We start from the raw sequence: 115,343 nt of genomic DNA, 5'->3' as shown, positions 1-115,343 counted from the left end.
CATTCAAAATCTATGCCAGTATGAGTTCTTCCCGTTGTTCGCAGTCCATAGCCTTTCTTTCTGCCATGGTGTCGTGTTTCTTCATGCGTCTGGAACTGTCGAGATCTTTATTGTAAAATCCGCCGCGGTTTTCATCTTGCCGCGAGGACTGACAAATAATAAGATGCGCCACATTAACCATATTGCGCAGTTCACACAATTCCGGGTTAAGTCGCGATTCCCTGTAGAGGGTTTCCACCTCCCGGTAAATGGTTTGCAAATTTTTTGACGCCAGGGCCAATCGCTTATGACTTCTCACGATCCCGACGTAATCTCGCATTAAAGCCTGCAGTCTTTTTACATTGTGTTTTACTACGATATTTTCACTGTTTATCACGGTGCCCTCATCATTCCACTCAGGGATGCTTCGGGGAACCTCCGACAGGGACTGATAGCGTTGCCAGGCAAAAATACGATGGGCATAGACCAAGGCCTCCAGGAGGGAATTCGAGGCCAGCCTGTTCGCGCCGTGTAATCCTGTTCGGGAGCATTCGCCACAGGCGTAAAGGTTGTGTATGGAGGTGCGGCCGTGCTGGTCTACATCAATTCCACCACAGAGGTAATGCGATGCCGGTACTACCGGGATCCAGTCGGTTTGAGGATCTATGCGATGCTCCAGGCATTTTTGTTTGATGTTTGGGAAGTGAGCTTCGAATTCGGCAGCATTGAGGTGGGTGCAATCCAGGTAAACACACTCTTCGCCGGAGCGTTTTAACTCCCGGTCTATGCCCCGTGCTACGATATCTCTGGAAGCCAGTTCACCACGTTCGTCATACCTGAGCATAAAACGTTCACCATGCTTATTACGCAGGAATGCTCCGAAGCCGCGAACAGCTTCTGAGATCAGGAACGATTGCTTCTCGGCACCATCCAGCAGAGCGGTAGGGTGAAATTGCATGAATTCCATATCGGCTATACGTGCTTTGGCGCGATAGGCCATGGCTACCCCGTCGCCGGTGGCGATAGCGGGATTGGTGGTATGTCCGTATACCTGTCCGACCCCTCCTGTAGCCAGTAGGGTGGTGGATGCTTCAAAGACTTTGATCTCTCCGGTAACCTGGTCCATGACATAGGCCCCGTAACAACCGATCTCATTGGGAAGGTCATTTTCAAAATGGTGTTCGGTGATGAGATCTATGGCAAAATGGTGATCGAAGAGGGTGATATTAGGTAACTGATCGATGCGTCTGAGCAGGGCCATTTCGATCTCATGGCCCGTGATATCCTTATGATGTACAATGCGGTATTCGGTATGTCCGCCTTCACGTCCCAGGTTCAGACTTCCCCCATCGTCAATATCAAATTGTGCTCCCCAGTTCATAAGTTCGTGCAGCCTGTCGGGCCCTTCGTTCACCACCATGGCTACCACCATGGGGTCGCAATGACCATCGCCGGCCCTTAAGGTATCTGCAATATGCTTGTTAAACGAATCTTTTTCGCGATCCCAAACCACGGCCACTCCGCCCTGGGCGTATTTGGTGTTCGATTCGGCCTCATTGGCCTTGGTAACAATGCTGATATGACGGTCGGGCAGGGCTTCGGCCATTTTTACCGCATAGGTAAGACCTGCAATTCCCGAACCTATTACCAGATGGTCTGTTCTCAATTTCATGATCAGGAAAGTGCCAGCATACGCTCTATAGGGCGTAAGGCTTTTTTACGTAGGTTTTCTTCAACTTCTATTTCAGGGGTCTCTTCCAGCATACAGCGGTAGAGTTTTTCGAGGGTATTTACCTTCATATAGGCGCACTCGCTGCAGGCACAGGTATTATTTTCTAATGCCGGCATGGGGATGAGGTCGGTACCCGGTACTTCTTTTCGCATCTGGTGCAGGATACCCGCTTCGGTACCAACGATGTATTGTTTTTCCGGTTGCTGCTTTACGTGGTTGATCATGCCTGCGGTAGACCCGATATACGATGCGGTCTTTAATATATGCGTCTCCGATTCGGGATGTGCTATGATCTCTGCTTTCGGATATTCCATGTGGAGAGAGGTGAGCTTATCCATGCTAAAGGCCTCGTGCACTACACAGCTTCCGTCCCACAGGAGCATGTCTCTTCCTGTTTGTTGCATGATGTATTTCCCCAGGTTGCGGTCGGGAGCGAAGATGATCGGAATATCTTCAGGAATGGAGTTCACGATATCCAGGGCGTTCGAAGAGGTACATACCAGGTCGCTCATGGCCTTGATGGCAGCAGAGCAATTGATGTAGGTCACTACAATATGTTCGGGATGATCGTTGACAAAGGGTTCAAAGGCTTCCGGCGGACAGCTATCGGCAAGAGAACAACCTGCATCGAGGTCGGGAAGTACGACCTTTTTATCGGGATTGAGGATCTTGGCGGTCTCAGCCATAAAATGTACCCCTGCAAAAACGATCATATCGGCCTCTGTTTCTGCCGCTTTTTGCGATAATCCAAGGCTGTCGCCCACATAATCGGCTACATCCTGGATCTCAGGGCGCTGATAATAATGGGCCAGGATCACGGCATTCTTCTCTTTCTTTAACCGGGCTATTTCTTTACGGTAATCCATTTGGTATGGGTCTGTGTTTTAGATAGGTATGTGCTTTTATTTTCCGATCTCCATGCAGAGGAGATGAGCTGCAAATTAGGTATCTCTTTGGAGATTAACTGTGACATTTGTCACTCTGAATCAAAAGATGCGTACCTCAAAGCAGGTTCTGTTTGTGTATTCCTTTTTGAGCGGTTATTTTAGCGGAAATATTCATACAACCACGAGCCCATGACCTTTGCCATTATTAAAGAAAGAAAGAATCCGCCCGATCGCAGGGTAGTTTTATCTCCGGAAGCCTGTAAAGCTATTATCGAACGCTTTCCGCAGGCCAAACTGCTCGCAGAGCCTTCTGATATCCGGGTGTTCCCGGATGCGAAATATGCTGAAGCGGGAGTGGAGGTGACCGGTGATCTTTCTGCTGCCGATGTATTACTGGGGGTGAAGGAGGTGCCTGTTGATGCGCTTATTCCGAATAAGAAATACTTTTTCTTTTCGCATACGATCAAAAAGCAACCGTACAATCGCGACCTTTTAAGGGCGATCCTGGAAAAGAACATCGAGCTCTATGACCACGAGGTGATCACCAATGAGAAAGGGCAGCGCCTGGTGGCGTTTGGCCGCTATGCCGGCCTGGTTGGTGCATACAACGGGATTCGCACCTACGGACTCAAACACGGACTTTTTGAAATGCCTAAGGCAGAGACGCTGCCTGACCTGAAGGCCATGAAGGCTACCCTTAAGACCTTTGAGCTGCCACCGATCAAGATCGTGCTCACCGGAACCGGAAGGGTAGGAAGTGGTGCCCGGGAGATCCTGGAGGCCATGGATATTCAAAAAGTTGCTGTTGAAGATTACCTGTCTAAAGATTTTGATGTTCCTGTGTTCTGTCAGCTGGATTCTCTAGATTACAACCGGCATAAAAAAGGAGAGGAGCATTCCATTCATAATTTTTATTTCCACCCGGAAGAATACGAATCCAGTTTTATGCGTTTTGCAGCGGTCTCTGATATGTTCGTAGCAGGACATTTCTACGGTCAGGGATCACCCTATCTCTTTACCCGTGAAGATGCAAAGTCACCTGAGTTTAAGATCAGTGTAGTAGCCGATATCTCCTGTGATATCGATGGCCCTGTAGCCTCTACGATCAGGCCTTCGACCATTGAAGACCCAATCTATGGGTACCATGCTGCCACCGAATCGGAAGTGGATTTTATGAAACCGGAAGCCATAGCGGTCATGGCGGTTGATAATTTACCATGTGAGTTGCCTGCCGATGCCAGTGAAGGCTTCGGAACGAGTTTTATCGAACACGTGATCCCGGCATTCTTTGACGGTGACGCCGATGGGATCCTGCTGCGCGCCCGTATGACACAAGACGGCAAGCTTACCGATCGATACAGTTATCTTCAGGATTATGTAGACGGCACCGATCAGGCATAGTGCTCCAGGAGTTCCCGGAGGTAATCGGGTATCTGGGTTAATGTCCCTTCGTCTTTAAGTACCTGGAGGTCTTTAAGGACCGTTTCTTTCATGCCATGTTGTTCTGCATTTTTGAGTGGAAGTATTTGTTTGTACAGATCCTTTGCACGAGTTTCATCGCCGGACAATAAGCAGTAATGCGCCAGATTGCAACGGCTTTCAGGAGAGCAATCACAGGGAAGGGCTTTCATTTCCTTCAACAATCGCAATGCTTCAGACATATTGCCGGTACGCATATAATACCATGCTTGTTCGCTGAGTGCATCCCCGTAGTTTTCCATCCCACGGTAATGCCCCGGGAATTTCCGTACGTGTTCGCCAAGGAGGGTAACGATATGTTCCTGAAAAGGGATCTTTTCCTGAGGTACGATCGTTGACGTTACTTCTTCCTTCCATTTCATGATCTCACCGGAGATCTTCAGGAAGTGAAGCCCCGAAAGGTCCTGGTCGTTAAAGCGCTCGGAGTAATAGCGGTGATCGTTCAGGATGTTCTGAACGGCCGGCAGGTGTTCCGGTAAATTAACGGCTTTGACCTTGACCATCTTCAGCAAGGCGAGTGCTTTCTCCTTAATTTCTGTATTCAGCGAATTTTCCCATTGCACGTAATACAGTTCTACCAGGTTCATCAGGCTGGAACAAAGGTCGGCATTGAAGGCCACCGGTTCTTTTGTGGCCAGGTCCTGGCGTATCACGATCGCCCGGCGAAGGTAGCCTTCTGCAGCTTCCAGGTCATCCTCCATAAGCATGACCCCCAGATTGTGCAGGGCAGTAGCCAGGTAGTGACTGTAGCGATGAGGTTCTTCTTCACTGAGATGCTCATAGGCCCTGATCGCTTTTTCGGCATAGGCTATTGCCTGTTCCTTTTTGTTATTGGTAGCGTAAAGGTTGCTAAGGTTCGTCAGTGATGATCCGATCCATGGCAGATAACCCGAAGAGCTGCTTTCCAGTTGCTCGTAGTGTTCCAGGGTTTTAGTGAAGTATTCTTCGGCCTTGAAAAAGGATTCCAGATCCCGGTAGGTTACTCCTAAATTGTTCAATAGGCTGCCTATGATCATTCCCGTGTCCTGATTGCCTTCTGCATGTATCTTACTGTACAGCTCCAGGGCTTTGAGAAAATGTTTTTTGGCATCGAACAGCTGGAGTTTGTCACTAAAGAGATGTCCCAGTTGCTCATGTGCCCGGGCATGGGCCTCATACACCGCTTCTGTTTTAGTACGGTCAAAGTACAAGGCTGTCTCTTTAAGGTATTTCTTGATGTAGTATTTGTCGTTGATCTGCGTATAAAGTTCACTTAGCCTGTAGTTCACCATAGCGATCTTCAGCATATTTTCTGCTTCCTGTTCACGGTAGTATTGGTTGGCTTTCTTCAAAGCAACAATGGCTTCTTCCGGTTCGCGGTCGGCCATCAACAATCCCAGGTTGTTATACAGGGCTGCAAGGTGATCGGTATTTCGATCGACCTTTTCTTCTTCCAGCGTGATCATATTTCCTATCAGTTCCCTTGCAGCCTCGCGGTCGCCTGATCTGCGGTAAAGATCGGCGAGGAGGTACTTGAGGGCAAAGGCTTCAGAAGGGTCTTTGGTAACCTCCAGGGCCTTTTGTGCCCGGGCGATGCGTTCGGTATTTGAGGTATCCATAGTATTGTTGTTTTAATAACCGCTTTGGGCGGCATTTACTTTGCATTGATCGGTATAGCTAAGCCTGCTTATTTCATCACAGGGAAAGGTCTCACTGCGGAAAGTGGGCTTCTGCATGTCGATAAGACTGAACCCTTCAGCCTCCAGATCGCTTACCAGGGCGTGTAGCGCCTGATCTACGGCTGCATTATCGGGAGCCCAGATGTATTCACCAAAGAAGATCTTACCTATAGCCACCCCAAAGAGTCCGCCGATGAGCGTTACGCCTTCGCGAATCTCATATCCGCGAAGCATTCCTTTTTCATGGAGTTCACTGAAAATGCGGAACATACGCTCGGGCAACCATCGGGGATTCATTTCTTCCTGCTCATTGAATACCGATTGCAGGTGGCGGAGCAGGGCTTCGATCGCTTCTGTTCTTTGAACACTTCTCCCGGTGGTATCTGTTACTTCAGGTGGAGGCAGGCGCGCCGGTAGTTCCAGCACCAGTCTCGGATCGGGCGACCACCATTTAACATGTTTCATGGGGTGGTGCCAGTAATAGAGTGCGCTATTGTAGGCCCTGATCAGGTTGTCTGCGGTCATATCACCTCCCACGGCAACGAGGCCGTCGATATCGGCAAAATGAGCAGGAGGAAATGCTGCAGGTCCTTTTTTTATTTCAAAATGCGGCACGGCTATGTCTGATTTTTCGGGGTTTCCAGTTCGTCCAGTTCTCCCAGTTGTTTAAGGATATCAAAGGTCTTTTTGGCTTCTTCTTCATCGACCACACTAATGGCCGCTCCCACGTGCACCATGACGTAATCATTGAGTTGAGCCTCAGGGACCAGGGTAAGACTTACTTTTTTTACCACCCCGTCAAACGATACCTTCCCGGTGCGAAAAGTGTCGTCGAGCACGTCATCGATGGCAATGAGCTTGCCTGGAATAGATAAACACATTACGGTTGTGGTTCAAGGGTTGCTTTCATTTTGTGTTCCAGCCAGGTGTACCAGGCATCCATACCTTCTCCGGTCGTTGCCGATACCTCTACAAACTTCAGGTTAGGGTTAACCTTGAGGGCATTCTCCTTTAGGGCTTCCAGGTCGAAGTTGAGGTAGGGAAGAAGGTCCATCTTATTGATGATGCAGAGCTGGGAACTCAGGAACATATCGGGATACTTGGTGGGTTTGTCTTCCCCTTCGGTGGTGGATATGATCACTACCCTGTCGGTTTCTCCCAGGTTGAACATGGCCGGACATACGAGGTTCCCCACGTTCTCAATAAAGAGTACGCTGTTTGATGTCGGATTTAGTTTTTTAACGGCATCGTAGATCATGTCGCTCTCCAGGTGGCATCCTTTCCCGGTATTGATCTGTACAACGGGTACCTCCTGTGCTGCGATGCGGTTGGCATCGTTAAGTGATTGCTGGTCGCCTTCGATCACACAAAAGGTGATGTTGTTCTTTTTATCGGCCAGGGTGCGCTCTAACAGGGAGGTCTTTCCCGAACCGGGAGAGCTAACCAGGTTGAGGGCAAGAATGTTCTTTCCTTCGAAATAGCCTTTGTTTCTGGCGGCCATCAATTCATTGTGTTGCAATACATCCTGTTCTACGGCGATCACCTTTTTCTTATGGTCGTCTATTGGATCATGGTCATGATGATGGTGGTCATGATCATGGGAGTGACCGTGGTGATGATGTCCGTGGTCGTGATCATGGTGATGATGGTGGTGGTCATGGTCATGATGATGGTGGTCATGGTCATGATGATGGTGATCGTGGTGATGATGACCGTTTTGATGATCTTTGTCTACCAGGAGGATGTTGTTAGTTCCATCGCCTCCGCATCCACAAGTTCCGCACATAATTTTTTCTTTTTTTGGTTATTCCACTTCCAGTGCCTGTACCCGCAACTCTTTTCCCTCTACGATCCCTTTCAGGTAGCTTTTACAGGAAGGGCAGGGTTCATAGACCTGGTTAATGGTGAATTCATTATCGCATTCCAGGCATTTGGCTTTGCCGTTCACCCGCTGAATGTGGCGTTCGGCATGCTCCAGTACGGTATCTTTTACTGCCATTGGCCATACAAAATCGAGGGCTTCGAACTCGATCCCGGCCAATTCGCCGATCTCCAGTTCGATACGCGTGATCCTTGAGGCTTTGGCCTTATCAAGTTCATTTTTGGCGATCCTGACGATGCCCATGGCTACCGATAGTTCATGCATAAAATGCAGTTTTTGGTCAAATAAGTTCAATAATAATAAGATATCCGACCCTTTAAGATGATAATAATCAGTTTTTTAACTGAAAAATTGTAATAGTTTTAAACGACTTTACCAAAAACCATCCGAATAAAAGTGAAAACTTATGGCAACCAGGAATGACAAAAGGGAGACGTATTACGAAAGTATAATCAAGCAGGGGTACAGCCGTCGCGACTTCATGAAGTTCGCAACCTATATCGCAGCCTATATGGGGGTAGAAACTTCCATGATCGGGCAGGTGGTTAAATCTCTGGAGACCACTTACAGGGTGCCTGTGATCTGGGAGCATTTCCAGGAGTGTACCTGTTGTAGTGAATCATTTATCCGTTCAGACCACCCTATCGTGGCCGATATCATTTTGGATAAGATCTCACTGGATTACACCCTGACCTTAATGGCCGCCTCGGGTCACCAAGCCGAGAAGGCCAAGCACGATACCATGGAGAAATACAAGGGTGAATACATTCTTTGTGTCGAGGGTTCTGTGCCTCTGGGTGCCGATGGTAATTACTGTTGTATCGCAGGGCGTTCTGCTAAAGACATCCTGGTAGAGGCTGCAGCGGGAGCCAAGGCGATCATTGCCTGGGGAAGCTGTGCCACCAACGGATGCGTTCAGGCTGCCTATCCGAATCCGACGGAAGCCACACCTATTCATAAGATCATCAAGGACAAACCCATTATCAGGGTACCCGGTTGTCCCCCCATAGGCGAGGTCATGGCCGGGATCATTATTCATATGGTCACCTTCGGTAAACTGCCGGAACTCGATCGTATGGGAAGGCCTAAAGCCTTTTACGCCAAACGGGTACACGACTCCTGTTACCGCAGGCCCTACTACGATGCCGGATTGTTCGTAGAGTCCTTCGACGATGAGAATGCCAAAAAAGGGTACTGCCTGTATAAGGTAGGTTGTCGCGGACCGATGACCTATAATTCCTGTGGGACCATTCGCTGGAATAATGGGGTGAGTTTCCCGATCCAGTCCGGTCACGGATGTATAGGATGTAGTGAAGAGAACTTCTGGGATAACGGACCGTTCTATGAGCGTTTGACCAGTCTTCACGGATTCGGGATCGAAAGTTCTGCAGATACCATTGGTAAGGTAGCTGCAGGAGCCCTTGCAGGGGGTATTGCTGCCCATGCTATCGCAGCAAATGTCTCCAAGCGTAAAGAGTTACGCCTGAGAACCAAAGGCGGTAAAGAGAATGAGAAAAAATTAGACCTCTAATAAATAAATCGTTATGGCTAACAGAATAGTAGTTGATCCTGTAACCCGGATAGAGGGGCACCTTCGCATAGAAGTGGAGGTCAAGGATGGCGTGATCACAGACGCCTTCAGTTCCAGTCCGATGGTAAGGGGACTCGAGAATATTGTAAAAGGAAGAGACCCCAGAGATGTCTGGGCGTTCGTGCAACGGGCATGCGGGGTTTGTACCACCATACACGCTCTGGCTTCGGTACGTTCGGTAGAAGATGCCCTGGGCATTGCCGTTCCGCCAAATGCCGAAATGGTGCGTAATATTATGGAAGGCGCCCTGTACATGCACGATCATACCGTGCATTTTTATCACTTACACGCCCTGGATTGGGTAGATGTGGTCAATGCGATCAAGGCCGATCCTGCCAAAACCTCAGAACTCGCACAAAGCATATCTCCCTGGCCAAAAAGTTCGGTCGGATATTTTACCGATGTCAAGAAAAAGATCACCAGGTTCGTGGAAAGCGGACAGTTGGGGATCTTTGCCAACGGGTATTGGGGGCACCCTCAGATGAAGTTGCCTGCTGAAGTGAACCTCATGGCGGTGGCCCACTATCTGGAAGCCCTCGAATGGCAGAAGGAGATCGTAAAAGTACACACCATCTTTGGAGGTAAGAATCCACACCCCAACTACCTGGTAGGTGGTATGGCCTGTGCCATCAATACGGAAGATCCCGGCGGACTCAATGCCGAGCGACTGGCTTATGTCGGCAAACTACTGGAAGAAGGGAAACAGTTCATTGAACAGGTATACATCCCCGACCTGCTGGCTATTGCCTCTTTCTATAAGGATTGGGGGAAAGTAGGTAAGGGTAGCTTCGGAAACTATATGTCGTACGGAGACTTCCCGACCAATGGCTATAACGATCCTGCCGGATTTAAATTTCCCGATGGTGCCATACTGAATTTCGACCTTTCGAAGGTGCATGAGGTTGACCGACGCAATAACGATATCGAAGAGTTCGTAAATAACTCCTGGTATGAATCATATGCCGAAGGGGCCAATTCGGGAAAACACCCCTGGGAAGGAGAGACCAATATCAAATATACCGGTCCGCAACCCCCATACGACCAGCTCAATGTGAACGAGCCGTACAGCTTTATTAAAACGCCACGCTGGAAAGGTCACCCTATGGAAGTAGGGCCATTATCCCGTATGCTGGTGGGTTATGCCCGAGGCAATAAAGAGATACAGGAAATTGTGAATGCGAGTCTGGCCAAACTGGATGTTCCTGTTGAAGCACTTTTCTCTACACTTGGGCGTACTGCCGCCCGTGGTATAGAGACCCAATTGGTAGCCAACTGGACCATGGAGTTCTACGATACGCTTATAAACAATATCAAGAATGGCGATACCCGAATGGCCGATTCGAATATGCGGGAACCGGAACGATGGCCGGCAGAGACCAAAGGGGTAGGGCACTGTGAAGCACCCCGGGGGGCACTTGCACATTGGATCCGGATCAAAGATCAAAAAACCGAGAACTACCAATTGGTGGTGCCTTCCACCTGGAATGCTTCGCCAAGAGATCCTAAAGGACAGCGGTCGGCTTATGAATCTACACTTATTGGGACTCCGGTTGCCGATCCGGAATTGCCATTGGAGATCATCAGGACCATTCACTCCTTTGACCCTTGTATAGCCTGTGCGGTGCATTTATACGATGAACACGGCAAACACATCTCTCAGGTTTCTAATGTTTCCGGATGTGATATATAAATCAGCATTATGATAACTAAGAATTTTAAAAGAGTATACGTTTGGGAGCTTCCGGTGCGGATCTTTCACTGGGTGAATGTGTTGTGTATCATTGTTCTGGGGGCCACCGGATTTATCATAGCCGATCCGCCTGCGATCATGTCGGGGGCCGAAGCCAGTGAATCCTACTGGTTTGGTACCGTACGCTATATCCACTTCGGGACCGCCTATGTATTCTTCTTTAATATGCTCATGCGAATCTATTGGTCGTTCGTAGGGAACCGCTTTGCAAGCTGGAGGCAATTGTTTCCTTTTACCCGTAAAGCCCTGGAGAATGCGGTTCACGTGACCAAGGTCGATGTGCTCTTGCAGAATGAAAAGAAATTTGACCTGACCAATGTTTCGGTAGGTCATAATAGTGTGGCTGCCTTTTCTTACCTGGTGCTGTTTTTCCTGGCCCTGGTACAGGTGTTTACCGGTTTCGGACTCTATGCCGATAATGCCGGTTGGTGGTTGCCAAAACTCTTTGGATGGGTGCCCCAGTTTCTCGGGGGTGATTTTATTACCCGAACTATTCACCATATCGTAACCTGGCTGTTCATATTCTTTACCCTGGTGCATGTGTACCTGGTATTTTATCATGACTGGCTGGAAGGTAGAGGTGAGGTCTCGTCCATGTTCGGAGGCTATAAATTTGTTCGGGACGAACGCTTAAAGCACGATGAACCTGAGGAAGCACCTAAAAAGGAAGAAGGTTCGGTAACCGAACACTGTTAGAGATCTTTTAACCTCCGTAAACCAATGAGAAAACAAACTTCAGATAACCCTGTTGCGATTAGCAGCGACTCTTTCTTTTACGAGAAGGACAAGTCCGACGCCACCCTGATCCTTGGAGTGGGTAATTACCTTATGGGGGATGAAGGCGTCGGGGTGCAAGTTATTCAACAAATGGCAGGAATGGACCTGCCGGAGCGTACTGATATTCTCGATGGAGGAACCGGCGGATTCTTACTTCTGAACTGTTTTGAGTCATATAAAAACATCATTTTTATTGACGCTACCATGGATGGGGAGCCTGAAGGTACCGTAACCCTGCGCAAGCCGAAGTTCGCTTCTGATTTCCCAAGTGCCCTGAGCGTGCATGATGTCGGACTCAAAGATATGATCGAAGCGGTATACCTCATGGAGATGAAGCCTGAGCTCTATCTTATTACCATCTCGGTCAGTGAGGTTGTACCCATGTGCGTAGACCTGAGTCCGGAAGTTCAAAAGGCCATTCCAGAGGTCATTAATACAGCATTTACGCTGGCTTCTGAACTGGCCAATGTATCACAAAACTCTTGAAGGTAACCCGTAAAATAACGATCTGTGGCCTGGTTCAGGGTATTGGTTTCAGGCCTTTTGTGCACCAGGTAGCCCATCGTTTTCACCTGAACGGGGAGGTGAATAATAATGAGAATGGGGTGCAGATCCTCGTAACCGGACCGTCGGAGGTTATCGATGCTTTCTATCACGAATTGCTTCATTATCCCTATCAGCTTGCCCGCATCAAACGCAGCAGGATGGATTCGGTTACGCTCCGGTCATTTCCTGATTTTCGAATTGTTCCCAGTGAAAAAGGCAAGCGGGTGAATCTGCCCTTTACACCCGATATGGCACTGTGTGAACATTGTACCAAGGAGCTGGAGGATCATGAAGACCGCAGGTTTGGGTATCCGTTCACGGCCTGTGTGGAATGCGGCCAGCGGTGGTCGATCTCAAAGGCCTATCCTTTTGAACGTGAGCATACCTCGTATCGCGATCGTTCCCTGTGTCCTTCCTGTGAAACAGAATACACCCATCTTGACGACCGGAGGTATCATGCCCAAACCATTAGTTGCGCTGAATGTGGTTTTTCCTGCTGGTTGGAAGAAGGCGGGAAAAGGATCTCAGGTAAGAATGTCGATGTATTTGAAGCCGCGGCTAAACTCCTGAAGCAAGGAAAGATCCTGGCGGTAAAGAATTCTGCAGGATTCTTGCTGTGCTGTGATGCGACAAGTACCCCTGCCATAAACGAACTTCGAAAACGTAAACACCGTCCCGATAAACCCCTGGCCGTACTTTTTAAAGACCTGGAAGAGGTAAGGGCTGTAGTGCACTGCAATACAGAAGAAGCAGAAGAATTACAAGGAAGAGTGAGCCCTATTGTGATCATGCCCTTACGCCAGAACCCCGATATACTGTTGGCAACGGACGCATTGGCGCCCGGACTCGATCAATTAGGCGTCATGCTGCCTTATAACGGCATATTGCGATTATTGGCCAATGCCTTTGGTGGCGCGATGGTGGCCACCAGTGGGAACATGCACACCAAGCCCGTGATCGCCGATAACCAAACGGCCCTGGAAGAACTGGCGGAAGTAGCAGATGTGTTTTTGTTACACGACCAGGAGATCGCCAATGCCCAGGATGATTCTGTGGTGAAATTTACCCCGGAGCATAAACAACGCATTGTCATGCGAAGATCAAGGGGGATGGCTCCCAATTACTTCGATGCCCCCATGACCTCCGAAAAACAACTCCTGGCCATGGGAGGTGAATTGAAATCGGCAATCGGACTTATCCCGAATCAATACCTGTATATAAGCCAGTACCTGGGAGCTCTCGGTGCGTTGGAAACCTATGACCGCTACCGGGAGGTGCTGGATCGGTTTTGGGAGTTGTTCGATCTGAAACCCGAACTGGTGATCACCGATAAGCATCCCGGATATCAAAGTACCCTTGCAGGGACAGCCCTTGCTAAAGAACAAAGCATCCCCCTAAGACAGGTACAACATCACGAAGCACATTTTGCGGCCATTCTCGGGGAACACCACCTCCTTGATCACCGGGAGACCGTGTTGGGTGTTATCTGGGATGGTACCGGATACGGAGACGATGGAAACGTGTGGGGAGGAGAGTTCTTTACCTATAAGGATCACTATATACATCGCTTAGCCCATATGGGATACTTTTCATGGTTGGCAGGAGATAAGATGGCCAGGGAGCCCAGGTTATCCCTGTTGGCGGCTGCAGATAGTGAGCAGTTACTTGAAGCGATCAAGCACAAGTTCAGCACAGCCGAATGGCAGGTGTATACCCAACTTAAAAAGAACAACAGGCTACTCACTTCATCGGTGGGGAGGCTGTTCGATGCAGCCTCGTCTTTATTGGGGTTGTGTGACAGCAATACCTTCGAAGGGCAAGCAGCCATGTTACTGGAAGCCTGTGCCGCCAAAGGGCCCCGGGAGGGTGTCGAAGGCTGGGATGTCTTTGATGCCTCAGGCGAACTGCAGCCCTCACGACTCTTTGAAGTTATGCATAAGGCTAAGAAAGGTGGTGCTGCCCGGGAGGTTCTTGCCCTTGGTTTTTTAAAAACCCTGGTAACCTTTATCTTTAAGGTAGCAGACCGTTCCGGGGCGAAGATCATTGCATTGAGTGGTGGGGTGTTTCAGAATGCCCTGCTTACCGACCTTATCCTCACAGAGGCACAGGGTCGCTACCGGATCTGCCTGCACAGGGAATTGAGCCCTAACGATGAGAATATAGCCTTTGGCCAGCTCATGCATGCATTACATATAAAAGAAAATACATAGGTGAAATATTTAGAAGAATACCGGAACAGAGAAGCTACAGAAGTCTTTCTGAAAAAGATCTCGGAGACCGTTACCCGCCCGTGGAAGATCATGGAGATCTGTGGCGGCCAAACCCACGGGTTGGTGCGCAATGGGATCCTGGAGCTGCTTCCCCAAGAGGTGCAGATGATCCACGGGCCGGGATGTCCCGTATGCGTTACTCCTAAAAGCCTTATTGATATGGCCGTGCAACTTATGGAGCAGGGGGTTATCATGTGCTCCTTTGGCGATATGGTCAGGGTGCCCGGAACCTCAAAGAGCTTGCTTCAGGCCAAGGCAGACGGAGGTGATCTGCGCATACTTTACAGTCCGATCGAGGCGGTGACCGTGGCACGTGAGAACCCTGACCGGGAGGTGGTATTCTTTGCGGTAGGCTTTGAGACCACGGCCCCTGCTAATGCCCTTTCGGTATTACACGCCAAAAAGGAAGGCCTCACCAATTTCTCCCTGCTCGTATCCCATGTCCTGGTGCCACCGGCCATGGAAGCTATTCTCGAGGATGAATTTTGTGCGATCGACGCCTTTCTCGGTGCGGGGCATGTATGTGCTATCATGGGTATGGAAGCCTATTTTCCGATCGCCGAAAGGTATAAGGTCCCTATTGTAGTTACCGGATTTGAACCTCTTGACCTTGCGGAAGGCATTTATATGGCCGTAAAGCAACTGGAGGAAAAACGTGTGGAGGTAGAGAATCAATATTCCCGCGTGGTGAAAAGGGAAGGAAATACAGCGGCCATTAAGGTCATAGAAGAAGTGTTCGAGATCTCACAGCGGGAATGGCGCGGAATAGGGCCTATTCCGGACAGCGGATTCAGGCTGAAGGAAGCCTATGCCGATTTTGATGCCGAGCGTAAGTTCCAGGTGCGTTCCAATACCTCCGAACAGGCTTCGGGGTGTATCGCCGGGGAGATCCTCAAGGGGCTTAAAAAACCGCATGAATGTAAGTTCTTCGGTAAGGAATGCACACCAGCCCAACCACTGGGAGCCCCTATGGTTTCTTCAGAAGGCGCCTGTGCCGCATACTATCACTTTTCAGGTAACCTGATCAAAAACTAACCTGTATATGAATAAGGATCATATTGAATTGGGTCATGGGAGCGGAGGACTTCTGACCAGAGAGCTTCTAGATGAGCTTATCTTTTCTACCTTCAGCAATGAACAGATCGACCAGAAACACGACGGTGCTATTCTCCCTATGTCCGGCCATGTGGTTATGTCTACAGACACCTTTGTGGTCTCGCCCATTTTTTTTAAAGGGGGGAACATCGGTGAGCTCGCCGTTAACGGATCTGTGAACGATGTGGCCATGTGCGGTGGGATACCCCGGTACCTTTCCCTGGCCTTTGTTATTGAAGAAGGCTTACCGGTAGCCGACCTCAGGAAGATCCTTGAAAGTATACGCCATGCTGCCGAAAAAAGCGGTGTACAGGTCGTTACCGGAGATACCAAGGTCGTGGAGCGGGGCAAAGGCGATAAGATCTTTATCAATACGACCGGGATTGGCACCCTGCATCCTAAGGCCCATATTGCCATGCAACGTATTAGTAAGGGCGATAAGATCATCGTGAATGGGTCCCTTGCCAGGCACGGGATGGCCATCATGTCTGAGCGGGAAGGCCTGGAATTCGAATCGGAGATCGTGAGCGATACGACCCATCTCAACACAACGGTCGAAGCATTGCTTGACAGATTTGGGAATGACATTCATTTGTTTCGCGATGCTACCAGAGGAGGGGTTGCAGGGGTATTGAGCGAGATCGCGACCGATACCGCCAAGGGCGTTTTTCTCAAAGAAGCCTGGTTGCCATTGGAAAAACAAGTCGAAGCCGCCTGTGAGATGTTGGGTATCGATCCGCTTTATGTGGCTAATGAAGGCGTTTTCGTTTCTGTGGTCAATGGGGCTATAGCCGGGGAATATGTCGAGGCCTTAAGGAGCATGGAAGGAAATGAAGATGCCGCTATTATCGGGGAGGTTACCGAAACCAAACCCGGAATGGTGATCCTTGAAAGTAAGATCGGTGGTAAGCGGGTGGTTACCCCCCTGATCGGGGAACAATTGCCCAGGATCTGCTAGTTAATGAACATCCAGTAAATACCAACTCCTATGGCTGCGATCCCGGTGATGAGTCGAAGGATTTTCATAAAGGCGCGTTTATCGTTCTTGCCAAAGACGCCCATATAGCCCAGTAAGAAGGTGAAAAATATCATAGCTGCAACCGTACCCAGAGCAAATCCGGTGATGTAGAAAGCAGCCTCTCCGCTATTCTCAAAACCCAACACAGGCAGAAAGAGTATAAAGTGTGCAACTCCGGCAAGGCCGTGCAGCGAGCCTATGGAAAAGGAGGCGATGTTGGCTTTTCGGCCATGGTGGTGGTGATGGCTACCATCTTCTATGATGCTATTCTTGGGGAAAAATGCCTTGTAAATGGCCCAAATACCAACGCCAACAAGTACAACCCCCACGAGTGATTCACTATAAGAGGAGATGAGTTCCAGGGGAGGAAAATCTTTAAGCATGGTGAACAAGATCCCGATAAGGAGCATGCCCGCTAAATGTCCAAGACCCCAGAACAAGCCGATCTTCCAGCTTTTACGGGTGGAGCCTACCGCAAAAGGAGCAACGGCAGCAAGGTGGTCGGGCCCGGAAAAAACGTGGGCGGCAGCGGCCAAAAAGCCGGTAAATATAGCGTAACTCAAACTCATACCTTTAAGATCATGTGATCTAAAGCTACAAAAATCGTCTGAAATCACATAGGCCCTAAGGCTATTTCAGAAGGTGAACTTGAACCTATTGATGGACGTATTTCTGTTATGAGCACCTTTCTTAGTGGACGTTAAAGGTCTCGAACCACGAGAAATGCTTTTCCATAACCTCGTGTTTGTGTTTTTCAATATACTCCAGGTAGGCTTCGGCGGCAGGCGAGAGCACCTTATTTTTTAACCAAACCAATTGCCAGTGCGTGACTATAGGAAGGTCGGGCATAGGATAGATCTTGATCTCACCATTCTGAAGTTCGTTCTTTAGACCGATGAGCGGCATCACAGACAGTCCCAGTCCGGCGATCACCGCTTGTTTTACGGCCTCATTAGAGGTAAGGGCGATCTGTTTATGGGATTCGATATGGTGTGACTTGAGGTATTCTTCCATTGCTGCTCTTGTGGCCGATCCTTTTTCGCGAAATATAAGGGGGATATCTTCCAGGTCTTTAGAATTGTTGATCTCAAAATCGGTATTAGAGGCACCTACCAGGTAAAGCGCATTCTCCATGAGCTGTATGGCATTGACCCGTAATTTATCGGGAACCACCGATACCATGGCAAAATCGACCTCATTATTGTTCAGATCCCTGATCACCTTCTCCTTATTGGTAACATCCATGGTAAGGTCCAGTCCCATATGGTCATGCATGAATTCTGATAGGAAGTACGGCATTACGTATTTGGCGGTAGAAGCAATGGAGATCTTAAGTTCTCCGGCCAGAAAGCCCTTATAAGCCATGGTCTGGTGCTTCATTTGTTCCATTTCTTCCACAATGCGATGGGCCCTTTTTTCGACTTCCCTCCCGAAGGGCGTAATGAATAATTGACGGCCTATAACTTCGGTGAGCGGAATGTCGAACTGGTCCTGTAAGTTCCTAAGTTGAATAGATACAGCGGGTTGGGTGAGGTAGAGTTCTTCTGCCGCACGGGTAATACTTCCGAGTTCGGCTACCTTGAGAAAGATCTTTAATTGGTGTAACGTAAAGTCCATAAAAATGCCTTATGAATGCGTTGATAAATATAAATAAAATATTATCAAAAAAAGCATGCATTTTTGTGACGCTTTAAGTCATGTCTTACCCCCGGATGCAAGCGTACGGGGTGTAAGAATATATCTTTTGTTCGCTCTTTTATTGGAGCACAACATATACCTCCGGTTCCTCACTTCTTCTCATTATAATTCTTCTCAAGGGAATCGGAGGCTTTATGTTTTTATTTCGTCGTCGGTCATTTTTGATTCCAGGTTATCTCTCAGGTCATCGAGCTTATCGGCTATTTTATTTTTTCCTTTACGCAGCTTTAATCCGAGTATCACGAGGGCTATCCCACCAAGGAGAAATGCCAGTCCGAGGATCCAGATCAGGGAAGATACCCCGAGGTAGGGTTGGGCAGCGATGACCAATCCCAGTACCAGGGCGAGCACCCCGTTAAAGATCACCCAGCCTTCTCCTTCAATTTCTTTCCGGAGTTTTATACCCATCATGATCCTGTTGATCCCGATGAGAATGAACCAAAAGGCTATGAGTAATCCAATGAAGTAGAGGGTGATACCCGGGGTTACAAATAGTGCGATTCCCAGCATAAGGCCAAAGACCCCTTCGAGGAGAAACCGCCATTTATTTTCTGTTTCGTTCCATTCGCGAATAGCCGTGACTATGGTCACTACACCATCGATAGCAATAAAGGCTGCGATCCACATGACTATGGTTGCAGCGGTGGCGGTAGGTTTGGCAAAGGCAATAATGGCGAGAATGATAAGGAGAACGCCTTTAAATACGAGGACTTTCCAACTGTTGGCTAGTGCTTTTAGCATGATCTTACGTTTTAATGGTTGGTTATTATTACAATTATTTGTCGTTCTTTTCCAGAAGCAGTTATCTTATCGCATGGTACAGCCTACGGGGAAATGATTTGGTATAGTATGGTCTGATCCTTTCTGTTTAATTAAAGTCCCATCCGAAGGTGGTATAAAGCACATAGTCTTCCCTTGACCCTCCGGGAATGGGTTGAGAGTCAAAGTTGAGGGTATAACCTATTTTGATAAAGAAATCCAAAGGCAGGTCATATTTCAGATCTGCTTTAAAATCCACCCTCACACGATCGGATTCTGTAATACTGGGATAGGCGAACACGCTGGAAAACAAATGGATGTCTCCCAGGTCAAAAATATCCAGTTGAAGCCCGGCTACCCCTTCTAAACTGTTTCTCCGCGTATCTTCGACATCATCAAAAACCTCGTTGTTCCAGGCTAATCCCGACCCCCAGGCCAGGTAGACCTTATTAGAGTGGATCAAAAAGCTCCCTATGATACCCCTGGTGGTAAGCCTTCGTTTTAACTGTTGCTCGTCATTAGAAAGGTATCCTGCATTGGTTGCGGCATACCAGTTCTTCCTGAGGTGATATATACCACCGATATTCGCATCGATACGGCGGGTGTCGTTGGTATTGTTCTGTGTGCTTGTAAGCGAATTGTAAGAGGCATTCAGCCCCCAGGTATTCCCACTGTAGACTAACCTGCTTCTCATCGTAAGCTGCCTGAGGCTATTACTTTTGGTGAAGTTGGAACCGAACGATAAGGAGACCTCAAGCCGGGAAAGAAAGCTGCCTTCAATAGGTCTTAGCATTACGATATCGTTGATCGTAGTTGACAGAAATCCTTTTTCATGGTTAATGTCGAGCTTGGTAGAGTCCTTTTGACTCTTGTGAATATACCCGTTCAGGCGCTGACCTTTTTCGAGGATGATGAGGTAGTTTCTCGAACTGTTCATTTCGGCAACATCAACCCAGGTGATCTTAAAATCCTGGTCGCTGTAATCTGACGACATGGTGAGCACACCATTGGCCATAAAGATCACTTCTCCGATGATCCTGTCCTTGTTCTTCAGGATCAGGGTATCTTTTTGAGCCCGGACATGTGCTATCCCACCCAGGAACAGGATAGCGAAAAGTATGGATACCCTGAAGGATGATTTAACGCAGTATGGTAAGCAGTTGCTCAAGGAGATTTTTCGATTAGATGCTCAGGTGTGCTAATTATTGTTCGTCGATCAATTTGTCTTTATCCAGTCTTTTGATGAGTGCCTCGGTATAATCCTGCGTAAAACTTTCCAGGCTTGAAGGGTTATAGGTCTTCGATTGTCCCGACCACAGCAGTTCTTCGGTCTCGGCATTATACACATTGGTTTCCATGTAGTATATCTTGTCGGTAGTGTAATATCCGGGGTCGTAAGCTACCGGATATAAGGTGCGGTAGTACCCGTAGAAGTTACCGTAATAGCTATAGGCCATTGGGCGGTAACCGTAGGCGTAATTCGTATTTCCGGGAACGTATCTCGATTCGGTTTCCTTGTCGAGCAGGGTTACCGTAAGAATGGCATCTGCTCCGGTATCTCTTATCAGTTTCATGATGGTAGCCTTATCCGGGCGGTTCCCCTCAGAAAATGTTGCGGGAAAAACATCGTGTGCCTTAATAGCCTGAACACCTCTTTTATTGGCGTAAAATGCGAGTTCGTCTTCGATCAGGGCCTTAGCCACCATATTTCCGGTCATGGCAATGATGAATACGCTATTGTACGGGCCTTGCCCGAGGGCATCTTTATTGGTCCAGGATTCGGTCATGCTGGTGCTTGAACCGCAGGATGATGCTAAGAATAGTAGCGTCAGGAGAATGTAAATAGATCTCATAGGTATGCTTTTTAATAAAATTAATGACGTGTGATCACTTCCTTAAGTTTCAAATAGCATAAGTGTGAGGTCCAAATGGTTTGGGGTTCGTACTTTAAATGTAATTAAATTTAAACAATTGAATGTCAGTATTTTACTGTAATTCAAATAAAATAGACGAATGATACGTTTTCCTAATCGATCTTTTTAAATACCAGTTGAGGGCCGTTGGGATTAGAAAGCCATAACCTGTTATTTTCAATGCGGTAGGCGGTCGCGCTTTCCAGGTTTTTAAGGAATGCAGCCTCTTTGTTTTCGGGCTTGCAAGCCATTCTTGTGGTAGCTATATTGGTAAAGCGCAACAACCCGGGTTCCCAGAAAATACTTCCGCGCATACGATTGCAACCGGCATATCCCATCAGGGTATTTTCTGCGACATTGATCTCTATTTCGGGAACTTTTTCTGCAAACCACGATGCGTCTGCCGTTTCTTCCCCCAGTTTTTCGAGTACCCAGATGTCGTTTAACCGCTTATCGGTCTGGTATATACCACAGCCTTTTAAATTTTTGACTTCAGCATCTCCCGTGTGCTGAATGGTTACAGCGACGGAATAGGGAAATTGTTTATCGGCCATGGTATCTGCGCAATCGCCTTGCGCTATCTGCAGGTCAATGATCACCTTTTCGGTTTCTGCCCGGTACCTCTTTACATTGGCATCGGCAGCTCTGACCACCATGGGTAGGGGTGTGTGAACTTCTTCAAAGCCTTCGATCAGAGAAGTGAATACCAGCTGTTCTGCATTTAATTTGATGTTCCAAAAGGGTTCGTTGCCCGAAGCCATAAAGAAATCTCCCGGCGGATAATGATCCCTGTTCTTTTCTTGTGGGTCAGTTGCTGTGGTCATAGAGTCCTTTTGAGTTTCGGTGGCTTTGGCGTCATTTTTTATGGAGGTATTGCAGGCCAAAAATGCAAATACCATTAATGCCATCCATAGAGGTGTGCTGCGTGCGATCATCATATCTTGAAATTTAATACTGCCAAAGTAATAAGAAGAGGTAGTAGCTATGGGCTTCGGGGAGAGGGAGATAGCAAATAACCCTTTGTCCGGTTGGTTGCCATGATATGAAGGTACGATAAAATTGGTGTTTTTTAAACTGGAATTTCGGGAAAGGATATCCTTATATTGCCACCCAAAAAAGAACTTCATGAATCCGGCAGAGAAATACATACTGCAACAAAGAGAACCCTGGAAAGATCTTTTATTACAGGCTAAGGTGTTTATCGAGCGCCATGTACCGGAGGCTGAAATGCGATACAAACACGGTATACCATTCTATTACTTAAAGAACAGGCCATTTTGCTATTTACTGGCCACCCCCAAATACGCCGATCTGGGAATTGTTCGGGGCAGTTTGCTTACTAACAATACCGATCATCTTGAAACAGGGAAACGCAAGACCGTCCGTTCGCTGAGGTATAAGAAGCCGGAGGATATGGATGTGGAAGTATTGGAAAGTGTACTGCGGGAGGCAGCCGGATTATACTAAAAAAGCACCCCCGAAGGGATGCTTTTCATCTGTGTACGGTAAAGCGTTACGATCTGGCCAGTTCGATCATCATATCGAGTTCTGTTATGAGCTTATCGATACTGCCGCTCCAACCAACCGACTGGAATTTAATTTTCCCATCGGGACCAATAACGAATTTGGTAGGGATACCACTCACCCCATAATTGGTTACCACCTCGAAGGTTCTGCTTTCCGGATCGAGGTTATCGAGCAATACCGTAAAGTCATATCCGCTTTTGTCAATATAATTCCCGGCTAGTTCTTGCTGCTCTTCGACAGACTTCCCTTCCCAGGTATTGATAAAGAGAAACACCACATTCTCATCGTCCTTATAGTTTTCCTGTGCTTTTTGCATTCCCGGGAATGATGCTTTACAGGGTCCGCACCACGAAGCCCAGAAATCCAGGATCACGGTTTTTCCTTTCAGGTCGGCGAGGGCCACTTCTTCTCCTGCGAGGTTCTTTAATGAGAATCCGGAAGCGTCTTTATTGATCATCTTTTTCGATACTTCCTTCTTCAGGTTCTCCCTTGCCTTCATCTCCAGATCTGCGATGAGGTCGGCATACGAGCCTTCCTCGTTTGTTGCCTTATATGCGGTTTCCAGGTATTCCCTGATCTTAGGATTCGATACGTTGTTGGCAATATATGATGATGCCTCTTCCTGAGCCAGTTCGTATTGCTCATCCTCGATCAGGAATTGGATATAGCGTTCGTTCACATCGCCTGAAGCGTCTGTACCTGCGGCCATGGCCTGGTATTTAATGGCTTCTTTGAGGTTGCCCTGCTTGTAAAGGATCACGGCATAGGTGTCCCGGTACATATCCAAAGAACTCTCCAGCGACATGGCCATCATTTTTTCTGTAGCCCGGGCAGGATCCCACTCCGGAGCTGCTATGGCTTCTTCAATGGCCGTTAAGGAAGCCTTAGAGATCTTTGCAGCCTCATCAAGGTCTTTTCCTTCAGAAGCGAGACTCCAGGCAACAGAATTCATTGCTCTGGCTCTGGACTGCACATCTTCAATGTCGGCCAGGGTGGTCATGAACTTTTCGTATTCACCGGCTCTTCCGTAGGCCTGTGCCAGGGACGACATCATGTATTGGGCGGCGCGGTGATCAGGATGTGCTGCTAAATACTCCTTAGCAGCCTTTTCTTTTTCCTCAAGGGCTTTCATCCCCTGGATCTTATTGAATTTTTCAACGACTGCCGGGTCACTGTTCGGGAATTGCTCTTTAAGGAGGGTGGTTATAGAGTCGGACTTAGCTCCTTTTTTCATGGTCATGTAAATTCGCGATAGGGTTTCGTAATCCTCCTGAGCGAGGTCTCCGGAGGCCAATATCCCGGCTGCTTTCTTTTCCAGCAGGGCGATTCCTTCTTCGCTGTTTGCTTTCATGAGTAGGGCTGCGTAGTCCATATAATGGTCGCTTTCCATTTCCGGATGGGCTTCCATTTCTTTGCGATACATGCTTAGAATGCTATCGGCTTCGGTCTTGTGTCCGAAAAAATCCTTCCCCATACCCTTGAGGTAATTTGCCGTTCCGATTAGAGCACCGGGTAAGGGATTCCCTTCTGCATCGACCACCGATAAGGTAATAGCCTCATCATTAAAGGTTTCAAATCCGTTCATCATGTTAAAGGCCATGCTCACCACGCTGTCGGGAACTACTAATTTGGCTTCGATACCGCTATCGGTTTGATCAAAGGAAATATCTTTCATATATGACTTTTCCCCTGTGCTGAAGCTCATGATAATATTATCGATCTCTTCTGTGGTGCTGTATGCGAGGGTTAATGAGTCGCCTTGTTGTGGTTGGGCGTTTGAAATATAGGCGTCACCAATGGTCATGGGCATTACTTCCTTTTGCTCTTGCTGACATGCTACGATACTTAGTCCTAACAAGGCAAAAGAAAGATGGTGTAGTGTTTTCATGAAAAAATGTTTTGGTTATACGGTTATAATGACGACAAATTAGGAAAAAAGTTACAACTCTTTGGTATTCTGGACTCCGGATAGGATACAGCCATAAAAAAAGCCGGGAATTTCCCGGCTTTGAATTGTTATTAAATGAACCGCACTATTTCAGTGCATTCACTGTTTTTCTGATGGCCACCAGGTTAGTGAGCAGCTTTTCGAGGTGATCGAGGTGAAGCATATTGGCACCGTCACTCTTGGCATTTGCCGGGTCAAAGTGCGTCTCCATAAAGAGTCCGTCAACCCCGGTTACCACACCTGCTCTTGCAATGGTCTCGATCATATCCGGACGCCCACCTGTAACTCCGCTGGTCTGGTTAGGTTGCTGGAGGGAGTGGGTCACGTCGAGTACAACTGGAGCGTACTCCTTCATGGTCGGGATCCCACGAAAATCAACGATCATGTCCTGGTATCCGAACATGGTTCCGCGATCGGTGATCACTGCCTGTTCGTTTCCGCTGTCGTGAACTTTTTTCACGGCGTGCTTCATGCTTTCCGGGCTCATGAACTGTCCTTTCTTCAGGTTCACGGTTTTCCCTGTATTCGCTGCAGCGACCACAAGGTCGGTTTGTCGCACCAAAAAGGCAGGGATCTGCAGAATGTCTACATATTCGGCGGCCAAAGCGGCATCCGAAACCTCGTGAATATCGGTGATGGTAGGTACTTCGAAAGTCTCAGAAACCTTTCTCAGGATCTTGAGCGCTTTCTCATCTCCGATCCCGGTAAAAGAATCAATACGGCTTCTGTTGGCCTTTTTAAAACTCCCTTTAAAGACATAGGGAATTTCCAGTTTATTGGTGATCTCAACTACTTTTTCGGCAATTCTAAGGGCCATGTCTTCGCCTTCGATAGCGCAAGGACCGGCCAGTAAAAAGAAATTGTCACTGTTGAGGTGTTTTATCTGAGGAATATTTTCCAGTTTCATGGTTTCGATAAATTTAGGCGCAAAGATACTATTTTAAACGCTATGTATACATACCTCTTACCCCCGGATGAAGAATTTGATGTGGGTAGGGGTATAGCCTTAGTTGCGGTGTAATCTTCTTATATACAGTATGGTAGTGTTTGAGTGTCTGGTGAAATTATTTTTAGGAATAACGTTATTCAACTAAAAGAATAGCGTACCTTTGCGCCTTTAAAATAAATTGCCAGAATGACATCCATTAAAAATATTGCGATCATCGCGCACGTTGACCACGGTAAAACTACCCTGGTTGACAAGATCCTGCACCATTGTGAATTGTTCAGGGATAACCAGGAAACGGGAGAACTGATCCTTGACAATAACGACCTGGAGAGGGAGCGTGGTATCACCATCCTTTCTAAGAACGTTTCGGTGAACTATAAGGGGACCAAGATCAATATCATTGATACTCCCGGTCACGCCGATTTCGGAGGAGAGGTAGAAAGGGTACTGAACATGGCCGATGGGGTATTGCTCCTGGTTGACGCCTTTGAAGGGCCTATGCCACAAACGCGTTTTGTACTGCAAAAGGCCATCGAGATGAAGCTCAAGCCTATCGTGGTCGTGAATAAGGTAGATAAGGAAAACTGTACCCCCGACGAGGTACACGAGTCTGTTTTTGACCTGATGTTCGAACTCGGTGCAGAAGAGTGGCAGCTCGATTTCCCTACCGTTTACGGTTCTGCCAAGAACAACTGGATGTCTGACGACTGGAACAAGCAAACCGAGAATATCGAGCCACTATTGGATATGGTGGTAGAACATATCCCTTCTCCTAAAGTGGAAGAGGGGAGTACACAAATGCTTATTACCTCTTTAGATTATTCATCGTTTACCGGTCGTATCGCGATCGGAAGACTGCAAAGAGGTGTACTGAGATCTAATATGAACGTTTCTTTGGTGAAAAGAGACGGTTCTATCGCGAAAGCGAAGATCAAGGAGCTTCATGAGTTTGACGGACTCGGACGTAAGAAGGTAGAAGAAGTGCAGGCCGGAGATATCTGTGCCATTGCCGGATTGGACGGATTCGATATCGGGGATACCATTGCCGATTTCGAGAATCCTGAAGCCTTGCCAACCATCGCGATCGATGAGCCTACCATGAGTATGCTCTTTACGATCAACGATTCGCCTTTCTTTGGTAAAGACGGTAAATTCGTTACCTCAAGACATATTAAGGAGCGCCTGGAGCGCGAGCTTGAAAAGAACCTGGCGCTGAGGGTACACCCTACAGACAGTGCCGATAAATTCATGGTATTTGGTAGAGGGGTACTTCACCTTTCGGTATTGATCGAAACCATGAGAAGAGAAGGGTATGAGCTGCAGATCGGGCAGCCCCAGGTGATCATCAAAGAGATCGACGGGGTAAAATGTGAGCCTGTTGAAGAGTTGACCATCGACCTTCCGGAAGATGTTTCCGGACGTGCTGTAGAAATGGTAACCCAGCGTAAAGGTGAAATGCTGAGCATGGAGCCTAAAGGAGAGCGTATGGTGATCCGTTTTAATATTCCTTCCCGAGGAATTATCGGACTCCGTAACCAACTCCTCACCGCTACTGCAGGTGAAGCGATCATGAACCACCGCTTCCTGGAATACCAACCATACAAAGGAGAAATTCCGGGACGTATCAATGGTTCGCTGATCTCTATGGAAAAAGGAACTTCAATTCCTTACTCTATGGATAAACTTCAGGAAAGAGGACGTTTCTTTATTCACCCGGGAGAGGATATCTATACCGGACAGGTGATCGGAGAGAACTCCAGAGGAGATGATATGACGGTGAACGTTACCAAGACCAAGAAACTCACCAACATCCGTTCGGCCGGTGCCGACGATAAGGTGAAGCTCGCTCCGCCGATCAAGTTCTCGCTTGAAGAAGCCCTCGAGTACATCCAGAAAGATGAGTATGTGGAGGTAACTCCAAACCATATGCGTCTTAGAAAGATCTACCTCGACGAGAACGAACGTAAGCGTATGCAAAAGCAGATAGGATAAAAAAAAAGAGCCCATTCGGGCTCTTTTTTTTGTTATGAGGTGATAAGGTTATGAGGTGATATGGTTATGCCCTCCTTCGCTAAAGCTTCTGAGGGTAAGACAGTGATGCGGTTATGCAGTGATGCAGTGACACGGTGATTCAGTTAGGCAATCTAATAAAAGTTGGGATTTCTCCCCTCCTTTTAAAGGAGGGGTGTCCGTGCATGGCACTGACGGGGTGGTTTCCGATTCTCGATTCTCCATTCCCTACTCCCTACTCCCTACTCCCTACTAACTACTTCCCACTAACTTCTTCTCAAAACACCTGCTGTTCTCCATACCTTGATATTGACCGTAGCAGGGCATATAACGGTAACCGGATCGTTCATAGAGGGCGATGGCTGCCTTTTGACGCGTGCCGGTTTCTAAGATGCATCGGGAGAATCCGAGTTCTGCTGCCCATTGTTCCAAAGCGTGCAGCACCTTGCCGGCCAGTCGTTTCCCGCGGCAGGCCTCTGTGGTGAACATTCTTTTGATCTCTGCACTGTCACGGTCGTAGGGTTTTATCGCCCCGCAGGCGGCAGGTATGCCGTCCACATAGAGCAGAATAACACAGTCTATATGGTCCAGCTTATTGAACTGGTCGTAAAAGTCGTGTTCGTCGCCATCGGTAATGGCCAGATAGGCATCAAGGGCCCTTACCAGCATAAGAAAATCCTTGTGGTGGGTATTCGTCCTTATGATCTCGATGGTCTCCTTCATCGCCTAAAGCTCGTTTGTAATTCTTAGCGTTCGCAGTGTTCCCGATCTATACCGATCGCAGGTAACCCCCGTCAAGCGGAATGGAAGTGCCTGTAAGGTAGGCAGCCTTATCTGAAGCGAGAAAGCTTACCAGGTATCCGTACTCTGCTGTTGTTCCTATGCGTTTTAAGGCGTTCTGCTCTGCCATTTCCTGCTCTAATTGGGCCAAGCTCTTACCGGTACGCTCTGCCTTTTTCCGATTCACCGCTTCCAGGCGTTCGGTATCGAAGTACCCCGTAAGAATGTTGTTCACCGTGATGCCGTAGGGGCCCAATTCCTGTGCAAGGGATTTGGACCAGGTAATGATCGCAGCGCGTATGGTATTGGAAAGCACGAGTTCTGGCTTCGGTTCTTTTACGGTTACCGAGGTAACGTTGATGATGCGACCGAACTTGTTGGCCTTCATATGTTCTGTAGCGATCGTTGTCGTGTAGTTAATGGTGCGAAACAACAGGTCGAAGGCCTTGTCATAGGCACTGTCTTCCAACTCGCTTACATAACCGGGTGGCGGTCCAGGAGTGTTGTTCACGAGGATGTCTGCCGGGTGTTCTCTCAAAAAATTGCGAATACACTCTTTAAAACGGTCCAGTTCTACCATATCGGTCACGATATACCGATGTACCTGTCCGCGGGAACTATCCAATTCCTGCGTAAGTTGTTCCAGTTTGCCTTTACTGCGTCCCATCAGGGTAACAGAGGCTCCGCTGCCAGCGAGTACTCTGGCTATGCCTTCACCTATGCCTTTACTGCTACCCCCTACGAGGGCGTGTTTTCCTTGTAGTGAGATCTCCATGACTTATTGGTATTCTTCTCTTGGCGGACAAAATATATCGGTGATCTTACACGGGGTAAGGGCCTTGCCTCCGTGTTTGATGTGGGGTTCCAGGTAGACTACGGTTCCGGGACCATAGACTCTTTTTTTGCCGTCTACGGTGAGTTCGAACTCACCTTCGGTAACCTGCATGATCTGTTCGTGGTAATGGCTGTGTTCAGGGATCTCGGCTCCCGCTTCAACCTCCCAATAGGCAATGGTCGATTTGGGGGTGTGGATCATCTTTCCGTGGAATCCCGGAATGATCTCTTTAGCGGGGATGTCTTTAAGTTCGAGGTCCATAAAGTTATAAGGTTATGCGGTTATATGGTTAAACGGTTATTCAGTTATGCCCTCCCTTTCACCAGCTCTTCACCGGCCATGGCCGCACCTATGATCCCGGCTTCATTCAGGGTTCTGGCAGCGATCACCGGAACAGGTACGCTTATCTGGGGTTCTATTTTGGAGAGGTGTTTGGCACCTCCACCACCCATGATAAAGAGGTCTGGTGAAAAGATCAAGTGGTAGTAATTAAGTACTTTATTCACTCTTTTTCCCCACTTGCCAAACGGAAGGTCGTGGTGCTTACGAACCGAATTAGCTGCATAGTGTTCTATTTTCTGATAGTCATTATAGTGCATTTGCCCCAACTCGCAATTCGGAATGAGCTTCCCGTTAAAGAATACTCCGGAGCCTATCCCGGTACCCAGGGTAACCACAATAACAAGTCCGCTTTTATTCTTACCGGCTCCAATACGCATCTCGGCCAGGGCAGCAGCATCGGCATCATTGATCACCCTGAAAGGCAGACCGATGGATTCGCTAAAATAGGTTTCGGCATTTACACCAACCCATTGTTTGTGCAGATTACTTTCGGTCAGGCAGATCCCATTCTTGATAGAAGTGGGAAATCCGACCCCAACGGGGCCTTCCCAGTTATGGTGTTTTACGATCTCTTCTATTACATGGGTCACTGCAGCCGGGGTTGCAGGATGCGGAGTGGGAATACGAAAACGCTCGGTAAGCATTTTTCCCGTGGCAATATCAACTATGGCACCCTTTATTCCGGATCCTCCCACATCAATGCCAAGAATTTGCATAGGATTGTTGTTTTTTCGTGGTCAATAGGTTAAAAATAAGGCTTTTAAAGGTAAATGAGGGCTTTTCTTTTGCCGACCGCGTTAGTACAGCTGTGATCACACGGTTTTTTGCACGACCTCAAAGACCTTACTACCATCACATTTCAGGGTTTTCGAGGGGAATTTTAACAACAGGGCATAGTCGTGGGTAGCCATCAGAATGGTACGACCGCTGTCGTTGATCTCCTTAAGGACCTTCATGACCTCTACGCTGGTTTGCGGATCGAGATTCCCCGTAGGCTCATCGGCAAGAATAAGTTCCGGGTCGTTGAGTAAAGCCCTGGCAATGGCCACACGTTGTTGCTCTCCTCCTGATAACTGATGCGGAAACTTAAAGCCTTTGGTAGCCATGCCAACCTTTTTGAGTACCTCCTCGATCTTTTGATCTATAAGTTCTTTATTGGTCCATCCCGTAGCCTTGAGCACGAACATCAGGTTGTTGTGAATGGTGCGGTCGGGGAGGAGTTTGAAGTCCTGGAATACGATCCCCAGTTTTCTTCTTAAAAAGGGAATGTCCTTTTCTTTAAGAGCGCGAAGGTCAAAGTCTACGATCTCTCCCGACCCCTGTGTAAGGGGCAGGTCACCGTAGAGGGTTTTCATAAAACTACTTTTACCGCTACCGGTCTTTCCGATCAGGTAAACAAATTCACCCCTGTTTATAGAAAGATTGATCTCACTTAATACCAGGTTGTCCTTTTGATAGATGGCTACATCACGTAACTCCAGAATGACTTCGCTCATATAGGTTTGATTTGTTACCGGTAAATATAAGGACTATCTCGTGGTTTCCTACCTACAATTTTTACCGGCGGCTTGTCGTATTTACTGAAATTGAAGCCCGTCGCCGGGATAATTTCTCAACTGCGACATGGTCAAAAAGCTGTTGTGCAGTTGTTTGCAGGGATGATCATTGTCATTAGAAGTGCCCCCGACAGCGAGGGAGTGGATGCATATTTTTTTAAAAAATTGACTTCTGAACCTCCGGCTCATAACAATGAGCGTAAGTATTTTCTTTTGATGCTGAGCATGTTGGAGTTGTTTTGAGTGGTATTCGTGTAAAATTTAAAAAGCCACCTCCCACATATAATTAACGGGATTTTGTCGCGTTATTAGTATGTTTGTTATTCGTTTCAGATCATTCAACTTAAAACCTTCTTATGCGAGCACTTCGTTACGTTTTGGTCTCCCTGTCGTTCTTCCTTGTTTCCCCCCTTTTTTCGCAGCAATCGCGTATCTATACCTATGATGGAAGGGAGTATCAGGAAGCGGTAGAACTCTATAACAACCGCCAATACCAGGCCGCTCAGAATCTTTTTATCAAGGTCATGGATCATACCGATGACCCCGAGATGGAGGCCAATGCGGCCTATTACCGTGCCAGTGCAGGAATTCGATTGAACCAGCTGGGAGCCGATAAGCTCATGGAAGATTTCGTAGATCAATATCCTACTTCGGTTAAGCGCAATTCGGCATTTATGGATGTGGCCGACTATTATTTTGATCAGGGAAAATATCCCCTGGCGCTGCGCTGGTATAACAGGGCCGAAGGGCAGGGGATCAACCGCAGTGATCGGGAGGAGTACAATTTTAAAAAGGGCTATTGCCTGTTCGTTACCCGCAAATATGCCGACGCTCGTAAATACCTCGAAAGGGTATCGGCCTCTCCTAAATTCGGTTCCCAGGCCAAATATTATATCGGTTACATGGCCTACCAGAGTGACGATTACAATCAGGCCAATCAGTATTTTGACCAGGTTGCTGCCAATCCGGAGCTCAATGCTAACCTTTCTTACTACAAGGCCGACATGAATTTTAAACTGGGTAATTTCGACAAGGCTATTGCCTTGGCCAAGGAGCAACTGCCTACGGCCGATCGAAAAGAGATCTCCCAGTTGAACAAGATCATCGGAGAAAGTTATTTCAATAAGGGGCTATACGAATCGGCCCTGCCATACCTGAAAGCGTATAAGGGAAGTCGCGGTCAATGGAGTCTTACCGATTATTATCAGTTGGGATACGTCTATTATAAGCAGGGGCGTTATGAAGAGGCCATTGCCGAGTTCAATAAGATCGTGAACGGCGCCAATGGAGTGGCCCAGAATGGGTATTACCATTTGGGTGAATGTTACCTGCGCACCGGAAGAAAGCAGGAGGCCCTTAATGCCTTTCGAAATGCGGCTCAAATGGACTTTTCTCCCGCTATTACGAAAGATGCGTGGCTTAACTACTCCCGCCTGAGTTATGATATCGGGAATCCGTATGAAAGTGTTCCCGGGGTACTCACTGCCTATCTCGAGCAGTTTCCCGACAGCGAACACCGCGAAGAGGTGCGTACCTTACTCGTTGACTCCTACATTACTTCCAGGAATTATGTGGCGGCCATGGAGCTCCTTCAAAAGAACCGTGCTTACGGCAGTAAGGAGGTTTATCAAAAGGTAGCCTTTTACTACGGTCTGGAATTGTTTACACAAGAAGAATACACAAAGGCTGCTTCCTACCTGGAAGAAGCTATAGATGGCAGCCTCGATCAGGGCATTACAGCCCGAGCCACCTTCTGGAAGGCCGAATGCGACTACCTGGAACAAAACTACCCCGGGGCGGTCATCGGATTTAAACAGTTTAAAATGCTGCCAGGTGCCAGAAATACGCCCGAGTATGCTGAAGTAGACTACCACCTGGGGTATGCCTATTTCAATCAAAAAGATTATCCCAATGCGGCAGCGAATTTTAAAACTTTTGCAGATCAGGCAGGCAATGCTAAGGAGTTGCAAAAGGATGCCTGGCTCAGGCTGGGAGATTCCCGTTTCGTGAATCGCGATTACTGGCCCGCCATGGAAGCCTATAATAAGGTGATCGCAGCCGGAGGGAAGGGTGCCGATTACGCGGCCTACCAAAAGGCAGTGTCTTACGGATTCGTAGACCGAACAGAAAATAAGATCAGTTCGTTAACCGAATTCGTGACGCGTTATCCGAACTCTACGCTCAAGGATGATGCCTTATACGAATTGGGGAATACCTATATAAATAATAACAGTGAGACCAGTGGGGTAGAAGCCTACCGCCGCATGGTGCGCGAATATCCCATGAGCTCCCTTGTACCTAAGGCTATTTTGAAAGAAGGGCTGGTGTATTACAATAAGGGTGACAACCAAAAGGCGCTCGAGCGATTCAAAACGGTGGTGAACAACCATGGCGGTTCTGAAGAAGCCATGCAGGCAGTGGCTACGGCCAAGCTTATCTATGTGGATGAAGGCCGTGTTAACGAGTATGCCCAATGGGTAAAAGGGATCGATTTTGTAGAGGTGACCAACGAGGAACTGGACCGTGCGTCTTTTGAATCGGCAGAACGTCACTATATCGAAAAGAACGGCTCTCGTGCGATCAGATCGCTGAGAGCGTACCTGGATCAGTTCCCTAAAGGGATCTACCACATTAAAGCACACTATTACCTCGCAGAAATGCTATATGCAGAAAACGACCATGAAGGTGCTCTTGGACATTATGAGTTTGTTGCCAATGCCGGTGGAGCTGTGTATAACGAGCAGTCGCTCTCACGGGTGGCCGATATCTATTTGGAGCAAAGAGCCTTTGAGCAAGCCATACCGTTTTTGGAACGCTTAGAGACCGAGGCGAATTACGAGCAGAACATATTATTTGCCGGTTCCAACCTCATGAAGGCGTTCTACGAGCTAAAGCAGTACGACAAAGCCCTGGCCTATGCCGGAAAGATGCTCGATGCCCCGGGAATAGACGATCGTATCAAGGGCGATGCCTGGGTGGTTATTGCCAGATCGGCCATGGAAACGGGTGATGAAACCCGGGCCAAAGAGGCCTATGAACAGGTAGGTAAGGTGGCTACCGGAGCCCTTGCTGCCGAAGCCTTGTATTTTAATGCCTACTTCCTAAACAAAGAGGGCGACTACGAGGGGTCGAATAGCGCTGCTCAGAAACTGGCAAAAGATTACGCTGCTTACCGAGAAACAGGGGCAAAAGGCCTGGTGCTTATGGCCAGGAACTTTTACGCCCTCGATGATGCCTTCCAGGCGACCTATATTCTCGAGAATGTGATCAAGAACTTTGAGCAATACCCCGATGTAGTGGCCGATGCCAAACTTGAGCTGGAAAAGATCAATGCCCAGGAAACGATTAAGAATCAAACCCCGGAAGCCCCGGATCAGAAATAAGCCGTCTCGTCATGAAGAACAACCAAAACAACACATACAGGATGCGCCAGAATAAAATACTAACCGTGTTATTCGTATTGCCCTGCCTGGTATCGGGATTGTACGCCCAGGAAAAAGAGGGTATGGGAACAGAGGTGGTGAACGTGGTCAAGGCTTTTGACCCTACCGTGAATACCGCGGTAAAGATCGGTGCCATGCCGGTGATGGAAGATGCCCTGAATACCACTAAAAAGGAAATAGACTACACCATCTTCTCGGTGCCTGTAGCTTCTACCTTTACCCCTGCCAAGGGAAAGGCCAGCGGATTAAAAAAAGCGCCCAGAGAAGTGTTGTACAACTCTTCCGTTTCTCTGGCGCTGGGTAATTATACGGCTGCAGACCTCGATGCCTATACGAGCCTGACCCTGGGGCGTGATCAGGCCTTTGACCTGGCGATCATTCACAACTCGTCTCAGGGCGGACTCGATGCCGTGAATCTGGACGACCGTTACTTTGATACGCGCCTCGACGCTGTCTATCGCATGAAAGACAATTATATGAATTGGGGGGTGAACGGAGGCTTTCGACACCAGATCTACAATTGGTACGGACTCCCCGATATTTTTACAGCACCGGAGATCGATGCCATTGCCGAGCGTCAGTCGTATTTAACGGCCGAGGTGGGCGGAGAGATCGGTTTTGAACGCTCTTTCTTTGAAAAAGGAACCGTATTGTTCAGAAGGTTTTGGGATCGCTTTGATTCCGGAGAGAACAGGTTTCGGGTCAATGGTGATATGATGTTGCCTATAGCTACTGAAGAGATCACCCTGGAAGTGAGCGCAGATTATATTAACGGAAGTTTCGACCGCAATTTCGCCAATACCGATGATCTGGCATACAGCAATCTTATCACTACGCTGAGCCCGGTACTTCAGATCCTTAAAGATGACCTTACACTGAACTTAGGAGCTACCTTTACCTATGCTATGGATATTGAGAATTCTGATCATGACTTTTTTCTCTATCCTAAGATCACTGCCTCGTATCGTTTGATAGAGGAGTATATTATTCCTTACGGGGGAATCGAGGGTGGACTGAACCAAACCAACTATCACGATCTTGTAGAGGAGAACCCTTTTCTTTCACCTACCCAGGAGATCAGACCTACCGATATGCAGTATAACGCCTATGTCGGGGTAAAGGGACGTTTATTGCCTAATCTGGGCTATAACCTGAAGGGGTCGTATAATGCCGCCAATAACAAACCGTTATTCCGTAGTAATCCGGAACAGGCACAGCCCCTGGCTGAAGGTTACGAATACGGCAATTCTTTTGGACTGGTGTATGATGATGTGCGCACCCTGGCGGTGTCTGCCGAACTTAATTTCGAGGTGAATAACGACCTCGATATGGGGCTGCAGGCCGAAGTATTGGATTACAATACCCAGAATGAGGCCGAGGCCTGGAATCTGCCGTCTCTGAATGCTTCTTTCAGGATGCAGTACAAGCCGGGTGAAAAGTGGCTGGCCGGCGCAAACATCTTCTTTGTAGGAGCGCGAAAGGACCTCATCGATAACCGTACGTTACTGGATCCGGAGGTGGTTACCGTAGATAGTTATTTTGATATCAATGCCAGCTTGTCTTATCGGGTTTCCGAACCGTTATCGGCATTTGTAAGGCTTCAGAATATCAGCAATAATGCCTATGCCCGTTGGGTGAACTTCCCGGTGCAAGGGTTTCAGGTACTGGCAGGCGCCTCTTACCAGTTCGACCTTTAGAACCGGGCGCGATCATTCCTGATCGCTTATGCCGGTTTGTTGCAGGTATGCTCTCAGGTCTTCATGGAACCTGTCGCTGAGGTGGTAGATCCATTCGAGCTTTTCGGGGATCATGCGGGCTTCTTTGATGGTTTCTGTAAATGCAGGTTTATAGGTGGTGTCCCCTTTGGATTCCATACGTTTAAGCTGACTCTTGAGTGCCTGGTAATGGACCTCTAGTCCGTCCCTGGCTTCTGCTATACTCAGGGCAGGCGATGCTGCTTCATGGGCATTGTTCGTGACCAGCGCTGTGGCCTTGTCCATGAACTCCCGTATATGCGAAATATAGGCTTCAAAATACACCGAGATCTCGGTGGTCTTGTGAATGTGAATATAGGTACCCAGGGCAGCAGTGGCCGAAAGCAGGGCCTGACCTGTACTTATGAGCTCCTGAAGCTTACCGATACCCTTTTGCCTTGATCTTGGTTCCTGTAACTGGCGTTGAAAAGCGGTATTGAGCTGGGCCATCATTAAAAAGGCATTTTTCCTGGCCAGCAAATAGTGGGTGTCTTTCCCGGTCTTATCCCGATAGTGTTCGTAGATCTTTTCGATATAGTTTTTCTGAGCCGCAGTAAATTTTGCTATAAATGTATTGATCTGCTTGTATTCCCAGAAGGGGAGTATGAGCTTGTTAGAGAACAAAGCGATCCCCGAACCGATCAGGGTATCTACTACACGGTCCTGGATGAGCGCCATGGTATCTGGGGTAGTTACCACATAGATCAGGATCATGGCGATGGTAACGAACATAGCAGCTGTTCGGTAATTTTGCAGCATGAAAGTGAAGGTAAGTGCTAGCGAAAAAAAGATCATACCCCCCAAAAAGACCATGTCTTTAGAGATATAGACCAGGATAAAAGCGATAGCCGCTCCTGCGAGGGTTCCTACAATACGCTGTATGGAGCGCTGCCTGGTAAGGGCATATGAAGGCCGCATCAACACAAAGATGGTAAGCAGTATCCAGTAGGTTTTCGGAATGTCGAAAACCTGTCCGATAAACAGCCCCATAATGGTGGCAAAGACCAACCGGAGCGAATGCCGGAATATGGGTGATTGCAAACTGAGTTGTTCCAGGGGAAGTCGCAGGTCGTATTGCTGCCTGGTGATCAATAATTCTTTATTGGCGATCTTACGGGAATTTTTGCGCATACCCGATTCGAATATGAGCAGTTCGATGCTGCCTACCTTTTCATCGATCTCCCGGGCGTAATCGTTCAGGTTTCTCAGGTAGAGCAGGTCTTCGGTGTATTCGGAGAGGCTTATTTGATCGCGAAATGCCGTAATAGCCGCATCACAGGCTTTTCGGAAGCCGGCCCTTTTGCCTTCCACTTTTTTTTGCATGCTTCCTTCTCCTGCAGTGTCCAGCAAGCGTTTACCGCTATATTCCAGGTAGCGGCACATTTGTTCCAGCGCGTGTTGATAAAGCGCTTTTGCAGGCCCCTCGTGATGTTGGTGAGGCAGTTGCGCCACGATCATTTCAAAAATATCTACCAGCTCGGCCGTAATGAGCAGTTCTTTACGTTGTACCCCGCCGGTTCCCAGGATCTCCTCTTTGGTGAGCAGCTCATTTCGCAGTTGCTCGTGCAATTCGGTAAGGCTTAGTTGAAGGGCGTTCATTCCGGATCTGTGAGAGGTGTCTTTCGGACTTCTAACGACATGTACGTTCTCTGATATTAGTTGCGATGTTTGTGCGATACACCTGTTCAGGAGTTCGTATCGCAATACCGGAGGGGTGATCCGGTCTATGAGATAAGAAAAACCTAAATACCAAAAACCTCCAAGTACAATATACAGGGCATATAGCCACAGTTCGCCCTCAGGGGGCTGATGCACGTAGCTAATGGCAATCCCCAAAAGGGATGAAAAGGATGCCAGGGAAGCCCGGAAACCGTAAATGGCCACGTAGCTGCTAAGGAATACACATATGGCGACTATGGGATACAGCAACCACAGATGCTCTTTGGTAAGCTGGATCATAATGTAGTTGATCACCCCGATAAAAAGGGCCAGGAACATCCCCGGAATACGTTGCGATGGCAGTCCCGGAATATCACTGGTGGCCACGAGCAGGATCCCGAACGACATGGCGATCCCGATACTGATATCAAAAACCAGTTGTGTGACCAGTACCGCAATAAAGGCACTGGCACTGATAGTGAGTCCCTTGTGGAACTGAGAGCTTTTTAAAAAGTCGATGATCTTCTTCATAGGCAGATATACATCGGGAAGTGTTGCAAAGGTAGTGACCTTTTTGCTGCATTGCCACCTCCGAAGGGGAACCTTAATAAAAGAATGCTATTTTTGTTGTAATCGCTAAACCACAAACTTAAACTATGAAGATCAGATCATTATTATTGGGCCTGTTGGTCACGCTTATTTCCTGTGAAGAAAAGGAGCAGGCCGACCTCATTGTTTATGAGGCCAATATCTATACCGTAGACTCTCTCCAGCCCAGGGCTGCCGCCTTTGCTGTAAAGGACGGCAAGTTCATGGATGTAGGCACCTCTGAAGCTATCTTGGAGCGTTACCATTCCAACACGATAGTGAATGCCGAAGGTAAGACCGTATTACCCGGTTTTATCGATGCGCATTGTCATTTCTACGGACTGGGACTTAACCAGCAGCGTGTAGATCTTACCGGAACCAAGAGTTACGAGGAGGTATTACAGCGCGTGGTGGTTTTCCAAAAGGAGAAGCAGGCGCCATTCATTCTCGGCAGAGGGTGGGATCAGAATGATTGGGCTCTCAAGCAGTTTCCCCATAAACAGCGTCTGGACGAATTATTCCCCGAAACTCCGGTGATCCTTGAGCGGGTAGACGGACATGCCTATCTGGTGAATCAAAAGGCGTTAGACTTGGCTGGTATAACCGCCGAAACCCAGGTTGAGGGCGGAGCGATCCTTAAAGAAGACGGGGCACTTACAGGGGTTCTCGTAGACAATCCCATGGGTATGGTCGATGCCATTATCCCCGAATTTGATGTCAATACCAAAGTTGCAGCCCTTAAAGATGCAGAAGAGATCTGTTTCTCTTACGGATTAACGACGGTGAACGATGCCGGTATCGATCGCGTGACCATTGAACTTATTGATAGCCTGCAAAAGGCAGGAGCATTAGATATGCGGGTATATGCCATGATCAGTAATATTGAAGCCGATGTAGATCACTTCCTGAAACAAGGCATCCTGAAGACCGACAGGCTCAATGTGCGCTCGGTAAAAGTGTATGGCGATGGGGCGTTAGGTTCCCGTGGCGCTGCTTTGAAAGAGCCTTATAGTGATCACGACGGTCACTTTGGAGCCATGGTAACCCCGGTGGAGGCTATTGAAGGCCTGGCGGAAAAGCTGGCCGATTCTCCCTTTCAGATGAATACCCACGCCATTGGTGATTCGGCAAATATTGCTGTGCTAAGAGCCTATGAAAAGGTATTGAAGGATAAGGGTGATCGCCGTTGGAAGATCGAACACGCCCAGATCGTTTCGCCGGAAGACATGCATTATTTCTCAAGAAATATTTTGCCTTCTGTACAGCCCACTCACGCTACCAGCGATATGTATTGGGTAGAAGAACGCATTGGTGCAGCACGTATGGAAGGTGCTTATGCCTATAGAAAGCTTCTCGAAGAATCGGGCATAGTGGCCCTGGGAACCGACTTCCCGGTGGAACAGGTGAGTCCGTTCTTAACCTTCTACGCCTCGGTAGCGCGTAAAGATCTCCAGGGATATCCCGAGGGTGGATTCCAGCCGGAAGATGCGCTGACTCGTGAGGAGACGCTTAAAGGAATGACCCTTTGGGCGGCCTGGTCTAATTTTGAGGAGGAAGAAAAGGGGAGTATAGAGCCGGGTAAGCTGGCCGATTTTATTTTCCTGGATAAGGATATTATGGAGGTGCCGCTGGAGCAAGTTCCGGGAATCCAGGTCGAGCAAACCTGGGTAGGAGGAAAAAAGGTGAAGTAATAAACAAACCTATAGTAAAAAAGGGGCCGCTGAGGCCCCTTTTTTATGATGCTATCGACCGGAACTTACGCACGATAGTATGGTTTGAAGGTGTTACATCAGTCCCTTCAGGTCGATCTTTTAAAATTTGAATTGGTACTGTAGTACCACCATGTTCTTGCGTCCCAGGTCGGTAACGCCGTTGCCGGAGATCAGAGGTCTGTTTTGAAAGTCCAGACTTATCTTGGTCTTGTAGGCATCCAGGTGCCAGTTGAGTCCGGTGTTGATAACTACCACATCCTGGGTAAGCGCATCAAAATTGCTGTACTGGCCACCACCGTACCACTGTACTCGTCCTAAATTGTGTTTGGTGTTGAATTCAGGAAACAGATAGCCTAGTTGAAGCATTACAGATTCTCCGGATCCAATGGCCGGATAACCATTACCTCTTCCATTAACCAGGTCTCCGGGGTTGGTCCATCCGTACGAAGGGTTGTTGATCCCTACAGAACGCAGGTAATTATCGCCCATATCGTAATTATAGTATCCCAGGTAAGTGGTCACAACATGGTCGGAGCCGTAACCGAACGGATATTCAAAGAAAAGGTCTCCTGCGAAAAGATTCATGTCCTGATATTCCCAGTTGCCTTCAGAACCTTTCTTCATGGCATCGTTACGGTATTTAAATCCAAAACCTAAAGAAAGTAATTTGTGTTTACCCATGTGGGTACCCTTAAATACATGGTAGGTTGATGTTTCCTTGTCAAGGAAATCGTATTTAATGTAAGAAGTGAACTCCGGATTGGAAAAGTCGTCTGTAAATTGTGCTGTCGTTTCGCTGTATTTAGGTTTAAATCCGGTAGCTTCAAAGTCATATGGGCTTTTTACGATAAAACGATAATTAAGTTTGCCCAGGTCTCCGAAAACAAAGACACTCAGGTTTCTTATGATCTTATCGGTGATGTTAACTGTAGGTTGGGCTACGATTGGAATATCGGTGAATAAAAGGTTAGAAGTGCTGGGAGCAGTATACCTTGAGAGACCGTCCCAAGCTGATTTACCTGCACCAATATTTATAGCATTACTTACCTTATAGGTTCCGTAAAGATCTAAAAGTTGGGGAGCGGGAATGCTTCTTCCGGATCGGTTCACGTTATTAACCCCAACACTGGCATTGAATTTCCAACGTTCACCAAGGCTTAGTTTTCCGTAAAGACGGAATCGTCTTATAGATACGTTGTAGCTCTCATCCTGTTGGACCTCATTCTCATCAAAACTTCCGGGGTTTAATTGGGTATATCGAAACCAGGGTTGTACGGATCCTGAAAATTTTAACTTGGCAAAAGACTCCTTTTCGGTGGTAACTTTTTCCTTTTTTTCTGATTTTTTATCAGATTCGGCTCCGTCCTGGGCATTCAAATTTGCTGCGAAAAACAGAAATGTAACAAATATTACATTGAATGTTACTTTTGTAACATAAGAGAATTTTCCCTCTAACGTTAGAGTAGAAAACAAGGTAGGAAAAGTGTCTTGGGTACGTTCTTTTTTCATCATGGTTTTAATGTAATTCCTCTTCATAATAGCCTGTAAAGCAGAGCAATAGTCGTAAAATCACTATCTTGCTTACACTTGGCAAAGATGTGATAATTACGCTTTTAATTTCTATGAGAATAGTCATGTTTTTGAGGAGGAGGCGGGAGTAATATTGTACTGTTAAAAGACAACTAATGATGGAAGAACATTTAAAGATCCTCGTTCCTTACGATTTTTCTGATGCTGCAAAGACGGCTTTGGAGTACGTTAGGGACTTTGTTAAGGAAATGCCTTTTGCAGAGATCATTCTCGGATATATTCAGCCCGATACAACTACGAGATTGCCGGAGGAACTGATGCAAGATGTCGTTTCGGCTTTCGGTCATAGCAGGAGCAACCCTGTAAGCTGGGAGTTAAGGAAGGGTGACTTGATCGAAGGTTTCAGCGAAATAATCGCTCGTCGTGGGGTAGACCTCCTACTCATGGGGACCAATTCGCTTCATGAGGGACAGCTGGCGACCAACGCATCTCAGCTGGCATTGCAGGTGCAGTGTCCTGTATTTGTGATCCCTAAGGACAGTGCCCGTTTCCGGTTGCAGCATATAGGGCTGCTTATTGGTTCAGAGCCTATACATAATAAGGTCTTATTGGGGAAATTGTTGAACCTGGCACGTGCCTTTAATGCCAGGGTTTCTGTGCTTACGGTAAGGGATACCGATGATGCCTATGGATATGGCCCACAGGATGAAGCGAACGACAGTGCTTTTGCCTATTACCTTGAAGAGAGCTATTCGCATCACGCCTTTATTGAAGGAGATGACCTCGGAAAGGCTATTTTTACATATACCGAATCCAATGAGATCGATCTGATCGCCATTTTACCCAAAAACCACGCTCAAAACATTCAGCGATCGGAAGGTCGCTTAACGAAACACCTTTGTGAACATTCTAAAACACCTTTGTTGGTAATCGATTTGTAAAATACATACTATGATAACTACTCTTTTTATAATAATTCTCGTAACCGTGGTCCTCTTTATATGGGGGAAATATTCGCCCGATGTTATCGCTTTAGGCTCATTGCTGGCCCTATTTCTATCGGGTATTCTAACCGTGCCTGAGGCACTGAGCGGATTTAGTAATTCTACGGTGGTCATGATCGCAGCGCTCTTTCTTGTTGGGGAGGGACTTGCCCGTACCGGATGGACGGCCCTTATCGGACGTAAGTTCGTGGAGATGGCCAAAAATAAAATGTCGAGACTGCTGGTACTTGTTGCCAGTGGTTCTGGTACCCTTTCCGGTTTTGTAAGTAATACGGGTACGGTGGCAGCCTTACTGCCTGTGACCATTGCCGCTGCATGGGGTGCGGGAACCCTGCCGTCTAAATTATTATTGCCTGTAGCCTTTGGTTCTAATGCCGGGGGATTGCTTACCCTTACCGGTTCGCCAACGAACATTATCGTTAGTGATTACCTGAGAGATCAGAACGTTCCGGGATTCTCTTTCTTTGAGTTCGCTCTTATCGGCTTGCCGTGTTTGATCCTGGTGGTGCTCTATATGCGCTATATAGGAACCAAGCTCTTGCCATCTGTCGATACCGGAAACAAACCGATCAACCTGGATGAGGAAATGCACAAATGGATCTCAGAATTTAGTATCGGTGAGAACCTGTACCGCTTAAGAGTTCGTTCGATGTCGCCGCTGCTTAACACGCCCATCGACCAGTGGGATTTTGAAAAGAGATACAATGTAACGGTGGTAAGGTTGCGAAGACGTCACCCGAAACCGCTTCAGGGTAAGGTTCCTTTTGTGGAGTTTCCGGCAGGAGATACGGTGATGTTATACCACGATATCCTCACCGTTAAGGGAGAAGCTGCCGATGTAGACCGCATGGTGCTCGACCTTAGTCTCGGTCTTATTCCTATGGAATTCAGAGAAGATGAGCTCAAGAAAGAATTCGTAAACCAGGAGGTTGGTATGGTAGAGGTGCTTATCACACCAAAGTCGTACTTCGTGGGACGTTCCTTTAAACTGGGGGCTTATCTGTCGCAGTTCAAGATCCAGTTACTTGGGGTGAACCGTCAGGGTGCACCTCTGAGCGGAACGGATATCAGAATTAAAGCAGGGGATTCCCTGATTATTCGTGGAAGCTGGGAAAATATCGAAAAGCTGAAGTCTGTGTATGAGAACCTGGTGATCGTGGGGAGTCCTGAGAGTATGGCGAAGAACGTTGATACCCTGAACACGAGATCATATATCGCCCTGGGTATCATGGCGCTTATGATCATCTTATTATCCTTTAAGGTTCTTCCGGCTGTGATCTCCGTGATGATCTGTGCTGCCCTGATGATGTTTACGGGATGTATTCCATGGGATAAGATGTACAAGAGTATTGGCTGGGAGAGTGTGGTGATGATCGGTGCGATGATCCCGCTGGGAGTAGCCCTTCAGAAAACCGGGGCTGCCCAACAGATCTCTGATGCCATGGTTGCTTCTTTCGGAGGTTCGGATCCGATTTGGCTCCTTGCCGGACTGTTCATGCTAACCACGATATTAAGTCAGACCATTAACAACTCGGCTACTGCAGTACTTATGGCGCCTATTGCCTTTATGGCGGCCAGTGGTATGGGGATCTCCCCACGTCCGTTCCTTATGGCTGTGGCTGTAGCAGCATCTACCGCTTATATTACGCCAATGGGAACACCAACCAATGCGATGGTTATGGGCGCCGGAGGTTATAAATTCATGGATTATGTAAAAGTAGGAACGCCCTTATTGATCCTCACCTTTGTGATGTCTATGGCGCTTATTCCGTTGATCTGGCCTTTTGAATAATATGATAGGGGAAGCCCCAAATACATTATAGGATCCACTTTGAAGTCGACAAAAGCATTATGTATCATCTTTTTGATCATTAACAAAACGGCCTTTACAACGCATTCGCAACAGCGTATCGCGATATAGAGGTCGGGGATCTATAACACGCTAATTAGTTTATATCGGTTTTAACCCGGGAGCTCCAATGCATGGCTTCCGGGTTTTTTATGTCGTGACTCCGCTTTGCTTTTCTTCCCGCGCCCTTAGCAGCATGAAAAACAGGATGCTAACAACCCCCAGTCCTGTCATGATCCACCAGGTAAGATCAAAGCCTTTAAGTGATACCAGCTGCATTCCGGTGTTATGGCCAAAGAGGTGTCCCATGGAAAAGGCTATGGTGTATAAGGCCATATAGGATCCTTGTTTGCCCTTTTGCGCCATTTGAAGGGCCAGGGCGTTGGAGAGCGGAAAGGTGATCATTTCACCGAGGGTCATCATGAGCATCCCTATGACGAGTTGCCCGGGCCAGTTGCCCAAATTCAGGATCACAAAACTGGCTGCTATAAGACCGATGCCTGTTATGATATTTTTGATGGTCGACGAAGTACGTTGTTCTAAAAACTTCATGAGTGGCATTTCCAGTACAAAGAGTACAAAGCCATTCATGGCCAGCAATAACCCTATGCTGCCTTCAGACAATTGGTGAATTTGCTTGTAATACAACGGAACGGTAGAAAAATATTGGAGAAAGATGAATCCAAAGAGAAATACGCCTACCAGCATGAACAGGAAGGCCCTGTCTTTGTAGGGAGAAAGTGCTGTATCTGCTTCTTTCGGGATTTCCTGTTCGGGTCTTCTTTTCGGATTGAGGATCCATAAGAGCAGGATCCCGGCGATAATACAGGTAAATCCATCGATCCAAAAGAGTCCGCTATAACCCAACAGTGTAATGAGGAGTCCGCCCAATGCCGGTCCGGCAGAGAAGCCGAGGTTCACGGCCAGTCGCACCAGGCTTATAGACCGGGTTCTGTTCTCCGGTTTGCTATAGGCACTGATGGCCACATAAACGGCAGGGCGAAACATATCGGCAACCACCATGATGAGGAATACGCCAAAGATCACGGCTGGAAAGCTCTTCAAGGTTTGCAGGAGAATGAATCCCAGTCCCGAAAGTAAGAGGCTCGAATACATGACCTTATAGGCTCCGATCTTATCGGTGAGCTTACCGCCCAGCCAGGAGCCCAGTATCGATCCCAAACCAAAAGCACTCATGATCCACCCGATTCGCTCCAGGCTAAAGGAAAGGTCTTCCGACAAGTAGAGCGACAAGAAAGGGATCACCATGCTACCCGCCCGGTTGATCAGGGTGATCAGGGATAACCACCAAACCGGTTTTGAAAGTCCTTGAAAAGAACCGATATAATGCTGATACAGGCGCCTCATATAGAAATGGTTGTCGTTGTGATCTTACTGCAGGTTGTGCTTATGGGAGCCGATCGGGATAAGGATAAAGGATCAAAGCTATTAAAAAGAATTGTATGTAGTATTTTTGGTTTCAAATTAACCATTTATGATCCGATATATTACCATACTGTTACTGTTGTTGTCCTTTTCGTGTAAGTCTGATAAGCGCTATCACGATGAGCAGCAACCCTTAGCAGTCCCGGAACAAAGTCTTAATTATAGTGAGGAGATCGCCTCCCTGAGGGCAAAGAAGGACAAGACCTTTAAAAACGGGGAGACCTCTCCCTTGCTGAAGGCGCAAAAACATGCCTTTACCCGCCTCGACTATTACGGGCCGGATACGACCTATGTGGTGCAGGCACGCCTGGAGGTTGCCGCTGATCCCGAAGTAGCTATTTTACCCACTACTACGAACATGGAGCAGGCCCAATTGGTTTATGGGGTGCTGCATTTTACGCTCAGGGATCAAAAGTTTCAGCTCAATGTATATCGCGATCCCGCTTTGGTGCAGGAAGCGGGGTATGAAGATTACCTCTTTTTGCCTTTTACAGACCTTACCAATGGCAATACGACTTACGGTGGCGGGCGCTATCTCGATCTTGAGATCCCTGAGGGTACCTCGCTAACCCTGGATTTTAATAAGGCGTATAATCCCTACTGCGCGTATAACGCAAAGTATTCCTGTCCGCTCGTGCCTCGGGAGAACCACTTGGAGATCGCTGTTGAAGCCGGGGAGAAGAAGTTTGATGTTGGGGAGTAGGGAGTAGGGAGTAGGGAATGGAGAATGGGGGATTGTTAAGAGTGAAGAGGTATCGTCTTCAGTATAAAGCGTAGGGCCTACAGCTTAGGGTATAAAGCGTTGAGCTTACAGCCCTATTTACCAACTATCATGATATTGCCACGTCAGGCTTTCAGCCTTCCTCGCAAAGACGAAGGGTGAAGAGTGAAGCGTGATGAAGTTTACCGAGTCTTCCATGAGCGTTCGTTTCTCCCGGATTTACGGGAAGGAGAAGTGCCGTCTTTTAAAGGTCGGATTGGTTGTAATCGTCTCATTTTAACTTTCGGTATATACCCCCTCCTTGGAAACCACCCCGTCACTTTGTCACCGCATAACCGCCTCACCGTATCCCCATATCCCCGTATCCCCGTATCCCCGCGTCACCGCATCACTGTCTTACCCTCCGAAGCTTTAGCGAAGGAGGGCATAACCTTGTAACCTCGTAACCACATAACAAAAAAAACAGCCCCCGTTAAGGAGCTGCTTCAGCAATTAGAATAGTTTGGTTGGTTAGTGTGCTAGATATTGGTGCAGGTCAGGTTGGTTATAAAGGTTATTATTTTTCTACGCTTAGATCGGCATAGGCTTCGAGTCCGGCTTCATAGGCTTCCATTCCGTGCTCGTGCATATCCAGACCTTCGATCTCTTCTCTTTTGGTAACGCGTATGCCCATGGTCTTTTTGAGTCCGTAAATAATAGCGAACGACGTTGCAAGGCAAAACAGGGCGTATACCACTATTCCTGTGACCTGGGCAAGAAGTTGGTCCCATCCGGCAAGACTTCCGAAGATCCCTACGGCAAGCGTACCCCAGAGTCCGCAGATAAGGTGTACGGCTACTGCACCCACAGGGTCATCAAGGCGTATTTTATCAATAAGAGAAACTCCAAGTACGATAATGATCCCCGCGATAGCGCCTACGGCGATAGCATCACCCGGGCTCATGACATCGGCACCGGCAGTGATCCCTACCAGTCCGCCAAGGATCCCGTTCAGGAACATGGTAAGGTCCATATTCTTGTACAGGATGGTAGAGAATAGAGAGGCAAATACCCCTCCGGCAGCAGCGGCCAGGCAGGTGGTTACCAATACCAGGGAGGTGGCTGCAGGGTCTGCAGAAAGTACCGACCCACCGTTAAATCCGAACCACCCCAACCATAGGATAAGGACTCCGGCCATCGCCAGGGGGATGTTGTGTCCGGGAATAGCGCCAAGACTTCCGTCCGGTTTGAACTTGCCGATTCGTGCTCCGAGCAGGCTTATGGCTACTATGGCAGCCCAGCCTCCCACAGAGTGTACCAGGGTAGATCCTGCAAAGTCGTAAAATCCGAGTTCGTCAAGGAATCCTCCACCCCATTTCCAGGAGCCGGCAATGGGATACACAAAGCCTACGTATAAAAAGGTAAAGATCATAAACGGCAACAACTTCATACGTTCGGCTACGGCTCCGGAAACGATGGTAGCAGCGGTAGCAGCAAACATACCCTGGAAGAGAAAATCGGTCCAGTAGGTATATCCGCTGTTGTAAGTAAGGTCAAGCGCGCCTTCTGTCATGGGCGCATGAAGGCCAAAACCGGCAAATCCCAGAATGCCATTGAATTCTCCGGGGTACATGAGGTTAAAGCCTACCAGGGCATAAAGCAAAAGGCCGGTGGTGATAATGAATATATTCTTAAAGAGGATGTTGATCGCATTCTTCTTACGGGTTAATCCGATCTCCAGCAAGGCAAATCCCAGGTGCATGAAAAATACCAGAGCGGTACAGATCATCATCCATATATTGTTAGTCGTGAGCATAGTATCCATCAGATCGTACTTATTTAGTTAAGTGAGGTTCCTCCTTTTTCTCCCGTGCGTATGCGGTAAGCTTCTTCTATAGAAGAGACAAAGATCTTTCCATCTCCAATATTTCCTGTTCCTGCCGAGTCAATGATCGCCTTGATCGTCGGTTCGGCAAAATCGTCGTTTACAACGATCGAAAGGTAGCGTCGCTGAATATCGGCAGTGCTGTAGTGCACACCGCGGTATACATGACCTTGTTTTTCGTTCCCAACTCCGGTTACGTCCCAGTAGCTGAAAAAGTTTACGCCTACCTCGTGAAGGGCATCGCGAACTTCATCAAATTTTGATTTGCGAATAATGGCTTCGATTTTTTTCATGAATAAAATATGATTTTCACTCTGGTAAATCTATATTTTTTTCATTCCTATACCAAAAATTAGAGGGATGTTGCGTAAATAATTATAAACATTTTAATAACACCCCCTATTTTTTAGGGGGTATTTATTTAAAATTATTGTTTTTACGCTAATGTGGCGTTCTAAGCAATGACCTTGTTGATCCAGAATCCGGCCATGACCGCAGCGATACCGGTGAGGAGGCTCACAAGGCTATAGATCAAAAAATTATTGAGTTCCCCATTCCTGATGAGTTCCAGGTTTTCCAGGGAAAAGGTGGAGAAGGTGGTAAATCCGCCACAAAAGCCCGTGATGAGCAAGAGGGCCAGGGTCTGGTCCATGTAGTTGGAACGAAGTACCCATCCCGAGATCAATCCGATGATAAAACATCCCAGGATATTAACTGTAAAAGTACCCAGGTAAAAATGAGAAGATACAGGGTTGAGGGTTTTAGAGATCAGGAACCGGAGTACGCTTCCGGTACCTCCACCCAGAAATATAAGGAGCATGGCTTTGAATAGCTGCAAGGTGTGTGCGTTTTAAATTAGGATTGTGGTTCCAGTACCGGAAGGTAGATCTCAGTGATCCAGTCTGCAGGGTTATCACTGTCTTTTGGTCCTTTGACCATGACCTGGAAGGGCACTTTGAGATCGTCGGGCATCAGCTCTTGTTTCTCCATATTGAATCTTGCTTTCTCGTAGGCCTCTTTCAGATTCTCATGATCACCCTTTAAGATCGCCTTGTAGTAAGGTCCGGGAGCGGTGTAGCCACTAAGAATGGTACTTCCGGAAGGGGTTAGGATACGATCGCGCACCGGGTAGTGCGCCGAGATCATGGTGGTGTTATTTTCTTCATCCCATTTTTCGATGGCCGCAAAAGGGGTTCCCGCAGCTGCAATGCCTTCTCTTTCCAGGTATGACCCTACTTCTTCGAGGAGTTTGGCTATATGTTTATTGGCATCGGGAATCCTGCAGGATGCCGACTGGAACAGGCTAAATCCACCCCCGTATTCGGTGAGTCCGGGAAAGGTGATGGTGTATCGCTCCATTTCGTCGTGAAGGGCGTTATCGAGATTGAGTAAACCGCGCTCGTAATCGGGGCCGATCAGGGCATCCATATCTTTTCCCTGCATGATCATATACGCTTTTTCCATAAAGCCCAGTTCTCCAGCCATTCCCCATGTTACCATGACTCCCAGCTTTTTTCTGTCCAGTTTCCATGTAACGTCGGCTTTAGACTCGTAAGGTTTTATGAATTCGATCTTTTGCATAAGGGAGTCGGCGGCGCTGTATTCGGTGGTCATCTTACCTTCTCCCAGGGTTTCACCCTTCCAGGTGTAATAGGCATTGGTACCCGACGAGGGTGTACTATAGGTAAGCGCGGCAAGGGTGTCCTGCTCTTGCCAGGGAGACCAGTCCGACCATTTACGGTAGTCGTCAATATATTCGTAGATCATGCTGTGAGGCGCGCTGATCAGGCGTTCGCGCTTTACTTCATAATGATCCGGTTTGGTGGTTACATAAAGTGAAAAACCTATGATACTTATTAAAAGCAGAAAGAGGAGGTACTTTAAAATTTTCATCTGGTCGGGTTTACATTCCTCTAAAATACAAAAAACACCTTACAAGAAAAGTAAGGGGAGGCATGAAACTCCTTTACAACCCTTTATCGCGTAATAAGGTACTTGATGGTAAGGAGGATCCCCATAAAAATTAAAAAGCCCAGAAGTACCCAAATACTACCACGAAATTGATCGAGGTGTATCTTTTTGTCTTTCCTGTAGCTAAAGATGATCACGGCAATGAATGCAATGACAAAAAGAATGGCAAAGATCGTTTGTCCCGGACTAAACATAATTGATTATTTTTCGCGAAAATAACTAAAATATACCACAGGGCGCAGGTAAAACGACCTCCGCTGCGGGTATTGCTCTAAATTCGCACCCATGAAAGATCAGTTAGAAGCAGTTGCGCGTTTTCACAAAGCCTTCGGATTAGGGAAGGCTGCCATGCCTACCGTAAACCTGGAACGTGAAAAGGTTTTGTTACGTCACCGGTTAATGGCCGAGGAAAATGCCGAGTATCTCGAAGCAGCATTGGCAGGAGATCTTGAAGAAGTGGCCGATGCCCTAGGCGATATGCTATACATCTTATGTGGTACCATTTTGGAACACGGCATGCACGAGGTGATCGAGCAGGTCTTCGCAGAGATCCAGGAGAGCAATATGAGCAAGCTCGGGACCGATGGTCGCCCTGTATACCGCGAAGATGGCAAGGTGCTCAAGGGGCCCGGTTACCGTACACCTGATATCAAACGTGTATTGGAAAACTTTCTATCTGAAAAGCAGCAATAAAAAAACGGGGCGATGGCCCCGTTCTTATTTTATGGTATGCGCTGATCATACTTTAAAGCGCCATCCGAACTTGTCTTCGGCCTTATTGTATTGGATCTCCATGATACGTTGTTTGATCTCCTGAGAGAACGAACGTTCATTTTGCGGAAGTTCCCATTTATCGCCCTTGTAACCGAGGCCTTTCACCATGGTGATCACGGCTGCGGTACCACTTCCGAAGATCTCTTTCAAACTACCGTCTTCGGCAGCAGCAATGATCTCCTTTACGCTTACGGGACGAACTTCTACCTCGATACCCATGTCTTTAGCCACTTCGATAACACTTTTACGGGTAACCCCATCGAGTATACGGTCACTTACCGGCGAGGTAATGAGTTTGTCATTTACTCTGAAAAATACGTTCATCGTACCGGCTTCTTCCAGGTATTCGTGGGTATTGGCATCGGTCCAGATCACTTGCTGGTATCCTTCTTCCTTGGCCAGGTTGGTCGGGTAGAACTGCCCTGCGTAGTTTCCTGCAGCCTTGGCATATCCAGTACCTCCACTGGCTGCGCGACTATAGTGGTCGGCGATCTTTACCCGAACATCACCCGCGTAATACGACTGGGCAGGAGCACAGATGATCATAAACTTGTATTCCTGAGACGGAGAGGCCATAACACCGGCTTCCGTACCGATCACGAAGGGACGTATGTACAGTGAATTTCCAAATCCTTTCTTGATCCATGCGTTGTCAAGCTTTAACAGGGTGGTAAGGCCTTCAAAGAAAAACTGTTCCGGAAATTCCGGCATGGCCAGACGCTCACCCGATTTGTTGATACGGCGGTAGTTCTCATCCGGACGAAAAAGCCATACCTGGTCATCGTCGTCTCTATAGGCCTTCATGCCTTCAAAAACGGCTTGTCCGTAATGAAATACTTTAGCAGAAGGGTCAAGGGTAAGGGGTTGATAAGGAACAATTTTTGGGTCTTTCCACTCGCCATCTTTATAGTCGCAGATGAACATATGATCGGTAAAGACCGAACCGAAAACCAGGTTATCAAAATCAACCTCGTTTATTCGGGATGTTGCAGCTTTTTCAACAGTTATATTTTGTATGGTATCTTTAGACATAAGTTTTTTGGTTTTTGCAAAATTAACAAATTAATGCCTGAACATTTGGGCGTGATGTGGGTTTTTTCATTTATTTTACAGTCTTAAGAACCATTAAAAAAAATAGGATATGAAAGCGCTTTCAGCTGTGTTTGCAGTAATGCTTTTACTTACAGGATGTAAAGAAAAAGTTCAGGAGAAAACCACCGAGGTGGCTGCTGAACAAAAAGAAGTGGTAAGCTTCGGAGACGGAGTAAACTCCCCGGTGGCCAATTCTGCTGAAGAAATGGCCGAAATGTACGGGCTTATAAAGGAAAACGATACCATCCAGGCCACTTTTCAGGCGAAGGTAACTGAGGTGTGCCAGATGAAGGGGTGCTGGATGAAGGTAGACCTTGGAAACGATCAAATCGCTATGGTACGCTTTAAGGATTACGGATTCTTTATGCCTAAAGACCTGGCCGGAAAAGAGGTGATCATTGAAGGTGGTGCTTTCGTTGAGGAAATGAGCGTGGAAGATCGCAAGCATTATGCAGAAGATGCGGGTAGCACTGTAGAAGAGATCGAAGCCATTACCGAGCCAAAGAAAACGCTGAGTTTCGAAGCTACCGGAGTGGTGATCAAATAAGAAATGGAGCGCAAGATCATAAAAACGGCAGACGGTTCGACCACCATCTATATCAAGGGTTGGGACGAACACTATCATTCCAAGCATGGAGCCATACAAGAGGCTTATCACGTATTTATACGTATGGGGCTCGACCTGGCACTGGAATCGGAACCTGCCGATCTGCGCATTATGGAGATCGGTTTCGGTACGGGACTCAACGCTTTTATTACGCTGTTGGAGACCCAACCGAAACCGGTATCCATTGATTATACCGGAGTGGAAGGCTATCCGGTGGCAGCAGCAGAGTGGAAGGCACTCAACTATGCCAAAGAACTACAAGCCACCCCCGAACAAAGTGCTCTTTTTGAACGTATGCACGAGGAGCCCTGGGAAGCGGCTACCCCCATAACCCCTGAATTTGCCCTGACCAAAAGAAAGCAGTTATTTGATGAGATCGAAGATGAAGACGCTTTCGATCTGATCTATTTTGACGCCTTCGGCGCAAGAGTGCAACCCGAACTCTGGGAAGAGGCGATCTTTAATAGGATGTTCCGTGCGCTAAGTACCGGAGGTATCCTGGTGACCTATGCGGCCAAGGGTAGCGTAAGGCGTGCCATGCAGGCCGTAGGCTTTTTGGTCGAAAAACTCCCCGGCCCACCCGGAAAAAGAGAAATGCTCAGGGCTATAAAACCCGATGCATCCCAAAAATCCTGATCCTGACGGGATTAGTGTTAAACCTTCTTTAAACCCTGCCAGGCTAGCGGCCTAATTGTTTATTTTTAATAAAAACAAAGGTCCATGTCTATGCGAATACTTATTACCGGAGCTACCGGTCTTGTAGGAACAGCGATCACCGAACTTTGCCATGCCCGGGGGTATCAGGTGAACTATCTCACCACCCGAAAAGAGAAATTAAGCCAGGATCCGGCATATCGCGGATTCCTCTGGGATCCTTCCCGAGGAGCGATCGATACCGAATGCTTTGCCGGGGTTCATGCAGTGATTAATCTCGCCGGGGCGTCGATCGCCAAAAGATGGACCGACAGCTATAAAAAGACGGTATTACAAAGCCGTGTGGATTCCCTGGAAACCCTGCATAAGGGAATGAAAGACTCCGGGAATAAGATCCCCCTTATGGTTACAGCATCAGCTATTGGGGTGTACCCTTCATCCTTTACAACCTATTACGAAGAAGAAGAAGAAGGCGCTGTTGCCAATACCTTCCTGGGGGAGGTGGTGGCCGCATGGGAAAAAGCTGCCGATGTGTTCACGGCATCAGGAACCAGGGTGGCCAAGGTGCGTATCGGACTCGTACTTAGTGCCGATGACGGAGCCTTGCCGCAGATGGTAAAACCGGTACAGATGTATGCCGGGGCAGCCTTTGGTAGCGGGGAACAATGGCAGAGCTGGATCCATATTCGGGACCTGGCCGGCATCTTTATGCACCTGCTCGAGAACGAAGCCGAAGGTGTCTATAACGGGGTGGCTCCCAATCCGGTAACCCAAAATAAATTAATGCAGGCCATTGCCAAGGTGGTGAATAAGCCATTGTGGCTCCCTAATATTCCGGAATGGTTTATTAAAATGGTGCTGGGAGAGATGAGTTCGGTGCTGCTCGAAAGTCAGCGCGTAAGCTCCAAAAAGGTAGAGGTAGAGGGGTATGTGTTCAAATACCCTAACCTCATGCCCGCTCTGCAGGATATCCTGCAAGAAAAAGGCCAGCTCCGTGAAGAACTGGCCCCTTAACAGCCGGTACGAATACCGTATATGATTATCCTTTTTTCGCTGCTACCTTGATGGTAAGTTCGATATTGTCGTTGATGAACTTGTCACCCAGGTTATCGAATACAGACTTAGAACCGTAGTTTACGTTCCACTGTGTTCTATCGATAGCGAAAGTCTCACTGGTCACTTCGATCATATCTCCGTTGTTTACTACAGATACAGGGAAAGAAATGTTTTTAGAGATCCCTCTGATGGTGAGGTTACCCTCCATCATGCTTTTTTCTCCTTCGTTGCTCATTCCTGTTACTTCGAAGCTCGCAGTTGGGAACTCAGCTACGTTGAAGAAGTGATCTTCTTTTCCTTCAACACTTCCTTTTAGGTGTGCTTCCAGATCTTCTTTTCCGTCTCCTGCTTCAAGGTCGGTTACGGTGATGCTGTTCATGTCGATCACGAAAGAACCTCCTGTGATTCCTTCCTCTCCCATTACGAACTCACCTTCTGAGATGTTTACGGTACCGGTGTGGGTTCCTGTTGGCTTGGTTCCGATCCAGTCGATGGTACTGTTGGCGGCATCGGCAGTATAGGTAACACCGGCAACTTCAGCAACCTCTTCAGTAACCACAGCCTCTTCAGCAGTAGTTTGGTTCTTCGGTTCTCCCTTGCAAGAAGCCAGAATGGCTACAAAGGCAATAGCGGTAATTTTTACGATGTTCTTTTTCATCTTGATTGTGTTTTTTGTTAGCGTTGTCAAATGTAGGAATAAACATCCCCTTAGAGTATTAATAATTTATTAAATAATTAAGATGACATTTTGACATTTTAAAGGAATTGGCAGTACTTTTGCCGTTTGAAAATCGAGACAGAAATTTTTTATCATAGAATATGGCTAAAAAAGACAAGGAGACAGATGCGCTTCAGGACGATATGAAGGCTCAGAATGCCGCCGAAGCTGCGGAGGCAAAGCAAGAAGAGAAGTCAGAACAGGAGCTTATGGCTGAAGAACTGGCTAAAGAAAAAGACAAATTCGTGCGACTTTTTGCCGAATTCGAGAATTATAAAAAGCGTACTTCAAAAGAACGCGTTGAACTTTTTAAAACTGCGGGCCAGGATGTCATGCAGGCCATGTTGCCGGTTTTAGACGATTTTGACCGTGCCTTGAACGAATTGGGTAAAACTGCCGACGAGGGGGTACTTAAAGGCGTGGAGCTTATTAACAATAAGCTTCGTGATATTCTGACCTCTAAAGGGTTGGCACAGGTTGCCGTAGCACAAGGGGATGTCTTTGACCCTGAGGTTCACGATGCGATCACCCAGATCCCGGCACCATCAGAAGACCTTAAAGGGAAGATCATCGATGTGGTAGAAAAGGGATATACCCTCGGAGACCGTATTATTCGTCACCCTAAGGTGGTGGTAGGACAAGCCTAAATATAACCAAGGCACCAGGTACAGGTTGATAGTACACCTCCTGTAGGCTATGGACAGGAGTTTAAAATTCAGATCCGGGATCATCCCGGGGCCCAAAATCAAAAAAGAATGAAGCAAGATTATTACGAAATATTAGGGGTAGATAAAGGCGCCAGTACTGCTGAGATCAAAAAGGCATACCGTAAGATGGCTATCAAATACCACCCGGACAAGAACCCGGGTGATAAGGAAGCCGAGGAGATGTTCAAAAAGGCCGCGGAAGCCTATGAGGTCTTGAGTAATGCCGATAAACGCGCCAAGTACGACCAGTTTGGTCATGCTGCTTTTGACGGTAGCGGAGGCTTTGGTGGTGGCCATATGAACATGGACGACATCTTTAGCCAGTTCGGTGATATCTTTGGAAGTGCCTTTGGCGGCGGCGGATTCGGTGGCGGGTTCGGCGGCGGATTCGGCGGTGGAGGCCGTGGCCGTGTGAAAGGTAGCAACCTTCGTATTCGCGTAAAGCTCTCCCTTGAAGAAGTGGCCAACGGGGTAGAGAAAAAGGTAAAGGTAAGACGTAAGGTGAAAGCCGAAGGTGTTACCTATAAGACCTGTACCACCTGTAATGGTACCGGGCAGGTAACCCGAATTACCAATACCATTCTTGGTCGTATGCAAACCGCTTCGCCTTGTAATACCTGTTCAGGGGCCGGAGAGGTTATGGACAAACGTCCTGCCGATGCCGATGCTCAGGGACTCAAGATAAAAGAAGAAACCGTTTCTATCAAGATCCCCGCCGGGGTTGTAGATGGGATACAGCTTAAAGTAGCCGGAAAAGGAAACGAAGCTCCGGGTAACGGAATTGCAGGAGACCTTATCGTAGCGGTAGAAGAGCTCGAACACAAGAGCCTGAAACGCGAGGGAGATAACCTGCATTACGACCTTTATGTCAATATAGCCGAAGCGGCACTGGGTACCTCCAAGGATATCGATACTGTAAACGGTAAGGTGCGAATTAAACTGGAAGAGGGAATTCAGTCCGGTAAGATCCTTCGACTTCGCGGAAAAGGGATCCCTAGCCTCAATGGTTACGGCAGCGGAGACCTTTTGGTTCACGTTAATGTGTGGACCCCAAAAACATTGAATAAAGAACAACGAGCATTTTTTGAGAAAATGGTCAACGACGATAATTTCACCCCCAACCCCGAAAAGGGTGATAAGTCATTTTTTGAGAAAGTAAAGGACATGTTTTCGTAATTTAACTTTTTGATTTTTTAAAAAAGGTTATCTTTGTCCATACGCTAGTTTCTTGCTAGTGTTAATTTTTTCTTTTTCATAGCAATTTTTTCCCATCCTTGATATCCATTAAGGGTGGGTTTTTCTTTTTATACTTATCTTATCGTTTTCTTAAGATTGATTTCCGGTAAAAATGGTGGGTTGCTTTTCCTATCTTTGAGAAAAGCTTACAGACCATGTCCAACTTATTGGAGGCTAAAGACCTGTACAAATGGTATGGTGACCATGCCGCCCTCGACCACGTCAACCTGGAGATCCCCAAGGGGAGTATCTTTGGTTTGTTAGGACCCAATGGCGCAGGGAAGACCACGCTTATACGTATTATCAACCAAATCACCCATCCCGATTCGGGAGTGGTGTACTTTAACGGAGCTCCGCTTGAGCGCGAGCATATCGCCAGGATCGGTTACCTGCCCGAAGAACGCGGACTCTATAAATCGATGAAGGTAGGTGAGCAGGCCGTGTACCTTTCGCGCCTCAAAGGACTCAGTAAGCTGGAGGCTAAAGACCGGCTGCGCTACTGGTTCGAGAAATTCGATATCACTCCCTGGTGGGGAAAGAAGGTACAGGAACTATCAAAGGGAATGGCCCAGAAGGTGCAGTTCATTGTTACCGTACTGCACGAACCGACCCTGTTGATCTTTGATGAGCCGTTTAGCGGATTTGATCCTATAAATGCGACGATGATCAAAGATGAGATCCTCCAATTGCGGGATAAGGGTGCTACCGTGATCTTTTCGACCCACCGCATGGAATCGGTCGAGGAGATGTGTGATCATATTGCTTTGCTCAATCGCTCACAAAAGATCCTCGATGGCAAACTGAGCGATATTAAAAAGGCCTACCGCAACAATACCTATGAAGCCGGTTTATTACACGGCCAACCGGCACAGCTACGGGAAGAATTACTCGCGATACTCCCCGATACAGCGACCAGGATGCAGATCTCCGGTGAGGAGCTAAAGCTTCATGTGCAGCTGGATAATGGCATGGACAGCAGGTCGCTCCTGCATATGCTCAACGAAAAGGCCGAGGTACTCTTCTTCAACGAGGTGATCCCTTCTGCCAACGATATCTTTATTCAAACCGTAAAAAAAGAGGCTGCCCACCATGGATAAACTCCTGCTCATTATAAAGCGAGAATACCTCGCCAAGGTCAGAAACCGCTCCTTTATTGTTATGACCGTTCTGAGTCCGCTGCTTATCGTCGGTATGATCGCGGTGGTCGTTTTTCTTACCCGTATGAATAACGACCAGAAAAAGGTGATCGGAATTCTCGACGAGAGTACCTATTTCGATAATGTCTTTATCACCGGACCTGAACTGGCCTTTGTAGACCTTCGCAATATCACCCCCGAGGAGGCCAAAGATTCTGTGGCTTCTATGGGGTATTACGGACTATTACATATTCCCGGAGATGCTACCATAGAAGCGGTAGCAGAAGGGATACAGTTCTACTCTGCAAAGTCGCCTTCCATTACCGTTACCGGAATGTTGGAAATGCGCATTGCCAAGCGGCTAAGAGAGGAAAAACTACGCCAGATCGGAGTATCAGAACAAATGGTGAACGAACTGGTGGCGAATTTCGAGATTCCCACCACCACCTTTTCAGGGGAGCGCAGTGTGAAAGGGATCAATGAGATCAAGGCTGCCATCGGGGGTGGCTTCGGCTATCTCATCATGATGTTCATCATTATTTATGGCGCCTTTGTGATGCGTAGTGTGATCGAAGAAAAAACGAGCCGTATCATTGAAGTGATCATCTCCTCCGTAAAACCCTTTCAGCTTATGCTGGGTAAGATCATAGGAACCTCCCTGGCAGGGATCACCCAGTTCGTGATCTGGATCCTGTCGGCAGGCGTATTAGGATTCCTGGCCTTTTCATTCATGGGCGTAGATTGGCAGGAATTTGGCCCCGGAGCCAATTTGCCCCCCGAAGCCATGGAAACCATCGAAGAAGCCTCTGCCTCTAACGAAGTGCTGCAGCTATACGTGGCAGAAATGTTGCGCATTCCATGGGGTACCCTCATCGTGTCGTTTATGATCTATTTTACCCTGGGATACCTCATTTACAGTTCGGTCTATGCTGCTATCGGTGCTGCCGTTGACAATGAGACCGATACCCAACAATTTATGTTCCCGGTGATCATGCCGCTCATGCTGGCCGTATATGTGGGGTTCTTTTCGGTTTTCGAAAATCCCAATGGCCCCATTGCGGTAGGCTTTTCCCTGTTTCCGCTTACGAGTCCCATAGTAATGCTTATGCGACTCCCCGGAGGGGTAGGGGCCGATGGGGTGCCCTGGTGGCAACTCTTTGCTTCTATAGCCCTGTTGGTGGTTACCTTTATCGGGATCGTCTGGCTGGCAGCCAGGATCTACAGGGTGGGGATTCTTATGTACGGTAAAAAGCCTACTTATAAAGAATTGTACAAATGGCTTAAGTATAAATAACGAAAGGCTAATGATCTTTTAATCAAAGTATTGCGATGGATGTAGTTTTGTGCCAAGCAATTGGAGTCCGCGTGAATTGGTTAAAGACAGATTTTTCGGTATAATTATTGGATAGAAACTTACAAAGCGAATGTTATCTAAATTTCAGCAATGTCAAAAATACTCATAATAGAAGATGAAGCAGCCATCAGGAGGGTACTGGTGAAGATCCTGGGGGAGGAGAGTCCCGATTACCTGGTAAGCGAAGCTACCGACGGACTATCTGGTATGGAGCAGATCAAAAAGGAGGATTTCGACCTGGTGCTTTGCGATATAAAGATGCCTAAGATGGATGGGGTCGAAGTGTTGGAAGCGGCCCAGAAGATCAAACCAGAGATCCCTTTTGTGATGATCTCCGGTCATGGCGACCTGGACACAGCGGTAAATACCATGCGTTTGGGAGCTTATGATTATATTTCAAAACCGCCGGACCTGAACCGCTTGCTCAATACGGTGCGCAACGCCCTTGACAAGAAGGAACTGGTCTCTGAAAATAAGCGGTTGAAGAAGAAGGTAGTGAGAAACTACGAAATGATAGGGGATAGCGAGCCTATCGTGAAGATCAAGGATATGATCGAAAAGGTGGCTCCCACAGATGCCAGGGTCATGATCACCGGCCCTAATGGTACGGGGAAAGAACTCGTGGCTCACTGGATCCATCAAAAGAGCGACCGCTCTGCCGGCCCAATGGTTGAGGTGAATTGTGCCGCCATTCCGTCTGAACTTATCGAGAGTGAACTCTTTGGCCACGTAAAAGGCGCCTTTACGTCGGCGGTGAAAGACCGTGCCGGAAAGTTCGAAGCGGCCAATAAGGGGACCATCTTTCTCGATGAGGTGGGCGACATGAGTCTTTCTGCCCAGGCTAAAGTGCTCAGAGCCCTGCAGGAGAATAAGATCTCCCGGGTGGGGAGCGATAAGGATATCAAGGTAGATGTTCGTGTGATCGCGGCAACCAATAAAGACCTTCAGGAAGAGATCGCCAAGGGGAATTTCAGAGAAGACTTGTACCACCGCCTGGCAGTGATCTTGATCAAGGTTCCTTCTCTAAACGACAGGAGGGACGATATTCCTTTACTTGTGGAGCATTTCAGTAAAAAGATCGCGGCCGAGCAAGGCACCAATCAAAAGAAATTCTCTCCCTCGGCACTGGGACTGTTAAAAGAATACGACTGGACAGGAAACATCCGGGAATTGCGAAATGTGGTCGAAAGGCTGCTCATTCTCGGAGGGAAGGAGATCAGTGAAGACGATGTAAGGTTGTTTGCGAGTAAGTAACAGGTAACTTGTAAAAAGTAATAGGGATAACCCTTAGCACTTCACTCTTAACCCATAACCCATAAAAAAAGCCCCGCAACCATGGGGCTTTTTTTATAAGGTATTTTGTGAGTTGTTCAGATTAACGGCATCCTTCAAGGGCTGCGGCTACATCTTTTTGCATACGCACGGCTTGCTGCAGGTACCATTGCTTGGTCTCTGCCAGGCTTTCGTTTTCCAATACCGCATCGCTACGCTTATAGCTTCCGTTCAACAGCGAACGTACCTTACTGCATCCCAGGGTTTCGGCCAGGTCGATAAGGTTTTGTTCCATCTCTGCCAGATGTACTTCGGCAGCCTGCTTAACGATCATTTGCTCTTCCAGCTCTCTGGCGCGGGCCAGTCGTGCCTCTTCGGCCAATAGTTGCTGACGAGCGATCTTCTCTTCGAGAATACGTTGCTGCTCTTCAAGGCGCTTACGCTCGGCTTCCAGCTTTTGCTGTTCAGACAGTAGATTACCGTTGTCTGCAAGGTATTCGGTATCGTTGCTCGCAGAAGCAATAGCTCCGGGAGCGGCGGTTACAGGTTCGGTGTTGGTGTTAGAAGCCGTACAAAGGTCTAGTTCTCCCATCATGCTCTGTACATGTGCCAGGGCGATCTTGGTGTAGTAGCGACCTGCATCCCAATCTTCCGGCTCTACAGCTCTACTGAGGTTATTCAGTCCTAGTGCCAATTGGTCAAGAGCAGGCTGGCAGCCGCACTCTTCGATGAGGGTTTGCGCTTTTTCCATAGCCTCAACCCCACGTGCAGCATATTGCATCTGGTGGTCAAAGTTATCAGACTTTAAAGCTCTTTTGGTGTGGGCAAGCGCATAAGAAGCAGCAGAATACGCTGTGGTGCACTGCGCTATGGTCGCATTATATGACAATAGCAGAAAGGTGATCAATAAAGCAAATTTTCTCATACTTAAGCAGGTTTGTTATGTCGATTTTACAATTTGGGTACAGCAATAATACAATTTATATATCATTTTAAAAAACCTATCGATAACATCATGTTATTCAGATCTTTATGCGTTATTTTTAAGAAAAACTAGGATATGGACAAAATACGAAGCGCCGATTTCAGGGTCGATACCCCTGTAAAACTAAAGGAAATAGCCACCCTGAACAACCTCAATGCCGATGATGAGGCCCTTAAGAAAAGACTTGCAAAGACAAGGAGAAAGCTCGGGAAACTTCAGGATGTTATGTATGCACATGGTAAATATGCGGTGCTCATTTGCCTCCAGGGTATGGATACTGCAGGGAAAGACAGCCTGATAAGAGAGGTGTTCAAAGACTTTAATATGCGTGGGGTAGTGGTGCACAGTTTTAAAGCGCCAACGCGTCTTGAGCTTAAGCAGGATTATTTGTGGCGTCATTACAAACGGTTGCCCCAAAGAGGGAAATTCGGAGTGTTTAACAGAACCCATTACGAGAATGTCCTGGTTACCCGTGTGCATCCGGAATTTATTCTTGGGGAGAATATTCCCGGGATCACCTCTACAGACGATATTACCGATGAATTTTGGGAGGGCCGTTTCCGGCATATCAGGGATTTTGAAAACCACCTTGTGACTAATGGTACGCTCGTTTATAAATTCTACCTCCACCTTTCTAAGGAAGAACAAAAGAACCGCTTGCTAAGAAGACTTGACATCCCGGAAAAGAACTGGAAGTTCTCCCCAAGCGACCTGAAAGAACGCAGGTTCTGGGATCGGTACCAGGCGTGTTATGAAGATGCCATAAATGCGACCTCCACCGACGATGCGCCATGGTTCGTGGTACCTGCCGATAATAAGAAGGCCTGCCGTGCCATTGTAGCCGATATCATATACGACGAACTCAAGAAGTATGAGGATATTCGCGAACCTTTATTAGATGAATCTATTAGTGCTGATATCGATGCCTACCGAAAGGAGTTGGAAGAAGATTAGTTTTATTGAAAATTTAACATCATCTTTCGGGTGGATTCTGCATTTTTAGATCACCAAAAACACTAGCTACCATGAAAAGATCCCTTGTTCTTTTTCTACTGCTTTCGCCCCTGTTCATGTGGGGCCAAACAAGCGATGCCCAACAGTTGAAAAGCATTTATGAGCAGTCGCTTACTAATGGTAAGAGTTACGATTGGCTCGATTACCTGAGCAACCAGATCGGGGGGCGTCTCTCCGGATCGCTCAATGCAGAAAGAGCCGTGAGGTATACGAAAAAGGAATTGGAAGCTCTGGGTCTCGATAAGGTATGGTTGCAACCGGTCATGGTGCCTAAATGGACCCGTGGGGTGAAGGAATACGCCTATATCGAATCGGCTCCGGGAAAGATCACTCCGGTAAACATCTGTGCTTTGGGAGGCAGCGTGGCTACGCCCGAAGGCGGACTTCGCTCGGGGATCATCGAGGTGAACGGGATCGCAGAATTGCAAACCTTGAGCAAGGAGCAGGTGGAAGGGAAGATCGTTTTTCTCAACGAAGCTATGGAGCCTACCTATATCAATACTTTTAAGGCCTATAGTGGCTGTGCAAATCAGCGTTACGCAGGCGCTATGGAAGCCGGTAAACTCGGAGCTTCGGGAGTTATTGTTCGATCGCTTAACCTCAGGCTCGATGACCTGCCACATACAGGAAGCATGTCTTATGGCGACCTTCCGGAAGCCGACCGCATTCCTGCAGCCGCTATCAGTACCAAAGATGCGGAGTTGCTGAGTACCATGATCAAACTGGATCCGACCATTTCATTTTACTTCAGTCAGAAATGCCGTGTATTTCCCGATGTACAGTCGTATAACGTGATCGGGGAGATCACCGGAAGCGAATACCCCGATGAGATCATTACAGTTGGCGGACACCTTGATTCGTGGGACCTCGGAGATGGTGCTCATGACGACGGTGCCGGATGTGTGCAAAGCATGGAAGTGCTGAGACTCCTAAAAGAAACCGGATATACCCCTAAAAGGACCATCAGGGTGGTGCTCTTTATGAATGAAGAGAACGGACTCAGAGGGGCGAGAAAATATGCAGAGGTCGCCGAACAAAAAGGGGAAAAACACCTGTTTGCCCTTGAAAGTGATTCGGGCGGATTTACCCCGAGGGGATTCTCTTTTGAATGTCGCGACGATCAGTTCGAGCAGGTACTTAGCTGGAAGCCATTGTTCGAACCTTACCTTATACACCTTTTTGACCGTGGAGGTAGTGGGGCCGATGTGGGGCCTTTGAAGAACGGCGAAACCGTACTCGCCGGATTGCGTCCCGATACCCAACGCTATTTTGACCATCACCACGCAGCTAACGATACTTTTGAGCACGTGAACAAAAGGGAACTCGAACTCGGAGCAGCCACCATGACCGCCCTGATCTACCTGGTTGATAAATACGGATTTGGTAAAAAGGTAAAGGGGTAAAGAGGTATCTAGGTATATGGGTAGGTATGTAGGGAAATAGGGAAGTAGGGAAATAGGGAAGTAGGGAAGTAGGGAAATAGGGAAGTAGGAAATTTTGGGTTTTTAATGCTTGATTTTGAATGGTCCAATATAGATATCGCCTAACTGCCTAAATGCCTAACCGCTTAACTGTATAATCACATAACCGCATAACCGCCCCTCCCACGTCATAGACCTGGGCACCCCTCCTTGGGAAGGAGGGGAGAAATCCCAACTTTTATAATACAGTGTCACTACGTCACTGCGTCACCGTGTCACTGCATAACCTCTAACCACTTAACAAAACTTTAGGCATCCCCCGGAAGCCATATCGAAAGCATGGACCTATAATTTTAGTATTTTTATAGGGCTATGAAAAACACACACAAAAAAGGATTTGTTTTCGATTCCTATAAGGCTCCCGACCAGTCGCCTTTCGAGAAGCTCTTTGAGATCTTCAAGGAGCTCATCACCCATACCTCGGGTGATTTTGATGAGGCCATAAGCTGGCTGAGGGAACTGGACAAGGAATACGAGCTTACCACACCCGATTACACCATCGACGACTTTATTGAAGACCTGAAGAATAAGGGGTATATCCGCGAGGAATTCGATCCCGACGGTGAAGGTACCGAAGGCGATGGCTCCGGACAGGGCAAGTTCAGTATCACGGCCAAGACCGAACAGATGATACGTAAGCACGCCCTCGACCAGATCTTCGGAAAACTCAAGCGCAGTGGCCGCGGGAACCACCGTACCGCCTTTACGGGCCGGGGCGATGAACACACCGGCGACTTCCGTGAGTATCGCTTTGGCGATCCGCTGGAGCGTATTTCGATGACCGAAAGCATGCGTAATGCCCAGATCAATCACGGCCTCGATAACTTCATGCTCAATGAAGACGACCTGGTGGTAGAAGAGACCCACCTTAAGGCACAGATGAGTACGGTGCTTATGATCGACATCAGTCACAGTATGATCCTGTATGGCGAAGACCGCATTACTCCGGCCAAAAAGGTAGCCATGGCCCTGGCAGAGCTCATCACGACCAGATACCCTAAAGACACCTTGGAGATCCTCGTGTTCGGCAATGATGCCTGGCCCATATCCATTAAAGAGTTGCCCTACCTCAAAGTTGGGCCCTACCACACCAATACGGTGGCCGGACTGCAGCTGGCAATGGATATGTTGAGAAGAAAACGCAATACCAACAAGCAGATCTTTATGATCACCGATGGTAAGCCCAGTTGCCTTCGTGAACCCAATGGAGAGTACTATATGAACAGTATGGGGTTAGACCCCTATATCGTCGATAAATGCTACCAAATGGCGCGACAGGCCAGAAAATTGCACATCCCCATTACCACCTTTATGATCGCCCGTGATCCTTACCTCATGCAATTTATCAGGCATTTTACCGAGGCCAACCGGGGGAAAGCATTCTTTACCGGACTCGAAGGACTCGGAGAAATGATCTTCGAGGATTACGAGAACAACCGCAAACGAAGAATAAGAGGATAACGAAAAAGAAAAAATTGAACATGAATATAGAAAACATCAAGACTCTTGGAGCCTTACGATCATCCGATTACCGCTCCAGATCTGTTAAAGAAGAACTCAGAGAGAATCTCATACAACAAATTAAACAAGACCGCTCTCCCTTTAGCGGGATCCACGGCTATGAGAATACCGTACTCCCCGAGCTGGAAAGGGCGATCTTATCTAAACACAACATCAATTTACTGGGGCTTCGCGGACAAGCAAAGACGCGTTTGGCAAGGCTCATGGTCGGACTGCTCGACGAGTGGATGCCTGTGGTTGCGGGATCGGAGATCAACGATGATCCGCTGTATCCCATCTCCAGGTACGCTAAGGAACTCATTGCTGAAAAAGGCGATGATACCCCGGTGAACTGGGTACACAGGGACGAGCGCTTTTATGAGAAGCTGGCCACCCCTGATGTTACCGTTGCCGACCTTATCGGGGATGTAGACCCTATCAAGGCTGCCAACCTCAAGCTGTCTTATGCAGACGACAGGGTGATCCATTTCGGGATGATCCCGAGGGCGCACCGGAGTATCTTTGTGATCAATGAGCTTCCTGACCTTCAGGCCCGAATACAGGTGGCCTTATTCAATATCCTGCAGGAAGGCGACGTGCAGATTCGCGGATTCAAACTGCGGTTACCCCTGGATATCCAATTCGTCTTTACCGCAAATCCAGAGGATTATACCAACAGGGGGAGTATTGTTACCCCTCTAAAAGACCGTATCGGCTCACAGATCCTGACACATTACCCGGAATCGGTGGCTATTGCGCGCACCATTACCCAACAGGAAGCGGCCCTGGATCCGGAGCAAAAGGAACGCATCGCAGTACCTGAACTGGCGGCCCTGCTTATCGAGCAGATCGCCTTTGAGGCCAGGGAAAGCGAATTTATAGACCACAAGAGTGGGGTGAGTGCGCGTATGAGCATCACCATTTTTGAAAACCTGATGAGCACTGCCGAACGCCGCATGTTGTTGAATAATGAAGATAAGGGCACTGTTCGACTCAGTGACTTTATGGGAGTGGTTCCGGCCATTACCGGAAAGGTGGAGTTGGTATACGAAGGAGAGCAGGAGGGTGCCGCCTTTGTAGCCAACAACCTGATCGTGAGTGCTGTGAAGACCTTATTCCCTGAATACTTTCCAAAGATCGAAAAGCTCGAGAAACAGGGAGAAGCCACCCCTTACGATGAGATCCTCCAGTGGTTCTTTGAGGGAAGCGGATTCGAACTTCAGGACGACCTTCCCGATCACGAATACAAGACCTTGCTCGATACGGTAAGGCCGGTAGATACTGTACTGTCGCAATACCAGCCTGATGTATCTGATCAGGATCGGTATTTTATGAAAGAATTCCTGCTGTGGGGACTCGCAGCCCATAAGAAACTCTCTAAGAACAGATTCGTTTCAGGGCATCAGTTCAAAGACCTCTACGGCAATTACATCAGTAGGTTATAAATAGAACGAAGGAGGGGATTTCCCCTCCTTTTTTGTGCTTAGATATGGTTGCTTTACTAAGTATTCCACTCTGGCCTCCTCTCAGTATTGAGTAACCCGATCTACCTCAAAGCTTTCACCTTACTCCTCTCAGTGTTGAGTAACCCGATCTAGCCCAAAGCTTTTACCTTACTGCTCTCAGTATTCAACAACCCGGTCTACCTCAAAGCTTTTTCCTTCTGAAGAAGACACGAGTTTGTATTGCAACTGTCGTACCGATCCATCGTTGAGCACCATACGCCGTACCAGGCTGGTTTCGACTAAAGCAAATTCATCACCACCAACATACCCCTCCGTGTGGGCAGGGTCACTGCTTAAAGGTGGTATATAGATACTTTCAAAGGTGTTTTCCTTTCCGGAGCTAAAGCCATAGGCATGCCCTTTCATGGCATTTTCCGGCTCTTGGGTAAAGATCACCACTTCCGGAGATCCGTCTGCGTCAAGATCTTCCATCCCCGTACCGGTTACCTTCCCGACTATGGGAGTGGTTAAACTACCGCCAGGAGATTCCCCACGGAAAACTGCTACTGTAAGTTCTTCTCCCGCCACAGCGATATTAAAGGTGGTGTTCTGCATTTCCATGGTCTTTGAATAGGTAGTGGCCTCTGTCGGTGCTGTGGCTACAGGTGTTTCGGTAGCAGGATCATCAGTGGTTTCGGCGGCCTTTTGGGTATCGTTCTTACAAGCCCAAAGCATCATGAGAGATACGCCCAGGCCAAGGAGTGTTGCATTTTTCATAGATGATGTGTAAGGTGTTGACAAACACTAAAATAAGCAATTGTTGGCTTTCTTCGAGAAAATGTGGTCTTGCCCTAATGGGGTGTATCCTTTTCTTATAAAAGTGAAAGAAACCTTATATTTAATAAAAAATATTTCCCAATGGCAGGAACATACAAAGCGCTTGTAAATGAATTGGATACCTTCGAATTTTCGGATACCGAGATCGCTAAGGCCAACCTGATACATACAGGAGGACAAACGTACCATTTGATCCGAGATCACCGGTCAGCACAGCTGCAAATAGAAAGTTATGACCTTCAGGAACGCACTTACCTGATACGGGTTGGAGACGAGCGTTTCCGGGTACAAATATCAAGGCCCATAGACCTGTTCATCGAACAGATGGGATTCGCTGTCTCTGATGGAGATCAGGTCGATACGGTGGTGGCTCCTATGCCCGGACTTTTACTGGATATCTACGTCAGGGAGGGGCAGGAAGTAGAAAAAGACGAACCCTTGCTCGTACTCGAAGCCATGAAGATGGAAAATGTGATCCTATCTCCCCGTAAGGGAACCATAGCTTCGGTGCGAATGGCCGTTGGAGCATCGGTAGAAAAAGGAAGTGAACTCATAGCATTCGAATAATATGAAGAAAGTACTGATAGCCAATCGCGGCGAGATCGCCGTGCGTATCATAGAAAGTGCCCGCCAAATGGGTATGGTAACGGTAGCGGTATATTCTGTAGCCGACAGGGAGGCCCCTCACGTACAATTGGCCGATGAGGCTGTGGAGATCGGCGGTCCCGATTCGGCTTCTTCTTACCTCGATATGGATAAGATCATCGGGGTGGCCGCGACGGTTGGTGCCGATGCCATTCACCCCGGATACGGATTTTTAAGTGAGAATGCCGTATTTGCTAAAAAGGTCACCGAGGCCGGGATCATTTTTGTTGGACCTTCTCCGGAAGCCATCAGGGTTATGGGCAGTAAATTGGAGGCCAAGGCCACAGTATCGGCCTATGATATCCCCATGGTTCCGGGAACCGATAAGGCGATAACCGACGCTTCTAAGGCCATGGAGATCGCCCGGGACATAGGCTTTCCTATTCTGATCAAAGCCTCTGCCGGGGGTGGAGGAAAGGGGATGCGTGTCGTTGAAAAAGAAGAAGACCTGGAATCCCAGATGGAAAGAGCCATTAGTGAGGCCAAAGCCGCCTTTGGCGATGGTTCGGTCTTTATCGAGAAATACGTGACCTCTCCAAGGCATATCGAGGTGCAGATCCTCGCCGATACCCATGGCAATACCGTACACCTTTTTGAAAGGGAATGCAGTATTCAGCGCCGGCACCAAAAGGTGATCGAAGAGGCGCCTTCGAGCGTGCTTACCCCCGAGCTCCGCGAGCGTATGGGACAGGCCGCCATCCATGTGGCGCGGTCTTGTGACTATGTGGGAGCAGGGACCGTAGAATTCCTCCTCGACGCCGATCACAATTTTTACTTTTTAGAAATGAATACGCGATTGCAGGTGGAACATCCCGTGACCGAAATGGTTACCGGTCTTGACCTCGTTCGCTTGCAACTGGAGATCGCGATGGGCAAAGCCCTGCCTTTTGCGCAGGAAGACCTGAAACTTCATGGGCATGCCATAGAGCTCAGGGTATACGCCGAAGATCCGCTTGACAATTTCTTTCCCAGTACGGGAACCCTGGAGACCTACCGGTTACCGGAAGGCGAGGGGGTACGGGTCGATAACGGATTCTACGAGGGGATGAAGGTGCCTATTTATTACGACCCCATGTTGTCTAAACTGGTGTGTTACGGTGCCGACCGCACAGAGGCCATACACCGTATGCGCAAAGCGATAGGAGAATACCTGGTAGAAGGGGTGCGAACCACCTTACCGTTCGGACGGTTCGTTATGGACCACGAAGCCTTTATAAGTGGCCAATTCGATACGCATTTTGTTTCCCAATACTACCAGCCGGGATCCCTGGAGAAGGCCCGTAAGGAAAAGTCCGAGCTGGCCGCAGTGCTGGCATTGCACCACTATCTGAAAACACGAGAAAAGTTAAGCTTACCAAATTCACAGCCATGAAAGAGAAATTAGACGAATTACAAAGACGACTCAAAGAAGCTGAAGTCGGTGGGGGAGAAGAGCGCATAGCCAAACAGCACGCCAAGAAAAAGCTCACCGCAAGAGAACGTATCGCTTACTTGCTCGACGAAGGCTCTTTTGAAGAGATGGGTGCCCTGGTAACCCACCGGGCAACCGACTTTGGGATGGATAAACAACGTATTTACGGCGACGGGGTCGTTACGGGTTATGGTACCATAAACGGACGTCCCGTATGCGTATTCGCCCAGGATTTTACGGTTTTCGGGGGAGCGCTTTCTGAAACCCATGCCGAAAAGATCTGCAAGGTCATGGATATGGCCGTGCGTACAGGAGTGCCTATGATAGGCCTTAACGATTCGGGGGGAGCCCGCATACAGGAAGGGGTAAGCTCCCTGGGAGGCTATGCCGATATCTTTCACCGCAATGTGAGTTCCTCAGGTGTTATTCCCCAGATCTCGGCCATTATGGGGCCATGTGCCGGTGGGGCCGTATATTCTCCGGCCATGACCGATTTCACCTTGATGGTAGAGAATTCCAGCTATATGTTCGTTACCGGACCCAATGTGGTAAAAACGGTGACCAATGAAGAGGTTACGGCCGAAGAGCTCGGCGGGGCGCGTACGCATGCTTCCCGGTCGGGGGTGGCGCATTTTACCGCCATGAACGATGTGGAATGCCTGAAGCAGGTAAAGACCTTGTTGTCTTACCTTCCTCAAAACAATAAGGAGCTGCCTAAGCACCTTCCCTTTGAGCCCGACAAAGAATATTGTGAAGACCTGGCTACAGTGATCCCCGAGCACCCTAATCAGCCTTACGATATGCATAAGGTGATCGAAAAGCTCATCGATGCTAACAGCTTTTTTGAGGTACATAAGGACTATGCTCCGAATATTATTGTGGGATTTGCCCGTATGGGCGGTCGCAGTATCGGGATCGTTGCTAACCAACCGATGCACCTCGCCGGAGTGTTGGATGTAGACAGCTCTGTGAAAGGGGCGCGATTTACGCGGTTTTGCGATTGCTTTAATATTCCGTTGTTGGTGCTGGTGGATGTTCCCGGATTTTTACCGGGTACCGACCAGGAGTGGAATGGTATTATCGTAGAGGGAGCAAAACTGCTTTATGCCCTTAGTGAGGCTACGGTACCTAAGGTGACCGTGATCACCAGGAAAGCCTACGGAGGAGCCTATGATGTGATGAATTCCAAACACATAGGTGCCGATCTTAATTTTGCTTGGCCATCTGCAGAGATCGCAGTAATGGGAGCTAAGGGAGCCAGTGAGATCATCTTTAAAAAAGAGATCGCTGCAGCAGACGACCCCGCGGCCAAACTGGCAGAAAAAGAAAAGGCGTATGCCGATAAGTTCGCAGATCCGTACAGTGCGGCACGACGCGGATTTATAGATGAGGTGATCGATCCGCGGGATACGAGAAGAAAATTACTCAAGGGGTTCAGTATGCTGGAGCATAAAAAAACAGAACGTCCCGACAGAAAACACGGCAACATACCCCTATAAAAAAAGCCCGGATCTGTCCGGGCTTTTTTTATGATGGTCATATAAAGTCTTATTCGATAACTCCTCCGCAGCTCACTCTCGCTCCGGCAGCACCACTAGGCTGACTTACGAAATCGTCCTGACCTTTGTGAACGATCACGGCCTTACCGAGGATGTCTCTGGTCTCGATCCCACAGCCAATACACCACAGGTCGGTTTCAAAGGTAATAGAACCATTACCGTTCTCATCGGCGGTAAAGTTTCCGATATCTCCCAGGTGGAACCCTTCTTCTTCACCCCATTTTCCGTGCTTGGCAAAGGTCGGATTCCAGTGTCCGCCGGTAGATGTGGCATCATCTGCCGAACAATCGGCCTTTTCGTGCAGGTGGATGGCGTGCTCCCCGGGCTCAAGCCCTTCAAAAGTAGCGACCATGGTCACCTTCCCGTTTGCCTGGGTAAAGGTGGCCGTACCTTTAACTTCACTTCCGCTCTTGGAAGCCATAACCACGGTAACCTCCTTTACGTCGGTATCCTTGGCGGCAGCAGTATCATCGGCGGTAATTTCAACGGTTTCGGTAACCACTTCTTCTGTAGCTGCTTTCTTTTCATTCCCTTTACAGCTTACCCCCAGTGTTAACAGGCCCGCGGCAAAGAGTACTATGTACATTTTCGTATTTTTCATAATTTATTGAGATTTTGGTAGTCGAATATAACAAGTTCTTCCTGTTTTAACAAAATTACGCATTTTCTATGGTCGTATTGATCTGATTTTTTGCAGAAAGGGTTTTGTGTACCGGGCACTTATCGGCGATCTGCAGGAGTCGCTCCATTTGCTGCCCATCCAGGGTTCCCTTGACCTTTACCGTCCGCTCAAAATGATCGATGCGGGCCTTTGGGTCGTCACAATGCTCACAGTCTACCACATGTTTTCCGGTATGTGACACAAAGACCTCGATACGCACGGCCTTCCATTCTTTCCTTCCGAGGTACATATTCAGGGTCATAGCGGTACAACTTGCTAAGGCTGCACCCAGCAACTCATAGGGGGTAGGCCCAAGGGCAGCACCACCATAGGCTTCGGGTTCATCGGCGATCATTCGGGTATGGCCTACGATCATTTCGGTGGTAAAGGCATCGGCTGTATCAAGACTTGCCATGACCTGGTGGGGGAATTCACGAGGTTGATGCGCCTCATGTGGAATATAGCGTTGGGCCCAGCTTCCGATAAGGTCGCCGGCATACAGGGAGTCTTCTTTCCTGCTTAGCAGGTGGTCTGCCCCATCCAACGATACAAAGCTTTTGGGGTGATGGGCAGCCTGATAGAGTTCCCGGGCATTATCGATCTCTACGATCCGATCCTGTGGTGAATGTAAGATAAGCAGTGGCAGTCGCAGGTCGTTACTCACCTCGTTGCCGGGGAGACTGTTCAGATCGTTCAGGAACTGGGAACGGATGGTGAAGGTACGCCCTCCGATATTGATCTCGGCACTCCCTTTTTCTTCAATGGTTTCCAGGCCCCCCTCCAGGAGGTGGGTTACATGTGAAGGGTGAGAGGGGGCGCCTATGGTCACTACGGCCTTTACTGAGGCGATCTTTCGCGCAGCCAGTAGTACTGCGGCCCCTCCCAGGGAATGACCTACTAAAAGTTCGGGAGCCGTATATTTTTCTTGCAGCATGGCCGCTGCATCTTCAAGGTCGTTGATATTGGCCGAAAAATTCGTGTTCGAAAAGTCGCCTTCACTGTTGCCAAGTCCTGTAAAGTCGAACCGCAATACTGCAAATCCGCGGGAAGTTAGCCCTTTGCTTATGTTCTTTACTGCAGGGAAGTTCTTGCTACAGGTAAAGCAATGGGCAAAAATGGCGTAGGTATGGGGGGCTCTGTTTACGGGGAGGTCGATGCGGCCGGAAAGAACGATCCCATCGCGGTTGGTGAATTTGATGTTTTCTGTGGTCATAGGGTTGGATTTATGCCGGCAAGGTATTGGGGCCTTATGCCCTTGCGTAAGGCGAAGGTACTGAAAATGAGTTTAAAGGCTGTCTTTTGGAGGGGGTGTTTCGGGAATCCCGGAAGTAGTTTAGGAAAAGAAAGGTTTGATCCCGGGTGGAGTAAAAAAAAAGATCCTGCCTGTAAATGCTTACGGGCAGGATCCTGTGGGTTTGCCATACTCATGTGGTTACTTGCAGAATGGCTGTTATATGAGGTCTTAATCCAGGGAGAAGGATTTGGTTTCCTTAAAACGATCGACCTTGGTCGCCTCCATTTTTTCCTGGTAGCCCGGCCAAACATCTTCGTAGAAGGTATTGATCTCATTTACGCTTACATCAAGAGCGTCTTTGGCCTGTTTCATCAGGCGGCTCTCTGTTTCGGTAAGCCCGGTCTTACGACTGGCTACGTAACCGTAAGCTGAATAGAGACGAGACATTACCGTAGGATCTGAATTCCTGGTGATTCCCTGGCGCTTGTCTTCTTTTCCGAAGATGGCATCCTGAAGTTCAGTGATCTTTTTCACGATCTCTTCAGAAGCTTCGATCTCTTCTTTAAATCCGTCCTTATCTTCTTTCTTAAGCTCTTTCTTGAAGGTCTCGGCGGTCGACTTGCTTTCGGCCAGCTGCTTGCTCATATCGGCGATAAGCTGCTGCCATTGTTGCAATTCCTCAACAGCGTCGTGCACCGCTTCCAGATCGGCCATGTTGTAATCGATCCTCGGGTCACTCTTTACTTCGATACTTCTGGAAGAAACCTGGTCTCCGTAAGTGAGCTTAAGGTTATACGTACCTGGAAGTACGGAAGCCCCTCCGGGTTCTCTGTTCGATTTACGCGGATTTCTGGAAGGCCTGTCGGCTCCTTTTTCGTCAAGGCCCCAGTACATGCGGTGGATACCTTTTTCTTTCGGCGCTTTTCTTTTCAGGGTGCGAATAAGCTTTTCGCCCTTGAATACCTCCAGGGTAATACTGTCCCATTTTACTTCATTCTCAGGCTTGTCGGTTCCTTTTTCGGCCTCATCCTTAGCGGCTTCTTCTTTTTTAGCTTCAGGCTTTTGAGGCGCGATAAAGTAAGAGATCATCGCCCCACCTCTTTTGTTCTCTCCGGAGAACATCGCATCGGCACCAAAACGGCTTCCTGTTGGTTGCTGGTAGGCGGCATCGTATGCTACCGGTGGTTCGAAAAGCGTTACTTTGCTTTGGGTAATGGCAGGATCGGCGGCGATAGCTCTCAAGGGTCTTATATCGTCGAGTACCCATGCAGCTCTACCAAAAGTACCGATCACCAGGTCGCCTTCGCGTTCCTGGATCGCCAGGTCTTTGGTCGAAACGGTAGGATAACCCTCCGTCCATTTCTGCCAGGTTTCTCCGGCATTCAGAGACAGGTAGAGTCCGTCGTCCGTTCCGAGGAACATCAATCGCGGCTCTACAGGATCTTCGATGATCGAAAGGGCATAACTTTTTACATCATCTTCATCTACAATACGCTTCCATGTTTTACCGTAGTTGGTGGTTCGGTAGGCGTAAGGGGTATAGTTAAATCTTCTGTAGTCGTTGGCAACGAGAAGGGCTTCACCCTTATTGGTCTTAGAAGCTTTGATCTGTACGATCCAGCTACCTTCCGGCAGGCCTTTGATGTTCTTGGTCACATCATTCCATTCGGCACCACCGTTAGTGGTGTAGTGCACACGGCCATCGTCTGTACCTACCCATAGCATGTCTTTTTCTACCGGTGATGGCTCGATCACCAGAATGGTGGTGTAGTTCTCTGCTCCTGTAGCATCGAGGGTAAGACCGCCACTTTCGCCCTGCTTTTGTTTTTCAGGATCGTTGGTGGTAAGGTCCGGAGAGATCACCTCCCAGGTGAGACCTTTATCACTGCTCTTATGTACGTACTGGCTACCGAAATAAACGGTAGAGGCATCAAAAGGATCCTGGCCAATGGCCGAATTCCAGTTAAAACGCAGTTCTACCTCAGGGTCGGGGTGGGTAGGACGTACAGAGTAGTTGTTACCGGTTTCGGCATCGTAGCGCGAAACGTATCCTTGCTGACTCATGGCATAACCATAACGCGGATCTTGTTGGTCCGGTACCACATCAAATCCGTCTCCAAAGGCGATCTCCTGCCAGTATGAATTTCTAATGCCCTGGGCACGCCATACATAGGCAGGGCCTTTCCACGAACCGTTATCCTGCATACCTCCGTATACGTTATACGGATAGTCGTTATCGGTGCTTATATGGTAGAACTGAGCTACGGGAATATTGCTGATAAAACGCCAGGTTTTACCCCCGTCGTGGGTAATGTTGAGACCTCCATCGTTACCGTCCATCATAAAGCTTCCGTCTTCCGGGTGGATCCACCAGGCGTGGTGGTCGGGGTGTACCCCGTTGCTCACCCCATAGGCAGGCATAAGTTCGTTAAAGCTCTTACCTCCGTCCTGGGAAACATTCACATAGGTGAAGATCGAGAATACCCTGTTCTCATTTTCAGGATCAACGGCCAGGTCTGAGTAGTAGAACGGTCGGTTTCCGATCTCCGGCTTGTCGTTTACCTTGCTCCATTTAAATCCTCCATCGGTACTCTTGTAAAGGGCGTTCTTTTTTGATTCTACCAGGGCGTAGATCACCTCCGGCTTATTTTTGGCGATAGCCAGACCAATACGTCCGAGCTCTCCCTTGGGAAGGCCGTCCTTATCGGTGAGTTCTTTCCAGTTCTTTCCTCCATCGTGGGTCATGTAAAGGCCACTGCCTTCACCTCCTGACTTAAAGAACCAAGGGTCTCTTTTGTGCTCCCACATGGCAGCCAGAAGTTTGTTCGGATTAGAAGGGTCGATAATAAGATCTGCCGCTCCCGTGCGGTTATTTACAAAAAGGATCTTTTCCCAGCTTTTACCGCCATCGGTGGTTTTATAGATCCCTCTTTCAGGATGCTCTCCCCATGGAGAACCTATGGCGGCAACATATACGGTATTCGGATCGGTAGGATCAATGATCACCCGGTGAATATGTCGGGTATTTTCAAGGCCCATAGGTTGCCAGGTCTTTCCGGCGTCAAGCGACTTATAGATCCCGTATCCGCCGTTCAGGCTATTACGTGGATTCCCTTCACCGGTACCTACCCAGATCACAGAAGGATTGGATTGCTGAATGGCTACGGCACCGATAGAAGCGGTAACCTCTTTTTCGAAGATGGGCTCCCATTTGATCCCTCCGGAAGTCGATTTCCAAAGACCTCCCGAAGCAGTACCCACGTACATGATATCAGGGTTGTCGGTAACCACGTCAATGGCGGTAACCCTACCACTCATACCTCCCGGGCCTATATTTCTGGGTTTTAGGTCCTGTGCCAGGTCCATCGAAAATTCTTGGGCAAAGCCAAGTAGGGATAGCAGCAGCATGATCCCCGACATAAAAATGCTTTTCATACAGTAGTTAGTTAGTTTAAAAAGCTAAAATAACGAAAACTCCTGCAAGAATTCTTAAAGACCTGTTAATGGAATTTTAAGGGTTATAATTCGCGGTGTAGGACCAGGTAGTCGCGGTCTACGCTAAAGGAAGCGATCTTTTGGTTAAGGCGCAGCTCCTGCCATTCGGTCTTAGGCTGTATCCAGTCGGTATGACCGTTCATGGTAATTTCCAGGGGCATATCGAATCCCTCCACCACATCGGTATAGCGGTATTTGAGCACGCCATCGGTGATCTCGTATTCAAAAACAGGAACCCTGGAGTCTCTCAGATACTGGTTGAAAAAAGCCGTGAGGTCTTTCCCTGTTTTCTGCATCAGGTAACGCTCAATATCGTTAGTACTTACCGTCTGGTGGTAAAAATCGCGATTGAGGCCGCGAAGGATCGCTCTCCACAGCTCATCGTCTTCGATGAGTTGCCTGAGGGTGTGCAGCATATTGGCACCTTTGTAATACATATCGCCTGAACCTTCGTGGTTTACACCGTATTGACCTATAATTGGTTTGTCGTTAAGGATGTTCTGTCGGGTTCCGGTAACGTAGTCGGCACCGGCTTCCTTCCCGTGGTAGTACTCCACAAAGAGGCTTTCAGCATAGGCGGTAAAACTCTCGTGTATCCACATATCGGCAATGTCGATATTGGTGATGTTATTCGCAAACCATTCGTGACCACTCTCGTGTACAATGATAAAGTCGAATTTGAGTCCCCATCCCGATCCTGAGAGGTCGTTACCCAGGTATCCGTTCTTGAATTTGTTACCATAGGTTACCGAGCTCTGGTGTTCCATTCCCAGGTAGGGTACTTCCACCAACTTGTATCCGTCTTCGTAGAAAGGGTAGGGGCCAAACCAGTGTTCAAAGGCCTCAATAGTCTCTGCAGCCTGGGCAAATTGTTTTCTGGCCTTATCCAGGTTGTACGAAAGCACGTAGTAGGTCATGTCGAGCTTTCCTTTTTCGCCTTCATAGACCTCTCCGAAACCTTCGTAGTCGCCAATATTGATGTTTACCCCGTAATTGTTTATCGGATTGTTCACACCCCAGTGAAAGGTGCGTTTGCGATTTTTCTCGTCGTGCTCCGTTCCCAAAAGGCGGCCGTTAGAAATATCTACCAGGTGGTCGGGTACGGTAACGCTTATCTTCATACTGTCTACCTCGTCGTACATATGGTCCTTATTAGGCCACCATACGCTGGCGCCAAGTCCCTGGCAGGAGGTGGCGATAAAGTGCTCCCCATTGCGGTCCTTTGCCCATGAGACACCCCCGTCCCATGGTGCCCTGATGGCTTCCCTTGGGTTCCCGGAATAATACACCTTTATATATCCCTTTCTTCCCTCAGGGATCTTCCTGTCCAGGTACACCAGGTGTGCGTTCCCGTTAGAGGTAAATTTCATGGACTTACCCCGGTACATCACTTTTTCGATCTTCATAGGCTCCTGGAGATCGATCTGCAATACGTTTCCTGTTTTTAAAGCAGTAAAGCCAATGAGATTACTACCGGAAATAAAACGTTCTTCCGGGTCTACTTCTATATCGAGGTGGTAATAGGTAAGGTCCCACCACTCGCGCTCAGGAGTAATGCTTCCTCTAAGGGTGTCTTGTGCTGTAAAATTTTGGGCCATGGTCACTAAGGGGAAGGCCATCAATAGCAAAAAAAGCTTTTTCATAGGTCATGTTATCCAGGGTCGGGATAATACGACCTTTTCAGAAAAAAAGAAAGACTTTCCGATAAGAAAGTCTTTCTGTATGATGTAAGGCATATATTTCTTAATTGTACGGTTTTTGTTAAGTGGGTTTCATTTGAATCTTATGTTCACCTTTTTTTCCTAGTTTCTGATGATCCCGCCGGGGAAGGTCACCAGGCTTTCGGTACCGTTAGCACCTACAGCAACGACCCCAAAGAAGTAGTTGTCGATAACGATCCCTTCGAGGGTATGGCTGGTGGTATCGCCTACGTACCTGCTATGGTCCCAGGTAGGACTGGTGGTTTCTCTCCAGTAGATCTTGTATCCAATGGCACCATCGACCTTGTCCCACGAAAGTTTTGCTGAAGGTTCTACAATACCGCCTATCTTCACGTTCTTAGGGGCAGAAGGGGCCCATGCGATAGCGGCAAGGTTGATCGCGTTAACGGTGGTGAGCTTTGCCGCATATTCAAAATTCACATGTTCTAACACGTCCCCATAGGCGATCCCGTTCTCATTGCGTACGTCCTGGTGTTGTTGGGTGTAGTTCTCATGCGCTTCCATGATGCGAATTCCCGCGAATCCGGCATCGTTAAAAGGTCGGTGGTGCCCTCCACGTCCAAAGCGATCGAGCCTGTAGATAAGCATCGGATTCATTTCGGGCATATAGGTTTTTGTAGTCCTGTGCACATAGCGGGCCAGCTGCCTGCTTATGCCGTCTACCTCACCACCGTAGAACCTGCGAGCTCTTCGCTGGCGTTCGGTTTCGGTAGGGGGCACGGGTTCAGAAAAGATGCGGAAGTCACGGTTGCTTACCACGCCGTCTACGCCTTTAATATTTCCGATCATGTCGTTGTTGAGTACCCCGATAACATTCCAGTTGTTCTCTTTGGCATATGCTGCCAGGCCTTTTCCTCCGAAGAGTCCTTGCTCTTCACCCGAAAGTCCGGCAAAAACAATACTGTGTTCAAATTCGTAGTCTTTGAGCACGCGTGCGGCCTCAAGGGTTCCGGCCATCCCACTGGCGTTGTCGTTGGCTCCCGGGGCGTCGGTGGTATTGTCATTCGGATCCGAGGCCCGCGAATCGATATCACCACTCATGATGATATAGCTGTCGGGGTATTTAGTACCGCGTTTTACGGCGATCACGTTGACCACCCATACATCTTCAAAGATGCGTTCGTTGGCACCTTTTTCTACGAGATTCTTTTGGTAGAAAACTTCCAGGCAGTTGTCACAAGAAGCAGAGATACGGTCAAACTCGGCCTTGATCCAGCGGCGGGCAGCCCCGATCCCGCGAGTTTCAGAAACTGTATCGCTCAGGGTATGGCGGGTTCCGAAATCGGCTAAAATGCGAACGTCTCTCTCAATGCGCTCGGCAGAAACATTGTTGATGATGTCGTAGATCTTGGTTTCCTTCTGGGCACTAAGGGTGATAGCCGCAAGAAGGGCAAAAGCAGTTAAAAAGTACGTTTTCATTACGGTGATAATAAAATGAGTTTAGGTGTTATCTCCTGAGGTAATACAAGGTTACCTCAGGAGAAGCAATTACTTGGTGAATTTTTCTAATAGCGCCCTTACCTGTTTGTTGGAATGTACATGGAAGCGCGCCTTGGTCTTTTGGTATCCCACCTTTACGGTATAGGCCTTAGACGGCATTTCTTCGAACATATACTCGTCTGTCCAGTCGTCTCCTATGGCAAACATAAAATCGTAACGCGTTTCGGAGAGCATTCGGGAAACGGCCCGGCCCTTGTTCACATTACTGCTCTTGATCTCGGTGACCATATTCCCTTTAAGAACACTCAGTTCGTTGTTGGAGATCAGGCTGGTAAGTACGGTATCGAGCTCCATCACCCTTTTAACCCCCAGTTCGGGGTCGGTCTTGCGGTAATGCCATGCCAGGGAGTATCTTTTTTCTTCGATGAACGATCCCGGGGTACGGTCGGTAAAGGTTTCCAGAATGGGGCGAATGTTCTCCATCCAGTTGGTGCGAATACGTTCGAGCGATTGCCACCCTTTTTCTGCAGTATGCATCCACACTCCATGGTCGGTGATCATGTTGAACTCGTATTTTCCGAACCATTTTTCCAGAGTTTCCCGGTCGCGACCACTAATGATCACCATATCGTTACCCGGTATGGCATTGAGCTTTTGCAGCAGTTCGATAAGGGCTTCATCGGGAGCGGCATCTTCAGGATTGTCTTTGAATCCGGTAAGTGTACCATCGTAGTCGAGCATCATAAGCGAGCGATTGGCAGCCTTGAGCTCTTCGACCATTTTATTTTCGATCTCGGTATTGATCTTTCTGCCCATGACCACCTGGTCCAGGTTCTTGGTGGCTTCCAGGGAACGGAAAAATTCGGCAGCCCATTTGTCTACACTGTAGCGCTGCAGACGTTTCTGGAGCATGGTATTGCGTTTTTTCTGCTCTTTCACGGGCATTTCCAGTGCTCTTTTCAGGGCGTCGGCGGTAGCCTCGAAATTATTCGGATTAATAAGCAAGGCCTCGTTCATTTCCTGGGCGGCTCCCGCCATCTCGCTCAAAATAAGTACCCCGTCCTTATTCACGCGGGTTGCGATATATTCTTTCGCCACGAGGTTCATACCGTCCCGTACCGGTGTGATCAGGGCCACATCGGCCGAGGTATACAGGTCGATAAGGTTGTCGAAGGGCAGGGAGCGGTAAAAGTACCAAATAGGAGTCCAGCTCACAGTGGCCAGCTCTCCGTTCACCCTACCTACCAATTCGTCGGTCTCCTTTTTGAGCAACTGGTATTGGGGTACGTTAGACCTCGATGGTACGGCTAGCATGACCAGCCTTACCTTATTCTTGTACTCGGGATATTTGTTTAAAAAGTATTCAAAGGCCCTGATGCGGTTCGGGATCCCTTTGGTGTAATCCATCCGGTCTATAGAAAGGATGAGTTTGGCGTTTTCATCGGCCTCAAAGTGATCGTCGATACGTTTTTGCAGGTCTGATCGTTCTGAAGGATCCAGACTGGTATGTTGTTGTGCGGCCTTATAGAATTTTTGGTAATCAATTCCCATGGGGAACGAATCGACCTTCACCACCCGGTCCTGGTAAACCACTTCGTTAAAGTTCACATCTTCCCGAAGAATACGCTTTACCGAACTTAAAAAGTGCCTTTCGTAGTCGTAGGTATGAAATCCTAAGAGGTCGGCGCCTAACATGCCGTGCAGCACTTCTTCCCTCCACGGGAAGGTTCGGAAGATCTCATAAGAAGGGAAGGGGATATGGAGGAAGAATCCGATGGAAATATCGGGTTTGGCATCGCGTATCATTCCCGGCAATAAAAGCAGCTGATAGTCGTGCACCCAAATGGTGTCGCCATCTTCTGCATTTTCAAGTACCACCTTGGCGAACTTCTCATTGACTTCCTTATAGGAATCCCAGAAATCCTTTTCGAATTCGGTGTATTCCATAAAGTAGTGGAATAACGGCCAAAGGGTACGATTACTGAAGCCGAAATAATACCGGTCCATATCGTCCTGGGTAAGGGGAACCGTGGCGCATTTTTCTTTGCGTACCTCCGTAGCCACCTTTTCCCGCAATTCGTCGGTGAGTTCCTCCTGGGTGAGTCCGGACCATCCGATCCAGAGACCATCCCCCTCAGAGTGTACCGATTTCATTCCGGTAGCCAATCCACCCACACTAGGGGTGATCTTAAGGTTATTTTCTTCTAGTTTTATTTGTAATGGTAGTCGGTTGGAAACAATAATCGTTTTACTCATGATCCTTATAGAAATCCCGTTTTTTTTGGTAATTTACTGAAATTTTAAGGGTATTAATAAATTAATTTCAGATTTAATGCTAAACCTCGATTACGGAATTATTGGAAATTGCAGAAGCGCAGCTTTGGTTTATAAAGACGGTTCGATACATTGGGCTTGCCTGCCCGAATTTGATTCGCCATCGGTCTTTGCCAGGTTGCTCGATGATGAGATCGGAGGGTACTTCGGATTTAAGGTTACAGACGATTATAATGTCTCCCAGGAATACCTGCGGAATACCAACATTCTGGTGACCCGTTTTAACAATGGGAAAGACAGTTTTGAGGTTCGCGACTTTATGCCGAGATACAAGAAGGAGCGAGGCGGACATCATGCGCCGCCCGATATCGTGCGTTATATCAAACACCTTAGTGGTAAACCCAGATTTCGGGTCGATTACGATCCCAGGCTCGAATATGCTATGGGAACTACGACCACCTATGTTAAAGACGAATTTATTGTAAGCCTGACCGATAAGGAGAAGTACGATACCCTGTTTCTTTATACGAATTTCGATAAACAGGGTGTTGTTGATGGTGAAGAGATCATCCTGCACTCCGATGGATTCTTTCATATTGGGTATAATGAAAAGATCTTTGCGCCTACCACGCAGCGCGCCCACCTGGAAATGTCCCGAACCCTGGTGTATTGGCTCAACTGGATGGAGCGCACGCCCAATTACGATAAATACAACGAACATATTAGCCGCAGCGCTCTTACCCTGAAATTACTGAGCTATGACAAGTCGGGGGCCGTACTGGCCGCAGCTACGACCTCTCTACCCGAGACCATAGGAGAGGTGCGCAATTGGGATTACCGTTTTTGCTGGATCCGCGATGCCTCTATGGTGATCAAGGTGGTATCGGAACTGGGACATAAGAACATTGCCAGAAGGTACCTGCAATTTATCATCGACCTGGTTCCCGAAAAGGACGAAAAGCTGCAGATCATGTATGGGATCAATAAGGAAAAGGTGCTTACCGAAGAAACCCTCGATCATTTAAAGGGGTATGTGAACTCCAAACCCGTGCGTATCGGAAATGCGGCTTACGAACAGCGCCAAAACGATATTTACGGCATTCTTATGGATGTGATCTATGAGCAGATCGTACACTTTAAGAATGATATAGAGAATAGTGAAGAGCTGTGGTCCATTACCAAAGGTATTGTTTGGGTGGTGAGCAGGCACTGGACGGAACCCGATAAAGGGATCTGGGAGTTTCGTACCGAAGAACGGCATTTCACCTTTTCGAAAGTGCTTTGTTGGGTAGCTATTGATAAGGCGCTTAAGGTGGCCGATATCATGGGGAAGAACAGAAGGAGATCCCAATGGACTGCCTTGGCCGATACCATAAAAGAGGACATCCTGAAGAACGCCTGGAACGATGAGGTGCAGGCATTCACTCAGAGTTACGGCTCACCCGATCTGGACGCCAGCGTCTTGCTTATGGAACCCTACGGCTTTATACAAGCAGACGATCCAAGGTATGTGTCTACAGTACATGCCATTGAAAGGGAGTTGAGTAACGATGGCTTATTGTATCGCTATAAGAATAAGGACGATTTTGGTTTGCCTTCTTCCTCTTTTACCATTTGTACGTTCTGGTTTATCAACGCCCTGAACAAGATCGGTGAAACCAAAAAAGCACAGGAGAATTTCGAACGCCTGCTGTCGTATAGCAATCACCTCGGACTCTTTAGTGAGGATATCGACTTTAAAACAAAGCGATTGCTGGGGAACTTCCCCCAGGCGTATTCCCACCTTGCGCTCATAGAGACCGCGGTAAATCTCAACAATTCCCTGACCCAAACAGAACAGGTTAAGGGAAAGATGAATGCCTGACGGGGTTTAGTGAATGAACTAAATGAACGGGCAGGGTTTCTCAAAAGAGGCCCTGCCCGTGTTTGTAGGTATCGTATTTAGCAAAGGATTACTGTTGCATGAGATAGCCGGTAAAGGTCATATTTACCGAAGGAACACCTGCACTGAAGTTGGCCGGTAGCCTTGAAGAGATCTCTCCGGTATAGTTGTTATAGACCCCGGTACCTCCTGTGATCTCAAGGATGAGGACCTCGTTGTTATTGCTTAACGCATTATCGTTGTTAGACCCTCTTGTGGGAAGGCCGTCTGAGGCTGCGGTATCGACCTTTTGCTGCAAAAAGAGTTTATTGTTGTTGGCATCGGTAATGGTCACTTCGATGTTGGAGAGTGTTTCTTCCCTCGGTGCACCACAATACGATAGGTCAAGGGAATAATCCCCAAGCGTCGGTGCCTCACTTTCACCACTGTGAGCATAGAACAAATTTCCTTCGCCACAGCTTAAACTTTCCACGGCCTCATCCAAACGAAGCGCAAGGTCTAAGGTAACCGGGATAGCAGTTTCATCCATAGCGTTCAATGATCGGGGTTCCTGGTATAAGCCACCGTTGTCGTCGTCACTACAAGCGAATAACATTCCTAAAGAGACAAAGAGGAGGGATAGCATTTTTACATTTAGCGTTTTCATGATGATGATGTTTTTTGATTAATGAATGAACCGGTCTTGTACTTAAAAACCGTTTGCAAGGTCATGAAATCGCTGTTGCATGACTAAATACCTATGTCCTTAAACTATGTGTTTTATATATGCAGCTATGTTGTATTTTGAAGCTATGTTGCGTAGATATGCAGAAAATATATGGTGCGCCTTTAATGGGTGATCTGCAGCTTATTAGCTGTCTTTGAGAGGGGAATCGTGTATATCAGAATCGTTTTTTTCAAACATGAGCCTCACCTGGGAGGTCACATGTGAGGTGATCTCACTTTGCACGGCAAATTGATCGGTCATATTGCGGTCGTACATTTCACTCCATACAGGAGAGTCTGTCCCGCCATGAATGATCTTAATATGAATGCGTACCCGGTCGCCGAGGCACTGCACACTGCCCTCAATGAGATAGTCGGCATTCAGGGCGTCGGCGATCTGACGCACCGATCTTCCGCCACGGTCGCGATAGTTTTCGGAGGTGGTTCTGGACACCACCTGCAGGTCGTCGAGGTCAGAGAGTTTCAAAATAAGGTTGTCGGCCATACCATCGGCAAAAAAGCGGGTGTCGTTTTGTGCGCTGAGGTAGGCAAAAGGCAACACGGCAATGGTCTCTGGCTCAGCGGCGGAAGGTGTTTTCGGAAAATAATAGGCGAAGAATGCTATCGCACATATGCTGAGTATGGTAATGGCTATAACACCAATTTTCTTAAAATTTTTGTTAGGGGATCCATGAGATCCGGCAGCATCCCGGCCATTGCTTTCGTGAGACAAGGTGTATTTAAAGTCTTTGGGTTGGTGAACCGATTCCTTGTAAGCCCCGGGAGTGGTGCCGTAGTATTTTTGAAAACATCGGTGAAAGTATGACGGACTGTTAAAGCCCACCCTGTAGGCAATTTCAGAAGTGGTGGCTTCATCGTGCTTCAACATTTCCAAAGCCTCGTGTAGCCGAACACGTCTGATAAAAACACTGGTAGAAACCCCTACCAGGAGTTTTACCCTTCTGTAAAGCTGCGATCGGCTGTATCCTGCTTCTTCTGCAAGTTCCTGAACACCAAAATTTTCGTCATCAAGATGGTCTTTAATGAGCTGTTCAAGCTTAAGAAGAAACTTTTCGTCTTTGCTTTCCCTGCTACCCGGTTCCATAATGGAAGGTTGGATTGGTTGTTTGCTTCTAAGCTAGTCATTTTTAACCTATTTCTTTGTTAACAAGTTCATATAGTATTGAAATACAGTAAGTTATATCGATTGATTTAATCGGTACTGAAGAATTTTCTAACTGCACCGGTTATGACAATGCATTCGATATCAAAACTTTACGAAGGTAAAACTTGTTCTAATATAGAAAATAATCTATATTTAGTTTTTCAGCCCTGACCCCTGGGGTGATACGTATGAGAGCAATTATTATCGCAGTGGTATTCATGCTGGGAGCACGAGGTGTTTGTGATGCACAGTCGGTTGCTTTAGACCGTTTGGGGAAAGACAAGTGGTTAAAGTACAGCGGCGGCATTCAGGCCCTGGGGGTGTTTTACAATGGTATGGCTCCAAGAGACCCCTTCGGATATATGGTGCGCGGTGATCTTAATTTCACCGTGGCCGGTATTTACCACCTGCCATTTTCGTTTACCTATAGCGATCAACAGTTGCGGTTTCCTTCTCCGATAAGGTTGAACAGGTTCAGCTTTCATCCTTCATATAAAGGATTTCAACTACATCTTGGAGATGCCAGTATGAGTTTTAGTCCGTATACCCTTGACGGACATCAGTTTACCGGGGTGGGGGCAGAATACAGGGGGAGTGGCCCCTGGTCTGCAGCGGTCATGTACGGCCGTTTGCTGAAACACGTGCCTTACCTTCCGGATCGATCGGAAATTACTCCCGTTCATGAACGTCGCGGTTATGGTGTAAACCTGGGGTATACCTCTCGGGCATGGGACCTCAAGGCGATGGTCTTTACCGCCAACGATCGACCTGATCCCGGAGCTTCAGAGCTCTCGAAATACCCTTTTCCCGAGCGTAACCTGGTATTGGGTTGGCAAGGGCGATTATCGGTATTTCAAAAAGGGCGCCTCGTGGTGGATCATGCGCATTCGGTGATCGGACTGGATGAGGAAGGCATGAAGCGATATTTTCCAGAAAATTTTGGCGATTCCATATCGCACCTTTCCAGGGAACGGTACAATGCCCTGAAGGTAAGTTTAGACTATCCTGCCTTTGCAGGTAATCTGGCCGTGGTATACGAGCGTGTTGATCCGGGGTACAGGACCTTTGGGGCCTATTATTTCAATGCCGATCTCGAAAACATTGCCGTTGCCGCCAGTCAATCGCTCTTTAAGGGCAAGGTAGCCTTACAATTGCGATCGGGGGTGCAGCGCGACAATCTCGACCGAACAAAGAATTCGGAGTTCAGGCGAATGGTGAATAGTGTGGATCTGGCCTATACTCCCGACCGCAAACTTTCGGTACATACCCATTATTCTAATTTTCTTACCCATACCAATTCGCGGGATCAGTTTGATCAGATCAACAGGGTTTCAACCCTGGATATCCTTGACACCCTGAGCTATCGTCAGCTTTCTCAACAGGCCTCCATCAATATGCGATATCAAATCGTGAACGCTCCGGGGAACAATCGTGCCTGGTCTTTACTCCTCAATTTTCAGGAGAACAGCAATCGTACTGATGCCTCCCAGGGAGAACAACACCAGGATCAATTTTATCAGGGAGCCCTTAATTACGATGTGCGCCTCCGTGAATCGGGGTGGCAGTACGGTGCCAATCTCAATGCCTCCCTGAGCAACGGCGGACAGGAGGACCGTCTTACCTGGGGCCCGGGTGTCCATGCCGGGAGGGCTTTTCTGAATAAAAAACTGAATACGCGTATGACCATGGGATATAACCGTACCGATGGAGGAGAAGGGTATGATGGTAGTGTTTTCAACTGCCGTGTAAATGCTTCCTGGAACCTTTATTCCTTTCATCAACTGGGGGCTTCCGGACTCTACCAGTATCGCGATCTGGAACGTGCACCGGGGGGCGACCTCACCATTCAACTCACCTATCATTACCGCTTTGATAATTTCAGGATATCGCTCCAGGACCGGGAGGATATTTCAGGGATAAAGACGAATCCCCCCGTAAAGGTGCGGTTTCGCTACCGGGATGTGATGTACTCAGGAACCATCGCTGAGGTCAACCGGCAACTGGCCTTGGTGAGCAGGGATCCTAAATTCCGGGTGCTTCCGGAAGATGCTAAGCAAGAGTTGGTACGGCTGCGAAAGGCCTACCTGAAACAGGAAAAGCGATCGGGATATAAATTTCACGCCCTGCACTACCTGGCAGTACTCTACCATTACGGCGACGCAATTGAGCGCTATTATCACGAGGCCGACATGGCCATTCGAAAGATCATTTTCGATATGCGGCACACCGATCATGAGCTGGAGCGCAGGTATGTCCAAAGCAAAAAGCTTTGGACCAATACGGGGACAGAAAAAGATGAGGCAAAACTTAGGCGTTTAGAGGAGGCTTACCGCGAATGTTCCCGCCGACTTAAAGGGCATCGCTGGCTTGAAACCCAATTGCGATCGTATGAGGGCCTCTCCTTTGATGGTGCTGTGAACCCTGCGATACGTACCTACCTGGAAAGTCATTTGCAGGAGCACCTTACAGCACTGGAGCAGGGCACAACTCCCGAAGCACTACGCCTGGCTATTGAAACCGGGCTCATCGATCATTTCTACCGCCGTTCGCTTCAACATACATCAAACACCGCAGTAGACCTGCGCTACTATCATCTTAAAAGTAAATGACCATGAGAGCATTCAAGTTCATTCTTCTATTCCTTTTCCATGTCCTCTTAACCCGGGCCCAGGTGTTTCCTGTTACGGCCGATCTGAAGATTAATGCTACCAGGGTGGAGCGTATAAGCGCCCTGGGCGGATTTGGTGCGGTAATACAACCGGTGCAATTGAGCTTATTGCTCAATGATCTCAGTATTCCCAGTCGTTCGGTAACCCTGAGGTTCAGCCTGACCGGAGAGGGACTATCCATGACCAGCGGTACCATGGATGCCGGTGCGGCACTGGTACTTGAGAGTGGTGTGCCCTATGTGGTGCCGGAAACGGTGATCGCATCTTATTTCCAGTTTGACAACCTTTCCGGGATCAGCTACGACACCTATACCGGGATGTTGCCGGAGGGCTATTACCAGTTTTGTGTGGAGGTGTTCGATATGCTAAGTGGTAAGCGGTTATCGGCACGGGTTTGCGAAGTGTTCTATCACAACCGCCGGGAACCTCCCCTGCTATTAAGTCCGGAAAGGGGAGCTACCGTACCCGTGGTCACCCCCCAGGCGGTATTTTTTCAGTGGACCCCAAGAGGGTATAGTCCCGGTATGGTGCGCTACCAGTTGAGGTTGGTGGAGGTTTGGGATACTTCACAGGATCCGCAAGCCGCCTTTTTATCGTCCTCTCCCATATTTGAAACCACGACCACGGCACCTAGCTTTCTTTACGACCTTCAGGCCACGCCCTTGATACCAGATAAACGATACGCCTGGCGGGTAAGTGAATGGCCTTTGGACGATGATCTCACCAGGAGCGGTACTCCCCTCACCGAAAGTGAGGTCTTCTGGTTTGACTATACCAGTCCGTGTGAACTACCAACAGGGATCGCCCATGAGGTCAAGGGCAGGAGCCAGGCCAATATTTCCTGGGAAGACAACAGCAATGTACTCTCCGAGTATACGGTGCGGTACCGTAAGGCCGGCGACGATCATCAGTGGTTTTACAGCAGTACCTCCTTCAATTGGCTTACCCTTTGGGGACTCGAAGGGGAAACCCGGTATGAATACCAGGTGCTCAGAAAATGCGAGTTGTCGGAAACCGTTTTTAGCAACTCACACTTTTTTACGACCGGAATCACCAACCTTCCCGAGGATGTACTGGAGTGCGGGATCGCCCCAGCTGCCGATATTCATAGTGAAGTGGCCTTGCCGGTACTGGAGGTGGGCGAGCATTTCACTGCCGGCGATTTTACCATAGAAGTGCACGAGGTTCAGGGCGCCCAGGGGAGGTTCTCGGGACAGGGAGTAGTGCGCATACCCTACCTCGCCAACATTCGCGTGGGTGTGCGATTTACCAATGTCTTTATCAATAATGATCGGGCGCTGGCATCAGGGGTGGTGCATACGGTGTACGATAAGCAGTGGACGAATATGCTCGATATCGATGCGGTGATCGATGAGGTCGAAGATGTGGTTGATGCCATTACCGGGGATGATATACATACAGTGAGCTTTCCCGATATGGAGATCGGGGAAGGCCAGATCGAAGTTAGCGATGGTAAGGTGATCATCACAGCTCCCGATGGCAGTATCACCACCATAGATCAAGATCAGGGAGATGTTTTGCTCATTACCGATGCCACCGGAGGTCAATGGCAGGTCAGTGGCGATGGTGAGGTTACCCGGGTAGGTGAGGGGGCTCCAGGAGGGGCCGCAACACCGGTGAATACTACAGGGGTTGCTTACGATGAACATGGTGCTCCTGCGGTAAAGACGTTGGGGGAAGACGGAGGAGCCATTCAGTTTTACAGGGGAGAAGATACCCGCTATGCCCTGGACCTCGCCGATTCCGATTGGAAAAAGCAGCGGTATCCCGTACTGCAGGATAAGAGCGGCGCGGCCTATCATCCGCTCCATAAGGCGGTGCTATCAGGAGCTACCGATCATCTCTATGTGCGGCTTGAAGAAGTGGGTATGGCAGATAGCCTGGTGATCAAGACCATGGAAGGGCGTGAGATCCCGGCAACGGTGATCGATGGAGGGAAAGGGCTGCGTATGGAGCTCAGCGGACTCGAAGGGTACCGGCAGGAGCAGGTGGTATTGTGTGCCCCAGATGGGGAAGGTAAGTATACCGTTGTGGCAACCTTCTACCTGCATCATCTGCCACCCATGCCGGAGGTGAAGGTGATTCTCGTTCCGGGAGCCAATGGAGCAATACCTGAAAGTATAACCACCTTGGCCAGGGAGGTGTTTGATCCGGTAGGGGTGTCCTTAGAGCTGGAAGAGGCGGCGGTATTTGCCCCGGATAAGAAACTATGGGATACCGGGAATGTCAATGGGATGATGGATTATCATGGTAGCGGATTACTCGCCGATTATCCCGGGGAGTTTAAGGATTTCCAGAAAGCCTTTATGGCTTCTGAACACTTTACAGATCCCGAAGCCTGCTACCTGTTCTTTCCGGGTGCGTATGCGGGAAATACCGGTGGTATCGCCGGCTTTATGCCTCCCGGCAGGCAATGGGGCTATGTTTTTGAGGGCGGAAGTATCGAAGCAAAAGGCAGTACTGCAGAGGTAGCCCTTCACGAATTGGGTCATGGTTTGCTGGGCCTCGAGCACCCTGAGGATACCGGTTCTGAAGGAGCCCTTATGGACCGCGGTGCGGGTACATCGCTTACCTACCTGGACTGGCAGCAATTGAGTAGTGACAAGCTCCAACTGCACTGGTTCGATGACGATAGCGATAAGGAGATTGGAGGCCGTACCTGGTTTACCCCGGAATGGAAGCCCTTTAAGGTTGCAGATACCCGGGTGATAAGCAGCAAGCAGATCGGCAATATCCCGGATGGGACTGTTCCCGGATTTAAGGCAGATGGCCAATACTATCACGCCGTCATGGGAGAATCCGGATTCCTGGGGTATCAGAATGCAGCAGGAGAAGTGTATAAGATCACCGAAGTGACCGATCTTGACAGCGACGACAAGGTATACCTCTTTAAGCAGGATGGCGGATGCGGATACAACTCCTATTATTCGGCAACCTATGGAGACGTTCAGCAGGACCTTCCCGAATTAAGTCTGTACGATGAAAGTGTGTACACCTTCGAGGCTACGATTCCCTGTGATGGCCCGGTAGCTCAAGGAGACCTTTTTCTCACCCGAATCTGTGAGCAGGGAGGTGACTACGAACTTCCGGAAGAAGACATGCTTATGTTGGCCGGGGTACTGAAAGCTGCCCATGTACGCAGAGTGTCATTGGGGACCATGACCCATGCCCCGGTAGGGGAGTTTCACCACCTTTTAAATTTCGGGGATGAGCAGCTAGGGGAGTCGCAACAGGTGCTGGAAGACAAGCTCTTTTTACTCAAAGCCCTTACCGGGATCAACTTTTATGTGCTCGGGTACGATTCCTCCGGACGGGGAGCTTTGAACGAACCCGAAAAGCGGGCACAGGCCATCCTGGATCAAATCCCCGGATTACAACAGGAGCCTACCGTCCTGATTTTCGCCGGATATAACGCCTTGCACACCAATTCGGGAATGGTATCCTGTATGGTAAGCGGAATGGCCCTTTCTGATGCCACCCTGATCGGTGGCGATCATTTTACCCCGGGCACCTATCAGGATTTGTATTCCCTGGCGTCCGGGGCCTTTGCAGCCCTGGAGAAGCCTTATGTACTTCATCGCTTCTACCTGCGGGCCAATGGCGAGGTGTTGTATACCCATGAGCGTCCTGAGAGTGGTAAGGGCGTTCGCGGACTCCCATTTATCTATGCAACGGAATTTTATAAGAGTCCGCACCTGGAACAGATCGCGCAGATGCAGCAAGACCTGAGGGATCTGCAAAGCATGAATAGCGAAATGATGGGGCAGTTAGACCAGTCGTTGCATTATCGTGAATTAAGGGACGATTGGATGGCCGATATGAACAACCTTTTAAGTCAGGCCATGATCGAGGAGGAGATGGCCTTTGGAAGTGACCCCGGACAGTATTGGAAAGCCGATGAATCGAAATTAGGGGTGCTTAGAGAGGCCTTACTCGATCATCCGGATAAGCTCAAAGCCTATTATGCCACAACCACAGCGAGCAATGAATATGCGGCGAGGTGGGGGATACAGTTTGGATCGGACACAGCTTTAGATAAGGAAGATTATTACGACTACAACGCCTTTGCGCTCATTGATGAGATGGTCTATGCAGGTCTTGATCTGGCCGCCTTTGTACCCAATCCGTATGTCGAAGGAGGGGCAGAGGTAGCCGGGATCGTCTACGCCTCATTTCGGGGCGACCTGGAGATGGCCGGTATGTACAGCACTGCGTTGGTGATCCCTTTTAGCGGGGTACGGCAGGTAGTCGACAAACTGGATACTGCGTCAGAGGCCTCCAGGTTATTTGCAGCCTTTGCCTCAAAAGTAGACGATAGGATAGAGATCAATGTGAAGAGCCTCCGGGAGTCGAAAGCCTGGGAATTGCAACTCACCCCGGTAATCACCAACAGGGAAGTTGCCGCGCCACTTCTTGAAAAGGAAATAAGAATCCATTATAAAGATCTTGAATGGATCAAAACCTTCCTGAAGTTACCCCGGCGAGGTAAGCAGAATTTGCTGAAAATAAACTGGAAGAGCTTTCCCGATTGTTACCAATGTGACCGCACGGCAATGGAGTTCTGGGCCGATGAGTCGAAGGCTGTTATGCATTATATGCAGAATAAATACTATATTAAGCATGATTTGGAGACGGGGGAATTGTTATTGGGGAATAAGGAATCCGGAGATGTTTTGGCCTATATGCGAGGAAAGGATAACGAGAAATTCTTCGCTGAATCCGGATATGATGAAGCATTGGAGATCCTCAGAAGGTACAAAGGCGAAGGTGGAGATCCGATAATCATCGACCTGAACGCCTCCAATTTGAAGAAGGTGACCAGTACTCCGGGTAAGTGCACCACGATCATTGGGAAGTTTATTTTCGCGGAGGAAGGGATAACCGATATGCAGGATATCATTAAAAAGTTATTAGGAAACCTGAAGCATCAGATGTTCGATGGTCCCTGTAATAACGGATTTAACATATTGAATGTTTCGGATCTCCTGGCCGGTGGGGATTTCTGGGAAAAGTTCAACAAGCCCTGGCTGTTGAAAGCTATAGAACGTGGAGATGTGATCTATGCGGCGACCGATCCTATGGATATAAGGATGGTGATTAGAGATAAAAATGTTCTTGCTGAATATGATTTTGAGAATTTCCAGGAACTAATTCAATTTTTAAAAAGTTCACCTATTGCTAACAATAAGGGGGTGTTATCTGGCTATGGTCAAGAGATTCAATTATTATTTCAGAATGGATATACCTATGATCCCCTAACTAAAATATTCATCAAATGATAAAAACAGACGGCTACTATCGATCGAAGAAGTATTTATCTAGGGACATTCACGCAGGTCACTTGTTCGAAAATCATATGTACACTTATTATGTTTTTAAAGAGAATTCAAATAAATATCTAATGTATATCAGTGAAGAAAATGGTCTCCGAAAGCAGGATATTGAAAGGGAACTAACTGTGTCAAAATCGACGTACCAATTTCACGATAAAAATACTTTGATAACAAATTTAGATCCTTCCAAGTCGTATTGTAAGGATACTGTATTTAAAATTCTTTCTGCCGATACAATTGAAAAGAATGGTGAGCAATACCACTTTCACCCCTGGCCTAACGAGGAATAACAGTGAAATATATGATATCCCGTAAAAATGAAATGATTTTAAAAAGGGTAGTCTAAGATTTTATTTTTCATAGTGCTTAAATATTAATGTAATGATTCAAACAAACGGTTATTATGTTTCTGACTTGATAGAAAGAAAGGAATTTCACGGAGGAGGTTTGAGAGTGGAAAATTATTATGTCTTTTACGTTTTTAAAGTTGATGGGAGTTACATTGATTTCGTAAAGGATGGAGATAATCAGTTAGTTAAGGAAGAAATACAAGATAGGCTTGATAATACTAATGAACTATATAAAGTTGAAGGAAAGAGTTTGACATTAACATCAATGCGAAATACACAGTTCGAAGCTGAAGAACTCTTCAGGATAATCGATGCCAAAACAATAGCTGATAAAGAAAATGAATACCACTTCCATCCTTGGCCGGAATCAGAGCAACAATAATACTCCCTCCTTTCCAAGGAGGGGTGTCAGCGTTATGACGCTGACAGGGTGGTTATCCCATTCACTCCATCTTTTTAAAGATCATACAATGCTGAATGGGGAGGTTCTTTCGATTCTTTACCAGCTCAAAACCCGCGGCACGCATTTCTTTTACTGCCTGGGCTTCGGTCATCTTGTGTAGTCGCTTGATGGGGATGCTGCTGTCTTCTCCCCGGTATTCGATGAGGTATACCGATCCGTCAGGTTTCAGGGCTTTTCGTATGGAAGTCATCATTTCGAGGGGGAATTCGAACTCGTGGTATACATCGACCATAAGTACTTTATCGACACTATTGGGAGCGAGATTCACCGTTTGCCTCCCCCCGAGAACGGTGGTGATATTCCCATTACCGGAATGCTTGAGCTTTTCTTCTATGGCGGCCAACATCTCGGGTTGTATATCAACCGCATAAACCTTTCCGCCGGGAACTTTTTCGGCGATCTTGACCGCATGGTACCCGGAACCCGCGCCGATATCGGCTACGATATCACCGGGCTGTAGGTTCATATTAGCCAGTAATCGGGAGGTATGCTCTTCCTGTTCCCGGGAGGTACGCTCGAGCCAGCCCATACCCATATAACTCATGACCGCAGCGATCTCGCGATCCATATACCATTTACCTATCCCACTAAGGTCACCCTCTTTGTAGGTATAGATATCATTCTCCTGGGCCAGGCCCACCGCGGTGAGAGTAAACACCAGGCAAAGCAAGAGGGTACGAATACTCCATTTCATCATACATGTGTTTTAGGCATGCAGGCCGAGCAGTGGTAAGTATCGGGGCAGGGGTGCCATCAGATGCAGTAACCCAATGAAGATACGTTATTTCGCTAAATGTCAGGAGATCTATAGACGGACTAAAAGGCCAGTTCTTCAAAAACCGGCTCTTGAACCTTTTCCATATCTGTTTTGTAATCTTCAATAAAAGCGTCGATATGGGCTTTGGTCACATTGGGCATACAGATAATATGGGTCACATCTTCGGTGGCCAGCTGGTACTTCCTTTTCAGAGCTTCTGAGGTTTTTGGGAATACGACCGTGATCGCCCCCTCATTACTCCAGGCATCGACCCCGAGTTCACGAAGTTTTGTCCTGCAGTATTGTGCTACCTCAAGACTGTGTTGGTACCTCCTTCTGAGTCCTTCTGCTCCCATAGCCTTTAGGGCATACCATAAGAACAGTACGCTATGGCCGTTACGGGATCCGGTAATGGTGGTATCCAGCGAACCGATGTACGACACGCCCTTGGCGATACGGTCTCTCAGGCTGCGCTTGGTCACCAGAACACCACAGGGAATCGGCGAACCAATAAATTTATGTCCGCTTATCGAGATACTGTCGGCCCCATCCTGAAAGTCAAAGGCTTGCCTCGGTTCCATAAAGGCCCCGTACGATCCCGATAGTGCGGCATCGCAATGAATATAGTGGTCCTGGATGGCCAATTGCCTCAGAATACCTTTGATCTTCGATACATCGTCCTTGGCCTCTTTCATGGTCGTACCAAAGGTGGTAAGGATAATGGCCGGTTTATGGCGATTGAACTGCAGGGTTCTTTCGAGGTCTTCGTAATCCATCTCGCCGTTCTCCTGGGAGCGGATGACGATGCTCGGGATATTGAGCAAATGGATGTTCTTTTTCACACTGTAATGCGTAGACTCCGAATAGTACACCATCGCCTTTGGGTACAGCTCACGTGCAATATAGAGTCCGTAGAGGTTACTTTCCGATCCGCCATTGGTCACATACCCCCAGTGATCTTTCGGATTGGCGCGGAATAGCTTTGCAAAGAAGGACACCACCTCCCGTTCGAGTTCGTGGGTCTGAACCTTATAGGTGCTGTCTTCAAAAGGATCTCCCAGGTTATTGATGGGGTATTTTAAAAAGTCGTAAAGGGGCGTATAGTCAAAATCCTTCGATACGGGGTATCCCAGGAAAAGCGCACTCGCTTCCCTGATCTTCGCTTTTAGGGCATCTAAACGTTGAGGTCCTGAGGTTACCGAATGTTGTTCCATATCTCCTTTTAAACAGTGCTTAGGTTTAATTTTTGCAAATCTACGTATATGTAGAATTTGTTTCTCCTTAGGTTCTTGTTTTGGGAAATAATTCTTAAAATGCTATAAATACAGTAATTTTGCACTGATTTTAATAGAGGTGTTTTCCTCTTGCAGAAAAAAAATCTCTTATGGACCATACAGACCGGAAGATCCTGATGGAATTACAGCGATCCCGACAGAATACCAAGGAAATCGCTGCCAAGGTCGGATTGAGCGTGACCCCTACCTATGAGCGTATTAAAAAGTTAGAAAAGGAAGGTGTTATCAAAGCCTACGTTGCCTTACTGGACCGGGAGAAGATCGGCAAGCGGGTCGTTGCCTATTGCCAGGTAACCCTCCTGCAACACCAAAAGGAACTCATAAGTAAGTTCGAAGATGCGATCACACGGTTCCCGGAGATCATGGAGTGTCACCACGTTTCCGGAAATTTTGATTTTTTGCTGAAGGTGGCCGTAGGCGACATACAGGAATTCCACCAGTTTATCAATGAAAAGCTTTCTGTGATCGACGGAATTTCGAACATTCACAGTGCATTTGTTATGAATTCGGTGAAAGAGCGAACGGCTTTTGAACTATGAGCGGACTAGGCCTCCCGAAGGATCTTTTCCATTTTCCGGCCTTTGGCCAGTTCATCTACCAGCTTATCCAGGTAGCGTACCTGCCGGGTGAGGGGAGTTTCGATCTCTTCGATTCGGTAACCACAGATCATCCCTTTGATGAGTTCGGCATTGGGGTGTAATGTCGCTTCAGCAAAGAAGGTTTTAAAGGTGGCCTTTTCATCCATAAGTTCCTGCAAACGCTGCTCATCGAACCCTGTTAGCCATTCAATGACCCGGTGTAATTCTTCCTTTGTTCTTCCTTTCTTTTCAATCTTAGTGAGATAATGTGGATATACCGAGGCGAAGGTCATTTTTGCAATGCGATCGTCGTGTTTTGCTGTTGTACTCATTCGGGTTGGTTAGGTGTTTAGTCCCTGTGCTATTTCAGTGATGAGGGTAAAATACAAATTTCCTGCCTCATCACCGGATCTTTTCTAAAAGTCCTTCCAGGATCTCGTCTTTCTCATCCAGCAAATGATCTTTGATCAAGATATCCGGCATAACCCCTTCTTCTGCAGTACTGCCGTTAACACGTACGATACGCCCTTTGGAAACCCGCACTTTGATACCGGTATGGGGTAGGCTAAAGTTGTAAATAGAGGCGTACAGGGTGGGATATTCCCCGGTCTCTTCCCCTACGATGGTGGCCCATCCATAATCCTGGATCTGGGCTGCGGTTACCGTCGATTGTGAATACGACTGTCGGTTCACCAGTACATAAACCTCCCCTTTAAAGCGTTTCCCTTCCGGCTGGGGTTGTTGCTCTTCGAAGGCATAGTCGTAGATCTCCCCGTTCTTACGATTCAAAACTTCCTTCCAATAGGTCTCGGTGGTATCGTAGTGTTTGCGGGTATGGTCTTTGAGAAACTGACTTGTTTTCAGGGTAAATTCGCTGTTCCATTTAAAGGGCTTATCGGCAAAATAACTCACTATATGATCGCCAAAAGGGTCGTCGCCACCACCGTGATTTCTCAAGTCAATAATGAGTTTTTTACTGTTTTTAGCCTTCATATCGGCAAAGGCCGAATCGATGAACTTTTTGTATTTAGGCAGATCGCCCCCAAATTTCCCCGGATGGAGGTAGGCCGTGTTTCCGTAGTATTTCAAAAACCTGCTTTCATCAATGATATCCCTGCGCTTCATTTCAAAATCATCCAGTGCCTTTATGGCCTTCAGCGTATAGGACCTCACCTGATCACCATCCTTTACATCTACGGTAAACTCGTCTTGGGGACCAAAGAGCTGCCAATAGGCCCTTGGGAGGGTGAGGTATTCTATTTTGGCATTCATAAAGTAGGGGCGCTCGGCTGGGATATGTGGTGCTATGACCTCGATAATTTCGGTCATGGCCGTCCCGTTAATGCTCATGAGTTGTGCCCCGTGGGGAATGTCCTGATCGGAATGATTATTTCTGATGAGTGCCTTATTGTTTTCAAGTGCCACCTCTAAAGGAAAGAGCGTGCCGCCTCCATAGGCGTATTTGATGTATGCTTCTGTGGGAAATTCCACTTCGGTATGTCCGTTCTTTATGGCCGTGGCAAGGGGCTGTAGCAAATTGGTAGCTTCAATATAATCCAGGCTATCCTTAGTTACTGAACTTGCTATGGAGCTGTAGATGGCATCTAACTCGTCTTTGGTGGTATAGGCATAAATATTAAAGTGGGCATCTTCCAGTGCCTGATACAGGAAGTCGAGGTCTTTTAGCACCTCCTCTTTAGAAAATGTCTTTCGTTCTGATTGGGCAAAGGTGGTTAGGGTAAAACAAAGGGCCAGCAGTGGCAACAGGATGGTTTTCATGTGGTTGATGTCAATGGTTTTCTGTATGTAAACGAATTTACGAAGATCTTGTAACACCCGTCCTGAGGTTTTAACATATCAGGACTTGTAGGGAGCATCCATTCCGGGCGAAAGTTTTATGAATCCTTTAACTACTTATTCTGTTAACTTTGGAGGACCCTAACTAACTATACTACCCGATTTAATGAAGTTCGTATTTGCAAGTATTGCCCTGCTTTGCTCTTTCCTGCTTTTAGCACAGGAGGAGCATAAATCTTTTACTGTAAAATACACCCAGCAGTCTTTTAGCATCGATGGTATCCTTGATGAGGAGGCCTGGGAAACAGCAGACAGTGCGCACGACTTCATGCAGTATTTCCCAACCGATAGTGTGTTGGCCCATCAGCCAACAGATATTAAAATGCTGGTGGATGATGCCACACTCTACCTCGGAATTACCGTATACACCTCGGGAAAAGACTATGTGATCCCTTCATTGCAAAGGGATTTTCGAGCTGGTGGTAACGACAACATCAGCCTGATGTTCGATACCTTTAACGACGGTACGAACGCCTTTCTCTTCGGTATCAATCCGCTTGGTGTACGCAGGGAAGCCCTTATCTCTAACGGGGGTGGCGACCTGGGCGGATTCACCACTTCGTGGGATATCAAGTGGCAGGGCGAAACGCGTATCTACGAAGATCATTATACGGCAGAGATCGCCATACCGCTTACCTCTCTGAAGTTCAGAGATGGGGAAACCAAGTTTCGATTTAACAGCTATCGTTTTGATATGCAGGACAACGAGCAGAGTACCTGGTATCCGATTCCTCAGAATCAGCTTATCTTCAACCTGGCCTTTATGGGTGATATGGTTTTTGAAAAACCCCTTGGGCGCTCGCGAACGCCGATAGCCCTGATCCCTTATATCAACGCTCAGGCCAATAAGGATTATGTCACCGATAAAAGCATGCGCGATATGAAGGTCGGCGGCGATGCCAAGATCGCAGTGGGAGGAGGGATGAACCTCGATCTTACTTTGAATCCGGATTTTTCGAATGTAGAGGTCGATAATATCGTGGTGAACCTCAGCCGCTTTGAGATCTCCCTTCCGGAGCGCCGACAGTTCTTTATTGACAACAGCGACCTTTTTGGCACCTTTGGAGACGAACGCGATATGAATCCGTTCTTTTCCCGCCGTATCGGGATCGCTACCAATAAAGACGGGGAAACCATTGAGAACCCCATCATTGCCGGTGCCCGATTGAGTGGAAAGATCAACGAAGACTGGCGACTCGGACTCATGAACATACAAACCGAAGAAGACGTAGAGAATGAGATCGCATCGCGTAACAATACGGTGATCGCCTTGCAAAAAAAGATGTTCTCCCGCTCCAATCTTAGTTTCCTTTTTGTGAACCGGGAGACCTTTGACAGCTATGATTTTCTGGATCCGGAAGAGCGCTATAACAGGGTTGTGGGACTCGATTACAACCTTGCCTCTGAAGACAATACCTGGGTAGGAAAGTTCTTTTTGCACAAGGCCTTTGCTACGAATATCGGAGATGAAAGCTACACCGGTGGGATCAACCTGAGACACAACTCCACCAATTTCTCTTATGGGATACGGGGGAATTATGTGGGAGACGACTTCCGTTCTGACCTCGGATTTATCAGGCGTACCGATATTGTTTCGGCCCGCCCCTTTGCCGAGTATACCATCTGGAAACGCGGAGAAAAGATCAATAATTACAGTTTTCGGGTAAATCCGAACTTTATCTGGAGGCCCACCCTGGACTACCAGAATACCGACTACGCCATCTTCAGTACGTTTAATGTGGCCTTTACCAACCAGGCCGAATTTACAGCTCGACTCATCAACCGTTATACCTTTCTCACCGATCCCTTTGATCCTACGGGGACCGAAGGGGCCGAAGAGCTTCCCGGAGATGTAGGGTATTATTACAACTCCTTTCAACTTCAGTACCGTTCCGACCGTCGTAAGATCTTATCATTTGAGGTACGTCCGGACTATGGAACCTTCTATAACGGAACCCGGCTTTCCCTGCGTGGTGGCCTCAACCTCCGGTTACAGCCTAAGATGCTATTCTCTGTTGATGTGAACTATGACAGGATCGATCTTCCGGGAAATTATCCCGATGCCGATATCTGGCTTATCGTACCGCGTATGAACATCACCTTTAGCAAATCGGTATTCTGGTCGACCCTGTTCCAGTACAGCAATCAGTTGGATAACCTGGGGATCAATTCGCGACTGCAATGGCGCTTCGCCCCTTTGTCTGATCTCTTCCTGGTGTACAATGATAATTACTTTGTGAATGCCTTCGAGCCTAAGAACCGATCGATCAACCTCAAGGTGTCTTATTGGTTAAATATCTGATGGCAGGTGAGATCCCTTAATTTAGGAGTTTCTTACCATCTTTTTGATCAGCACTGCTTGTCCGAGGTGGTAGTAGCTATGGGCAATGAATCCGTCGATATTACGACGATACGTTCCGTACTCAGCCTTGACGAATGTTTGTTGCCATTGAGCTTCAATCGTTGCCCTAACTGTTGCGATAAAGGTTTCTGAATTTTTGAGAAATGAATTTTTCAGGTGCTGCCAATCGGCTTCAGAGCGCAACGGCGGCATATCGAAACTGTACTTGTCATGAATGTTTAATGGGCCGCCCCGGAAAACTTCCAATACCCCCTGCATATAATAGTTGATATGGAACACAAGCAGGGCGATGCTGTTGTTGGTATTCGGCTTATAAAGGGCCTCATCTAAAGAAAGGTCCTTGATCACTTCCTTGAAATTGGTATTGGCCACCCAAGTGCCATGGAGAAGGACTTCCCCGAGCTGTTGCGCAAGGTATTTACTTTCTTCGTTGTGTAAAGTTGCTGCCATTACTGCTGCGATGATCTTTTAGGTAGTCAATGTTGGAGATCTATGTTGGTGGGATCTTTAGGGATATTAGTTGTCGTCTTCAGTTTTACGGTAGCGTGCGGCGTTCGATCGTACCAGTAGGTAGGGTATGCCTATGGCCGAAGCGATAAAAAGCGCATAAAGAGTCATCTGACTGTTGTCCAACCACAGACCAAGGAGGTACCCCAAAACAATGATCAGCGCCATGCCAAACATGGCATTACGGAATACGGAAGCAATACCATCGATATCGTAACGTTTCTTTTGGGTTTCAGGCATGGTGTTGTAGCCTGCAATGAGGTTGTAAAACTTTCCGTATTTGACCAATACGCCAAGTACGATGTAGAGCAGAGCGACGAATAATAGTGTTTCCATCTTTCTAAGGTATTCAAAAAGATCAGTATTTCCAATTCTGGTCTTATACGTTGGTGTTCAACAGGAAGGATACCTTTCGGGGTGGGAATAAAAAAACCTGCAGTAAACTTTAGGTATAAAGTCTGCTGCAGGTTTACGATATCAAAATTCCTTAGAAAGGAAGTTCTATAGCATCAACCGGTACCTTTTAATCCGCCGGAAAGCGCATTCACCAGCAATAACAGGTTGAGCAGGATCGGTTCGCTTTCTTTTGGTTTTTCTTCTCGCATCTTACGCCATTGTGTAAGGTAGTCGATCTGGATCTCATGGAGTGTATCAAGCGCGTCGTTACGCAATTTGCTGTCTTCCATTTTAGAGACCCTACGTTTTTCGGCACTGGCTCCCATGATGGCTTCAATATTTTCCATACAGGTTTCGAAATCGGGAAGGATGAGCTCCATAAGTTCTTTGCTCACATCCTTCTTATCGACCAGCCCGGCGAATTTCTTCATGATATCCGGATCGGAATTCAAGAGATTCGATTCGATCTGGATCAGGCTGTATTTCAGGAATGGCCAGTCTTTAGCTAGGGTTTTGAACTTTTTGAAGTCTTCTGGGTGGTGTTTCTTGAATTCGTTCAATCCCGTACCTACTCCAAACCAACCACTGATATTAAATCGAGATTGGTTCCAGCTGAATACCCATGGAATGGAACGCAGGTCGTCAAGGGATCTTTGTCCGGTACGTCTTGCCGGACGCGATCCGATCTTACTTTGCTCCAGTACATCGATAGGGGTAGCCTGGGTATAGAAGTCGATGAAATTCGGGTGATCCAGTAGTTTTCTATAGGTCTTACGAGACATCTCTACTACTTCATCCATCATTTCATAAAGGTGTTCATCTTTCTCTTGTTCAGGTTCGATCATGGCCTGTCTTGCAGTACCTGCTACGAACATTTCCAGGTTATAGGTTGCCGTTAGCTTGTTGGCGAACATATTGGCAATGGTCTCCCCCTGAACGGTCATTTTCACATCGCCGCTCATAGATCCCGGTGGCATACCATCGAGGAAGCGGTGGATCTTACCACCACCACGGCTAATCGTACCACCACGACCGTGGAAGAAGCACAGCTTAACGCCCAGTTTGGCTGCTGTTTTGGTAAGGTTTTCTTCAGCCTTATAGATGTTCCAACGGCTGGTGAGAATACCACCATCCTTGTTACTGTCACTATATCCCAGCATCACCTCCTGGATGAAATTAGGTTTGGCTTCACGTTGTTTTTGAACTACCGGGTGCTTGAGGAATTCTGTAAGGATCTCCGGTCCGGCATTCAGGTCGTCGATGGTCTCCAGGAGCGGAGCTACCGGAAGATTTGCATCGAGAAGGCCAACCTCTCTCATGAAGAGGAATACCACCAGAAGGTCACTCAGGCTACGGGTCATACTTACGATCACTGTACCAATACCATCGGTTCCATAGAGGTCTACGAATTTTTTAACCTCGCTTAAATACCCAAGCACATTATCAGCTTCGAGTCCGCAAGAAGTTCCTGCTACGAGGAACGGACGGTTACTTCTTAGCTCATTATTCAGGAAGTAGAGTCTTTCTTCTTCACTCCAGCTGGCGTAATCGGAATTTTCTGCTCCCGAAGCGGCCAGGATCTGGCTTACAGCCTTTTCGTGGTAGGCACTGTTCTGGCGGATGTCCAGTTTGGTAAGGTGAAACCCGAAAGAGATAAGCATACGCTCGATAGGGAAGAGCCATTGTTTGGCTACACGCCCTGCATTAAGCGTGATCATGAGCTCACGAAGGCGCTTAAGCTCTGCCGAAAGCACGGCAGCACTTTTAAAATAACCATCTTCACCAAGGGAAGTATCGTCTGCAATGGTGCGGTCCATTCTCACGAGAAGGAGGTTCACGAATTGTCTCAGTGGCTCCGAAGGGTTACGGTCCAGCGCTTTTTGTCCGTTTTCACCGAAAAGTTCTGCTTTCGCTTTCAGCTCATTTAAGAAATCCTCAGGAATGGTAACCTGGTAACAGGAGAAGCTCAGTTTTTGAGCGAGCTTCACGAGTTCGGAACGTACCATTTCCAGGGCGGTAGAGCGGTGTAATCTAAGGGTAGAAGCTGTGAACTCAGGGGTTACGAATGGGTGACCATCACGGTCACCACCAACCCAGCTTCCGAATTGTATTTTTGGGAATTGCTCCGGCCACTCCATAAGTTCGGGAGCAAATCCCATAGTGGTCCAGGCATCTTTTAATCGTTTATCGGTGAGACGTACGGCCTCAGGGAATGCATTTCTGAAGTAGTGCATCAGGTTGTTGCGCTCGTCTTCCAGACGTGGCTTTTGCAGGTAGATCTCCCCGGTACGCCACCAGCGCTCCATAAGGGTGATCATCTCTTGCTTGAGCGATTGTTGCTCGGCAGTAGACCAGTTCGGATTTTCACGTTTCACCAACATCAGGTAGAGCTCCCTGTGTATATCGAGAACGGTAAGTCTCTTGGCTTCTGTTGGGTGAGCCGTCAATACAGGTACAACATTGATCTCTCTGAATTTAGCGGCGATAGCCTTCTCATCTTTCCCTTCCTGTTTCCATTGGTGGAGGGTTTCTCCCCAGGATCCCCTGGTAGACTCGATCCCGAATTGGGTCTCGGCCTTACGGCGGTACTGGGTAGCGGCATTCTCTTCCGCAAGATTTAGTAGCTCAAAACAGATTCCTATGGCCTGGGTGAGCTTTTCATTCGAATAGCTTTGGTTTGCAGCAGTTGCTCCATCATCAAAAGGTAGCCTCTTAGCAAGGTCGCCCTCACCAATAGACTCCAACATTTCCTTGAAAGAAGACACCAGGTACTGGAAATCGTCTTTGATCTTTTCAAGGCCTTCGTATTGAAGTGATTCTTTTGTCATTACGATTGGATTATTGAATAGTTATACGCATTCCTGAATTGTTTTATGGTGAAAACACTTTCATATATATTAGGTTGTGTAAGAAAGGGCTGGTACGTTATTTCTTTCCGCAAGGTTTCAGCTCTAAGCATAGCGAATTTGATCTTATGCCGGAAAGGCGTATTTACACCTAAAAGGAAGCCGGCTCAGGATACCGGTTTCTGGGATTAAAATTACAAAAAAGCGAATAGTACACCGCATTAATAGACTAATAATTGGAGCCTAAAAACGGCATTATTACCTCATAATCAAACGAAAACGTTGTAGTCTACCCGTCTTTACGAGCGATATAGAAGCCGTAACTATAAAAGTCTTTAAACTCATTATACAGCGCGATCTCCCTGCGGTTTTCATCTACGACCTCTCGGGCTGCCTCAGCGTGATCGTTGCGCTCAAGGTAGTCATCAAACCGCGCTTCCATCGGTGCGTAGTAGGAATCATTCCAGCTTTCGGGTGGGAGGTAGAAGTATCCTGCCAGGGTATATCCGTTATCTTCCAGTTGTTTGATCTTTTTTGAAGCCCTGCTTATTTCCGGGTACTCTGTGTTCCAGAAATCATCTATGGCCTTAGGGCGGTTTTCGGTGATCCAGGTGATCTCACTCACGGCCAGGAAGCCTCCCGGTTTCAGTAATTTATGCCACTGTCGAATCCCTTTTTCAAAGCCGATGTTATAAATAGCCCCTTCAGACCAGATCAGATCGAACTCTTCTTTCGCAAAGGGCATCGTGGTCATCGACGCCTGAACCGTTTTTATGCGATTTTCCAGGCCTTCTGCTTTGACTTTTTCATCTAATTCTTCCAGAAATTCAGGAAAAAGGTCTACCGCTTTTATGATCCCATCGGTATGTTTCGCCAATGTCAGCGTTTGACCACCGGAACCGCACCCAATATCGGCTATCACCATGGGGCGGTCTTTGGGAGGGGTTACAAAACTTAAGGCTTTCAGGGTGTCTGCTTCGCTTCCGGGGCCCTGTCTTTCTGAATTTCTGTGCAGGTCGATGATATACTCAAACTCGGTCATTGGATTGAAATTTAAAAGCAGGCCGTATGGGTGGCGGACCTGAAATTAGGTCATACCCGCGAGAGTCCGCCAACTTTTTCGTTGAGCAGTTTAGCAAAAAGGTAAACGGATCCCTGTGTGATCAGGGTTTGCCATGCAGCGCAATGCATTCCCTGAAGGCTTCCGGCGCATCGACGCATAGGGCCAGGCGCTTGCACCTCCTGCGCATACCGTAGAGTGTGCTCACGGTTTGGTCCTCTTTAAAATGCAGGATCACATTATGGGGTTCCAGGGTTCCCAGGGGAGAGAGTTTGCGGGTACCGTTAGCGGTGTCGATATCCCGGGAGGTTAGTTCCACCCGGTCGATCGCTTCCATGGGGATCACCGCTTCGGCCATAATACTATACCTAAGATACAGGGTGTCTTTTTCCAAACTTATGGGGCGCTTGGACATGGCCCTCATAAATCCGAAAAGCTGAAGTCCGGAATAGATACTGAGTCCGGTAAGGATGTTGGCAGCAATGATGCTCCACGAAGCCAGCAAATGATGCAGGGTTACGGTTTCTACAGCAACGAGCATGATGATGCCTGCCAGGATCGTTGGTGTACCACTATCCCGGTGGTAACTAAATTCATTTTTTGTAAGGGGCCTTGACTTCCAGTTCAGGAAGCCATAGTAAAATACGGCGATCTCTGTAGCCACCGGCATGACCACCGCGGAAGGTAGCATTTTAGTACAAGTAGTTTTAAGGGTGTTGTAAAAGTCGAAAGAATGCACACTTTCTTCTTTAAATACATCCACGGCCTTTTTGATCTTCAGGCCTATGTAGGTAAGAAAGCCTAGTTCGGCAACCGGTAATCCCCAGGTTTTGAAAAGGGACAGAACCCCCTGGTGTTCCGAAGGAAGAATGTTGGAGCCCACAAGGGAGCATAGGATCAGCACCGGAACCACCGTGATCTGCGGAATGTTAGTCTTTCTGATCATAGCCCAATAGAGTAAAGGCACGGTAACGATCAGATCGAAAGTGATCCCGTAAGAAAGTATTTGAGGGTTGGTTTGGAAGGCTGAAGTACGGGTGATGAAGACCAGCAATACAACAAGCAGGAACACTATGACAAAAAAAGCCAGGGGTACAACAGGAGAAAGCACCTTCTTCATACGCGGTGGTGTTGGTGGTTTGGCATATAGGTCTTTGCTACAGGCAGATTGTTACAGAAACTTCCCGGTAAATGGGGAGGTAAATTTTTCAGAACGCCCCCTCAAGCGCAGAAGGTAGTCTAAAAAGAAAAGCACCTCTGCAGAGGTGCTTTTGTATGGGGATCGGCCAGGTAAGTGATCCGATCTGTATGTGATGTAAGGATCCTTATTCTGCCGGTACCGGGAATCCGCGATCTCTCATGAGCGCATCGATCTTGGCATCTCTGCCTCTAAACATGCGATAGGCTTCTGCAGGGTCGATAGCGTTTCGTGGCGCGAACAGGTATTTTACGAGCTTTTCGGCTAAGGCCTCATCGTAGAATCCGCCCGGAGCTTCAGCAAAAGCTTCAGAAGCGTCTGAGGTGAGTACGTCTGCCCACATATATCCGTAGTAGGCAGTAGCATAGCCTTCTCCCGAGAATACGTGAGAGAAGTGCGGCGTACGGTGACGCATAGGTAATTCCTCAGGCATGTTCATAGCTGCCAGGGTTTCTTTCTCGAAGGCCTTAACATCAATATTCTCAGGATCGGCAAGGTGGAGTTTCATATCCATCAGGGCAGAGGCCAGGTATTCTGTAGTGGCAAATCCCTGGTTAAAGGTCGCTGCATTCTTGATCTTTTCCACCAAGGTCGCCGGCATAGGCTCCCCGGTTTCCTGGTGAACGAGGTAGGTGTTGATCACCTCGTCGGTAGACAACCAGCGTTCCAGGAGTTGCGACTGGAATTCGGTATAATCTCTTACTCCGCTATTGAGTGAAGGGTATTTTACATTCGAAGAGAAAAAGTGCAGGGCGTGACCAAATTCATGGAAGAAGGTCGTGGCATCGTCCCATGAAACCAACAGGGCTTCACCCGGTGCCGGTTTTACGAAGTTCGAATTGTTTGAGGCCAGGACGGTCTCTTTCCCGTCAAAAGTGCTGTGACTTCTGTACATGGTAGCCCATGCTCCGGAACGTTTTCCTTGTCTTGCATACGGATCCAGGTACCAGAGTCCGATATGCTCCCCGGAGGTCTTATCGGTAACGTCCCAAACCTTAACATCTTCGTGGAATACAGGAACACTGCCTTCTGGTACCGGAGTGAAATCGTAATTAAATAAACGTCCGGCAACATAGTGCATGGCTTCGGTAAGCTTGTCGAGCTGCAGGTATTGTTTTACCTCGTCAGAATTAAGGTCGTATTTAGCCTTTCTTACCTTTTCGGCATAGAAGCGGTAGTCCCATGGAGCAATAGTGATATCGGCTCCTTCGGCATCGGCAATGGCTTGCATATCTTCTACTTCCTCGGCTACTCTGGCAATGGCTGCAGGCCAAACGGCCTCCATAAGTCCGAGGGCATTCTCAGGAGTTTTAGCCATACGGTCCTGTAAACGCCATTGAGCATAGTTGTCATACCCTAACAGGCCAACACGCTCTTTACGCAGTTTCAGGATCTCGGCAATGATCTTATTATTGTCGTACTCATCTCCGTTATCTCCACGGGAATAATAATTTCTCCATACCTGCTCTCTCAGTGCTCTTTCGGTAGAGAAGGTGAGGAAGGGATCCATAGACGAGCGGGTATTGGTAATGGCATATTTACCTTCCTGTCCTTTGTCGGCAGCGGTTCTGGCAGCAGCCTTTACAAAGTCTTCAGGCAATCCGCCCAACTGATCTTCGGTAAGGAAGGTCACGTAGTTCTCTTCATCGTGCAATACGTTATTGGCGAATTTGGTGTAAAGCGAGGAGAGTTCTTTGTTTATCGCGGCATAGCGCTCTTTCTTTTCAGCGTCAAGCTCGGCCCCGTTCATAGCAAACTGCAGGTAGGTGAGTTCGGCTACCCTTTGTTGTTCTGCGGGAAGCGGATTTTCCTGAGAGGCCTCATAAACGGCTTTGATGCGTCCGAACAGTTTTTCGTTCTGGGTGATCTTTGACTGGTATTCTGAGAATACAGGCGCCAGTTCGGCCTGTATCTTACGGAATTCCGGAGACGACATATTGCTGCTCAGGATCCCGTAGTAGGATGAGGCTCGGTTTAACTCCTCCCCGGCGCGCTCCATGGCTTCGAGGGTATTTTCGAAGGTCGGTTCCTCGGGGTTATTGGCAATAGCCTCATAGTCGGCCAGGGCCAGATCTATGGCTTCTAGCATTCCCGGTTTTACCGCTTCCAGGGTGACCTGATCGAATGCCGGAACACCGCCATAAGGGCCGGTCCATTCTTTTAATAATATGTTGTCTGCCACAGGGGCTGCTTCTTCCTGTTGCTTGCAGCTGGTAGTGCTTACCACAAGGCCTAACAGGATTAATGATAATTTTTGGAGACGTCGTGTCATGATGTAGAATTTAGTGGACTCAGGCAGCCTGAACCCGGTTGTATTTTCGAGGTCTAATTTAAGAAATTAAAAGGGATAAGTAAGGGGATTACTACCTGTATTGCTAGCGGACTCCCCCCGGTGTCGTCACATACGATAAGGTGATCCTGCTAGTGTGGGGTAGGGAATGGTGTTGAAGATCAGCACGGTAACTAAGTGGTGCGCGGATATCTGCCACAGGTTGAGCCCCAATGGTTAGCGCCATAGGGGGATCGATCGCTGTGAACTTAGCAATAATTACCTCGAAAGGGGGGGGGAAAGGCTCCGGAAAGGGTAGTGGCTGTTATTTAGATAAAAGCTTTACGATCCAAAGGATCAGGTACAGTCCGATTCCGAATCCGAAGAATAAGACCGAAACGACAAAGGCCACGCGAATAATGGATACATCCCAGCCGAGTTTGGTGCTGAGCCATTGAGAAACTCCTAAGATCATAGTTGTTGGTTTTTAGTTGGATGTTCAAGTTAGGAAATTTATGGGGAATTTGGGGAGTTAGTAGGGAGTAGTTAGTGGGGAGTGGGGAGTAGGGAGTAGGGAGTAGGGAGTAGGGAGTAGGGAGTAGGGAGTAGGGAGAAGGGAATGGGGGTAGGAATTATTTTAGCTTACGGCTTACCGCTCACAACCTACAGCCTAATCCTCCATACGTTTCAGGGTCGCGCGCTGCTTTTCGCCTCTATCGTCGATCCACTCCAGGTAGATGGTTGCTCCGGCCTTATGGATCACATAGCGACAAAAATCGGCTTCAGTTTCAAGGGGTATATCATCGATCTTCAGCACCTTTTGCCAGGGGCGTACTCCCTTGTTATAGGCATCAGAATGTTCGGTGACCGCCTGTACATGGATGCCTTGTTGTTCATTATACCCCAAACGGAACCCCGCAGGTTTTTGCGGTGATGGTCCTTCAACTCGGGGTTCAAGGTGCAGTTGGTGTTGGTTCCAGTCGATGTGCACTTTATATCGCGATAGGATACCATTCCCAATGGAGGTGGTCGGACCTGTACGTACCATCACTTCCTTGTTCGTTAAGGTTCCTAACCGAACCGAATCAGACCAGGTGATCTCCCGGTTAAGGGGCACCGCATGGCCAACGATCCCACTTTGGTTAAAGCCTCTTTCCGAAAAGGTGGTAGTAATGATATTCCTTTCTTTCAGGGTGTTAAATATTTTGGGTTGCAGCGACAGCGAACCATTCGATCCATAATCAACCAAGACGTTATTAATGGTGGCATTACCCACCGGTAAGGGGATGAACATATTGTATTGGCTGTCGGTGATAAAGGGAACTGTTGTGGAGCCCGCCCTTTGGGGCGTATCATGAAAGGAGTAGAGGTGTACGCTCTTGTTTTCCCTGTCTATGGTCCAGTTACACTGCCGGATGAGATTCCCACCGATGATCCCGTCGACGTCCAGGCATTTCAATACCGGATTCTCCCTAAAATCACCTACAAAGGCAGCGTGCCCCGTAAAGGTGACATTCCCAATGCTCATCGCATCTACCTTTACCCAGCTTACCGACTTTTTATTATCGTCACTGTCAACGATATTTCCCTTGCTTACCTCTTTAAATCCATAGGTACTTTGCAATTCTTCAGAAATACTCAGGGGAGCTCCTGTGTCAAAGAGAAAGCGGTAGGTTTTACCCTGTATGCTCACCGGGATAAAGATAAGATCCCGTTGGGTGGTTATTTGCACTGATTCCGCGAATCTTTCCTGATCGACCTGTCCGTATTGCACGGCTTTGGTCCAGGGCACCCCACACCCTGTTAGCATCATTAACGACCCGGCCATTAGAATGATAGCCATTGTTTTTACTTTGGTGTAAGCAGCAGAGGAAGGATTCATCTTATTCAAGTTTTACTTAGGCAAATCTATAAGATTTTTCGGGTACTCTTGATCTTGACCTCAAACAGCCTTAACAGGCTTTTTGCTGAAGTGGCTTTTCAGCCTGGACCCTCCCAGCATAGCTATGAACCACCAGCTTGCAGAGGTTGATATGCCCTTGAGGAGTGTAAATACACTTGCTGCCTTTATCAAACCCGTAGAAGCATGATCAGGATCGGTGATCATTCGGGCAATAAGCAGGTTTTCACTATAATCGAATGCCATGGCCATAAAAGGCAGGTAAATACCAACCCGAACCAGGGAAGCGTTCCATCCTTTTACAGGGCCCGCTAACCTTAATATCACCTTTCTCCCGGTTGGCAGCGGAGATAGCAAGTGGTAGATAGCGTTTCGATGCATAAGAGAGTGTTGTATTTCGAAAAGTGTTTTTATTATTTAAGCCACTGTTTTTCAAAAGATTATAAAAATCATGTAGTAATTTTCACTAAATTTAGTCATTATTACCATGTAATTTGGTGATAAGGAGGTAAAGATACGTATTAGTAATCCTCTATGGTATTCGGGCATACCGCACTTTACATCTTCTCCATTCCAGATCTCCGATTACTACCTGCGTTGCACGATTTGCGCCCTTTTTATTCTTAATAACCTGACCAAAACGAATTTTATGATCGCCAATACGGCGAACCTAAACTAAAACCTGATACAATGAATTATAAAGGCGTATTGTTTTTATTCCTGGGTTTACTGACTTCTGTTGGTATATTTTCCCAGGAAGATAATTTCCTGACCCTTCACAGTTCCGATAATTTCAAGATCCAGGGTTACCTGCAACTTGGGGGTAATGCCGTGGCCGAAACCAATTTATTCTGGAACCTGGCCGATGTACCCGATTTCGATTACGATTCTGATACCCAATGGTTCTAAAGTTATGTGAAGCCGGGCATTGGATTCTCCCTTTCGTCCGGTAAGTCGAAGTTTTACGGACGCTTATCGGCCGTAGCTTCTTCCACCCTGGGTACCGATGCCTTTGCGGCCCGTAATACCGGTAGGGTGACTTTAGAAGAAGCTCATGTGGGGTATTGGTTTGATCTGGATAATAATTCATCGTTGGATGTATCGGTAGGGGCCCGGGAATTAAAACTGGGAACGGGGATGTTCATTGCCAACGGGGGGATCAGCGGATTTGAACGTGGGGCCTTGAAGTTCGGGCCGCGTAAGGCCTGGGAATGGTCGGCCATAGGGCATTACAAGAAGAATGATTTTAATGCCCGCGGATTCTGGATCAATCCTAACGAATTACCCTCGAATAATACCAGTAACGAACTGGCCGGTATTGATGTGAATCTGTGGAAGTCGGCCAGCACCTTTGTGGGGCTTACCTATATTAATGTCTTGAATTCTGAAGCACCCTATCCCCAGGCAGGCCCCGGGGGAGAGGGGGCACCGGTGATCACGCCTGGAGCCAGGGACGGACTCCAAGCTAAAAGTTTTTATGGGAAGAGTTACCCCTTAAAAAGCCTGCCCAACCTTTTTACCGCGTTGGATTGGGCATACGAGTGGAATAGCAGGATCGATATGAATGCCTGGGGAGGCCGTATACAAATAGGGTATGATATTACCGGGCATCCCTGGAAGCCCATGGTCATGGTCTCTTATCACGGGTTCTCCGGTGACGATCCGAATACGACCAAGCAAGAGCGTTTTGACCCCTTGTATTGGGAAGGGAATCCCAATTCCTGGACCACAGGGTCTAAATCATCCATGGTGTTTATCAATTCGAACGTAGAAGCGTATGCGTTTACAGCGCGGGCCAAGCCTACCGAAAAAGATGCCTTTACCCTGCGTTATGCCCATGTCAGAGCTATGGAGTTAAAAAGTCCGGTGCAGTTCGGACAGGCGGCGCGGGTAGAGTTTTCTGAGGATGGTATCCCAACCGTAGTTACCGGGGTGAATAAACGGTCACTCGCCGAAGATTTCTTCCTCGAGTACTTTCAAGAATTCAATTCACATCAAAAACCCCGTAAAACACCAGTGTTTACGGGGTTTTTCTTTTTCTTACCTCCAATTGATATCAATTAAATTCAACCTAAAAGGGTGCAATTCGGTGGCACTGGTCTCCGGCGCCAAAAAAGTGCGCCCGAATGCGCTCAACCCCTGTAAAACCTAGGCACTCCCACTTTTTTATAACGTAGTTTTCAGCTATATTTAAGTGTAATTCGGGCGCACAAAATGCAGGATCTTCTATCCATATTGTTCTACATCAGAAAAAGCAGGAATAAAAATGCTACTAAGGCTACGGTCTATTTACGCATTACGTATAGTGGAAAACGCGCCGAAGCGAGCACCTTCTTAAGTGTTCCGCTCGGTAAGTGGAATGCAAAAGCCAATAAGGTGATGGGACATTCAGCAGAGGCAAAGCGCGTCAACCATCATTTGGACATCCTCAGAAAACACGTTTTCCGGGCCTATCAGGAACTACTGGACCAGGAAGAAGAGATTAGCGCGATCAGGATCAGAAACAGGCTTGTAGGCCTGGAGGAAAGCCGACATAACATTCTTGAGGTATTCGAAACCCACAATCAAAAGATGGAGCAATTGGTGGGCAAAGACTTTTCCTTTCGCACCCTTCAGCGCTACAAGACCACGAAAAGCCATCTTACCGAATTCATCAAAGCGGAATACAACCTGGAAGACATGAGTGTAAAGCGTGTCGAATTGACTTTCATCAATGCCTTTATCTACTTCTTAAAAACTGAAAAGGATCTTGCACATAACTCGGCCATGAAATACCTGGCGTATTTCAAGAAGATCGTAAGGATATGCTATGCCAACGGTTGGATCGACCAGGATCCCTTTTACAACTTTAAGGTGAGGCTTCAACAAAAGGAAAGGGAGTTCTTAACCCGTAAAGAACT

94 protein-coding genes are annotated in these 115,343 nt (G+C 47.9%); 41 read left to right on the top strand and 53 right to left on the bottom strand.

All coding sequences use genetic code 11. The features are described from left to right. Window positions 1–10: 10 nt before the first annotated feature. Window positions 11–1,651, bottom strand: coding sequence for an L-aspartate oxidase (gene nadB, locus IS446_RS05915; RefSeq protein ID WP_203059090.1), 1,641 nt, complete (start codon window positions 1,649–1,651; stop codon window positions 11–13). Between the two features lie 2 nt (window positions 1,652–1,653). Further along, on the bottom strand, window positions 1,654–2,577 hold the full coding sequence (gene nadA / locus IS446_RS05910) for a quinolinate synthase NadA (protein WP_203059089.1): 924 nt from the start codon (window positions 2,575–2,577) through the stop codon (window positions 1,654–1,656). Between the two features lie 210 nt (window positions 2,578–2,787). Here nadA and IS446_RS05905 point away from each other — a divergent pair, with 210 nt between their 5' ends. After that, complete coding sequence (locus IS446_RS05905) at window positions 2,788–3,999, top strand: NAD(P)-dependent oxidoreductase (protein WP_203059088.1); 1,212 nt, start codon at window positions 2,788–2,790, stop codon at window positions 3,997–3,999. On the opposite strand, the gene IS446_RS05900 is transcribed toward IS446_RS05905, so the two are convergent. From IS446_RS05900 to hypA, 5 genes are read right to left on the bottom strand one after another with little or no spacing between them, the layout of a single operon-like run. Beyond that, entirely contained in the window at window positions 3,990–5,675 is a 1,686-nt protein-coding gene (locus IS446_RS05900) for a tetratricopeptide repeat protein (protein WP_203059087.1), read from the bottom strand. The two genes, IS446_RS05905 and IS446_RS05900, sit on opposite strands and share 10 nt — an antisense overlap. Window positions 5,676–5,687: 12 nt before the next feature. Next, window positions 5,688–6,350 carry a GNAT family protein gene (locus tag IS446_RS05895; protein WP_203059086.1) on the bottom strand — a complete coding sequence of 221 codons (663 nt, stop codon included), beginning with the start codon at window positions 6,348–6,350 and terminating at the stop codon, window positions 5,688–5,690. A 2-nt stretch (window positions 6,351–6,352) separates the two neighbouring features. After that, entirely contained in the window at window positions 6,353–6,616 is a 264-nt protein-coding gene (locus IS446_RS05890) for a HypC/HybG/HupF family hydrogenase formation chaperone (RefSeq protein WP_203059085.1), read from the bottom strand. Then, on the bottom strand, window positions 6,616–7,521 hold the full coding sequence (gene hypB / locus IS446_RS05885) for a hydrogenase nickel incorporation protein HypB (RefSeq protein ID WP_203059084.1): 906 nt from the start codon (window positions 7,519–7,521) through the stop codon (window positions 6,616–6,618). Before hypB ends, IS446_RS05890 begins: the two co-directional genes overlap by 1 nt. An 18-nt stretch (window positions 7,522–7,539) precedes the next feature. Next, a complete protein-coding gene (gene hypA / locus IS446_RS05880; RefSeq protein ID WP_203059083.1) occupies window positions 7,540–7,881 on the bottom strand; it encodes a hydrogenase maturation nickel metallochaperone HypA in 342 nt (113 codons plus the stop codon). Between the two features lie 142 nt (window positions 7,882–8,023). Between hypA and IS446_RS05875 the strand changes: the two genes are divergently transcribed. From IS446_RS05875 to hypE, 7 genes are read left to right on the top strand one after another with little or no spacing between them, the layout of a single operon-like run. Next, complete coding sequence (locus IS446_RS05875; RefSeq protein ID WP_203059082.1) at window positions 8,024–9,148, top strand: hydrogenase small subunit; 1,125 nt, start codon at window positions 8,024–8,026, stop codon at window positions 9,146–9,148. A 13-nt stretch (window positions 9,149–9,161) separates the two neighbouring features. Then, the gene (locus IS446_RS05870) at window positions 9,162–10,898 is read left to right on the top strand and encodes a nickel-dependent hydrogenase large subunit (protein ID WP_203059081.1); all 1,737 of its coding nucleotides are present in this window, start codon (window positions 9,162–9,164) and stop codon (window positions 10,896–10,898) included. A 9-nt stretch (window positions 10,899–10,907) separates the two neighbouring features. Further along, window positions 10,908–11,654 (top strand): Ni/Fe-hydrogenase, b-type cytochrome subunit, encoded by a 747-nt coding sequence (cybH, locus tag IS446_RS05865; protein WP_203059080.1) that lies wholly within the window; start codon window positions 10,908–10,910, stop codon window positions 11,652–11,654. A 24-nt stretch (window positions 11,655–11,678) separates the two neighbouring features. After that, window positions 11,679–12,221, top strand: coding sequence for a hydrogenase maturation protease (locus tag IS446_RS05860; protein WP_203059079.1), 543 nt, complete (start codon window positions 11,679–11,681; stop codon window positions 12,219–12,221). Next, window positions 12,218–14,491 (top strand): carbamoyltransferase HypF, encoded by a 2,274-nt coding sequence (gene hypF / locus IS446_RS05855; RefSeq protein WP_203059078.1) that lies wholly within the window; start codon window positions 12,218–12,220, stop codon window positions 14,489–14,491. The genes IS446_RS05860 and hypF overlap by 4 nt, the downstream gene beginning before the upstream one ends. Beyond that, window positions 14,492–15,586 carry a hydrogenase formation protein HypD gene (hypD, locus tag IS446_RS05850; RefSeq protein WP_203059077.1) on the top strand — a complete coding sequence of 365 codons (1,095 nt, stop codon included), beginning with the start codon at window positions 14,492–14,494 and terminating at the stop codon, window positions 15,584–15,586. Window positions 15,587–15,593: 7 nt separating this feature from the next. Beyond that, window positions 15,594–16,604, top strand: a complete 1,011-nt coding sequence (gene hypE / locus IS446_RS05845; protein WP_203059076.1) for a hydrogenase expression/formation protein HypE — start codon at window positions 15,594–15,596, stop codon at window positions 16,602–16,604. Here hypE and IS446_RS05840 read toward each other — a convergent pair. From IS446_RS05840 to IS446_RS05815, 6 genes are all read right to left on the bottom strand, one after another. Then, window positions 16,601–17,227: a hypothetical protein gene (locus IS446_RS05840; protein WP_203059075.1), complete on the bottom strand. Its 627-nt coding sequence runs from the start codon at window positions 17,225–17,227 to the stop codon at window positions 16,601–16,603. The genes hypE and IS446_RS05840 overlap by 4 nt on opposite strands. Before the next feature lie 127 nt (window positions 17,228–17,354). Beyond that, window positions 17,355–18,281 carry a LysR family transcriptional regulator gene (locus IS446_RS05835; RefSeq protein WP_203059074.1) on the bottom strand — a complete coding sequence of 309 codons (927 nt, stop codon included), beginning with the start codon at window positions 18,279–18,281 and terminating at the stop codon, window positions 17,355–17,357. Window positions 18,282–18,494: 213 nt separating this feature from the next. After that, window positions 18,495–19,103, bottom strand: coding sequence for an HdeD family acid-resistance protein (locus IS446_RS05830; protein WP_203059073.1), 609 nt, complete (start codon window positions 19,101–19,103; stop codon window positions 18,495–18,497). Window positions 19,104–19,230: 127 nt separating this feature from the next. Continuing rightward, a complete protein-coding gene (locus IS446_RS05825; RefSeq protein ID WP_235996419.1) occupies window positions 19,231–20,289 on the bottom strand; it encodes a DUF481 domain-containing protein in 1,059 nt (352 codons plus the stop codon). A gap of 34 nt (window positions 20,290–20,323) precedes the next feature. Further along, window positions 20,324–20,974, bottom strand: a complete 651-nt coding sequence (locus IS446_RS05820; RefSeq protein ID WP_203059072.1) for a hypothetical protein — start codon at window positions 20,972–20,974, stop codon at window positions 20,324–20,326. A gap of 173 nt (window positions 20,975–21,147) precedes the next feature. Further along, window positions 21,148–21,972 (bottom strand): META domain-containing protein, encoded by an 825-nt coding sequence (locus tag IS446_RS05815; RefSeq protein WP_203059071.1) that lies wholly within the window; start codon window positions 21,970–21,972, stop codon window positions 21,148–21,150. 187 nt (window positions 21,973–22,159) lie between these two features. Between IS446_RS05815 and IS446_RS05810 the strand changes: the two genes are divergently transcribed. Continuing rightward, window positions 22,160–22,501, top strand: coding sequence for a DUF1801 domain-containing protein (locus IS446_RS05810; RefSeq protein WP_203059070.1), 342 nt, complete (start codon window positions 22,160–22,162; stop codon window positions 22,499–22,501). Window positions 22,502–22,547: 46 nt separating this feature from the next. On the opposite strand, the gene IS446_RS05805 is transcribed toward IS446_RS05810, so the two are convergent. Next, window positions 22,548–24,449, bottom strand: coding sequence for a redoxin domain-containing protein (locus tag IS446_RS05805; RefSeq protein WP_203059069.1), 1,902 nt, complete (start codon window positions 24,447–24,449; stop codon window positions 22,548–22,550). 145 nt (window positions 24,450–24,594) lie between these two features. After that, window positions 24,595–25,416 carry a 3-deoxy-8-phosphooctulonate synthase gene (gene kdsA, locus IS446_RS05800; RefSeq protein ID WP_203059068.1) on the bottom strand — a complete coding sequence of 274 codons (822 nt, stop codon included), beginning with the start codon at window positions 25,414–25,416 and terminating at the stop codon, window positions 24,595–24,597. A 228-nt stretch (window positions 25,417–25,644) separates the two neighbouring features. On the opposite strand from kdsA, the gene typA reads away from it, so the two are divergent. Then, window positions 25,645–27,450, top strand: a complete 1,806-nt coding sequence (typA, locus tag IS446_RS05795) for a translational GTPase TypA (protein WP_203059067.1) — start codon at window positions 25,645–25,647, stop codon at window positions 27,448–27,450. A 270-nt stretch (window positions 27,451–27,720) separates the two neighbouring features. On the opposite strand, the gene IS446_RS05790 is transcribed toward typA, so the two are convergent. The 5 genes from IS446_RS05790 to IS446_RS05770 all read right to left on the bottom strand — a co-directional run bounded on the left by IS446_RS05790 (window position 27,721) and on the right by IS446_RS05770 (window position 30,921). Then, a complete protein-coding gene (locus tag IS446_RS05790) occupies window positions 27,721–28,191 on the bottom strand; it encodes a GNAT family N-acetyltransferase (RefSeq protein WP_203059066.1) in 471 nt (156 codons plus the stop codon). A 46-nt stretch (window positions 28,192–28,237) separates the two neighbouring features. Further along, window positions 28,238–29,023 carry an SDR family oxidoreductase gene (locus IS446_RS05785; protein WP_203059065.1) on the bottom strand — a complete coding sequence of 262 codons (786 nt, stop codon included), beginning with the start codon at window positions 29,021–29,023 and terminating at the stop codon, window positions 28,238–28,240. 3 nt (window positions 29,024–29,026) lie between these two features. Then, a complete protein-coding gene (locus IS446_RS05780) occupies window positions 29,027–29,344 on the bottom strand; it encodes a cupin domain-containing protein (RefSeq protein WP_203059064.1) in 318 nt (105 codons plus the stop codon). 44 nt (window positions 29,345–29,388) lie between these two features. Further along, window positions 29,389–30,141 carry a polyphosphate--glucose phosphotransferase gene (gene ppgK, locus IS446_RS05775; protein WP_203059063.1) on the bottom strand — a complete coding sequence of 251 codons (753 nt, stop codon included), beginning with the start codon at window positions 30,139–30,141 and terminating at the stop codon, window positions 29,389–29,391. Window positions 30,142–30,237: 96 nt separating this feature from the next. Beyond that, window positions 30,238–30,921 carry a cell division ATP-binding protein FtsE gene (locus IS446_RS05770; protein WP_203059062.1) on the bottom strand — a complete coding sequence of 228 codons (684 nt, stop codon included), beginning with the start codon at window positions 30,919–30,921 and terminating at the stop codon, window positions 30,238–30,240. A 416-nt stretch (window positions 30,922–31,337) separates the two neighbouring features. Between IS446_RS05770 and IS446_RS05765 the strand changes: the two genes are divergently transcribed. Further along, the gene (locus IS446_RS05765; RefSeq protein WP_203059061.1) at window positions 31,338–34,364 is read left to right on the top strand and encodes a tetratricopeptide repeat protein; all 3,027 of its coding nucleotides are present in this window, start codon (window positions 31,338–31,340) and stop codon (window positions 34,362–34,364) included. Between the two features lie 11 nt (window positions 34,365–34,375). Beyond that, window positions 34,376–36,121 (top strand): TonB-dependent receptor, encoded by a 1,746-nt coding sequence (locus IS446_RS05760; RefSeq protein WP_203059060.1) that lies wholly within the window; start codon window positions 34,376–34,378, stop codon window positions 36,119–36,121. A gap of 12 nt (window positions 36,122–36,133) precedes the next feature. On the opposite strand, the gene IS446_RS05755 is transcribed toward IS446_RS05760, so the two are convergent. Next, window positions 36,134–38,368, bottom strand: a complete 2,235-nt coding sequence (locus tag IS446_RS05755) for an FUSC family protein (RefSeq protein WP_203059059.1) — start codon at window positions 38,366–38,368, stop codon at window positions 36,134–36,136. 125 nt (window positions 38,369–38,493) lie between these two features. Here IS446_RS05755 and IS446_RS05750 point away from each other — a divergent pair, with 125 nt between their 5' ends. Next, window positions 38,494–40,116 (top strand): amidohydrolase, encoded by a 1,623-nt coding sequence (locus IS446_RS05750; RefSeq protein WP_203059058.1) that lies wholly within the window; start codon window positions 38,494–38,496, stop codon window positions 40,114–40,116. Between the two features lie 120 nt (window positions 40,117–40,236). On the opposite strand, the gene IS446_RS05745 is transcribed toward IS446_RS05750, so the two are convergent. Then, on the bottom strand, window positions 40,237–41,514 hold the full coding sequence (locus IS446_RS05745; protein WP_203059057.1) for a hypothetical protein: 1,278 nt from the start codon (window positions 41,512–41,514) through the stop codon (window positions 40,237–40,239). A gap of 308 nt (window positions 41,515–41,822) precedes the next feature. Between IS446_RS05745 and IS446_RS05740 the strand changes: the two genes are divergently transcribed. Beyond that, window positions 41,823–42,608 carry a universal stress protein gene (locus tag IS446_RS05740; protein ID WP_203059056.1) on the top strand — a complete coding sequence of 262 codons (786 nt, stop codon included), beginning with the start codon at window positions 41,823–41,825 and terminating at the stop codon, window positions 42,606–42,608. Between the two features lie 10 nt (window positions 42,609–42,618). Then, a complete protein-coding gene (locus IS446_RS05735; protein ID WP_235996418.1) occupies window positions 42,619–44,463 on the top strand; it encodes an SLC13 family permease in 1,845 nt (614 codons plus the stop codon). Between the two features lie 207 nt (window positions 44,464–44,670). On the opposite strand, the gene IS446_RS05730 is transcribed toward IS446_RS05735, so the two are convergent. Beyond that, window positions 44,671–45,888: an MDR family MFS transporter gene (locus IS446_RS05730; RefSeq protein ID WP_203059055.1), complete on the bottom strand. Its 1,218-nt coding sequence runs from the start codon at window positions 45,886–45,888 to the stop codon at window positions 44,671–44,673. 127 nt (window positions 45,889–46,015) lie between these two features. On the opposite strand from IS446_RS05730, the gene IS446_RS05725 reads away from it, so the two are divergent. After that, window positions 46,016–46,669: a DUF1684 domain-containing protein gene (locus IS446_RS05725; protein WP_203059054.1), complete on the top strand. Its 654-nt coding sequence runs from the start codon at window positions 46,016–46,018 to the stop codon at window positions 46,667–46,669. Between the two features lie 574 nt (window positions 46,670–47,243). Here IS446_RS05725 and IS446_RS05720 read toward each other — a convergent pair. The 5 genes from IS446_RS05720 to IS446_RS05700 all read right to left on the bottom strand — a co-directional run bounded on the left by IS446_RS05720 (window position 47,244) and on the right by IS446_RS05700 (window position 50,716). Beyond that, entirely contained in the window at window positions 47,244–48,491 is a 1,248-nt protein-coding gene (locus IS446_RS05720) for an ammonium transporter (protein ID WP_203059053.1), read from the bottom strand. A 14-nt stretch (window positions 48,492–48,505) separates the two neighbouring features. After that, window positions 48,506–48,844: a P-II family nitrogen regulator gene (locus IS446_RS05715; RefSeq protein ID WP_203059052.1), complete on the bottom strand. Its 339-nt coding sequence runs from the start codon at window positions 48,842–48,844 to the stop codon at window positions 48,506–48,508. Window positions 48,845–49,005: 161 nt separating this feature from the next. Further along, the gene (gene crcB / locus IS446_RS05710; protein WP_235996417.1) at window positions 49,006–49,389 is read right to left on the bottom strand and encodes a fluoride efflux transporter CrcB; all 384 of its coding nucleotides are present in this window, start codon (window positions 49,387–49,389) and stop codon (window positions 49,006–49,008) included. A 17-nt stretch (window positions 49,390–49,406) separates the two neighbouring features. After that, window positions 49,407–50,444, bottom strand: coding sequence for an SRPBCC family protein (locus tag IS446_RS05705; protein WP_203059051.1), 1,038 nt, complete (start codon window positions 50,442–50,444; stop codon window positions 49,407–49,409). Between the two features lie 83 nt (window positions 50,445–50,527). Next, window positions 50,528–50,716: a hypothetical protein gene (locus IS446_RS05700; protein ID WP_203059050.1), complete on the bottom strand. Its 189-nt coding sequence runs from the start codon at window positions 50,714–50,716 to the stop codon at window positions 50,528–50,530. Between the two features lie 91 nt (window positions 50,717–50,807). Between IS446_RS05700 and IS446_RS05695 the strand changes: the two genes are divergently transcribed. Continuing rightward, window positions 50,808–51,215, top strand: a complete 408-nt coding sequence (locus tag IS446_RS05695; protein ID WP_203059049.1) for a pyrophosphohydrolase domain-containing protein — start codon at window positions 50,808–50,810, stop codon at window positions 51,213–51,215. A gap of 45 nt (window positions 51,216–51,260) precedes the next feature. On the opposite strand, the gene IS446_RS05690 is transcribed toward IS446_RS05695, so the two are convergent. Then, a complete protein-coding gene (locus IS446_RS05690; RefSeq protein ID WP_203059048.1) occupies window positions 51,261–52,328 on the bottom strand; it encodes a branched-chain amino acid aminotransferase in 1,068 nt (355 codons plus the stop codon). Window positions 52,329–52,437: 109 nt separating this feature from the next. Here IS446_RS05690 and IS446_RS05685 point away from each other — a divergent pair, with 109 nt between their 5' ends. From IS446_RS05685 to IS446_RS05675, 3 genes are all read left to right on the top strand, one after another. Further along, complete coding sequence (locus IS446_RS05685; protein WP_203059047.1) at window positions 52,438–52,935, top strand: DUF4920 domain-containing protein; 498 nt, start codon at window positions 52,438–52,440, stop codon at window positions 52,933–52,935. 3 nt (window positions 52,936–52,938) lie between these two features. Next, window positions 52,939–53,631, top strand: a complete 693-nt coding sequence (gene mnmD, locus IS446_RS05680; RefSeq protein WP_203059046.1) for a tRNA (5-methylaminomethyl-2-thiouridine)(34)-methyltransferase MnmD — start codon at window positions 52,939–52,941, stop codon at window positions 53,629–53,631. Window positions 53,632–53,715: 84 nt separating this feature from the next. Further along, on the top strand, window positions 53,716–54,663 hold the full coding sequence (locus IS446_RS05675) for a TIGR01777 family oxidoreductase (protein ID WP_317192173.1): 948 nt from the start codon (window positions 53,716–53,718) through the stop codon (window positions 54,661–54,663). Between the two features lie 25 nt (window positions 54,664–54,688). Here IS446_RS05675 and IS446_RS05670 read toward each other — a convergent pair whose 3' ends face one another. Beyond that, complete coding sequence (locus tag IS446_RS05670) at window positions 54,689–55,363, bottom strand: YceI family protein (RefSeq protein WP_203059045.1); 675 nt, start codon at window positions 55,361–55,363, stop codon at window positions 54,689–54,691. Window positions 55,364–55,524: 161 nt separating this feature from the next. On the opposite strand from IS446_RS05670, the gene IS446_RS05665 reads away from it, so the two are divergent. The 5 genes from IS446_RS05665 to IS446_RS05645 all read left to right on the top strand — a co-directional run bounded on the left by IS446_RS05665 (window position 55,525) and on the right by IS446_RS05645 (window position 61,110). Further along, window positions 55,525–56,070 (top strand): nucleotide exchange factor GrpE, encoded by a 546-nt coding sequence (locus IS446_RS05665; protein ID WP_203059044.1) that lies wholly within the window; start codon window positions 55,525–55,527, stop codon window positions 56,068–56,070. A 108-nt stretch (window positions 56,071–56,178) separates the two neighbouring features. Continuing rightward, entirely contained in the window at window positions 56,179–57,306 is a 1,128-nt protein-coding gene (gene dnaJ / locus IS446_RS05660; RefSeq protein ID WP_203059043.1) for a molecular chaperone DnaJ, read from the top strand. 215 nt (window positions 57,307–57,521) lie between these two features. Further along, window positions 57,522–58,463, top strand: a complete 942-nt coding sequence (locus IS446_RS05655; protein ID WP_203059042.1) for an ABC transporter ATP-binding protein — start codon at window positions 57,522–57,524, stop codon at window positions 58,461–58,463. After that, window positions 58,456–59,796 (top strand): ABC transporter permease, encoded by a 1,341-nt coding sequence (locus IS446_RS05650; protein ID WP_203059041.1) that lies wholly within the window; start codon window positions 58,456–58,458, stop codon window positions 59,794–59,796. Before IS446_RS05655 ends, IS446_RS05650 begins: the two co-directional genes overlap by 8 nt. 150 nt (window positions 59,797–59,946) lie before the next feature. After that, a complete protein-coding gene (locus IS446_RS05645; RefSeq protein WP_203059040.1) occupies window positions 59,947–61,110 on the top strand; it encodes a sigma-54-dependent transcriptional regulator in 1,164 nt (387 codons plus the stop codon). Window positions 61,111–61,231: 121 nt separating this feature from the next. Here IS446_RS05645 and IS446_RS05640 read toward each other — a convergent pair whose 3' ends face one another. After that, on the bottom strand, window positions 61,232–62,053 hold the full coding sequence (locus IS446_RS05640; protein WP_203059039.1) for a hypothetical protein: 822 nt from the start codon (window positions 62,051–62,053) through the stop codon (window positions 61,232–61,234). A gap of 135 nt (window positions 62,054–62,188) precedes the next feature. Here IS446_RS05640 and IS446_RS05635 point away from each other — a divergent pair, with 135 nt between their 5' ends. The 4 genes from IS446_RS05635 to IS446_RS05620 all read left to right on the top strand — a co-directional run bounded on the left by IS446_RS05635 (window position 62,189) and on the right by IS446_RS05620 (window position 67,553). Continuing rightward, window positions 62,189–63,067 carry a PPK2 family polyphosphate kinase gene (locus IS446_RS05635; protein WP_203059038.1) on the top strand — a complete coding sequence of 293 codons (879 nt, stop codon included), beginning with the start codon at window positions 62,189–62,191 and terminating at the stop codon, window positions 63,065–63,067. A gap of 71 nt (window positions 63,068–63,138) precedes the next feature. After that, complete coding sequence (locus IS446_RS05630) at window positions 63,139–64,530, top strand: M20/M25/M40 family metallo-hydrolase (RefSeq protein ID WP_203059037.1); 1,392 nt, start codon at window positions 63,139–63,141, stop codon at window positions 64,528–64,530. A gap of 390 nt (window positions 64,531–64,920) precedes the next feature. Continuing rightward, on the top strand, window positions 64,921–66,069 hold the full coding sequence (locus IS446_RS05625) for a vWA domain-containing protein (protein ID WP_203059036.1): 1,149 nt from the start codon (window positions 64,921–64,923) through the stop codon (window positions 66,067–66,069). A 20-nt stretch (window positions 66,070–66,089) separates the two neighbouring features. Then, window positions 66,090–67,553 (top strand): MoxR family ATPase, encoded by a 1,464-nt coding sequence (locus IS446_RS05620; RefSeq protein ID WP_203059035.1) that lies wholly within the window; start codon window positions 66,090–66,092, stop codon window positions 67,551–67,553. 177 nt (window positions 67,554–67,730) lie between these two features. Here IS446_RS05620 and IS446_RS05615 read toward each other — a convergent pair whose 3' ends face one another. Further along, window positions 67,731–68,330, bottom strand: coding sequence for a hypothetical protein (locus tag IS446_RS05615; RefSeq protein ID WP_203059034.1), 600 nt, complete (start codon window positions 68,328–68,330; stop codon window positions 67,731–67,733). Window positions 68,331–68,471: 141 nt separating this feature from the next. Here IS446_RS05615 and IS446_RS05610 point away from each other — a divergent pair, with 141 nt between their 5' ends. The 3 genes from IS446_RS05610 to IS446_RS05600 are packed head-to-tail and all read left to right on the top strand — an operon-like array spanning window position 68,472 to window position 71,945. Further along, complete coding sequence (locus IS446_RS05610) at window positions 68,472–68,957, top strand: acetyl-CoA carboxylase biotin carboxyl carrier protein subunit (protein WP_203059033.1); 486 nt, start codon at window positions 68,472–68,474, stop codon at window positions 68,955–68,957. Window position 68,958: 1 nt separating this feature from the next. Then, window positions 68,959–70,407, top strand: a complete 1,449-nt coding sequence (gene accC, locus IS446_RS05605; protein WP_203059032.1) for an acetyl-CoA carboxylase biotin carboxylase subunit — start codon at window positions 68,959–68,961, stop codon at window positions 70,405–70,407. After that, the gene (locus IS446_RS05600; protein WP_203059031.1) at window positions 70,404–71,945 is read left to right on the top strand and encodes an acyl-CoA carboxylase subunit beta; all 1,542 of its coding nucleotides are present in this window, start codon (window positions 70,404–70,406) and stop codon (window positions 71,943–71,945) included. The genes accC and IS446_RS05600 overlap by 4 nt, the downstream gene beginning before the upstream one ends. Before the next feature lie 49 nt (window positions 71,946–71,994). Here the strand turns inward: IS446_RS05600 and IS446_RS05595 are convergent, their stop codons facing one another. The 6 genes from IS446_RS05595 to IS446_RS05570 form a co-directional block, all read right to left on the bottom strand. After that, the gene (locus IS446_RS05595; RefSeq protein WP_203059030.1) at window positions 71,995–72,606 is read right to left on the bottom strand and encodes a superoxide dismutase family protein; all 612 of its coding nucleotides are present in this window, start codon (window positions 72,604–72,606) and stop codon (window positions 71,995–71,997) included. A gap of 55 nt (window positions 72,607–72,661) precedes the next feature. Further along, a complete protein-coding gene (locus IS446_RS05590) occupies window positions 72,662–73,879 on the bottom strand; it encodes a bifunctional alpha/beta hydrolase/OsmC family protein (protein WP_203059029.1) in 1,218 nt (405 codons plus the stop codon). Window positions 73,880–74,128: 249 nt separating this feature from the next. Then, window positions 74,129–77,335 (bottom strand): WD40/YVTN/BNR-like repeat-containing protein, encoded by a 3,207-nt coding sequence (locus IS446_RS05585; RefSeq protein ID WP_203059028.1) that lies wholly within the window; start codon window positions 77,333–77,335, stop codon window positions 74,129–74,131. An 83-nt stretch (window positions 77,336–77,418) separates the two neighbouring features. After that, complete coding sequence (locus IS446_RS05580) at window positions 77,419–79,038, bottom strand: M1 family metallopeptidase (RefSeq protein ID WP_203059027.1); 1,620 nt, start codon at window positions 79,036–79,038, stop codon at window positions 77,419–77,421. 159 nt (window positions 79,039–79,197) lie between these two features. Then, entirely contained in the window at window positions 79,198–80,535 is a 1,338-nt protein-coding gene (locus IS446_RS05575; RefSeq protein ID WP_203059026.1) for a M28 family metallopeptidase, read from the bottom strand. A gap of 69 nt (window positions 80,536–80,604) precedes the next feature. Next, window positions 80,605–82,812 carry a bifunctional alpha,alpha-trehalose-phosphate synthase (UDP-forming)/trehalose-phosphatase gene (locus tag IS446_RS05570; RefSeq protein WP_203059025.1) on the bottom strand — a complete coding sequence of 736 codons (2,208 nt, stop codon included), beginning with the start codon at window positions 82,810–82,812 and terminating at the stop codon, window positions 80,605–80,607. 76 nt (window positions 82,813–82,888) lie between these two features. Here IS446_RS05570 and IS446_RS05565 point away from each other — a divergent pair, with 76 nt between their 5' ends. Next, complete coding sequence (locus IS446_RS05565; protein WP_203059024.1) at window positions 82,889–84,694, top strand: glycoside hydrolase family 15 protein; 1,806 nt, start codon at window positions 82,889–82,891, stop codon at window positions 84,692–84,694. An 88-nt stretch (window positions 84,695–84,782) separates the two neighbouring features. Here IS446_RS05565 and IS446_RS05560 read toward each other — a convergent pair whose 3' ends face one another. Further along, the gene (locus IS446_RS05560) at window positions 84,783–85,358 is read right to left on the bottom strand and encodes a hypothetical protein (protein ID WP_203059023.1); all 576 of its coding nucleotides are present in this window, start codon (window positions 85,356–85,358) and stop codon (window positions 84,783–84,785) included. A 204-nt stretch (window positions 85,359–85,562) separates the two neighbouring features. Beyond that, on the bottom strand, window positions 85,563–86,522 hold the full coding sequence (locus IS446_RS05555; protein ID WP_203059022.1) for a helix-turn-helix domain-containing protein: 960 nt from the start codon (window positions 86,520–86,522) through the stop codon (window positions 85,563–85,565). A gap of 248 nt (window positions 86,523–86,770) precedes the next feature. Between IS446_RS05555 and IS446_RS05550 the strand changes: the two genes are divergently transcribed. The 3 genes from IS446_RS05550 to IS446_RS05540 all read left to right on the top strand — a co-directional run bounded on the left by IS446_RS05550 (window position 86,771) and on the right by IS446_RS05540 (window position 95,337). Continuing rightward, window positions 86,771–89,191 carry a hypothetical protein gene (locus IS446_RS05550; protein WP_203059021.1) on the top strand — a complete coding sequence of 807 codons (2,421 nt, stop codon included), beginning with the start codon at window positions 86,771–86,773 and terminating at the stop codon, window positions 89,189–89,191. A gap of 2 nt (window positions 89,192–89,193) precedes the next feature. Further along, on the top strand, window positions 89,194–94,551 hold the full coding sequence (locus tag IS446_RS05545; protein ID WP_203059020.1) for a fibronectin type III domain-containing protein: 5,358 nt from the start codon (window positions 89,194–89,196) through the stop codon (window positions 94,549–94,551). Between the two features lie 435 nt (window positions 94,552–94,986). Continuing rightward, entirely contained in the window at window positions 94,987–95,337 is a 351-nt protein-coding gene (locus IS446_RS05540) for a hypothetical protein (RefSeq protein WP_203059019.1), read from the top strand. A gap of 61 nt (window positions 95,338–95,398) precedes the next feature. Here the strand turns inward: IS446_RS05540 and IS446_RS05535 are convergent, their stop codons facing one another. Together IS446_RS05535 and IS446_RS05530 are read right to left on the bottom strand one after the other, a co-directional pair. After that, the gene (locus IS446_RS05535) at window positions 95,399–96,115 is read right to left on the bottom strand and encodes a class I SAM-dependent methyltransferase (protein WP_203059018.1); all 717 of its coding nucleotides are present in this window, start codon (window positions 96,113–96,115) and stop codon (window positions 95,399–95,401) included. Window positions 96,116–96,234: 119 nt separating this feature from the next. Beyond that, window positions 96,235–97,389 (bottom strand): histidine decarboxylase, encoded by a 1,155-nt coding sequence (locus tag IS446_RS05530; RefSeq protein WP_203059017.1) that lies wholly within the window; start codon window positions 97,387–97,389, stop codon window positions 96,235–96,237. 170 nt (window positions 97,390–97,559) lie between these two features. Here IS446_RS05530 and IS446_RS05525 point away from each other — a divergent pair, with 170 nt between their 5' ends. After that, window positions 97,560–98,009, top strand: a complete 450-nt coding sequence (locus IS446_RS05525) for an Lrp/AsnC family transcriptional regulator (protein WP_203059016.1) — start codon at window positions 97,560–97,562, stop codon at window positions 98,007–98,009. Window positions 98,010–98,014: 5 nt separating this feature from the next. Here the strand turns inward: IS446_RS05525 and IS446_RS05520 are convergent, their stop codons facing one another. Together IS446_RS05520 and IS446_RS05515 are read right to left on the bottom strand one after the other, a co-directional pair. Continuing rightward, complete coding sequence (locus IS446_RS05520; RefSeq protein ID WP_203059015.1) at window positions 98,015–98,380, bottom strand: DUF2200 domain-containing protein; 366 nt, start codon at window positions 98,378–98,380, stop codon at window positions 98,015–98,017. Between the two features lie 70 nt (window positions 98,381–98,450). Beyond that, window positions 98,451–99,884, bottom strand: coding sequence for a S41 family peptidase (locus IS446_RS05515; protein WP_317192172.1), 1,434 nt, complete (start codon window positions 99,882–99,884; stop codon window positions 98,451–98,453). A gap of 127 nt (window positions 99,885–100,011) precedes the next feature. Here IS446_RS05515 and IS446_RS05510 point away from each other — a divergent pair, with 127 nt between their 5' ends. Next, window positions 100,012–102,207 (top strand): DUF5916 domain-containing protein, encoded by a 2,196-nt coding sequence (locus IS446_RS05510; RefSeq protein ID WP_203059014.1) that lies wholly within the window; start codon window positions 100,012–100,014, stop codon window positions 102,205–102,207. A 21-nt stretch (window positions 102,208–102,228) separates the two neighbouring features. Here the strand turns inward: IS446_RS05510 and IS446_RS05505 are convergent, their stop codons facing one another. The 9 genes from IS446_RS05505 to IS446_RS05465 all read right to left on the bottom strand — a co-directional run bounded on the left by IS446_RS05505 (window position 102,229) and on the right by IS446_RS05465 (window position 112,824). Continuing rightward, window positions 102,229–102,717, bottom strand: coding sequence for a DinB family protein (locus tag IS446_RS05505; RefSeq protein WP_203059013.1), 489 nt, complete (start codon window positions 102,715–102,717; stop codon window positions 102,229–102,231). A 66-nt stretch (window positions 102,718–102,783) separates the two neighbouring features. Beyond that, window positions 102,784–103,110: a DUF3784 domain-containing protein gene (locus tag IS446_RS05500; RefSeq protein ID WP_203059012.1), complete on the bottom strand. Its 327-nt coding sequence runs from the start codon at window positions 103,108–103,110 to the stop codon at window positions 102,784–102,786. A 173-nt stretch (window positions 103,111–103,283) separates the two neighbouring features. Next, window positions 103,284–105,998: a phosphoenolpyruvate carboxylase gene (locus tag IS446_RS05495; RefSeq protein ID WP_203059011.1), complete on the bottom strand. Its 2,715-nt coding sequence runs from the start codon at window positions 105,996–105,998 to the stop codon at window positions 103,284–103,286. Window positions 105,999–106,305: 307 nt separating this feature from the next. After that, a complete protein-coding gene (locus tag IS446_RS05490; RefSeq protein WP_203059010.1) occupies window positions 106,306–107,058 on the bottom strand; it encodes a class I SAM-dependent methyltransferase in 753 nt (250 codons plus the stop codon). Between the two features lie 121 nt (window positions 107,059–107,179). Next, window positions 107,180–108,196, bottom strand: coding sequence for a hypothetical protein (locus tag IS446_RS05485; RefSeq protein WP_203059009.1), 1,017 nt, complete (start codon window positions 108,194–108,196; stop codon window positions 107,180–107,182). Window positions 108,197–108,401: 205 nt separating this feature from the next. Beyond that, window positions 108,402–110,546 carry a M3 family metallopeptidase gene (locus IS446_RS05480; RefSeq protein ID WP_203059008.1) on the bottom strand — a complete coding sequence of 715 codons (2,145 nt, stop codon included), beginning with the start codon at window positions 110,544–110,546 and terminating at the stop codon, window positions 108,402–108,404. Between the two features lie 322 nt (window positions 110,547–110,868). Next, the gene (locus tag IS446_RS05475; protein ID WP_203059007.1) at window positions 110,869–111,018 is read right to left on the bottom strand and encodes a PspC domain-containing protein; all 150 of its coding nucleotides are present in this window, start codon (window positions 111,016–111,018) and stop codon (window positions 110,869–110,871) included. Window positions 111,019–111,213: 195 nt separating this feature from the next. After that, window positions 111,214–112,425: a retropepsin-like aspartic protease gene (locus IS446_RS05470; RefSeq protein ID WP_203059006.1), complete on the bottom strand. Its 1,212-nt coding sequence runs from the start codon at window positions 112,423–112,425 to the stop codon at window positions 111,214–111,216. Window positions 112,426–112,485: 60 nt separating this feature from the next. Then, window positions 112,486–112,824 (bottom strand): hypothetical protein, encoded by a 339-nt coding sequence (locus IS446_RS05465; RefSeq protein WP_203059005.1) that lies wholly within the window; start codon window positions 112,822–112,824, stop codon window positions 112,486–112,488. 309 nt (window positions 112,825–113,133) lie between these two features. Between IS446_RS05465 and IS446_RS05460 the strand changes: the two genes are divergently transcribed. The 3 genes from IS446_RS05460 to IS446_RS05450 all read left to right on the top strand — a co-directional run. Continuing rightward, window positions 113,134–113,352 carry a hypothetical protein gene (locus IS446_RS05460; RefSeq protein WP_203059004.1) on the top strand — a complete coding sequence of 73 codons (219 nt, stop codon included), beginning with the start codon at window positions 113,134–113,136 and terminating at the stop codon, window positions 113,350–113,352. Between the two features lie 6 nt (window positions 113,353–113,358). Further along, window positions 113,359–114,507 carry an alginate export family protein gene (locus IS446_RS05455; protein ID WP_203059003.1) on the top strand — a complete coding sequence of 383 codons (1,149 nt, stop codon included), beginning with the start codon at window positions 113,359–113,361 and terminating at the stop codon, window positions 114,505–114,507. A 150-nt stretch (window positions 114,508–114,657) separates the two neighbouring features. Next, window positions 114,658–115,343: phage integrase SAM-like domain and Arm DNA-binding domain-containing protein (locus IS446_RS05450; protein ID WP_203059002.1), on the top strand; the 686-nt coding region annotated here is incomplete at its 3' end.

The organism is Robertkochia sediminum (assembly GCF_016786255.1).
GTDB lineage: Bacteria > Bacteroidota > Bacteroidia > Flavobacteriales > Flavobacteriaceae > Robertkochia > Robertkochia sediminum.
The sequence above is the reverse complement of the archived record's forward strand: the minus strand, read 5'-3'. Positions and strand labels throughout refer to the sequence as shown.

What these genes read in the sequence shown, in the direction of transcription:
- nadB (WP_203059090.1), bottom strand. Translation starts at nt 1,651, where the DNA reads ATGAAATTGAGAACAGACCATCTGGTAATAGGTTCGGGAATTGCAGGT.
- nadA (WP_203059089.1), bottom strand. Translation starts at nt 2,577, where the DNA reads ATGGATTACCGTAAAGAAATAGCCCGGTTAAAGAAAGAGAAGAATGCC.
- IS446_RS05905 (WP_203059088.1), top strand. Translation starts at nt 2,788, where the DNA reads ATGACCTTTGCCATTATTAAAGAAAGAAAGAATCCGCCCGATCGCAGG.
- IS446_RS05900 (WP_203059087.1), bottom strand. Translation starts at nt 5,675, where the DNA reads ATGGATACCTCAAATACCGAACGCATCGCCCGGGCACAAAAGGCCCTG.
- IS446_RS05890 (WP_203059085.1), bottom strand. Translation starts at nt 6,616, where the DNA reads ATGTGTTTATCTATTCCAGGCAAGCTCATTGCCATCGATGACGTGCTC.
- hypB (WP_203059084.1), bottom strand. Translation starts at nt 7,521, where the DNA reads ATGTGCGGAACTTGTGGATGCGGAGGCGATGGAACTAACAACATCCTC.
- hypA (WP_203059083.1), bottom strand. Translation starts at nt 7,881, where the DNA reads ATGCATGAACTATCGGTAGCCATGGGCATCGTCAGGATCGCCAAAAAT.
- IS446_RS05875 (WP_203059082.1), top strand. Translation starts at nt 8,024, where the DNA reads ATGGCAACCAGGAATGACAAAAGGGAGACGTATTACGAAAGTATAATC.
- IS446_RS05870 (WP_203059081.1), top strand. Translation starts at nt 9,162, where the DNA reads ATGGCTAACAGAATAGTAGTTGATCCTGTAACCCGGATAGAGGGGCAC.
- cybH (WP_203059080.1), top strand. Translation starts at nt 10,908, where the DNA reads ATGATAACTAAGAATTTTAAAAGAGTATACGTTTGGGAGCTTCCGGTG.
- IS446_RS05860 (WP_203059079.1), top strand. Translation starts at nt 11,679, where the DNA reads ATGAGAAAACAAACTTCAGATAACCCTGTTGCGATTAGCAGCGACTCT.
- hypE (WP_203059076.1), top strand. Translation starts at nt 15,594, where the DNA reads ATGAATAAGGATCATATTGAATTGGGTCATGGGAGCGGAGGACTTCTG.
- IS446_RS05835 (WP_203059074.1), bottom strand. Translation starts at nt 18,281, where the DNA reads ATGGACTTTACGTTACACCAATTAAAGATCTTTCTCAAGGTAGCCGAA.
- IS446_RS05830 (WP_203059073.1), bottom strand. Translation starts at nt 19,103, where the DNA reads ATGCTAAAAGCACTAGCCAACAGTTGGAAAGTCCTCGTATTTAAAGGC.
- IS446_RS05820 (WP_203059072.1), bottom strand. Translation starts at nt 20,974, where the DNA reads ATGAGATCTATTTACATTCTCCTGACGCTACTATTCTTAGCATCATCC.
- IS446_RS05815 (WP_203059071.1), bottom strand. Translation starts at nt 21,972, where the DNA reads ATGATGATCGCACGCAGCACACCTCTATGGATGGCATTAATGGTATTT.
- IS446_RS05810 (WP_203059070.1), top strand. Translation starts at nt 22,160, where the DNA reads ATGAATCCGGCAGAGAAATACATACTGCAACAAAGAGAACCCTGGAAA.
- IS446_RS05805 (WP_203059069.1), bottom strand. Translation starts at nt 24,449, where the DNA reads ATGAAAACACTACACCATCTTTCTTTTGCCTTGTTAGGACTAAGTATC.
- kdsA (WP_203059068.1), bottom strand. Translation starts at nt 25,416, where the DNA reads ATGAAACTGGAAAATATTCCTCAGATAAAACACCTCAACAGTGACAAT.
- typA (WP_203059067.1), top strand. Translation starts at nt 25,645, where the DNA reads ATGACATCCATTAAAAATATTGCGATCATCGCGCACGTTGACCACGGT.
- IS446_RS05790 (WP_203059066.1), bottom strand. Translation starts at nt 28,191, where the DNA reads ATGAAGGAGACCATCGAGATCATAAGGACGAATACCCACCACAAGGAT.
- IS446_RS05785 (WP_203059065.1), bottom strand. Translation starts at nt 29,023, where the DNA reads ATGGAGATCTCACTACAAGGAAAACACGCCCTCGTAGGGGGTAGCAGT.
- IS446_RS05780 (WP_203059064.1), bottom strand. Translation starts at nt 29,344, where the DNA reads ATGGACCTCGAACTTAAAGACATCCCCGCTAAAGAGATCATTCCGGGA.
- ppgK (WP_203059063.1), bottom strand. Translation starts at nt 30,141, where the DNA reads ATGCAAATTCTTGGCATTGATGTGGGAGGATCCGGAATAAAGGGTGCC.
- IS446_RS05770 (WP_203059062.1), bottom strand. Translation starts at nt 30,921, where the DNA reads ATGAGCGAAGTCATTCTGGAGTTACGTGATGTAGCCATCTATCAAAAG.
- IS446_RS05765 (WP_203059061.1), top strand. Translation starts at nt 31,338, where the DNA reads ATGCGAGCACTTCGTTACGTTTTGGTCTCCCTGTCGTTCTTCCTTGTT.
- IS446_RS05760 (WP_203059060.1), top strand. Translation starts at nt 34,376, where the DNA reads ATGAAGAACAACCAAAACAACACATACAGGATGCGCCAGAATAAAATA.
- IS446_RS05755 (WP_203059059.1), bottom strand. Translation starts at nt 38,368, where the DNA reads ATGAAGAAGATCATCGACTTTTTAAAAAGCTCTCAGTTCCACAAGGGA.
- IS446_RS05750 (WP_203059058.1), top strand. Translation starts at nt 38,494, where the DNA reads ATGAAGATCAGATCATTATTATTGGGCCTGTTGGTCACGCTTATTTCC.
- IS446_RS05740 (WP_203059056.1), top strand. Translation starts at nt 41,823, where the DNA reads ATGATGGAAGAACATTTAAAGATCCTCGTTCCTTACGATTTTTCTGAT.
- IS446_RS05735 (WP_235996418.1), top strand. Translation starts at nt 42,619, where the DNA reads ATGATAACTACTCTTTTTATAATAATTCTCGTAACCGTGGTCCTCTTT.
- IS446_RS05730 (WP_203059055.1), bottom strand. Translation starts at nt 45,888, where the DNA reads ATGAGGCGCCTGTATCAGCATTATATCGGTTCTTTTCAAGGACTTTCA.
- IS446_RS05725 (WP_203059054.1), top strand. Translation starts at nt 46,016, where the DNA reads ATGATCCGATATATTACCATACTGTTACTGTTGTTGTCCTTTTCGTGT.
- IS446_RS05720 (WP_203059053.1), bottom strand. Translation starts at nt 48,491, where the DNA reads ATGGATACTATGCTCACGACTAACAATATATGGATGATGATCTGTACC.
- IS446_RS05715 (WP_203059052.1), bottom strand. Translation starts at nt 48,844, where the DNA reads ATGAAAAAAATCGAAGCCATTATTCGCAAATCAAAATTTGATGAAGTT.
- IS446_RS05705 (WP_203059051.1), bottom strand. Translation starts at nt 50,444, where the DNA reads ATGAAAATTTTAAAGTACCTCCTCTTTCTGCTTTTAATAAGTATCATA.
- IS446_RS05700 (WP_203059050.1), bottom strand. Translation starts at nt 50,716, where the DNA reads ATGTTTAGTCCGGGACAAACGATCTTTGCCATTCTTTTTGTCATTGCA.
- IS446_RS05695 (WP_203059049.1), top strand. Translation starts at nt 50,808, where the DNA reads ATGAAAGATCAGTTAGAAGCAGTTGCGCGTTTTCACAAAGCCTTCGGA.
- IS446_RS05690 (WP_203059048.1), bottom strand. Translation starts at nt 52,328, where the DNA reads ATGTCTAAAGATACCATACAAAATATAACTGTTGAAAAAGCTGCAACA.
- IS446_RS05685 (WP_203059047.1), top strand. Translation starts at nt 52,438, where the DNA reads ATGAAAGCGCTTTCAGCTGTGTTTGCAGTAATGCTTTTACTTACAGGA.
- mnmD (WP_203059046.1), top strand. Translation starts at nt 52,939, where the DNA reads ATGGAGCGCAAGATCATAAAAACGGCAGACGGTTCGACCACCATCTAT.
- IS446_RS05675 (WP_317192173.1), top strand. Translation starts at nt 53,716, where the DNA reads ATGTCTATGCGAATACTTATTACCGGAGCTACCGGTCTTGTAGGAACA.
- IS446_RS05670 (WP_203059045.1), bottom strand. Translation starts at nt 55,363, where the DNA reads ATGAAAAAGAACATCGTAAAAATTACCGCTATTGCCTTTGTAGCCATT.
- IS446_RS05665 (WP_203059044.1), top strand. Translation starts at nt 55,525, where the DNA reads ATGGCTAAAAAAGACAAGGAGACAGATGCGCTTCAGGACGATATGAAG.
- dnaJ (WP_203059043.1), top strand. Translation starts at nt 56,179, where the DNA reads ATGAAGCAAGATTATTACGAAATATTAGGGGTAGATAAAGGCGCCAGT.
- IS446_RS05655 (WP_203059042.1), top strand. Translation starts at nt 57,522, where the DNA reads ATGTCCAACTTATTGGAGGCTAAAGACCTGTACAAATGGTATGGTGAC.
- IS446_RS05650 (WP_203059041.1), top strand. Translation starts at nt 58,456, where the DNA reads ATGGATAAACTCCTGCTCATTATAAAGCGAGAATACCTCGCCAAGGTC.
- IS446_RS05645 (WP_203059040.1), top strand. Translation starts at nt 59,947, where the DNA reads ATGTCAAAAATACTCATAATAGAAGATGAAGCAGCCATCAGGAGGGTA.
- IS446_RS05640 (WP_203059039.1), bottom strand. Translation starts at nt 62,053, where the DNA reads ATGAGAAAATTTGCTTTATTGATCACCTTTCTGCTATTGTCATATAAT.
- IS446_RS05635 (WP_203059038.1), top strand. Translation starts at nt 62,189, where the DNA reads ATGGACAAAATACGAAGCGCCGATTTCAGGGTCGATACCCCTGTAAAA.
- IS446_RS05630 (WP_203059037.1), top strand. Translation starts at nt 63,139, where the DNA reads ATGAAAAGATCCCTTGTTCTTTTTCTACTGCTTTCGCCCCTGTTCATG.
- IS446_RS05625 (WP_203059036.1), top strand. Translation starts at nt 64,921, where the DNA reads ATGAAAAACACACACAAAAAAGGATTTGTTTTCGATTCCTATAAGGCT.
- IS446_RS05620 (WP_203059035.1), top strand. Translation starts at nt 66,090, where the DNA reads ATGAATATAGAAAACATCAAGACTCTTGGAGCCTTACGATCATCCGAT.
- IS446_RS05615 (WP_203059034.1), bottom strand. Translation starts at nt 68,330, where the DNA reads ATGAAAAATGCAACACTCCTTGGCCTGGGCGTATCTCTCATGATGCTT.
- IS446_RS05610 (WP_203059033.1), top strand. Translation starts at nt 68,472, where the DNA reads ATGGCAGGAACATACAAAGCGCTTGTAAATGAATTGGATACCTTCGAA.
- accC (WP_203059032.1), top strand. Translation starts at nt 68,959, where the DNA reads ATGAAGAAAGTACTGATAGCCAATCGCGGCGAGATCGCCGTGCGTATC.
- IS446_RS05600 (WP_203059031.1), top strand. Translation starts at nt 70,404, where the DNA reads ATGAAAGAGAAATTAGACGAATTACAAAGACGACTCAAAGAAGCTGAA.
- IS446_RS05595 (WP_203059030.1), bottom strand. Translation starts at nt 72,606, where the DNA reads ATGAAAAATACGAAAATGTACATAGTACTCTTTGCCGCGGGCCTGTTA.
- IS446_RS05590 (WP_203059029.1), bottom strand. Translation starts at nt 73,879, where the DNA reads ATGACCACAGAAAACATCAAATTCACCAACCGCGATGGGATCGTTCTT.
- IS446_RS05585 (WP_203059028.1), bottom strand. Translation starts at nt 77,335, where the DNA reads ATGAAAAGCATTTTTATGTCGGGGATCATGCTGCTGCTATCCCTACTT.
- IS446_RS05580 (WP_203059027.1), bottom strand. Translation starts at nt 79,038, where the DNA reads ATGAAAAAGCTTTTTTTGCTATTGATGGCCTTCCCCTTAGTGACCATG.
- IS446_RS05575 (WP_203059026.1), bottom strand. Translation starts at nt 80,535, where the DNA reads ATGAAAACGTACTTTTTAACTGCTTTTGCCCTTCTTGCGGCTATCACC.
- IS446_RS05570 (WP_203059025.1), bottom strand. Translation starts at nt 82,812, where the DNA reads ATGAGTAAAACGATTATTGTTTCCAACCGACTACCATTACAAATAAAA.
- IS446_RS05565 (WP_203059024.1), top strand. Translation starts at nt 82,889, where the DNA reads ATGCTAAACCTCGATTACGGAATTATTGGAAATTGCAGAAGCGCAGCT.
- IS446_RS05560 (WP_203059023.1), bottom strand. Translation starts at nt 85,358, where the DNA reads ATGAAAACGCTAAATGTAAAAATGCTATCCCTCCTCTTTGTCTCTTTA.
- IS446_RS05555 (WP_203059022.1), bottom strand. Translation starts at nt 86,522, where the DNA reads ATGGAACCGGGTAGCAGGGAAAGCAAAGACGAAAAGTTTCTTCTTAAG.
- IS446_RS05550 (WP_203059021.1), top strand. Translation starts at nt 86,771, where the DNA reads ATGAGAGCAATTATTATCGCAGTGGTATTCATGCTGGGAGCACGAGGT.
- IS446_RS05545 (WP_203059020.1), top strand. Translation starts at nt 89,194, where the DNA reads ATGAGAGCATTCAAGTTCATTCTTCTATTCCTTTTCCATGTCCTCTTA.
- IS446_RS05540 (WP_203059019.1), top strand. Translation starts at nt 94,987, where the DNA reads ATGATTCAAACAAACGGTTATTATGTTTCTGACTTGATAGAAAGAAAG.
- IS446_RS05535 (WP_203059018.1), bottom strand. Translation starts at nt 96,115, where the DNA reads ATGATGAAATGGAGTATTCGTACCCTCTTGCTTTGCCTGGTGTTTACT.
- IS446_RS05530 (WP_203059017.1), bottom strand. Translation starts at nt 97,389, where the DNA reads ATGGAACAACATTCGGTAACCTCAGGACCTCAACGTTTAGATGCCCTA.
- IS446_RS05525 (WP_203059016.1), top strand. Translation starts at nt 97,560, where the DNA reads ATGGACCATACAGACCGGAAGATCCTGATGGAATTACAGCGATCCCGA.
- IS446_RS05520 (WP_203059015.1), bottom strand. Translation starts at nt 98,380, where the DNA reads ATGAGTACAACAGCAAAACACGACGATCGCATTGCAAAAATGACCTTC.
- IS446_RS05510 (WP_203059014.1), top strand. Translation starts at nt 100,012, where the DNA reads ATGAAGTTCGTATTTGCAAGTATTGCCCTGCTTTGCTCTTTCCTGCTT.
- IS446_RS05505 (WP_203059013.1), bottom strand. Translation starts at nt 102,717, where the DNA reads ATGGCAGCAACTTTACACAACGAAGAAAGTAAATACCTTGCGCAACAG.
- IS446_RS05500 (WP_203059012.1), bottom strand. Translation starts at nt 103,110, where the DNA reads ATGGAAACACTATTATTCGTCGCTCTGCTCTACATCGTACTTGGCGTA.
- IS446_RS05495 (WP_203059011.1), bottom strand. Translation starts at nt 105,998, where the DNA reads ATGACAAAAGAATCACTTCAATACGAAGGCCTTGAAAAGATCAAAGAC.
- IS446_RS05490 (WP_203059010.1), bottom strand. Translation starts at nt 107,058, where the DNA reads ATGACCGAGTTTGAGTATATCATCGACCTGCACAGAAATTCAGAAAGA.
- IS446_RS05485 (WP_203059009.1), bottom strand. Translation starts at nt 108,196, where the DNA reads ATGAAGAAGGTGCTTTCTCCTGTTGTACCCCTGGCTTTTTTTGTCATA.
- IS446_RS05480 (WP_203059008.1), bottom strand. Translation starts at nt 110,546, where the DNA reads ATGACACGACGTCTCCAAAAATTATCATTAATCCTGTTAGGCCTTGTG.
- IS446_RS05475 (WP_203059007.1), bottom strand. Translation starts at nt 111,018, where the DNA reads ATGATCTTAGGAGTTTCTCAATGGCTCAGCACCAAACTCGGCTGGGAT.
- IS446_RS05470 (WP_203059006.1), bottom strand. Translation starts at nt 112,425, where the DNA reads ATGAATCCTTCCTCTGCTGCTTACACCAAAGTAAAAACAATGGCTATC.
- IS446_RS05465 (WP_203059005.1), bottom strand. Translation starts at nt 112,824, where the DNA reads ATGCATCGAAACGCTATCTACCACTTGCTATCTCCGCTGCCAACCGGG.
- IS446_RS05460 (WP_203059004.1), top strand. Translation starts at nt 113,134, where the DNA reads ATGAATTATAAAGGCGTATTGTTTTTATTCCTGGGTTTACTGACTTCT.